This window comes from Pseudonocardia asaccharolytica DSM 44247 = NBRC 16224, assembly GCF_000423625.1.
GTDB classification, from domain to species: Bacteria; Actinomycetota; Actinomycetes; order Mycobacteriales; family Pseudonocardiaceae; genus Pseudonocardia; species Pseudonocardia asaccharolytica.
The window spans coordinates 112,225-226,369 of record NZ_AUII01000005.1 but is presented as its reverse complement, the minus strand read 5'-3'; the positions used below and the strand labels follow the sequence as shown (position 1 = coordinate 226,369).

The window sequence follows — 114,145 nt, the reverse complement described above, 5'->3', positions numbered from 1 at the left end:
ACGGTTGATCATGGGCACCGGGGGTGCGGGGAACCTGGAGATCCTCGAGCGCGCCCTGCTGGCGTCGGGGACCGCGCTGACCACCGTTGCGATGCGCCGCATCGATGCGGCGAGCGGGACCGGAGTGCTCGACCTGCTGCGCAGGCTCGGCATCGAGGTGCTGCCCAACACCGCAGGCTGCCGGACCGCCGCCGAGGCCGTGTTCACCGCCCGGCTCGCCCGCGAGGCGCTGGAGACGGATCTGGTCAAGCTCGAGGTCATCGCGGACGAGCGCACCCTGCTGCCGGACCCGATCGAGCTCCTCGACGCCGCCGAGCAGCTCGTCGACGACGGGTTCACCGTGCTGCCCTATACCAACGACGACCCGGTGCTGGCGCGCAAACTAGAAGGCGCCGGATGTGCGGCGGTGATGCCGCTGGGCTCGCCGATCGGAACCGGGCTGGGCATCCGCAATCCGCACAACATCGCCATGATCGTCGAACAGACCCGGGTGCCGGTGGTCCTCGATGCGGGTATCGGCACGGCCTCCGAGGCCGCCCAGGCGATGGAGCTGGGCTGCGACGCCGTGCTGCTCGCCACCGCGGTCACCAGGGCGGGGGACCCGGAACGGATGGCCCACGCCATGCGCCTGGCGGTCGAGGCGGGGCGCGCGGCGCACGGGGCAGGCCGGATCCCGCGGCGGTACTGGGCCACGGCGTCCTCCCCGGACCCGGATCCCGGCCCCTGACGGCCTACGCCCCGGGCTCCAACGGCTGGGCCCCGAACGACATTGTGGCTCCATAACGCGCAGGGTGCCGAGCCCCGGACCGCGTCATGGCTCCATAACGTGCTGGGAGGCGGGCTGAGAGGGCGGGCTCAGCGGCTGTCGGGGTCCGGCTGCTCGGCGCCCAGCCGCTCCAGCCCGTCGGCGAGATCGGCGATCTCGGCCGTCGACCAGTGCGCCAGCTTCTCCCGCCAGCTGCGTCGCCGGCACTCGCTGACCTCGGCGAACCGCTCCCGGCCCGCCGGGCTCAGCTCCAACAGGAACGCGCGGCCGTCCGCCGGATCGGGCCTGCGCTCGACGAGGCCGAGCCGCAGCAGGGCCCAGACCTGGCGGCTCATCGTCGACTTGTCGAGGCCGAGCTCCTCGGCGAGCTCGACCATCCGCAACGGTCCGGACTGCGCGATCACCAGCAGGACGGCGTAGACGCCGGCGTCGATCTCGGGGTGGATCCGGCCCGCGGCCTCGCGCATCATCCGGCGCGCTCGGCGCAGCAGGAGGCTCAGCTGCTGGGCAAGTCGTTCCACCTGCGCGTCGTGGTCGGACGTGCCGGGATCGGGCGGCGTCGTATCCGCGGTCTGCCGGACCGGATCCATGCCGCCGACCATAATCCAGTCGCCCGTCCAGGGCTCCAGGTGAGCGGCGCAAGCGTCATTGATCGACGCTTGCGCCGCTCACCTGGCGGGGGTCAGCTGGTCGGAACGTTGCCGCGCAGGGCAGCCAGCTCGGCCCGCAGCTCGCGCAGCTCGGCGAGGATCTCCCGGTTGGCGATCTGCTCCTCGGCGGCGTGCTCGGCCTCCTCGGCCCTGGCCTCGGCCATGATCTGACTCTCCATCGCGCTGACGACGACCGCGATGAACAGGTTCAACACCATGAACGAGGAGATCAGGATGTAGACCACGAAGAAGATCCAGGCGAGCGGGACGACCTCCATCACCTCGCGCGCGATATCCGGCCAGCTCTCGCCGGTCATCGTCTGGAACAGCGTGAACAGGGTGGAACCGAGGTCGCCGAAATGCGTCGGTGACACCGTCCCGAACAGCGAGGTCCCCATCACCCCCGCCACGTAGAGGACCAGCGCGAGCAGGGCGGTGATCGACAGCATCCCCGGCACTGCGGCGAACAACCCGCCGATCACCCGGCGCATGCTCGGTACGGCCGAGACCAATCGCAGGGCGCGCAACACCCGCAGGGAGCGCAGCACCGCGAACGGGCCCGACGCCGGGACCAGCGCGATGGCGACGACGACGAAGTCGAACACGTTCCACGGATCGCGGCAGAACCGGCGCCCGTAGGCCGCAAGTCGCAGGCCGATGTCGAGGATGAAGATCGCCAGCGTCGCGTGGTCCACGAACCGCAGCAACCCGCCGGCCGCAGCGGCGATGGTCCCGGAGGTCTCCAGCCCCAGGGTGATCGCGTTGAGCACGATCACGGCGATCACCGCGGGCTGGAACGCCGGGTGCTCGACGATCGACAGGGCCGCCCGACGTGTCCGTTCCATCACCGCGACGACACTACTGATGCCGATTGTCGCTTTCGGGTCGGCTGGGCGGGCGGCACCGGCTAGAGCAGCCCCGGTTTCGTCGCGGCGTAGACGGCCTCGGCGCGCCGGGAGCCCATCATCCTGCGCATCAGGTTCCCGACATGGAACTTCACCGTCGTCCGTTCTGGGACGCCGCCCGAAAACGACCGCACCATCGCCGAGGCGCTGCGGGCGTCGAGGCGGTGCGGCGTTGAGCCACTCCGGCATCGTGAGCAGCAGTCGCGGGTCGATGACCGACACATCCGGGACGAGGACCCGGCCCATGATCGTGATCTTGGTGAGCCGCACGGTGTCGGTGACGATGCAGAACTGCGAGACGTCAGCCCCGGTACCCGACGTCGAGGGCATCATGACCATCGGCGGGTCCGGGCCGGCCATCTTGTCGATGCCCTCGTAGTCATGGATCCGCCCGCCGTCGGCCGCGAGCAGCGCCGCGCCCTTGGCCGCGTCGATCACCGATCCGCCGCCGATGCCCAGCGCGACATCGCAGCCTTCGGCGGCGTAGCGCTGGTAGCCGTCCTCGATCTCGTGGTCCTTGGGATTGGGGTGACGTCGAGCCACAACTGCGGCATCAGCCCGGCCTGGCGGACGTGCCGCAGCAGTTCCGCGGGCCAGCCGGCCTCGAACAACCCGGGGTCGGTGACGATGAACGGCCGCCGCAGGTGGTAGAGCCTGGGCCGCGCTCGGGGAAGCGGACCGTGCGTGACGAAGAGATCACAAGAGGAGATGTGACGCGGATAGGTTCCCGCACGCGCCCACGGCACCCGACGCCCGTTCACCGGCTGGCCCGTCCCCGCACCGAACAGTGCTCGGGTGACGACATGCTGGCCTCCTCGACGGTGCGGGGCGAACCCCAGCCGCCGACCGGTTGCGGCGGACCCGCCCTCCGAAGGGACGGATCCGCCTGTCCTTTCGGAGGGTCAGCTCGCGTGGATCGGTCCGTCGCGTTCGGCCAGCCGGACTCCCTCGCCACCCCAGTGCAGGGCGATCATCTCGGCGGCGATCGAGACCGCGGTCTCCTCGGGGGTGCGGGCACCGAGGTCGAGCCCGATCGGGCTGGACATTCGGGCCAGCTCCGCCTCGGTCAGCCCGGCCTCGCGCAGCCGGGCGAGACGGTCCTCGTGGGTGCGCCGCGAGCCCATCGCCCCGATGTAGCCGACCTCGGGCAGCCGCAGCGCGATCTCCAGCACCGGCACGTCGAACTTCGGGTCGTGGGTCAGCACGGTGATCACCGTCCGCCGGTCGATCCGCCCCGCCTCGGCCTCGGCCTGCAGGTAGCGGTGCGGCCATTCGACGACGACCTCGTTCGCGCTGGGGAAGCGGCTGGCCGTGGCGAACACCGGACGGGCGTCGCACACCGTGACCCGATAACCGAGGAAGGTGCCCATCTTGGCCACCGCGGCGGCGAAGTCGATCGCACCGAACACGATCATGCGGGGCGGCGGGGCGAACGACTCGACGAACACGTCGAGGCCCTCGCCGCGGCGCTGGCCCTCGACGCCGTAGTGCAGCATCGCGTTGCGGCCCGCGTCGAGCAGCCCACGGGTGTCGTCGCGGATGGCGTCGTCGAGCCGGGCCGAACCGGTCCCTCCGGCAACCCGGTCCGGCCAGACGATCAACCGCGTGCCCAGCCGCTCCGCCGGACCGGCCACCACGGTGGCGACCGCCACCGGCGACTCCTGGCGGACGGCCTCGGTGACCTGGTCGAGCTGGGCGAAGGTGGTGGGGGAGACCTTCTCCACGAAGATGTCGAGAATGCCGCCGCAGGTCAGCCCGACGGCGAACGCGTCGTCGTCGGACACGCCGTAGCGCTGCAGCACCGGACGGCCGTCGGTGAGTACCTGCCCGCCGAGTTCGTAGACCGCGCCCTCGACGCAGCCGCCCGACACGCTCCCGACCGCTTCCCCGCCCGGCCCGACGAGCATCGAGGCGCCGGGCTGGCGCGGAGCGGAGCGGAACGTGTTGACCACCGTCGCCAGCGCCGCCGGCTCGCCGTTCTTCCACCAGCCCTCGAGCTGGTCCATCACGTCACGCATCGCGCACCACCTTGAGCAGCTTTTCCAGCGTGGCCAAACTGTGCCCGGCCAACAATTGGTCCAAGTACGGCAATACCGCAACTATTCCGCCCTGTACCGGGGCGTAGCCCTCCTTCCCGGCGTGCGGGTTGACCCAGATCAGCCGGTACGCCAACCGGCGCAGCCGCTGCATCTGCTGGCCGAGGAGATCGGGTTCGCCGCGCTCCCAGCCGTCGGAGAAGATGACCACGACGGCCCGGCGGGCCGCCCCGCGCTGCCCCCAGCGGTCCAGGAACGCGCGCAGCGCCTCACCCAGACGGGTGCCGCCCGACCAGTCAGGTATTGCCCGGCCCGCGGCGCGCAGCGCCCGCTCGGGATCGCGCAGACGCAGCTCGCGGGTCACCCGGGTCAGCCGGGTGCCGAGGGTGAACGCCTCGACCGCACCGGGCGACCGCCGGACGACGACGTGAGCGAACCGCAGCAACGCGTCCGCATACGGCTCCATCGACCCGGACACATCGATGAGCAGCACCAGTCTACGCGGCCGTCGCGAACGGTCCCGGCGGCGCAGCTCGCGCAGCTCGCCCTGGTTGCGCAGCGCGGCGCGCAGGGTACGGCCGGGATCGGCCTCGCCGTGCCGGCGCGGCCGTCTCCGTCGCGAGGTCCTCGTGGGCGGCTCGGGTCGCAGCAACGCCAGCAGCCTGCGCAGATGCTCCCGCTCGGCCGGGGACAGCTCGCCGAGATCGCGGTGGCGCAGCACCTCGGTGCCGCTGGCCGTGGCCCGGATCTCGGGACCGTGCTCGGTCTGCTCGTCGCCGCCCTCGCGGCCGTTGGTGGGCATCAGCGACGCGAGCTTGGGCGGCGGTGGCGGGCGCTCGTTCCGGACCGGCGTCCGGTTGCGGCCGGGCGGGGTGAACCAGGCGTCGAACGCCGCGTCGTAGCGCGGGATGTCGTCCGGGTCCGAACACAGCGTCAGCCGGCCCGCCCAGTACGTCTGCTGTCTGCTGGTGACATCGAGACAGTCCAGCGCGGACAGGAACGCCGAGACCCGGTCGGTCGTGATCGGCAGCCCGGCGTGCCGGAGCACAGCGGCGAACCCGACCAGGCCGGGGATCGGGTCCTGGCCGGGGGTATCGCCTGCGACGCCGGTGACCGGGACGGTGGGTGCCACGCCGGCCTGCTCAGGACGCCAGCAGCGCGTCGAGCTGGTTGCGCACCCGGTCGGCGTCCTCGCGGTACTTCAGCACCGCGCCCAGCGTGGCGGCGGCGGCGTCGACATCCAGCGTGCGCGCGCCGACCAGCTGCAGCGCCCGCGCCCAGTCCAGCGACTCGGCCACCCCGGGTGGTTTGAGCAGCTCGGCCTGGCGCAGGTTGCGCACGGTCCCCGCGACCTGCGCGGCCAGCCGATCGGGCAGCCCGGGCAACCGGCTGTGCAGGATCTCGATCTCGCGCGCCACGTCCGGATGGTCCAACCACAGGTACAGGCAGCGGCGCTTGAGCGCGTCGTGCACCTCGCGGGTCCGGTTCGAGGTGAGCACGACCACCGGCGGCGTCGCCGCGCGGACCTCCCCGAGCTCCGGGATCGTCACCGCGTGCTCGGTGAGCACCTCCAGCAGGAACGCCTCGAACTCGTCGTCGGCGCGGTCGACCTCATCGACCAGCAGCACGCTGGGCGAGTTCTGCAGCGCCCGCAGGATCGGCCGGGCCAGCAGGAACCGCTCGGAGTACAGCGAGGCCTCCACGGTGTCCGCGTTCAGCCGCTCGCCGCCGAGACTCGCGGTGGCCTCCAGCGCCCGCAGATGCAGCAGCTGGCGCGGGAAGTCCCAGTCGTAGAGCGCCTGGGCGGCATCGATGCCGTCGTGGCACTGCAGCCTGATGAGCTCGGCGCCGAGGATCTGCGCCAACGCCTGGGCCAGCGCGGTCTTACCCGTACCCGGCTCGCCCTCGCAGAACAGCGGACGGTTCATCGACATGGCCAGGAACGCCGAGGTGGCCAGGCCCTCGTCGGCGAGGTAGCCGGTGGTGCGCAGGGCCGCGGCCAGGGCCGCGGGCGAGGAGTGAGCCCCGGTGACGGCGCCGTTCATCGGTGCGGTCGCGGGGCCGGTCACGGCTGCGATCCGGCAGCTGGGCGGATGAGCCAGGTGCATTCGTTCACCACTCCAGCATGACTCACAGGTTGCTCGTCGGCCAGCCAGGCCGCCTGGTCGGCTGCGCGCTGTGTGAGGATCTGGTCACTTACCGTGTATCAATTCGATGTGACTCGGTCGACAACATTTCCGCTTCGGCTTTAAAATTTCCGGCGAGATCAAATCGTGATAATGAAGCTCTGACCTGGGGCGATATGGGTGTCGGCAAGTGTTCCGCGGATGTTACAGTGATGATCGTCACCCGCACATAGTTTGGCCTATTGCGGCCGGGTAAACGTAGCGTCCCTGCTCGGTCGTTCCAGACGGAGCGGTCGAAATACATCCGGAACCGTCGCGCCGGGGCCCCTGTCCTACGGTTACCGGTCCGTCGAGACAAAAGACGGGACAGGGGCGAGGAAGCAATTTTCGAGATGCAAGTAATTGTGTCCGAAGCTTCGGGTCGGCCTCGACCGATCACCGGGTGCTCCCCACCCGGTCCTCTCCCGGCGCGGTAGGAGATCACACGACATGGCGCTCCTCTCGAAGCGAAATCTCGTGCGTCTGGCCGTGGCCGGGGCTGTCGCGGTCGGCGCTCCCGTTGCCGTGGCCGGCACCGCCAACGCCGCCCCGGCGAACGCCTGGGACCAGCTCGCCCAGTGCGAGAGCGGTGGCAAGTGGAACACCAACACCGGCAACGGCTACGCCGGTGGCCTGCAGTTCTCGCCCAGCACCTGGCGGGCCTACGGCGGAACCGGCTCCCCGCAGAACGCCTCTCGCGACCAGCAGATCGCCGTTGCGGAGCGCGTTCTGGCCGGTCAGGGCTGGGGCGCATGGCCAGCCTGCTCCAAGAAGCTGGGCCTGAGCGGGACCCCGGCCAAGCAGAAGGCCGTGGCCCAGCCTGCCAAACAGTCTGCCGCCAAGCCGGTCGCGAAGAAGCAAGCCGCGACGAAGCAGGTCACCAAGAAGCCGGTCACCAAGAAGCAGGCCCAGACCCGGGCCGCCGGAGGCTCGACGCACACGGTCGCGGCGGGGGACACTCTGTCGAAGATCGCCGCCGCGAACGGCACCACCTGGCAGGCGCTCTACGCCAAGAACCACGGCGCGCTGAGCAACCCGAACATGATCCTGGTCGGCCAGGTCCTGCAGGTCGGCTGAGCCGGGCCCGATCGTGCTGGGCGGGGCAGTGCCGCTCCCGCGCACGACACCGCTCGCGGGCGATCAGGTCGAGTTGACCCACTCGTCCGAGCCATCGGTGAAGACCTGGTGCTTCCAGACCGGCAGCCGACGCTTCACCTCTTCCACCAGCTCCGCGCACACCTCGAACGCCTCCTTGCGATGATCAGCGGCGACGGCGCAGGCCAGCGCCACATCGCCGATCTCGAGGCGGCCGACGCGATGGCTCACCGCGAGGGCCCGCACGCCGTGTGCCCGGCCGGCAACGTCGCCGGCCACCTCGGCGACGACCTTCTGCGCCGTCGGGTGGGCGCTGTACTCCAGGTGACGCACGGAGCGTCCGCCATCGTGGTTGCGGACCACCCCGGCGAAGGAGACGACGGCGCCCGCCGCCGAGTCGCCGACCAGCCGGGCGTGCTCCTCGACGTCGAGGGGCTGCTCGCCGACGGCCGCGCGCAGCACCGCGATCCCGGCCCGGGTATCGCTCGGGCTCATGTGTGATCCCCTCCTCGGAGTTGGTCCACGGCGTGGTCGAGGACGTCCGCGAGTACGCCGAGGCCGTCGCGAACGCCGCCGGTCGAGCCCGGCAGGTTCACCACCAGTGTGCGGCCGACGACGCCGGCGACACCACGCGACAGTACGGCCGTCGGAACCTTCGGCGCCCCGACCATGCGGATCGCATCTGCCAGCCCCGGCACCTCGTAGTCCAGCAGAGCGCGGGTGACCTCCGGGGTGGAGTCGGTGGGCGAGATGCCGGTGCCACCGGTCGTGATCACGACGTCGACGCCGGTGGAGACCGCGGCCCGCAATGCATTGGCGACGGGTTCGCCGTCGGGTGTCACGGTAGCCTCGGGGCAGTCGTACCCGCGCTCGCGCAGCCACTCCACGATGATCGGCCCGCCGCGATCGGGGTACACACCGGCCGCGGCCCGGTTCGACGCGGTCACCACGTGGGCCCGGCGGACGGTCCCGGACGTCTCGGTCACGAACGCTCCTCGGGACGGGTCCAGCTGCCGGTCTTGCCGCCTTCCTTGCGTTCGACCCGCACCTGGTCCAGCACGGCCGCCGGGTCGACGGCCTTGACCATGTCGTGCAGGGCGAGACCGGCCACTGCGACGGCGGTGAGCGCCTCCATCTCCACCCCGGTCCGGTCGGTCGTGCGCACGGTCGCGCGGATATGCACCTCGGCGTCGCCGGGCTCGAGGTCGAGCACCACGCCGCTGAGCGCGATCGGATGGCACAGCGGGACGAGGTCGGGGGTTCGTTTGGCGCCCATGATCCCCGCGATACGGGCCGTGGCCAGCGCGTCGCCCTTGGGCAACCCGTCGCGCCGCAACAGGTCGACGACCTCGGCCGTCGTTCGCAGGACGCCGGTGGCCACCGCGGTGCGCGCGGTGGGCTCCTTGCCGGAGACGTCCACCATCCGGGCGGCTCCGGTGCTGTCGACGTGGGTCAGCTCCACGGCAAGACTCTACGTCGTGACGTCGGCCGCGGCGGAATGCGGTGCGACTCACGAAAGTGGGACATAGCCCTGTGATTCACATCACATCAACACAACCGGGGCGTTCCGAATCCATGCCGTTTTCTTCTTGTTATATGACAGGCTGACCTGGGAAAACGCCGAACATCCCGCATCCTTTCTTCGAGGACTACATCGTTGTCCTTCGCGAACGAGGGGTTTCCTCGGCACGGGCGCGCCCGTACCGTCCTCGGCGGCTCGATCCACCCCCGATGCGGACGGGCCCCGGCACCGCAGCGCGTCCCTGTCCGGCGGTGACGGTCCCCCGGAATTTGACGTGGGACAGGGACGGACCGAGCGGGCCGGTTGGCTCGCCTGCCTTCTCCCCGGGCAGCGGATCCGACGCGCAGCGGCGGAGAATTGCCATGCCTCGCTACCGCGGTCAGCACCGAAAGCCGACTACCGCCGGTCGCGCCATTGCCCGCACCGCTTTGGCTGGTGCTGTTGCGGGCGCTCCCCTCGTCGTCGCCGTCCCGGCCGCGCACGCCGCGACGGACACGACATGGGACCGCGTCGCACAGTGCGAGAGCGGCGGAAACTGGTCCATCAACACCGGGAATGGCTACTCCGGCGGGCTGCAGTTCGCAGGGCAGACCTGGCGGGGCTTCGGGGGCGGTGAGTTCGCTCCGGCGGCCCACCAGGCCACCAGGGCCGAGCAGATCGTCGTCGCCGAGCGGGTGCTGGCGAAGCAGGGCTGGGGCGCCTGGCCGGTCTGCTCGCGCAAGGCCGGCGCCGTCGGCCAGCCCGCCACCCTGCGCAACGCTCCGGCCGCCCCGGCCGCCCCGCAGATCCGGCTGAGCAAGCCAGCCGCCCCCGCCGGCGGCGGCAACTATGTGGTCAAGGCCGGCGACACGCTGAGCCGCATCGCCGCCGCGCACGATGTCGCGGGTGGCTGGCAGGCGCTGCTGGCCAAGAACCCTGTACTGGCCGGCAACCCGAACCTGATCTTCCCGGGTCAGCAGCTGGCGCTCTGAACCAACCGCTCCGAACCAACGTTATGGAGCCATAACGCGCAGGACGCCCCTCCTCGACCGCGTTATGGCTCCATAACGCGCTGAGGGTTCAGTGGCGGCGCAGCCGCGCCAGCTGCTCGGGCGTATCGACGTCGTCGGGATCGGCGAGATCGCCGCACTCGACGAGCCGCAGATCCGGATGACCGGCGAGATACCCGCGGGCCCCCGCGTCCCCGACGGCGGCCGCGCGCGCTGCCGCCCAGTGTCGCCGTCCGATCAGGACGGGATGCCCCGGGCGCCCCTCATAGGCGGCCCGCAGCAGGGCCTCCGGCCCGGTATCGGCCTCGGCCAGCCGGGCGGTGGCGCCGGGGGTGACGCGGGGCAGATCCACCAGATGCACGAGGGCCGCGACGGGGACGGGGTCCAGCGCCGCGAGGGCGTCCAGCCCGGCGCGCAGCGAGGCGCCCATGCCCTCGGCCCAGTCGCGGGCCTCCACGGCGAGTACGCCGGGCGGCAACAGGGCGCGCACCTCATCCGCGGCCGCACCCAGCACGACCACGAGCGGGGTGGCGCCGCCGTCGCCGAGCACCCGAAGGGCCCGGCGAACGAGCGGCTCTCCCTCGAACTCGATCAGTGCCTTGGGCCCGCCCATCCGGCGGCCGGCTCCGGCCGCCAGCAGCAGACCCGCGGGCACGACTACCTGTTGATCTCGGTGACGGGGTGCTCGTAGGGCACGTTCTCCAGCGGGAACTCCACGTCGCCGAACGGAGAGAGCGGTCCCTGCAATGGCGCGGCGAGCTCAGAGACGGGGTGCTCGCCGTCGGGCAGCTCCGGCCAGGACGGGTCGATCCGGCCCGGGCGGTCGGGCTTCGCCACAATGTCCTCCTACCAGACTCGAACCCGGGAGAGTTCCGGGTGATCGTTGTGTCCAGTATCCCTCATCTGGATTGCGCGGCGACGCGGGGACGGGGGCCGCTAACGTGGGTCCGATGCCCCTCCCGTTGGTCGACTGGCTACGCGCGCAGGACGACGAGACGCTCGCCGCGCTGCTGCGGTTGCGCCCGGACCTGGCCGTACCGGTGCCCGCCGACATCTCCGTGCTGGCGACCAGGGCCGGGATCAGGGCGTCGGTGCACCGCGTCTGCGCCGACCTCGACACCGCGACGCTCGTCGTCCTCGAGGCGCTCGCGGTGGCCGGCGCCGATACCGCGCCCGCACCCCGCGATGAGGTCGGCAGGCTGCTCGGCCCCGACGTACCCGCTGCGGTGCTCGACGGTGCGCTGGCGGCGCTGCGCGAACGGGCCCTGATCTGGGACACCGAGGGCGGCAACGCGCTCGTTCCGGCCGCTCGCGACGTGCTGCCCAGCTATCCCGGGGGTCTCGGCCGCTCCGCACCGGATCTGCTCGACCCCGCCACGCTGGTCGAGCTGCTCGGTGGGCTGGCCCCCGATGAGCGGCGGGTCCTCGACGCGCTGGCGGCAGGCCCGCCGATCGGGCGCAGCCGCGGCAGCTGCGACCCGGCAGGCCCGGTGGGCCGGCTCCTCGCCCGCGGGCTGCTGCTGCGCGTCGACGCCGATACGGTCGAGCTGCCCCGCGAGGTCGGCCTCGCGCTGCGGGGCGACCGCCCGATGGGCCGCATCGAGTACACCCCGCCGGTACCCGCCACTGTCGAGCGCGGCGCCGACGTCGTCGACGGCACCGCCGCCGGCGCCGCGCTGGACGTGCTGCGCCGGGTGGACCTGCTCCTCGCGGCCTGGAGCCGGCTCCCGCCGCCGGTGCTGCGTTCCGGCGGGCTCGGCGTGCGCGAACTGCGCCGCGCGGCCAAGGAGATGGATGTCGACGAGCCGACCGCGGCGTTGCTGGCCGAGCTGCTGGTGGCCGCGGATCTGGTCGGGGACGGCGACGGCGCCGCTCCGGAGTGGATGCCGACCACCGCGTCCGACATCTGGGCCGCGGGCGGGCCGGAGCAGCGCTGGTCGCTGTTGGCCCGGACCTGGCTGGAGCTGCCCCGGCTACCCGGTCTGGTCGGGCGCCGCGACGAGGCGGACCGGCCCATCCCGGCGCTGTCCGAGGCGGTGCGCCGCCCGCGCGCCGGGAAGGACCGTCGCCGGGTGCTGATGGGTCTGGCCGAGCTGCCCGCAGGCACCGCCGTCCGCAGCCCCGGCGAGCTGGGCGGCATGCTGGCCTGGCGGGCTCCCCGCCGCGGTGGGCGGCTGCGCGACGAGATCGTCGCCTGGACGCTCGCCGAAGCCACCGTGCTGGGCGTCGTCGCGCTCGACGCGTTGTCCGGACCCGGCAGGGCGCTGCTCGTCGAGGGGGTCGATCCGGCCGCCGCCCTCCGCTCCGTCCTGCCCGAACCGGTCGACCACGTGGTCCTCCAGGCCGATCTCACCGCGATCGCGCCCGGCCCGCTCCTGCCCGAGCTCGCCCACGAGCTGAAGCTGATGGCGGATGTCGAATCGGCAGGTGGGGCGACGGTCTACCGGTTCAGCGAGGCGAGCGTGCGGCGCGCACTCGACGCCGGACGCTCCGCGGACGATCTGCGCGACATGCTCGCCACCCGCTCGGCCACCCCGATGCCGCACGCGCTGAGCTACCTCATCGACGACGCCGCTCGCCGGCACGGGCGGCTGCGCGGCGGGGTCGCGTCGTCGTTCCTGCGTTCCGACGACGAGGTGTTGCTCTCGGAGGTACTGGCCCACTCCGGCACCAGGGACCTGGAGCTGCGCAGGCTGGCCCCGACCGTCGCGATCAGCCCGCTGCCGCTGACGGAGGTCCTCGACGGGCTGCGCGCGGCCGGATTCAGCCCGGCTGCGGAGGACGTCGGCGGCGGGGTGCTGGACCTGCGCGAGCGCGGACGCCGGATCGAGGCGCGCCGCCGTCCCGGGACCAGGGCCGCGGCCGCCCCGGCCGAACCGGACGGTTCTCGGCTGCAGTCCATCGTGGCCAGGATGCGGGCCGGCGACGCCATGGCCGGGATGCGCCGTAGCGTCGTGGCCTCGCCGGCCCCGAACAATGGCGCGGATGCCGCCCCGGCCCTGTTGCAGGACGCCGTGCGGTCCCGGTGCACGGTCTGGGTCGGCTTCGTCGACAGCCACGGCGTGGCCGGGGAGCGGGTGCTGAAGCCGACCGGTGTCGGCGGCGGGATGGTCGAGGGCCGCGACGTCGTGGACGGCGCGATGTACCGGTTGCCGCTGCACCGGATCACCTCGATCGCCGTCCTCGACTGATCGAGGCGCGCGGGCGGACTCAGCGAGCGCCCGCGGCCATCCGGTGCTGCATCGCGTGTTGGACGAGCGTGATCAAGGTCTGCTTGGTCGACTCCCGGTCCCGCGCGTCGCAGGGAACGATGGGCGTCGACGGGTCGATCGACATCGCTTCCCGGACGTCGGGGATGTGGTGCTGGAGCAGCCCGTCGAAGGCATTGAGGCCGACGATATAGGGCAGCCCGCGGTCCTCGAAGAAGTCGATGGCGGCGAAGCAGTCGGCCAGCCTGCGGCTGTCGACGAGGACGACCGCCCCGATCGCGCCGCGCACCAGGTCGTCCCACATGAACCAGAAACGGTGCTGGCCCGGCGTGCCGAACAAGTAGAGGACCAGGTCGGAGTCGAGGGAGACTCTGCCGAAGTCCATGGCCACCGTCGTGGTGGTCTTGTTCGGGGTGGCCGTGAGATCGTCGTGCGGCGCGCTGGCCTCGGTCATCACCGCCTCGGTGGTCAGCGGGACGATCTCCGACACGGAGCCGACGAACGTCGTCTTGCCCACGCCGAAACCACCGGCCACAACGATCTTGGCCGAGATCGTCGCCGTATTGGCGATCGCCTCCGGCCTAGAGCCGACGGAGTCCACTCAACACCCTTTCCATGAGGGCGAGGTCCGGCGCGCTGCCGGCGCTGCTCGCGGTCTGGTGCACGATGACGACGCCGAGGCCGGCCATATCGCCCAGCAGCACCCGCGCCACCCCAAGCGGGAGGGAGAGTAGCGCAGCGACCTCCGCGACGGATCGCGGCTCCGCACACAGCTCGGCGACGGACCGGTGTTCCATCTGGAGCAACCCGAACTGGCTACGACCCATCGGACTGGTGGACACCAGTGTCTCGATCGCCAGGTCGAAACCCGACTTCGTGCGGCCCCTGGTCCACGCGTAGGGCCGCACCGCCGACGCGATCGAGGTGGTCTCCTCCAGGCCGTGGGCCGGCGGGTAGATGTCGATGGGGCCCGTCACCGGTAGATCGCCGGGCGGGACGGGCGGCGCAGTGTGGTCCATGGCCATGGGCTCGACCTGGTCGGCTTCCTCGCGGCGGCGCCGTCCCCAGAGCCTGCGCCGATCCGTCGGACCCTGGTCGCGGATGCCCAGCGCCTCGGCGAGGGTGGGCTGCGGAGGCCGACGGCGTTCGTCGTCGGAACCGGTGGTCATCGAACCTCACCTACCCTTTGCCAGAGATGCACAGCTGATGGACGGACCGACGGCTCAGCTGCCGATGGACCCCTGCAGCTCGGCACGCAGCTCGGGGGTCAGCAGCTGCCCGACGCGATCGACCAGCAGTGTCATCTCGTAACCGATCAGGCCGATGTCGCAGGTCGGCGACGCCAGCACCGACAGGCAGGACCCGTCGCTGATCGACATGAGCAGGACGATCCCGCGCTCCATCTCGACGACGGTCTGCACGACGCCGCCGGCGTCGAAACAACGCGCGGCGCCCTGAGTGAGGCTGACCAGGCCGGACGAGACCGCCGCGAGCTGGTCAGCCCGGTCACGCGGAAGCCGGTCGGAGGCGGTCAACAACAGCCCGTCCGCCGACACCACGATCGCGTGCGCGACACCGGGCACGCGTTCGGCGAAGTTCGTGACCAGCCATCCGAACCGGCTCAGCTGCGTATGTGGTGCTGTCACTGGCTCTCCTTGCCGACGCTCGCCGAGCCGGTGCCCGACGGCGCTGTGCTGACCGATGACCGCATCAACTCGGCCATCAGTTCTCCTCGTCCTGTTCACTGCCCGCCGGGGCGGGTTGTGTCTCATTGGTGCCCGGCCGACCTGGCTCGCCGGACTCCCCCTGCCTGCGGAGCATGACCTCGCGCCCCTGCCGGACACCCTGCTGGTAGCTCGCCAACCTGCCACGCACCGCCTCGGCGGTGCGGGTCGGCGACGAGGAGGCCGCCAGCACCGCGGATCCTGCTGCACTGCCGGGGACCAACCGCGCGCGGGGCCGTCGCTTGGGTAGCCCGGCGGCGGTCAACTCGTTGCGGCCGACGGCCGGAGTCGCGGTGTCCTCGGCGGCGCGCCAGCCGTCGTCGGCGGCGGTCACGAAGCTCGCACCGGGACCGGGCGCCGGTGCCTGCGGACCTGCCGCGCCCGCCGGCGGTGCGGGGCGGGCCGCGGGCGATGCCGGGGGGCTGGTCGGCGCCGGCGGCGGGGGAGTGGGGGTGGCGCCGGGCTGGGCGGTCTCCCAGTTCACCGGGAGGGGGCGGTTCGACCGGAACCAGGCGGACGCGATCTCCTCGAAGATCGGGGTCGTATGCCCCATCTCGAACTGCTGCTGGGTCAGCGTCGCCGGGCGCTTCGGGGGCAGTCCACGGCCGGGCTCGGCAACGGCCGGGACGTTCGGCGCGAACAGGTCGTCATTCGGATCAGCCTGCGGCGCAGCGGCCTGCCCACGGGCCGGAGCCGCCTGCTGCGGCGGTCCCGCCGCGTCGTCGCGCGCGCCGGGAGGCGGGGTGGCCCCACCGGGCGGGTGTGGCGCCGCGGACGGCGGTTCGCCGGCATCGCCCGACGGCCGTTCCGCGGTGGCGCCGGTGGGAACCGAGCGCCGCGGTGTCGTGGGCGGAGCGGGCAGACCCTGCCGGCCGGCGGCTTCCTTCCCGGGGGCGGCATCGTCGCTGTTCGCGGCGGTGCCGCGATCGGCCGCCGCGTCATCGCCTGGTGCAGCGTCCTCGGCCGCGGTGCCCCCGGTGTCCGGGGCTGTTTCGTCGTCGCCGGGCACGCCCTTGGCAGTCGTGTTCTCGGTGTCCCCCGCCTCCGGCTGCTCGTCCGCAGTGGCGTGGGGTTGGGCGCCGTTGCGGCTCTGGTCGGCCGGGCGGCCGTTGGGGTGCAGGGACGTCCCGGGCTGCCGGACGGGCAGCGGCTGGCCGGGTTTGAGCGGGGGCAATGGGGTGAAGCCCGGCCTGTCGGGCGTGCCGCCCGGGCCCCTCGGCCCGTCGTTGCCCGCGACCAGCGAGGACAACGAGTCGGGGCGGGTGTGGCCATTGGTCGGCGGATGCCCGCCCGGCCCGACGGCGAGCCGGGGGCCGGCCTGCGGCCCGGCGGGCTGCGGACCGCGTTGCACGGGGGGCATCGTGCCGACTCCGGTGGGGCGCTCGACATTGGACGCAGTCGGCGGAATGAGGTAGGTGGGGACGGTGACCGTCGCGGTCAGCCCGCCGGGGTTGGTGCCGGCCGCGGTGCCGGCCGCGGCGCCCAGCCGAACGCCGATGCCGTGCCGGGAGGCCAGCCGACCGACCACGAACAGACCCATCCGGCGCGATGCGGAGACATCGACCTCGGACGGCCCGCTGAGCCGCAGGTTCGCGTCGCCGAGTTCGGGACCCGTCATCCCGACGCCGCGGTCGGCGATCTCGATCAGGACCGAGCCGTCGCCGGTCCGGGTGGTGCTCATGACCACCTGGGAGTCCGGCGGGGAGAAGTTGGCGGCATTGTCGAGCAGCTCGGCGAGCAGGTGCACGAGGTCGCTCGCGGCCCGGCCGACGATGGTGATCGTCGGCGGCGGCTGCACGACGATCCGCTGGTACTGCTCGATCTCCGACACCGCGGCGCGCAGGACGTCGATCACCGGAACCGGCGCGACGTTGCGCTTGGACAGGTCAGTACCGGCGAGGACCAGCAGGTTCTCGCTGTTGCGCCGCATCCGGGTGGCCAGGTGGTCGAGCCGGAACAGGTCGGAGAGCTGGTCCGGGTCCTGCTCGTTGCTCTCCAGCTGTTCGATGAGCTGCAACTGGCGCTCGACCAGCGCCTGACTGCGCCGGGAGAGGTTGACGAACATGGCGTTGACGTTGGCCTGCAGCGCCGCCTGATCGGCCGCCAGCCGGACGGCCTGGCCGTGCACCTCGTCGAAGGCGCGAGCCACCTGGCCGACCTCGTCGCGCGAGTCGAGCGGGACCGGATCGACATCGACCGTGGGCGCCTCGCCCGCCCGCATGCTCTCGACGGCCTGCGGCAGCCGCCGTTCGGCCACGTCGAGGGCGGTGTTGCGGAGGACCCGCAGCGAGCGGATCATGTTCCGGGCGATCAGGACCATGATCGCGAAGGCGAGCAGCAGACCCAGCATCAGGATGACCGAGTTGATCCCGGCCTCGTTGCTCGCCGATGTCTGCAGGGAATCGCTGGTCGTGCCGAGCTCCTGGCGCACGCCGCTCTCGGTCTTGTCCACGTCCTGCAGCACCGGGTCGAAGACGGCGCTGACCTCGGACTTCGACGGCACCGGCCGAGGTGCGTCGGCGGGTCCGCTGACGGCCGACCCGACCAGCCGCGCGCGGGCGACGTTCGGCGCGGCCGAACTCAGCGCCGCATAGCTGACCCGCTGCCCCGCATCCAACGCGGCCCGGAAGTTCGCCAGCGCGGCCTCGAGCCGGGCCTCGGCGGCCGCCACCTCGGCGGCGTCGGGCGGCGCGAGGGTTCCCTCGATCGCCGCGGCGGTCAGCACCGCGTGCTGTAGTGACATCTCCTCGCGGGCGGCGTCGAGCCTGCCCAGCGCGATCGCGAGCCCGTTGACCTCGGCGACGTTGATGCCCCGCAACAGCGCGTCGTTGACCTCGCCGAGCCGTCCGAGCAGTTCGGTATACCGCACGGTGACAGCCGACGCCGGAGCATTCGAGTTCGTGACCAGCGTGCGCAACGCGGGCAGTTGGTCCAGGGCCTGGACCAACTGCTGGCGCTGCACGCCGACGAGTGCATCGTCGGTGGGGTCGACCCCGCCGAGGGCGGAGCGGGCCTGCGTACCGGACTGGTCGACCTTGCCGAACTGGTCCTTCAGGGGGGTTGAGTCCACCGGCCTGTCCGCTGCGACGAACGCGCCGGCGTCGAGCCGCTCCTGCTGCAGGTCGGAGAGCAGGGTCGCGACCTGCTTCTGCAGGGTCACGAGCCGGGACATCTGCGCGAGGTCGGCCGCCTTGCCTGCCTGGTCGGCGATCCGCAGCGTCCCCAGGAGCAGCGCGAGCACGGTCGGGACGAGAAGCAGCACGACGAGCTTGACGGTCAGGCTCCAGTGCCGGGGCCGCCAGCGCTCGGCTCGCTCCGGGGTGGATGCGGCTTGCTCGGTCATGGTCACGTCGACATCTCCCAGATGCGGCCAGGCGATCGGAGGGCGCGGGCCCGGAACATCGCCCGTCTGACTGCCGATGGACGGCCCCGGCCGGGCAGCACACGTCCCACGGCCGTGCGGTATGCGACCGTTTCGGGCGTGAGCGGGGCAGGGGAACGGGTGGGGAGCGTCAAGCTGGTGTCCGTGGCGAGTCGGGGGTGGTGGTGCGGCGGGCACCGGACCCGCCCACCTGGTTCAGGTTCCGGCCCTCGACACGCCGGGCCCCGGATCCGGGGCCGCGGGTCTCGCGGGCCGATACCGTTACCGGTTTCGTCTCACAGTTGCAGGGCGGGAGTCTAGCCATTCCCGGAGGGTCCAGGGGACATCGGGCCTCCGTGGCGCGCCGAACGGCCGGATCGGCGGCGACGAGCGCGGTGACGCCCGGCTGTGCTGAACTGACTGTTTTGACACCCGGGCGTGTGACCGGAAATGCTCACTCCCGTCAGTTCCTGCTACTCCAACCAGGTGAGGCTCGATGGTAGAGATGCCGACTCTGCTCGGCCGGCGGAGATTCCTCTCGATGGCCGGAGCGGCCGGCGTCGTGGCGGCGACCGGTGCCTTCGCCGTGGGTTGCGGTACCTCGGCCGGCTCGGGCGGGGATCGGATCAGGATCGGTTACGTGAGCCCGGCGACCGGGCCGCTGGCCCCGTTCGCGGAGGCCGACGAGTTCGTCGTGAACGCGGTTCGCAGCCATTTCACCGAACATCCGATCCAGGTGAACGGCCAGAACTATCCCGTCGAGATCCTCTACCGGGACAGCCAGTCCGATCCCGCCCGCGCCGCGGACGTCGCCGCGGACCTGATCCGCAACGACGGTGTCCACCTGATGTTGGTCTCCTCGACGCCGGAGACGTCGAACCCGGTCAGCGACCAGTGCGAGGCGGGCCAGGTTCCCTGCATCGCGACCATCACGCCGTGGCAGCCGTGGTTCTTCGGCCGCGGGGGGCAGCTCGGCAAGAAGTTCGAGTGGACCTACCTGTTCTTCTTCGGGCTCGAGGACTTCGAGGCCGTCTACGCCGATATGTGGGACTCGATGCCCACGAACAAGATCGCGGGAGGGCTGTGGCCCGCCGACTCGGACGGGCTCAGCTGGGGGGACCCGGCCACCGGCTTCCCGCCGTTCATGGCCAAGCGCGGCTACCAGATGATCGATCCGGGCAGCTTCCCGACCGGTACCCAGGACTTCTCCCGGCATATCGCGGCCTTCAAACAGGCGAAGGCGGAGATCCTGGTGGGGGTGCCGACCCCGCTCGACTTCGCCACCTTCTGGCGGCAGGCGGCGCAGCAGGACTTCCGGCCGAAGATCGTCACCATCGCGAAGGCCAACCCGTTCCCGTCGAGCGTCGAGTCGCTGGGTGCCTCGCTCGCCGACGGCATCGCGACCGACGTGTGGTGGTCGCCCCAGTACCCGTTCACCTCGTCGCTGACCGGCCAGTCGGCCAGGCAGCTCGCCGACGCCTACACCGCAGCCACCGGCAGGCAGTGGACGATGCCGATCGGGTTCACCCACAGTCTGTTCGAGGTCGCGGCCAAGGCCTTCGCCTCGGTGCCGGCGATCGACGACCGAGGGGCGCTGTCCGAGGCCATCGCGACGATGCGTATCGACACGATCTGTGGGCCCCTCGACTGGACGCGCGGCCCGGCCCCCGGCGTGGCGAGGGCACCGATGGTCGGGGGACAGTGGCGGGCGCGGCGCGGCGGGCAGTTCCCGTTCGAGCTGGTGATCGTCAACAACGCCCAGCATCCGAACATCCCCACCTCCGAGTCGCTGACCCAGCTGTAGCCACCGTGCCGTGTCGGACCGGGGTGGTATCAACGATGGACGGCGCGGTCCGGGTGTGGGCCGGCCAGCGAGGAGATGCCCGTGACCGACGGACCACTGATCGTCCAGTCCGACAAGACGCTCCTGCTCGAGGTCGACCACGAGGCCGCGGCCGCGGCACGGGCCGCGATCGCCCCGTTCGCCGAGCTCGAGCGGGCCCCCGAGCACATGCATACCTACCGGGTGACCCCGCTGGCGCTGTGGAACGCCCGCGCGGCCGGTCACGACGCCGAGCAGGTCGTCGACGCGCTGGTCCGGTTCTCCCGGTACGCGGTGCCGCAGCCGCTGCTCGTCGACGTCGTCGACACGATGGGCCGGTACGGGCGGCTGCAGCTGACCAACTCGCCCGCGCACGGCCTGGTGCTCGTCGCACTGGACCGGGCGGTGCTGGAGGAGGTCCTCCGGCAGAAGAAGATCGCGCCGATGCTGGGGGCACGCGTCGACGACGACACCGTCGTGGTGCACCCGTCCGAGCGCGGCCCGCTCAAGCAGACGCTGCTCAAGATCGGGTGGCCCGCGGAGGACCTGGCGGGCTACGTCGACGGCGAGGCGCACCCGATCGCGTTGGCCGAGGACGGCTGGTCGCTGCGGGACTACCAGCGCGAGGCCGTCGACGGTTTCTGGGCGGGCGGTTCCGGAGTGGTCGTGCTGCCCTGCGGGGCCGGCAAGACGCTCGTCGGGGCGGCCGCGATGGTGCAGGCGCAGGCCACCACGCTGATCCTGGTCACCAACACCGTCGCGGGGCGGCAGTGGAAGCGCGAGCTGATCGCGCGCACCAGCCTGACCGACGACGAGATCGGCGAGTACTCCGGCGAGCGCAAGCAGATCCGCCCGGTCACGATCGCGACCTACCAGGTCATGACGCGCAGGTCGAAGGGCGAGTACCGGAACCTGGAGCTGTTCGACTCCCGCGACTGGGGCCTGATCATCTACGACGAGGTGCATCTGCTGCCCGCGCCGGTGTTCCGGATGACCGCCGACCTGCAGTCCCGCCGCAGGCTGGGGCTCACCGCGACGCTGGTGCGCGAGGACGGCCGGGAGGGCGACGTGTTCTCCCTGATCGGGCCCAAGCGCTACGACGCGCCTTGGCGCGACATCCAGGAGCAGGGCTGGATCGCGCCCGCCGAATGCGTCGAGGTCAGGGTCACCCTCACCGACGCCGAGCGCCTCGGCTACGCGACCGCGGATGCCGACGAGCGCTACCGGATGGCGTCCACGGCGCGCACCAAGCTGCCGGTCGTCGAGGCCATCCTCGACCGCCATCCCGGCGAACCCACCCTGGTCATCGGCGCCTACCTGGACCAGCTCGACGAGCTCGGGGAGGCTCTCGGCTGTCCGGTGATCCAGGGCTCGACGCGGACGAAGAAACGGGAAGACCTCTTCGACGCGTTCCGCGCCGGAGAGCTCAACCGGCTCGTGGTCAGCAAGGTGGCGAACTTCTCCATCGACCTTCCCGAGGCGACGATCGCGGTACAGGTGTCGGGGACGTTCGGATCCCGTCAGGAGGAGGCCCAGCGGCTGGGCCGGCTGCTGCGCCCGAAGGGCGACGGCAGGCAGGCCCACTTCTACTCGGTGGTCGCCCGGGACACCCTTGACACCGACTACGCCGCGCACCGGCAGCGATTCCTCGCCGAACAGGGCTACGCCTACCGCATCGTCGACGCCGACGACCTGCTCGGCCCGGCCCTTCCCGAACGGGGGTGAGCCGAGAACGTCAATCGGTAAGGACTGCACCGAGGGACAGATCCGAGGACACTGGACCGGTCGACCCATAACGGGGGTGATCGCATTTCCGTCCTCGGCTGGATCCTTGTCGGGGGCGCGGCCTGGGTGGTTGTGGCCGCGATGACGGCAGTGCTCATCGGCCGCATCATCCGGTTGCGCGACCGACAGGTGCCCGGCGACGGCCCCCCGCAGGACCGGGAGCGGGCCGCGGCGGACCCCGATCCCTCGGATGGCGGGGACGCCACCGCGTCGGCGGCCGACCAGCGGCGACGCCGGGGCTGATCCGCCGAACCGCCCGCACCGGCCGGTGCACCCGCACGTGGTGCGCTCCGGTCTCGATATGCCATGGTCACCATGTGTCGTCGCGCCACCGGGCCGCCACCGAACGGGCCCTCGATCAGCAGCGGTTGCTCGACGCGCTGCTCACCGAGCGCGACGGGTTGCTCGGGGTGTTCGACCGCGTCCTGGCACTGCGCGGCACCGCCCGCGTGCTGCGCGACGCCGTGGGCGTCGATGTCGGCTTCGTCGCCGACCTGTCCGGCCCGGACGAGGTCGTCATCCGGTGGTTGTCGGGTAACCGCACCGACTCCCTGCAGGACCTGGTGGTTCCGATCGGACAGGGCGTCGGGGGGCGGGTGCTGGCGCTGGGTCGCCCGGTTCGGGTCAGCGACTACGTGAGTTCGGCGAGCATCACCCATCCGCGGCATTTCGACACCGCGGTGCAGGCCGAGGCCCTGGGCGCGATGCTCGCCGTGCCCATCCGCGACGGGTCGCGCACGATCGCGGTCGCCTACGCCTCGCTGCGTGGCCCTGGGCAGTTCGGCGACCGGTCGGTGCAGACCATGGAGGGGATCGCCGCCGAGGCGGCCAGGGCTCTGCGGCTGGCGTCGCTGGCCGAGGCCGGCAGGCAGGACGCGGTGTCCGCCGAGCGCAGGCGGATGCAGGCCTCATTGCACGACTCGGTCGGCGCGATGCTGTTCTCCATCGGCGCGCAGGTCCGCGACCTGCGCAGCTCGCTCACCGACAACCCCGCACTCGGCACCCGGCTCGGCCAGCTGGAGGCCGATATTTCCGCGGTGTCGATTGCGCTGCGTGAGGCATTGCTCGCGCTCGCGGAGTCCACCCCGGAGCGAGCCCTGTCCGTCGAGCTCGCGGAGCACTGCCGCAGTTTCGAGGCCCGGACCGGGGTGCCCGCCCGGCTCGTCCAGCTCGGCGAGCTGCCGCCACTGGACGCCGAGCGCACCAGCCTGCTCACCGGGGTGGTGGGCGAGGGTCTGCTCAACGTCGAGAAGCACGCCCACCCGCGGACGGTCATCGTCAGCATCGGGGCGGTGGAGGGCGGGGTTCAGGTCGCGGTGGCCGATGACGGCGACGGGCTCCACGGCGGCGGCGCGACCGAATCGGCGGAGTCCTCCGAGCTCGGCCTGAAGATGCTGGCGGAGCGGGCGACACGGCTGGGTGGCAGGCTGAGCCTCGTGCACGAGGAGGACGGTGGGGCGACGTTGCGGATCATGTTGCCGCTCCCGTCGGAGGGTGGGGGCAGCCCGTGAACCCGGCCAGGGTGATGGTGGTCGACGACCATCCGGTGGTGCGCGACGGTGTCGCGCTGCTGCTGCGCGGCGAGGTCGCGCTGACGGTCGTCGGCGCGGCGGAGTCGGGTCGCGCGGCCCTCCTCCGGGCGCCGACGCTGCGTCCCGATGTGGTGCTGCTCGACCTGCGGCTGCCCGACATGCTTGCCCCGGAGGTCGTGGTGGGGTTGCGGGAAGTGAGTCCGGCCGCCCGTGTCGTTGTCTTCACCGCGCACGGCGACCACCACGGCATCCAGGCCGCGCTCGACGCCGGAGCGCACGGCTGCCTGGTCAAGGACGCCGCGGTCACCGACCTCGTCTCGGCGCTGCGCCGGGTGCTGCGCGGCGAGCGGGTGATCGATCCGCGGATGGTCCCCGGCGGGGAGGGTCATCGTGCGGCGGTGGCGCGCAGCGGGCTGACCCGCCGGGAGTACGAGGTGCTCCGGCTGGCGGCGCAGGGCCGCACGAACCCGGAGATCGCGGAGTCCACCGGCCTGGCGCGCAACACCGTCAAGACCTACCTGCAGTCGGCGCTGCACAAGCTCGGTGCGCGCAACCGGGTCGAGGCGATCGGCAAGGCGAGCGAGGCCGGGCTGCTCTAGCGCGTTATGGAGCCATAGCGTCGTCCGAGGGCGGCTCACCAGCGCGTTGTGGAGCCATAACGCGATTGGGGGGTTCCCTGACCTTGCTCTTGGCCTGCGCCGAGGGTCCGGTTTCGACCGTCACTCGTCCGGGAAAGCGTAACGGACTGTCAACGTTCGCGGCCCGCCCTCTCCACGTGGGGGTGTGCATGCGATGTGATGCGCCTCACGATACTGCTGCCGATTGCTCTCCTGATCAGCACGAGCCGGAGGAACGCGGATGGGCCGAGCAGAAGGTAGGACGGGGTGCTGAGCGTGTGCGGGCTCTCGGTGCGGTACGGGCGAGCGGTCCGGGCGCTGGAGAACGTCGATCTGGAGGTCGGCGACGACGCCGTGCTCGCCGTGCTGGGGGGTAACGGCGCGGGCAAGTCAACGCTGCTGCGCACGATATCCGGCACGCTGCGGCTGCACCGCGGGGCTGTGACCGCGGGCCAGGTGATCCTCGACGATCAGCGCATCGACCGGCTCGACCCGGCCGCGATCGTCCGGCGCGGGGCGGTGGCAGTGCCGGAGGGCCGGCAGATCTTCGCCCGGATGAGCGTCGAGGAGAACCTCCGGGCCGGAGGACTGGGGGCCGCGTCGGCCGCGGTTCGCAGGACGGCCCGCGACCGGGTCCACGAGCTGTTCCCGGTGCTGGCCGAGCGGGCGAAGCAGCGGGCCGGGCTGCTGTCCGGCGGCGAGCAGCAGATGCTGGCGATCGGCAGGGCGCTCATGTCGGGGCCGCGGCTGTTGCTGCTCGATGAGCCCTCGCTCGGGCTCGCCCCGCAGCTTGTCGGGCGGATCGCGTCGATCATCGCCGAGATCCATGTGCAGGGCACCGCGGTGGTGCTCGTCGAACAGAACGCGACGATGGCGCTGCAGGTGGCCGACCACGCCGTGGTCCTGGAGGTGGGCCGGGTCGCCCTCACCGGGCCTGCCGACCGGCTCGCGGCCAGCGACGACGTGCAGCGGCTCTACCTGGGCGGACACGCGGAGTCGGACGCGCAGGCCGACGCCGAGGTGCGGGCGGCGCAGACATCCGCGACGGGAGTCCGCGGACTGTCGAGGTGGGCCGGATGACCGCGACGACCGCGGGCCCCGGTACCGGGACCACCCGTACGGACGTCCCCGAGCTGCGGATCGACGCGGTGAGCCTGCGTTTCGGCGGCATCCAGGCGCTCGACGAGGTCTCGTTCACCGTGCGGCCCGGCACCGTGCACGCCCTGATCGGGCCCAACGGGGCGGGCAAGTCCAGCTGCTTCAACGTGATCAGCGGGCTGTACCGCCCGACCGAGGGCCGAGTGGTTCTCGGGGAGACGGTGCTGCCCGAGCTGCGCCCGCACCGGCTGGCGGCGCTCGGGATCGGCAGGTCGTTCCAGAACATCGCGCTGTCGATGCACTCCACGGTGCTGGACAACGTCATGCTCGGGCGGCACGCGCTGACCCACGGCGGGTTCCTCTCCGGCGGATTTCGGCTGCCATGGACCGTGCGGGAGGAGCGCAGGCACGCCGCGCGGGCGGCGGAGATCTGCGCGTTCCTCGGCCTCTCCCACGTGGTCGAGACCCCGGTCGGCGCATTGCCCTACGGGCTGGCCAAACGGGTGGACGTCGCCCGCGCGTTGGCCGTGGAGCCGCGGATTCTGCTGCTCGACGAGCCGGCAGCGGGCCTGAACGCGGTCGAGACCGCCGACATGGCGGCCACGATCGTCGACCTGCGCGCGGCGCTGGACATCTCGGTGCTGCTGGTCGAGCACGACATGGGACTGGTGATGGGCATCGCCGACCGGGTCAGCGTCCTCGACTTCGGCCGGCTCATCGCCGACGGCCCACCCGCCGCGGTCCGGAGGGACCCGGAGGTCGTGAAGGCGTATCTGGGAACGGGCGAGAACGGGGAGTGCCCGCGGTGACCACGTTCGTGCAGCTCGTCGTCAACGGCCTAGGAAAGGGCGCGGTGTTCGCGCTGCTCGCGCTCGGCTTTGTGGTCATCTTCAAGGCCACCGGCGTGATCAACTTTGCGCACGGGTCGCTGGTGCTGATCGGCGGCTACCTGGTAGCCATCAGCGTCGGCGCGCTGGGCTTTCCCGCCGCCACGGCGATCGGGATCGCCGGTGCCGGGCTGGCCGCGCTGCTCATCGAGCGGCTGCTGGTCTCGCGCAGCAGACTGGCCGACCCGAACAGCCTGGCGCTGCTCACGATCGGCGTGGACGTCGTCGTCGCCGAGGACATCTTCCGACGGCTCGGCACCACGGTCCCCTACCTGGGGGCGCCCTGGGACGCGCACCCGGTCCGGCTCGGGAACATCACGTTGTTTTCCACCCAGCTCGTGGCGCTCGTCGTCGGGCTGGTGTTGATCACCGCATTCTTCCTGGCGTTCCGGTTCTCCGACTGGGGTATCGCGATGCGGGCCCAGGCCGAGAACCCGGAGGCGGCCGCGCTGATGGGGATCCGCCGCTCGAGGGTGACGGCCACCGCGTGGCTGGTCGCGGGCATGCTTGCCGGGGTGGCGGTGGTGTTCATCGTGACCCAGGACTTCTCCGGCATCGGGTTGAGCCGCACCACGCATGCGATCGCGTTCGCGGCGTTCCCGGCGGCGATCCTGGGCGGGTTGGACTCGACCGCGGGCGCGGTGGTCGGCGGTCTGGTCGTCGGCCTGGTCGACGCGCTGTCCGCGCAGTATGTCTCCTTCGACTTCGCGAAGGTCGCGGTGTTCCTGGCCATGTTGGTGGTGCTGGTGGCGCGGCCCTCGGGTCTGTTCGGGACGCGGGAGGTGACCCGTGTCTGAGACAGCGCTGGCCACACCGGAGTTCTCCGCCGCCGGGCGCCCCGCCGGGCGGCTACGGCGGCGCAACTGGCCTGCGATCATCGCCTGGGCCGTCGTACTGCTGATCCTGGTTCTGCTCCCGCTGTACCTTCCGCCCGGTCTGCTGTCGGCGGGGCAGTACGTGATGGTCGGAGCGGTCGGGGCGATCGGTCTCACCCTGGTGTTCGGGCAGGCCGGTCAGCTGTCGCTGGCGCACGCCTTCTTCCTGCTCGTCGGCGGGACCGCCTACTCGGTGCTGGCCGGGGAAACCACGCAGGCGGGCGCCGAGCGGATCGTGGGGTTCGGCTGGCCCCCCCTGCTCGCGCTGATCGGCGCGGTGGTGATCACCGCGCTGTTCGGGCTGGCGTTCGCGCCGGTCGCGGGCAGGCTCAAGGGGATCTATCTCGGGATCGCCTCGCTCGCGCTGGTGTACATCGGCTTCTACCTCGGCCGGGCGCTGCCCGCGCTGACCGGCGGCGCGTCCAGCGGGCGCAACCCCGAGCCGTTCTCGCTGTTCGGCTTCCCGTTCACCAACGAGGGCGACATTGCGCTGTTCGGAGTGCCGCTGCGGCAGCCCGAACGACTCTGGTACCTGTTTCTGGTCGTGCTGGTTATCGGCTACCTGCTGGCGGCCGGCGCGATGCGCGGCCGGGTCGGGCGGGCGTGGCGGGCGGTGCGCGACCACGAAGCCGCGGCCGCCGCGATGGGCGTCAACGTGCTGCGGGCCAAGGCCGTCGCGTTCGCGGTGAGCGCGGCCTACGCCGGGCTGGCCGGGGTGCTGCTCGTGCTGTGGTACGGGCTGCTCAAGCCCGACGAGAGCGAGTTCGGCAACTACGGGCTCAACACGTCGATCGCATTTCTGGCCATGGTGCTCATCGGCGGGCTCGGATCGATCCCGGGGGCCGTGGCCGGAGCGCTGATCGTCTGGGGCAGCCAGCAGATCCTGACCCTCTTCGCCGCGGACCTCGGCCTCGGCACGGCCCTGTCCGGGTTCAGCCCGACAGTGATCAGCCTGTACGTCTACGGCCTCGCGGTGATCGCCGTCGTGCTGTTCGAGCCGGGTGGGCTGGCGGCCATCGGACGCAATACCGTCGCGGCGCTTCGGGGCCGGCGCCGGTCGGACATGGACTCCTCCGGCGCATCCGGGCGCCGGTCGGCACCACCCGGAAAGGACGGAAAATGATGCCACGGCGAGCAACCCGTCGCGTGGCCGCCTCGGCGGTCGCGCTCGTCGCCGCGCTGATCCTGGCCGGCTGCAGCAGCAAGGCCGCGGAGACCGGAGTGGGCGGCGGCCAGGTGAAGAGCGACGTCGGCGTCAGCGCCGACACGATCACGCTGGGCGTGCTGACCGATACCTCGGGCCCGTTCCGCAACCTCGGCACCGGCATCACCCAGGGCAACGAGCTCTGGGTCGACCAGGTCAACAGCGCGGGCGGTATCTGCGGCCGGCAGATCAAGCTGGACATCGCCGACAGCGGCTACAAGGCCGATGTCGCGACCACCCAGTACCGGCAGCAGCAGCCCACCATCCTCGGCTATCTCCAGCTGCTCGGCTCGCCGATCAACGCGGCGCTGCGCGGCAACCTGGAGACGGACAAGGTCACCTCGCTGGCCCTGTCCTGGTCGTCGTTCATCCTGGACAACCCGTACCAGATCATCCCGGGCACCACCTACGACCTGGAGATGATCAACGGCCTGGCCCACCTGCAGGAGCAGGGGATGATCGCCGATGGGGACACGGTCGGGCATATCTACATCGGTGGTGAGTACGGCGAGAACGGGCTACGCGGTTCGCAGTACTACGCCCAGCAGCACGGGCTCAATCTCCAGGGGGTCAAGGTCGCCTCCACCGACACCGATATGGCCGGCATCGTCACCGGGTTCCGCGGCGCGGGCGTCAAGGCGATCCTGCTGACCACCACCCCGGCGCAGACTGCCTCCGTGCTGAACGCGAACGCCGCGCTCGGGCTGAACGTGCCGGTCATGGGCAACAACCCCGTCTTCGACCCGGCGACCAACCTGGCCGGACCCGCGGCGGCCACAGTGGACAAGCTCTTCGTGGCGGCCAGCTCGGTGCCGTACTCCTCCGACGTGCCCCAGGCCCAAGAGGTGCGCAAGGCGTTCGAGGCCAAGTACCCGGACGCGCAGAAGAACGCCGGTGTGCCCTACGGCTACGCGGGCGGGGTGGTCTGGCAGCAGATCCTCGAGAAGGCCTGCCAGGCCGGGGACATGACTCGCCAGGGCGTGCACGACGCGTTCATCCAGAGCAGCTCGATCACCACTGACGATCTGGTGGCGAGCAAGCTCGACTTCTCCAACGCCGGTTCGCCGCCGAGCCGCTCGGTCTACATCGCCCAGGCCGACCCGAGCCAGCCCGGTGGGCTGCGTCAGGTCCGTCCGCCGTTCACCGCTCCGGAGGCGCAGAGCTACGTGGCACCGCACCAGAAGCAGCAGTGACCCGCGCGCGGGCGTAACGCCCACGCGGGGGTGACGCCCGCCCCGTTCCGCGGCATGGTGGGAGCCCGGGAGCCGTCGGGGACGGGGTCCGGGGCGGGATCGGGGACGTCCCGGAGGTTTCGGGCCCGGCGCCGCGGCAGTCTCGACGGCATGGAACCGACCACCGACCACAGCGTCCACCCGACGACCCTCGATGCGGCGACCTTCGAGGTCCCGTCCGTGGCGGCCGGCATCGGCGCGGCGTCCGCCGGTGGCCCGTGGACCGATGCGTCCGCGGGCGCGAACCCGTACGCCGCGCTCCCGCCCGGCCCCCCGACACCCGAGAAGCAGCGCTTCACGCTCCGCCGCAGCCGCACCGACCGGATGCTCGGCGGGGTGTGCGGCGGCCTTGCCGAGAGCCTCGGCGTGGACGCCACGATGCTCCGGATCCTGCTCGTCGTGCTCACCGTGCTCGGCTTCGGCGCCGGCGTGGTGCTCTACGCGGCGATCTGGATCCTGGCCCCGGAGGCGGACTGATCGATCGATGGCCCGGCGAGCCCGGCCGTTCACCTGCGCCGCCCGCGCGACGGCCACTCCGCCCGCGCCTGGGCAAGATCGGCGTTCTGGCAGCCGGAGCCGCGCAGATCGCGGCTCCGCGGTCCGATTCGCCGATCATCGAGTGGGATATCGCCGATGGCAGGCGCTCGGCTCGTGGGAGGTGCCGGCCCGGCGGGCGCGGCGTCCGCGAACGGCTGCGGCGGTGGCGTCCGCGAAAGGCCGCAGGGGCGGCACCCGCGAACGGATGCCGCCCCTGTCAGGACGTGCTGGGTGGAGTGGACTCAGAAGTCCATGCCGCCCATGTCGGGGGCGCCGCCGCCGGCCGGTGCCGCGTTCTTCTCCGGCTTGTCGGCGATGACGGCCTCGGTGGTGAGGAACAGCCCCGCGATCGAGGCGGCGTTCTGCAGCGCCGAGCGGGTGACCTTGGCCGGGTCGATGATGCCGGCCTTGATCAGGTCCTTGTACTCGCCGGTGGCCGCGTCCAGCCCCTCCCCGGCGGCCAGCCCGCGGACCTTCTCGGCCACGACCCCGCCCTCGAGCCCGGCGTTGATCGCGATCTGCTTGAGCGGGGCCTCCAGCGCGACCTTGACGATGTTCGCCCCGGTGGCCTCGTCCCCCTCGAGCCCGAGCCCCTCGAACAGCCCGGCCCCGGCCTGGATCAACGCCACCCCGCCGCCGGCGACGATGCCCTCCTCGACGGCCGCCTTGGCGTTGCGCACCGCGTCCTCGATGCGGTGCTTGCGCTCCTTGAGCTCGACCTCGGTGGCCGCCCCGGCCTTGATCACCGCGACCCCGCCGGCCAGCTTGGCCAGCCGCTCCTGCAGCTTCTCCCGGTCGTAGTCGGAGTCGGTGCGCTCGATCTCGGAGCGGATCTGGTTGACCCGCCCGGCGATCTGGTCGGCGTCGCCGGCGCCGTCGACGATGGTGGTCTCGTCCTTGGTGACCACCACCTTGCGGGCCCGGCCCAGCAGCGACAGGTCGGCGTTCTCCAGCTTCAGCCCGACCTTCTCGGAGATCACCTCGCCGCCGGTCAGGATGGCCATGTCGGCCAGCATCGCCTCGCGGCGGTCCCCGAAGCCCGGCGCCTTCACCGCGACCGACTTGAAGGTGCCGCGGATCTTGTTGACGACGAGCGTGGCCAGTGCCTCGCCCTCGACGTCCTCGGCGATGATCGCCAGCGGCTTGCCGGACTGCATGACCTTCTCCAGCAGCGGGAGCAGGTCCTTGACGGTCGAGATCTTGGAGCTGACCAGGAGGACGTAGGGGTCCTCGAGCTCGGCCTCCATCCGCTCGGCGTCGGTCACGAAGTAGGGCGAGATGTAGCCCTTGTCGAAGCGCATGCCCTCGGTGAGCTCCAGCTCCAGCCCGAAGGTCTGCGACTCCTCGACGGTGATGACGCCTTCCTTGCCGACCTTGTCCATCGCCTCGGCGATCAGCTCGCCGATCGAGGGGTCGGCCGCGGAGATCGAGGCGGTGGCCGCGATCTGCTCCTTGGTCTCGACCTCCTTGGCGGTCTTGAGCAGCTGCTGGGACACGGCCTCGACGGCCTTCTCGATCCCCCGCTTGAGCGACATCGGGTTGGCCCCGGCGGCCACGTTGCGCAGCCCCTCCCGGACCAGCGCCTGGGCCAGCACCGTGGCGGTGGTGGTCCCGTCCCCGGCGATGTCGTCGGTCTTCTTGGCCACCTCCTTGACCAGCTCGGCCCCGATCTTCTCCCACGGGTCCTCGAGCTCGATCTCCTTGGCGATCGACACACCATCGTTGGTGATGGTGGGTGCGCCCCACTTCTTCTCCAGGACGACGTTGCGGCCGCGCGGGCCGAGTGTCACTTTGACGGCGTCGGCGAGGGTGTTCATGCCGCGCTCGAGCCCGCGGCGCGCTTCCTCGTCGAACGCGATCTGCTTCGCCATGAGGGTGTGGTCCTCCGGTTGGGATGACTCGTGACGTCGAGCCCGGCGCCCGCGACGGACGACCGGCAACCCTGCGCCGGCCTCACCGACCCGACTCTGGCACTCCAACATGCCGAGTGCCAGGCCCGTTTTTAGCACTCGGGGTAGGCGAGTGCAAGGCGACCTCTGGCGGGCCCGAGAGGTGGCGCGGGGGCCGGTCCCGAATCGGGACCGGCCCCCGTTTACCTGCGACGTGGATCGGAGTGTCCGCGGCTCAGATGCGGCGGACCGCCTCGGCCTGGCTACGGCCGTCCCGGCCTGCCGTGGTCTCGAACTCCACTCGATCGCCCTCGTCGAGCGTGCGGAACCCGTCCGCCTGGATCGCCGAGTAGTGAACGAAGACATCCGGCCCGCCGTCAGTGGCGATGAAGCCGTAGCCCTTCTCCGAGTTGAACCATTTGACCGTGCCCTGAGCCACGGCACCTCCTGTTGTTGCGGACGAACGCGCTCGACGCTACCGCAGTTTCAGTGCCTCGGCCGGGCCGATCAGGCCCCCGCGTTCGCGGCCTCGGCCCGCTTGGGCAGGCGGTGCGCAAACCCGGCAAGATACGGTTGTGACCAGCTCCCGTCCGCCGCGCAGCGTTGCCGAGCACCAGGCCGTCGTCGCCGCACTTGTGTCTCCGGCCCCGGTCCAGGGGGTGCCGCTGGCCGAGGCGCGCGGTCTCGTGCTGTCGTCCGACCTGATCTCGCCGATCTCGTTGCCCCCCTTCGACAACTCCGCGATGGACGGCTATGCCGTGCGGGCGGCCGATGTGGCGGGTGCGTCTGCGGAGAACCCGGTCGACCTGCCGGTGGGCGCCGATATCCCGGCGGGCCGCACGGACGTGCCCGTGCTCGAGCCCGGAACCGCACACCGGATCATGACCGGCGCCCCGCTGCCGGCTGGCGCCGACGCGGTGGTCCAGGTGGAGCTGACCGACCGCGGCCTGCAGCGCGTGCGGGTGCTGCACGGCCCGCCCGCCGGTGCGTTCGTGCGCCGGGCGGGCGAGGACGTCGCGGCCGGTGCGGTCGTGCTGACCGCAGGAACGATCCTCGGCGCGTCTCAGATCGGGCTGGCGGCCGCGGTCGGCTCGCCCACCGTCGCGGTGCGGCGCCCGCCGCATGTGCTCGTGCTCTCGACCGGATCGGAGCTGGTTGCCCCGGGCACCCAGCTGCAACCGGGCCAGATCTATGAGTCCAACGGTCCGATGCTGGCCGCCGCGGTGCAGGACGCCGGCGCGCACGCCGAACTGCTGCGCTTCGTCCCCGACGACGTGGCACAGTTCACGAAGGTCCTCGATGAGCGCATCGCCGAGGGCGTCGACCTCGTGCTCACCTCCGGGGGGGTCAGCGCGGGCGCATACGAGGTGGTCAAGGACGCGCTGGCCGGGCGCGGCGTGGAGTTCGTCAGAGTCGCCATGCAGCCGGGCGGGCCCCAGGGCGCGGGCCGGCTCGACGACTCGGGTGTGGCCGTGGTGACGCTGCCCGGGAATCCCGTCAGCTCGCAGGTCTCGTTCGAGGTGTTCGTCCGCCCGGTCCTGCGCGCCGCGCTCGGGCATCCGCATCCGCGGCGGCCCGTCGTGACCGCCCGGTTGCAGGAGCCGATGGAATCGCCGGAGGGTAAGCGCCAGTTCCGGCGCGGGACCCTGGACGCCGCCGACGGGACGGTCCGGGAGGTGGGCACCGCGGCATCCCATCTGATCGGCGCGCTCGCCAAGGCCGACTGCCTGATCGTTCTCCCGGAGCAGGTGACCGCGATCGAAGCGGGTGCGGAGGTCGAGGTCTGGTTGCTGGACGGATAGCGATCACTCGAAAAGTGGTAGAGGTCACAGGGCGATGTGTGCAACATTGGTCCCGCACGCAACGTCCAACACATGAGTGCTCGGCCAAACGTGCGGATCGTGGGGTTCCCCACCCAGTGATCTGGACGATGTTCGGGGGCTGGGGAATACTTTCGAAGCGCGGGGGGTATCCACCTCCTGACGCAACGGACCTACCGCCCGTCGCTGGGGAGCGGACGAGCGGTTCCATGGCCGGGGTCGCTGTCTCGGGGGATGGCGGCCCCGGCCCTTTTGCATGGGAGGTGTCGCGTACGGTGGCCGCCGTCACCGCGGCGCGAGAATGACTGCCGATGCGTTCCTCTCCTCAGGAGTCGACCCGCCTCAATGTCCGAACAAAACGGAATCACCCAGCTCGCGAACTCGCAGGCTGGGACGTCAGTGGGGCATATCGCGGAACTGGTCAGGGCGGCGGCGCCGCCCATGCATCCCGGGGGACGGCCGGTCGTGGCCGCGGTCGCCGCCGGTGCGGCCCTGCTTCGCCTGCTCACCGGCCGCGGTGCGCTCCTCGGCGCCGCCGCCACCGCCGCCACCGCCGTGTTCTTCCGCGAGCCCCGCCGGGTACCACCGCCGCGCACCGGGGTGGTGCTCGCCCCCGCCGACGGCACCGTCGCGACGGTCTCCGCAGTCCTGCCCCCCCCGGAACTCGACCTGCCCCCGGTGCCCGCTCCGCGGGTGAGCGTCTTCCTTTCGCTGCTCGACGTGCACGTGCAGCGCATCCCCGTGGACGGGCGGGTGCGCGCCGTGGAGTACCGGCCCGGCACCTTCCTCTCCGCCGACCTGGACAAGGCCAGCGAGGACAACGAGCGCAACGCGCTGCTCATCCAGACCGCCGACGGCGTCCGGGTCGGAGTGCTGCAGATCGCCGGGCTGCTGGCCCGGCGCATCGTGTGCGACGTGCAGCCCGGCGCCGAGGTGGCCGCGGGCGAGACCTACGGCCTGATCCGCTTCGGCTCCCGGGTCGACACCTACCTACCCCCGGGCGCGCGGCCACTCGTCGCCGTCGGGCAGCGCACGATCGGCGGCGAGACGGTCCTCGCCGAACTTCCCGGCGGCCAGGCGGGCTGAGCGATGCCCAGCTACGCCGCCGGCATCCGCCTGCTGCCCAACGCGGTCACGGTCCTCGCGCTGTGCGCCGGGCTGTCGGCGGTGCAGTTCGCGCTGGCCGGGCGCTTCGAACTCTGTGTGGCCGCGGTCGGCGCCGCCGCGCTGTGTGACGCCCTCGACGGCGGGCTCGCCCGGCTGCTCGATGCCAGCTCCAAGATCGGCGCCGAGCTCGACTCGCTGTCCGACCTCGTCTCCTTCGGCGTCGCGCCCGCTCTGGTGTTCTACATCTGGCAGTTGCAGGGCAACCAGTTCGGCTGGATCGTCGCGCTGATCTTCGCCGTGTGCATGGCGCTGCGGCTGGCTCGCTTCAACTCGCTTCTCGAGGACACCTATCAGCCGCCGTATGCCAAGGAGTTCTTCGTCGGGGTCCCGGCCCCCGCCGCGGCCCTGATCGCGGGAATCCCGCTGTACCTGTGGCTGCACTTCGGCCCGGGCTGGTGGTCCGCTCCGCTCACGATCGCGCTGTGGGTGCTGATCGTCGGGGGGCTCATGGTGAGCCGGGTGCCGACCCTGTCGCTCAAGGCGGTCCGGGTCTCGCCGCGGCTCATCGCGCCCCTGCTCGTGCTGGTCGGCCTGGCCGCGGCCGTGCTGCTGACGGTTCCGTTCCTCGGGCTCGCCGTCGTCGCGGTCGGGTACCTGGTGCTGATGCCCTACATCGTGTACCGGCACCGGTGGCTGTCGCGGCATCCCGAGGCCTGGAATGTCCCGGTTCGCCAGCGCCGCGCCGTCGCCAGGGCCGCGCGGTCCACCCGCAGGCTCGGGCTGCGTCCGCCGCTGCGGCGCCGGGTCGCGGGCTCGGCGAGCGCGGTCGCGCGAGCCGTGCGGCGGCGCGGTTTCGAGGAACGGCTCGAGGCTCGCAACGGCCGGTCGGGCATGGCGATCAGCCCGGCTCCCGACACCGGCCCGACCCGACGAGGCTCCCGGCGACGGCTGGGGCTGCGCAGACGCTGAGTGCGTCGCCGCCGGGCCCGTCGCGGCCGATAGCGTGAGGGAGTGCCCACGCCTGAGATCACCCTGGTCGCCCGCCTGGCCGCCGCGGCCGCCGATTCCCGGCGCGGCGTGGTCCGGCTGCACCCCGAGATCCTCGACGCGCTGGGGTTGCGGTCCTGGGACGCTGTCACGCTGACCGGTGTACGGGTGACGACGGCGCTCGCTGCCGCGGCGGACCAGGACACTCCGCCGGGACAGGCCCGTCTCGACGATGTGACGCTGTCCAACGCCGGGCTCACCGACGGCGCCCCGATCGTCGTCGCGCCCGCGCCGGTGACCGCGGCCCATCGGGTGCTGCTCGCCGGGTCCGTGCTGGCCCGCGGCATCCCGCCGGAGACGCTGCGGCTCGCGCTCATGGGCAAGGTGCTGACCGTCGGCGACGCCGTTTCGCTGCTGCCCCAGGACATCGCGCCGCCGCCCGGCGCCGATGTGCCCGCCACCCGGCGTGGCCTGGCCAACGCCGTGGGCGGCGGCTGGACCAGCGAGCTGCTCACGGTTGTCGCCGCCGAGCCCCCCGGCGTCGTCGCGGTGCAGCCCTCAACGGTGGTGGGGTGGCAGGACGGGCCGACGACGGGACAGCCCGGACCGCCCGCGCCGGCCCGGGCCGCCGGCTCGGCGACCGCGGCGGGGCCTGGGAACGGCCGGGTCCTCGCGCCCGCGGCGGACGAACCGTCCGCCGAGCGGGTTCCGGACGTCGACGAGCTGGCCGGGAACGCCGACCGTGGACGTCGGCTCGTCGAGTGGCTGGAGCTGACCTTCACCCGCCCCGAGCTGCTGGCCCGGCTCGGGGGGACGCCGCGGCTCGGGGTGCTCGTGGTGGGTCCGGAGGGCGTCGGGAAGGCGACGCTGGTGCGCAGCGCGGCGGCTGTGGTCGGCGCGGGCTGTCAGGAACTGGCCGCCCCGGCCGTCGCCGCGCTGGAGGCGGGTGCCGCCTCCGCCCGGGTGCACGAGGTGATCGACGCAGCGCGCGCCTCCTCCCGCGCCGGCACCCCGGTGGTCCTGCTGATCACGGATATCGACGTGCTGCTGCCGGCCGCCGCGTCGCCGCCGCTGGCCACCCTGGTGCTCGACGCGCTGCGGGCCGCGGTCGGCACCCCCGGCCTCGCGCTGGTCGCGACCACGGCGGCGCCGGAGGCCGTCGACCCGCGGCTGCGCGCCCCCGAGCTCGTCGACCGCGAGCTGAGCCTGGCGCTACCCGATGTCCGGACCCGGACCGAGCTGCTGCGCCGGCTGCTGGCCGGGGTACCGCTGGCCGCCGATGTCGACCTGCAGGCGATCGCCGAGCGGGCGCCCGGATTCGTCGTCGCCGACCTCATCGCGGTGCGCCGGGAGGCCGCGGTCCAGGCGGCGCTGCGCCACCGGGACCAGCCGATCCCGGCCGATACCGATCCGCCTGCCGACGCCACGCCGGCCCAGCCGCGGATCCATCAGCAAGACCTGCTGGATGCCGTCGGTGCGGTGCGACCGATCTCGATGTCGTCGTCGGACACGCTCCAGACCGGGGGGATCACCCTCGACCAGGTCGGTGACATGGTCGAGGTCAAGCAGGCACTCACCGAAGCGGTGCTGTGGCCGCTGCGGTACCCCGACTCGTTCGCCCGTCTCGGCGTGGCGGCGCCGCGCGGGGTGCTGCTCTACGGCCCACCGGGGTGCGGCAAGACCTTCCTGCTCCGCGCGCTGGCCGGGACGGGACAGCTGAACGTGCTGTCGGTGAAGGGTGCCGAACTGCTCGACAAGTACGTGGGGGAGTCCGAGCGCGCGGTCCGCGAGCTGTTCCGCAAGGCCGCCGACGCCGCGCCCGCCCTGGTGTTCCTCGACGAGGTCGATGCTCTGGCGCCGCGTCGCGGTGCCTCCGCCGACTCGGGGGTGGCCGACCGGGTCGTCGCGGCGCTGCTCACCGAGCTCGACGGGGCCGAGCCCTTGCGCGACGTCATCGTCGTCGGAGCGACGAACCGTCCCGAGCTCATCGACCCGGCCCTGTTGCGCCCCGGACGGCTGGAGCGGCTCGTCTATGTTCCGCCGCCGGACGCCGCCGCGCGCGGGGAGATTCTCCGTGCCGCCGGCCGTAATACCCCGCTCGCCGCGGAGGTCGACCTCGATGCGCTCGCCGCCGAGCTGGATGGCTACTCCGCGGCCGACTGTGCCGCCGTGCTCCGGGAGGCGGCGCTCACCGCGATGCGGGAGTCACTCGACGCCGTTGAGGTGACGGGCGCGCATATCGCCGCGGCGCGGGATTCCGTCCCGCCGTCGCTGGATCCGCTCCAGCTCGCGGCGCTCGCGGCCTACGCGGATCGACGACGCTGACATCGGGGACGCTGACACTGGGGACGCGGCGGCCGATATCGTCGGCCGGCGCGTCCCCGATCCCCGGGGAGCGGACGTCAGCGGCGCTGGTAGTCGTTGGTGACGATGACGATGAGACCGGGGCTCGCATCGGTGAGTCCCTCGAAGCGCGGCTCGACACGCATCCCGAAGTCGCGTCCCAGGGCCTGCGCGGCGGCCTGCTCGCCGGTGCCCGGCCGGTAGTAGACGGTGGTGGTCGGGATGACCCCGCTCGGGTAGTTGGCGACGGTTTCCACCTGCCAACCCGCGCCGCGGAAGTCGTCGGCGGCGCGGGCGGCGAGCTCGGTGATCGTGCTGTTGTTGTAGACCCGGACGGGCGCCCGGACGACCCCGGCGCCCCCCGCCCCGGAGCCGGCCGCCGCGATCCCGCCCTGGGCCAGGACTCCGGATCCGCCGCCCGCGGCCGGGCCGGGAGCGGATGCCGTGGTCGGCGGCGCGGCGATGCCGTCGACAGGGGTGGGTCCGAACGACGGCACGGGGACTTCGCCGTCGTCGGGTCGAGCCGTCTGCGGGGCCGGAGCGGCGGCGGTGTCGGTGACCGAAGTGGACGGCGCCGCCGCGGGCGGGGCCTCGTCGCCTCCGGTCGTCAGCGACGCCAGCCCGATCACTCCGGCGACGAGGCCGATGCCGAGCAGCGCGAAGCCGCCGATGCGCAGCGGCGAGGAGCCCCCGGGTGAATCCGGTTCGGTCACTGCAACCTCCGTCTGCGCTGTGCCGGTCGGTATCCGGACGTGATCGACATGGTCGACGTGATCACTGTGCCGTTACCAGGGCTCGATTCCCAGGCGACGCGCCGCGCGGGTGCGCTGTCGGCTGACACGCAGCCGACGCAGCCGCTTGACGAGCAGGGGGTCGGTGGCGAGCGCCGCGGGCTTGTCGATGAGCGCGTTGAGCACCTGGTAGTACCGGGTCGCCGACATGTCGAACAGCTCGCGGATCGCCTGCTCCTTGGCGCCCGCGTACTTCCACCACTGGCCCTCGAAGGCGAGGATCTCCCGCTCCCTGCGCTCCAGTTCCTGGACGGGGCTGCCGGCGGTGTTCGCGCCCCGGTCGGGTTCCGTGGCGGACTCCATCACGCTCCTCGGACATCGCTGCGCTGCTGGCCTACCGCTGAATGACATGGATGTCATTCAGCGCCGGTCATTAGACCACGCGACCCGGACAACGACCGGCCAGGGACGCGCCGACCCACCGGTCCGGATCGGGACCGAGGTGGAGGCGGGGGTACCGCCCACCGAAGGTCCGCCGAGACCGGCGACATTAGTCTTCTGGTGTGACAGTTCGCCCCATCCGGATCATCGGCGACCCCGTCCTGCACAGCCCGGCCGAGCCGGTGCAGGTGTTCGACGAGGTCCTGCGCGATCTCGTCGAGGACATGTTCGACACGATGGCCGCCGCGCACGGGGTGGGGCTCGCGGCCAACCAGATCGGGGTCGGGCTGCGGGTGTTCGTCTACGACTGTCCCGACGAACAGACGCGCACGATGAAACGCGGCGTCGTCGTCAACCCGGGGCTGGAGACCTCGGAGATCCCCGAGACGATGCCCGACCCGGACGACAACGACGAGGGCTGCCTTTCGGTGCCCGGTGAGCAGTTCCCCACCGGCCGGGCGGACTGGGCCAGGGTGACCGGCTTCGATGTCGACGGCAAACCGGTCGAGGTGGAAGGGCGCGGGTTCTTCGCGCGCTGCCTGCAGCATGAGACCGATCACCTAGAGGGGATCGTCTACGTCGAGCGGCTCATGGGCCGCAACGACCGCGCCGCGCGCAAGGCGCTCAGGCGCCGCGGCTGGGGCGTGCCGGGGTTGTCGTGGGACCCGGCCGCGGCGCAGGCCGAGGAGGTCTGACCCGCCCGCGGCACGGTCCGCCCGTGATCGGCTTTTCGGCGTCGGCAACCGCGCCCACCGAGGCTCCCGCCGCCGAAACGTGGATCAGGCGGGAGCGCCACGGGGAACAGGCCGGCCAGGCCCGACGTTCTGCAGCTGCAACGATGTAAGTGCAGCGAGGGCGGTCGCGATGGACGAGCTCGATGCGTATTCCAGGACGGTCAGCGCAGTGGCCGCCGAACTCACCGGACGGGTGGCCGCGGTGCGAATGTATCGCGGTACCGGATCCGCGGTGGTGATCGGGCCCGACGAGCTGCTCACGAACGCGCATGTGGTGGGCGACGCCCGCAGCGGCCGGGTCGACTTCGTCGACGGCTCGGAGGTCTCGGTCCGGGTCGTGGGTTCCGACCCGCTGTCGGATCTGGCGCTGTTGCGCGCCCATGCCCCCGCCGTGCTGCCCGCAGCCGTCCGGCTCGGGGACGCCGACCGGCTCGTGGTAGGGCAGCTCGTCGTCGCGGTCGGCAACCCGCTGGGCTTGGCCGGGTCGGTGACCGCGGGCGTGGTCAGTGCGCTGGGCCGGTCGCTGCCGACCCGCAGCGGGAACGCCGGACGGGTGGTCGAGGACGTCATCCAGACCGACGCCGCGCTCAACCCCGGCAACTCCGGCGGCGCGCTCGCCGACTCGCACGCCCGCGTGGTCGGGATCAACACCGCGGTCGCGGGCGCGGGGCTCGGTCTCGCCGTCCCGGTCAACGCGACGACGCTGCGGATCGTCGACGCGCTGCGCACCCACGGCCGGGTCCGTCGGGCGTATCTCGGGGTGGTGGGCAAGCCGGCGCCGGTGCCCGCGGCCGTGGCCGAACGCTACGGCCGCCGCAAGGGGCTGAAGCTGGCCGAGGTGATCGCGGGCAGCCCCGCGGCACGGGCCGGCCTGCGGCCCGGCGACCTCGTTCTCGACGTCGGCCGCCGTCCGGTGCACGACGCCCAGGGCATCCAGCGCCAGCTCTTCGGCGACGCCATCAACGCACCGCTGCCGGTCACCGTGCTGCGCAACGGCGCGATGGTGGACGTCATCGCAGTCCCCACCGAACTGTGAGTGCGTAACAGTATTCTAACACTGTTACGCACTCACAGGGTCAGTTGACCAGGCCGTTCTCCCAGGCCCACGCGGCGACCTCCACCCGGTTCCGGGCGGCGAGCTTGGTGTGCATGTTGGCCAGATGCGTCTTGACCGTGGACAGCGAGACGAACAGCTCGGCCGCGATCTCGGCATTGGTACGGCCGCGGGCCACGGCGCGCACCACGTCGAGCTCGCGCGGCGAGAGCGGCTCGGTCTGGGCAGGCGCGGAACGGACGGGTTTCGCGAGGTGTTCGAGCAGCCGCACCGTCACCGACGGCGAGACCAGCGCATCCCCGGCCGCCGCCGCCCGCACCGCCTCCACGAGCAGCCGCGGCCCCGCGTCCTTCAGCAGGAATCCGCAGGCGCCGGTCCGCAGCGCGCGCCCGGTGACCGCGCCGCAGCCGGTGCTGGTCGCCAGCGGGTTGACCAAGCGCTTCGGAGCGGCGACGGTGCTGGCCGAGGCCGGGTTGACGGTGCACCGCGGCGAGACGGTCGCCGTGACCGGGTCGTCGGGATCGGGGAAGTCGACGCTGCTGCACTGCCTCGCGGGGATCCTCATGCCGGATGAGGGCCAGGTACTCCTCGATGGCGAGCGGATCGACGATCTGTCGGAAGAACGCCGGACCGCGTTGCGCCGTAACCGGTTCGGCTTCGTCTTCCAGTTCGGGCAGCTGCTGCCCGAACTGGCCGCCGTGGAGAACGTCGCGCTGCCGCTGCTGCTGGCCGGGGTGTCTCGCCGAGAGGCGGTCGCCCGTGCGGCGCAATGGTTCGACCCGCTCGGCCTCGCTGGACTGGAGCAGCGCAGGCCCGGCCAGCTCTCCGGCGGCCAGGAACAGCGGGTGGCGATCGCGCGGGCGCTCGTGGCGCGGCCCGCCGTGGTGTTTGCCGACGAGCCGACCGGCGCGCTCGACTCGGTGACCGGCGGACAGACCGTCGCGCTGCTCACCGGGCTGGCCCGCCGCACCGGCGCCGGGCTCGTCGTCACCCATGACGCCGAGGTCGCCGCGGCCTGCGACCGGACCATCGCCATCCGTGACGGTCGCACCGCGGCCGCCGGGTTGACCGGGGCGGCCCCGTGATCGCGTTGAGCCTGCGGCTGCTGCGCGCCGGCGGGCGAAACGCCTGGTCCGCGGCAGGCCTGGTGGCGACCGGGGTGGCGGTGGCGACGGCGCTGCTGGCCTTCGCTCTCGGTGCGCTGCACGGCCTCGACGCCAGGGAGCAGCGGGTGGGCTGGCGCACCCCGGCCGCGGCACCGCCCGGCACCGCCCCGGTCGCCCAGCTGCTCGTGCGCACCGACCACGTCACGGACCGCGCCATCCAGCAGATCGATGTCGTCGACCCGCGTCCGGACGCGGCCGGGCCGCCCGGGCTGCCCCGGATGCCGTTGCCCGGCGAGCTGTGGGTCTCGCCTGCGCTGGCCGAACTGCTGCGCACGGTGCCCGCCGACGCGCTGGCCGCGCGCTACCCGGTGGATGTCCCGACCGGGGTGATCGGCGATGCCGGGCTGCTCGGGCCGGACGAGCTGGTCGCCGTGGTCGGACGGCCCGCAGGCGATCCGGTGCTGACCGCGCCGGAGCGATCCGAGGTGGTCGCGTCGGCTCGATCCGAGGTGGTCGCGGTCGCCGGGTTCGACCGCCCGGGCGAGGGCCTCGGGCTCGCCGAGATCTACCGCCAGCTCACCTACGTGGCCCTCGCGCTGCTGGTCTTCCCCGTTGCGAGCCTGCTCGGGGCGTCGGCCCGGCTGAGCGCGGCCCGGCGCACCGAGCGGCTGGCCACGCTTCGGCTGTTCGGGGCGTCCCGGCGGCAGGTCACCGTGGCGGCGGTGACCGAGGTGACGGTGGTGGCCGCCGCGGCGGCTGTACTCGGAATCGCCACGGAGTGGCTGCTGGCGCCCGCGATCGCCCAGATCTCGCTGGCGGGCAGCACCTGGTTCGTCGCCGACGTCCGCCCCGCGCCGGTGACTGCGCTCGCCGCGTTCGCCTGCGTGGCGCTGCTGGCGGCCGGTTCGGCGGTCGGCGGGCTACGCCGGGTCGTGATCACCCCGCTCGGCGTCGTCCGACGGGACCGCCCGCAGGGGGCGCGACTGGTGCGGCTGCTCGGCCTCGCCGCCGGCGTCGCGGTGTTCGTGATCATGAGCCAGTCGATCCAGATCGCGCCGTCCGACATCGTCGGGCTGGTGTTCGGGATCGGGGTGCTGGCGCTGTTCGGTGCGATCTCGCTGATCGGGCCGCTGGTCGTGCGGCTGCTCGGCGGCGTGCTCACCCGGCGTGCCCGGTCGGCACCCGCGCTGCTGGCCGGCCGTCGGCTGCTCGACGACCCCAGGGGGCCTTCCGGCCGCTGGCCGGGGTGACGCTCGCCGTCTTCGTCGGCGCCTTCCTGGCCCCGCTGACAGCGATGCTCCCGGGCTGGACGGGAGAGGACCCGGACACGCTGTGGGTCCGGGTGCCCGCCGAGCGGAGCGCGGCGGGCACGGCGGCGGCCGCGCAGCGGCTCGACACGCTGGGCATCGCGGCGCAGGTGGGCCCGCCCGCCGCGGTCCGTGCCGGCGCCGCGACCGTCGCCGTGCCCGTCTGGCCCTCCGACGCGGCCGATCGCGACCGGGCCCGCACCGCGCTGGGCGCGCTCGTCTCCGGCGCGCTCGTGCGCACCGAGCACGAGGCCGAGACGGTCCTGCCGATGCTCGTCAACGCCGGGATCGCGCTGGCTCTCGGCCTGCTCTGCGCCTCCCCGCTCGGGACGGCGGTGAACGGGCTGGCGCCCTCGGGACTGGTGCTGTTCGGCGGTGTGCTTCTCGGCGGCGTCGTCCTCGTCCTCGCCGCGTCGGCGGCCAGCCGCCCGCTCTTGCGATCCGTGACAACCCATGTCGATCAGGAGGACTTGCGACAACCCTGGACCCGCCGCGGCACGCTGTGCCGGCCGCATCCGTCGTGGGCCTGGTGAAGATCTACGGGCGCGGCGGCGCTGCCGTGCGCGCCCTCGACGGGGTGAGCCTGGAGATCCCGGCGGCGCGCTTCACCGCGATCATGGGGCCGTCCGGTTCCGGCAAGTCGACGCTGATGCACTGCCTGACCGGGTTGGACACGCCGACCTCGGGCCAGGTCCTGCTCGGAGGCACCGACCTGGGCCGCTGCCGCGACGCCGAGCTGACCGCGGTGCGCCGTGACCGGATCGGTTTCGTGTTCCAGTCGTTCAACCTGCTCCCGCAGCTCACCGCCGACCAGAACATCGACCTGCCGGCCCGGCTCGCCGGCCGCCGCGTCGATTCGAGGTGGCGGGCGGAGCTCGTCGAGCTGCTCGGGATCGGCGATCGGCTGACCCACCGCCCGGCGCAGCTGTCCGGCGGGCAGCAGCAGCGGGCGGCGGTCGCGCGGGCCCTGCTCGGGCGGCCCGAGATCGTGTTCGCCGACGAGCCCACCGGCAACCTCGACACCGCCAGCGGGCACGAGTTGCTCGACCTGCTGCGGACCTCGGTGCGCGAGCTCGGTCAGACCGTCGTCATGGCCACCCACGATCCGGTCGCGGCGTCGTTCGCGGAGGCGGTGGTGTTGCTGCGCGACGGACGGCTCGCCGGGGCCGTCGCCGATCCGCGGCCCGAGACCGTGCTGGAGGCCCTGTCCGGGGTGACGGCGTGAACGCGGCATCCGCGGCGCTGCTCGCCGAGACCCGCAGGCGCCCGGGGCGGCTACTGCTGACCGGGCTGGCCGTCACGGTCGCGACGGTCTTCGCCGCGGGCGCGCTGCTGCTGGGCGAGACGATGCGCAGCTACCTCACGGCGACCAGCGTGCAAGACGCCGACCGCGGCCGCCGCCGTCGTGCTGCCCGAGCTGCTGCCCGACGACGCCCGTGCTGACCTGGTCGACCGAGTCGCCGCCATCGACGGCGTCACCGAGACGGTCGGGGTGTGGACGGGCTTCGGTTCGGTCCGCGGCCCCGGCGCGAGCGGGATGTGGCGGCTCGGGTCCGACCCGATGGGCGGGCCACTGACCCGGCTGCCGGGCGGGGCGCAGGAGGTCGGCTCTCTGCCGCCGACGACGAGGTCGCGGTGGGCACGGCCACCGCGGAGCGCACCGGGGTGCGCCCCGGTGCCCGGCTGGTCGTCGACTTCCTGTCGGCGCCCCGCCAGGTCGTGGTCACCGGCATCGTCGCGTTGCCCACCGAGCCGGTCAACAGCCTGGTCGCGCTTCCGCATGCGGTGGCGACGCTCGGCGGCACGCTGGACCAGGTGGACGTCACGTCGTCCGAAGTGGACACAGAGGCGAGGATCGGCGCCGCGCTCGGTGCCCCGGATGCCATGCGCACCTCGGCCGAGCAGCGGGCGGGGGAGGCGCGCGAGGCCTCGGGCACGGTGGACGCGGTGCTGACCGGGGTGTCGGTCTTCGCGGGCCTGGCGCTGGTCGCGGCCGTGGTCGTCGTCGCCTCGACCTTCCGCATCGTCCTCACCCAGCGCCGAACCCAGCTCGCCCTGCTGCGGTGTGTCGGCGCCGGTCGAGGCCAGCTCGTACGCGCCGTGCTGGCCGAGGCGACGGTGTCGGGCATGGTCGCCGGGGTGTTGGGGGCCGGTGTGTCGCCGGGGCCGCCCTGGTGGCCGTGGCGGCGACGGTCGTCGCCGCGCTGGTCCCCGCCGTCGCGGCGGGCCGGATCCCGCCCGTGGTGGCGCTGGGCGCCGTCGGTGCCGTGGAAACCGGCGTTCCGCGTCGCGGCCGCGGGTCGCGGTGGCCGCGGCGCTGGCCATGGTTGCGGCCGGGCTCGCCGTCCTTGCCGTGGCCGGTGGGGGCAGCGCGGGCGGCGAGCTCACGCTGGTGATGCTGGCGGTTTCGGGGCTGGTGGGGTTCGCCGCGCTCGTCGCGCTGGGGCCGCTGCTGGTCGGGGCGCTCGCGGCAACGGCCGGACGGACGGTCGGGGCGCTTGGCAGGGGCCCCGGCCGGCTCGCGGTGGCGAACGCGAGGCAGGTGCCGCGCCGTACGGCGGCCACCATTGCAGTGCTCACGCTCAGCGTGGGGCTGACCTCCGCGCTGCTCGTCGCGCTGGCACAGACCGAGGCCGGTGCGCAGCGCACGATCGCCCGGCAGTTCCCGACCGAGATCATCATCACCGCGCCGGACCCGGGCAACGTGGCGGCGCTGGCGCAGCGGCTCGGGACCGACCCGGTGCTGCGAGTGCGGGCCGAGGGGGACCAGGTGCTCGTCGACCCGGCGCTCGGCGTCGCCGTCTCCGCGGCCCGCAGCGCCGTCGATCGCGCGCTGGGGCCCGACGCCCTCGTGAGCTACGCGGGTGACCTCCGTGCGGAGCTGGAGTCCACCATCGCCACCGCGCGGCTGATCGGGCTGGGTCTGGTGGGGATGACGGTGCTCGTCGCGGTGGTCGGTGTCGGTGTGACGCTGATGCTGTCGGTCACCGAGCGGACCCGGGAGACGGGCCTGCTGCGGGCCGTCGGGCTCACCCGGGGCGGTGTCCGGTCGATGGTCGCCTGGGAGGCGGCGCTCAGCGGAGTCGCCGCGGCCGTGGTCGGAGCGCTGATCGGCGCGGGGTACGGGCTGCTGGGGGTGCGCGTCCTCGACGCCGGTCTGGAGTCGTGGGCCATCCCGTGGTCGCAGCTGGCCGTCGTGGTGGCCGGGCTCGTGGTGACGGCGGTGCTCGCCGCTGTGGCCCCGGCCGTCCGGGCTGCTCGGACGCCACCGATCCTCGCTGTGAGTGCGTAACAGTGTTCTAGCACTGTTACGCACTCACAGTGCTTCGCCACCTGCGGGTTCGAGGACGAGGACCGGGATGAGCCGGTCGGTCTTGGTCTGGTACTCGGCGTAGGGCGGGAAGGCGGCGACGGCCCGGTTCCACCATTCGGCCCGCTCCTGTCCGCTGACCTCGCGGGCGATGTACTCGCCCCTGGCGGTGCCGTCCTGCAGTTCCAGGCGCGGCTCGGCCTTGACGTTGTGGTACCAGGCCGGGTGCGTGGGGGCTCCGCCCCGCGAGGCGACGATCGCGTAGGAGCCGTTGTGCTCCACCCGCATCAGCGGCACGAGGCGCAGCTTGCCGCTCTTCGCGCCACGCATCGTCACCAGGACCACGGGGCGCATGTTGATCTCGACGCACTCCGTGGTCCCGGTCTTGAGGATCTTCTCGGTCTGCTCCCGCACCCATGCGGTGGGGCTCAACTCGTACTCGACGTTCACGCTCATGACTCCCGGAAACGCGACGTCCGCGGCCGCTATTCCGGGCGAGTCAGATCAGGTCGTCCAGTGCGATCTCCACCTCGACGGGCGCCGTCGAGACGAATGTCCCGGTCACCGCACCCCCGTCGGCATAGCCGAACTCGCCCGCGAGGTGGCAGGCGAGCAGCGAAGGCAGCGGCTCGGCGGTCACGGGCCTCCTTCGTTGCTCGACGACACCGCTGAGTGTGACACGCGTCCCCGACGGGGTGGGGGCGGTACCGCGCGGCGACGTGCCGGGTTACGGTCTGGCCACACCTGAACACGCGGGAGCTCGTAACTCAGCGGGCTGAGAGGGCGGCTGGTGCCGCCGACCGCAGAACCTGTCCGGGTAATGCCGGCGTAGGGAGGATGCATGACGTCGTTGTCGTCTCTGCAGGACACGACCGTTCGTCCGACGATCACCACGGGCCCGATCCACGGCTCGCACAAGGCCCATCTCGACGGTCCGGACGGCATCCGCGTCCCGGTCCGCAGGGTGGAGCTCTCGAATGGCGAGCACCACGACGTCTACGACACGTCGGGCCCGTACACCGAGACGGGCGCGCAGTTCGACGTCCGCGCCGGGCTGCCCCGGCTGCGGGCGCCGTGGATCTCCGCCCGGGAGCCGGTCGGCGGCGCGGTCACCCAGCTTGCCTACGCGCGGGCCGGGATCGTCACGCCGGAGATGCGGTTCATCGCAATCCGCGAGGGCGTCGACGTCGAGCTCGTCCGGTCGGAGGTGGCGCGCGGCCGGGCGGTGATTCCGACCAACCGCAACCATCCGGAGTCCGAGCCGATGATCATCGGTAAGCGGTTCCTGGTGAAGATCAACGCCAACATCGGCAACTCCGCGGTGACCTCCTCGATCGAGGAGGAGGTCGACAAGATGGTGTGGGCGACCCGGTGGGGCGCCGACACGGTGATGGACCTGTCCACCGGCAAGAACATCGCCGAGACGCGGGAGTGGATCCTGCGCAACTCTCCGGTGCCGGTCGGCACGGTGCCGATCTACCAGGCGCTGGAGAAGGTGAACGGGGACCCGGCGAAGCTCTCGTGGGAGATCTACCGCGACACCGTCGTCGAACAGTGCGAACAGGGCGTCGACTACATGACGGTGCACGCGGGTGTGCTGCTGCGCTACGTCCCGCTCACCGCGAAGCGGATCACCGGGATCGTCTCCCGCGGCGGGTCGATCATGGCCGCCTGGTGCCTTGCGCATCACCGCGAGTCGTTCCTCTACACCCACTTCGAGGAGCTCTGCGAGATCCTGCGGACCTACGACGTCACCTTCTCCCTCGGTGATGGGCTGCGCCCCGGTTCGATCGCGGACGCCAACGACGAGGCCCAGCTCGCCGAGCTGCGCACCCTCGGCGAGCTCACCGCGACCGCGCGCGCCAAGGACGTCCAGGTGATGATCGAGGGTCCGGGGCACGTCCCGATGGACAAGATCGCGGAGAACGTGCGGCTGGAGGAGGAATGGTGCGATGAGGCGCCGTTCTACACCCTCGGCCCGCTGGCCACCGATATCGCGCCCGGCTACGACCACATCACCAGCGCGATCGGTGCGGCCACGATCGCCCAGCACGGCACGGCGATGCTCTGCTACGTCACCCCCAAGGAGCACCTGGGCCTGCCCGACCGCGACGACGTCAAGACCGGTGTGATCACCTACAAGATCGCCGCACATGCCGCCGACCTGGCCAAGGGCCACCCGCACGCCCAGTCCCGCGACGATGCGCTCTCCCAGGCGCGCTTCGAGTTCCGTTGGGCCGACCAGTTCGCGCTCTCCCTCGACCCGGACACCGCGCGGTCCTTCCACGACGAGACGCTGCCCGCCGAGGCGGCGAAGACGGCGCACTTCTGCTCGATGTGCGGCCCGAAGTTCTGCTCCATGAAGATCACCCAGGACGTCCGGGACTACGCCGAGGCGCACGGGCTGACGAGCGTCGAGGCGATCGAGGCCGGGATGGCGGAGAAGGCGAGGGAGTTCACCGGACGCGTCTATCTACCCGTGACGGAGTGATGAGTGTGGAACAGCCGGTCGGGATCACCCCGCCGCGCGTGATGACGATCGCCGGCACCGACTCCGGCGGCGGCGCCGGGATCGCGGCCGATCTGCGGACGTTCGCCGCCTGTGGTGTGCACGGTTGTCTCGCGGTCTGTGCGGTGACGGTGCAGAACTCGGTCGGCGTGACCGGGGTGCATCCGATCCCGCCCGAGACGGTCGCGGCCCAGATCGCGAGCGTCGCGGGCGATATCGGCCTGGATGCGGCGAAGACCGGGATGCTGGCCGGGACCGAGATCATTGAGGCGGTGGCGGAGGCCTGCGACGCGAACGGCATCGGGGCAGGCCGCCGCACCCCGCTGGTGATCGACCCCGTCGCGGCGTCGATGCACGGCGACCAGCTGCTCGCCGACTCCGCCCTGGACTCGTTCCGCACGCTGCTGTTCCCGCGGGCCACGGTGGTCACCCCCAATCTCGACGAGGTGCGGCTGCTCATCGGTATCGACGTGCACGACCGCGCGGGCCAGTACGAGGCCGCGAAGGTGCTGCACGAGCTGGGCCCGCGGTACGTGCTGGTGAAGGGCGGACATCTGCGTGCGGATGCCGACCGCTGCGTCGACCTGCTCTACGACGGGCACGCGTTCACCGAGTTGCCCGGCCCGCGTTTCGACACCGGCAACACCCATGGGGGTGGCGACTCGATGGCCGCGGCGATCGCCTCGGGGCTGGCCCGCGGGATGTCGCCGCCGGATGCGGTCGCGTTCGGAAAGCGTTACATCGTCGAGGCGGTCCGGCACTCCTACCCACTTGGTGCCGGACACGGGCCGGTCTCGCCGCTCTGGGCGCTCCGCCCCTGGTGGACCCCCCTGTGAGTGCGTAACAGCGTTCTAACGCTGTTACGCACTCACAGGGGGGAGAGACAGGGGGATAGGCTCGGGCGCGATGAGCATCTTGGGCACGCGCGTGGTCCGCACCGAGGATCCGGTGTTCCTCACCCGGGGCGCGACCTACACCGACGACCTGACCGACGAGCGGCTGACCGGTGCTCTGCATCTGACACTCGTCCGCTCGCCGCTGGCGCATGCACGCATCACCGCGATCGACGTCGAGGCCGCGCGGCAGGCCCCCGGCGTCGTCGCGGTGTACACCGGCGCCGACCTCGGCCTCGACCCTGTGGTGCTGTTCCCGGGGGCGAACAAGGGGATGAAGCGGCCCTGGCTCGCCACCGAGAAGGTGCGCTTCGTCGGGGAGCCGGTGGCAGCCGTCCTCACCGAGGAGCTCTACCAGGGCCCCGACGCCGCCGAGCTGGTGGAGATCGACTACGACCCGCTCCCGGCGGTGATCGACCTGCGGGCCGCGGCCACCGACGAGGTGCTGCTGTTCGAGGACGTCGGCACGAACACCGCCGCGGGCCACGGCGTCGACGACGAACCCGCCGCGGACCTGTTCGACGGCTGCGAGGTCGTCGTGGGCCACGAGATCGTCAACCAGCGGCTGGCCGCGGCCCCGCTGGAGACCAGGGCGGCCGCGGCGGTCTGGGGCTCCGACGGCCGCGTCACGGTCTTCTGCTCCAACCAGAACGCCCAGGGCGCGCGCGACGAGATCGCCCGCTGGCTCGGGCTGGACCGCGACCGCGTCCACGTCATCCTGCCCGACGTCGGCGGCGGCTTCGGGGCCAAGATCGGCGCCGACCCCGAGTTCGCGCTCGTCGCGCACCTGGCGAAGCTTTCCGACCGGCCGGTCCGCTGGTCCGAGAGCCGATCGGAGAACATGACGGGGATGCTGCAGGGGCGCGCGCAGCGCCAGACCATCACGATCGGCGGCGGCCGCGACGGCAGGGTCAAGGCCTACCGGCTCGACATCCTCGCCGACGCGGGCGCCTACCCGCGGCTGGGCGCGTTCCTGCCGCAGTTCACCCGCATGATGGCGCCCGGGACCTACGACATCGAGCGGCTCGACACCCGTGCCCGGGTCGTCGTCACCAACACGACCTCGATCGGGGCCTATCGGGGTGCCGGACGCCCCGAGGCCACCGCGGCGATCGAGCGCGCGATGGACCTGTTCGCCGCCGAGATCGGGATGGACCCGGCCGAGGTCCGCAAGTGCAATGTGATCGCCCCGGACAAGTTCCCGTTCACCAGCAAGGGCGGGGTCGAATACGACAGCGGCGAGTACGCGAAGGCCATCGACAAGGCGCTGGAGGCGGCGGGCTACGCGCAGCTGCGCGCCGAGCAGGCGGCCCGCCGCGAGCGGGGCGACGCCAAGCTGCTCGGCCTCGGTGTCTCGTCCTATGTGGAGATCACCGGCGGCGGCGCGTACGCCGAGAACGCGTCGGTCGAGGTGCATCCCGACGGCACCGTCACGGTGCTCACCGGCACCTCCCCGCACGGCCAGGGCCACGCCACCGCGTGGGCCATGCTCGCCAGCGAGCATCTCGGCGTCCCGATCGAGAAGATCACGGTCAGGCACGGCGACACCGACCTGATCCCGCGGGGGTCCGGGACGATGGGCTCGCGCAGCCTGCAGACCGGCGGTGTCGCCGTGTACCAGGCCGCGGGGGAGCTCGTCGAGCTGGCCAAGCAGCGGGCCGCCGAGCTGCTCGAGGCCAATGTGGACGACCTCGAGGTCGACAAGGAGCGCGCGGCCATCGTGGTCCGGGGCGCCCCCGGGGCGAAGAGCGTGACGTTCGCCCAGCTCGCCGAGCAGGAGCGGCTGCAGGTCGACACGGTGTGGGACGGCCAGAAGCCGAGCTTCCCGTTCGGCGCGCACGTCGCTGTCGTCGAGGTCGACCGGGAGACCGGCAAGGTGACGGTCGAGCGTCTCGTCGCGGTCGACGACGCGGGTCCCGTGCTCAACCCGCTGCTCTTCGACGGGCAACGGCACGGCGGCATCGCCCAGGGCATCTCGCAGGCGCTGCTCGAAGAGGTCGTCTACGACTCCGAAGGTCAGCCCCTCACCGCCACCTTCGCCGACTACGGGTTCCCGTCGGCCGCCGAGCTGCCCAGCTTCGATCTCGTCGACATGCAGACGCCGACGCCGATCAACCCGTTGGGCTACAAGGGAGTCGGCGAGGCGGGGACCATCGGCTCGACCCCGGCCGTGCAGAGCGCGGTCGTCGACGCCCTGGCGCACCTCGGCGTGCGCCATATCGACATGCCGACCACCCCGCTGCGGGTCTGGGAGGCCATCCAGACCGCTGCGAAGGGGGCCGAATGAGCACCAGGGCAAAGGTGGAGATCACCGTCAACGGCCGGCCGACCAGCGCGGACGTCGAGCCGCGGTTGCTGCTCGTGCACTACCTGCGCGACACCGTCGGACTGAAGGCCACCAACATCGGCTGCGACACGACGTCGTGCGGCGCGTGCACCGTGCTCCTCGACGGCGAGTCGGTGAAGTCGTGCACGGTGCTTGCGGTGCAGGCCGACCAGCAGTCGGTCACCACGCTGGAGGGGCTCGCCGAGCTTTCGCCCGGCGGCGAGCCGCACCCGATGGTGCGGGCCTTCCGCGCCGAACACGGTCTGCAATGCGGCTTCTGCACCCCGGGGATGGTGCTGGCGGCGGTCAGTCTGCTCGCCGAGCATCCGGACCCCACCGAACGCGATGTGCGCGAGGGGTTGGAGGGCAACCTCTGCCGGTGCACCGGCTACCACAACATCGTCCGCGCCGTGCTGTCGGCCGCCGGGAAGGACCCGGACGCCGAGCAGCGCCGCGAGGCCGAGAGCGACGCCGCGCGCATCGCGCCGGCGTTCTCCACCGGGGAGGCGGGCGCGTGATCCCCGTCGGCTTCGACTATGCCCGGCCCGACTCGGTCGATGCCGCGCTGGCGCTGATTGCCGAGCACGGCGAGGACGCCACGATCCTGGCCGGCGGGCATTCCCTGCTCCCGGTGATGAAGCTGCGGCTCGCCGCACCCGAGCTGGTCATCGACATCGGTCGGCTGACCGAGCTCAACTACATCCGGGTCGACGGCGACGATGTCGCCATCGGGGCGGGCAGCCGGCATCGGGAGGTGGAGGTCTCCGAGGTGCTGGCCACCGAGGTGCCGCTGCTGCCCGCGGTGGCCCGCACCGTCGGGGACCCGCAGGTTCGCCATCGCGGCACGATCGGCGGCTCGCTGGCACACGCCGACCCCGCCTCGGACCTGCCGGCGGCGGTGCTCGCGCTGAACGGGATGGTCGTGCTGCGCAGCCCGCGCGGCGAGCGCTCCGTCCCGATCACGCAGTTCTACACCGGCGTGTTCTCGACGGTGAAGGAGCCCGACGAGCTGATCGTCGAGATCCGGGTGCCGCGCGCCGGGGCCCAATTGTCGCAGGGGTGGGCGTTCGAGAAGTTCACCCGGCGGGCCAACGACTGGGCCATCGTCGGCGTCGCCGTCGTCGACGGCCGGGTCGGGCTGGTGAACATGGGCTCCACCCCGTTGCGGGCCTCGGCCACCGAGGCCGCACTCGCCGACGGGGCGTCCATCGAGGACGCCGCGGCGCTGGCCGACCAGGCCACCGATCCGCCCGCGGACACCGCGGCCACCCCGCAGTACCGTCGTCACCTGGCCAAGGTCCTGACCCGGCGCGCCCTGCAGACCGCCTCGGGCGGGTAGGACTCCGGCTCAGGGGACGAGACCGGCGTCCCGCGCCGCGATCGCGGCCTGGGTGCGCGAGCGCAGGCCGAGCTCGGTGAGCACGCGCGAGACGTGGGTCTTCGTGGTCGCCTCGCTGATCACCAGCGAGGCGGAGATCTCCGCGTTGGACAGTCCGCGCCCGAGGCAAGCCAGCACATCGGTCTCCCGCGGCGTCAGCTCGTCCGGCCCCGGGACCACGGCGGGGGCGGTCCTGCCGCCCGCGGCGAACCGGCTGATCACCCGGCGGGTGATCTCCGGGGCGAGCACGCCGTCCCCGCGGGCGACCGTGCGCACTGCCTCGAGCAGCCGCGGGGCATCGACCGACTTGAGCAGGAACCCGGCGGCACCGGCCGCGAGCGCGGAGTCGATGTAGTCGATGTAGTCGTCGAGGTCGAACGTGGTGAGCACCAGGACCTGCCCGTGCTGGGCGGCGACGAGCTGCCGGGTCGCCTCGATGCCGTCGGCCCCGGGCATCCGGATGTCCATGAGCACCACGTCGGGCCGCAGCGTCGCGGCCATCCGCACCGCCTGCGCGCCGTCGCCGGCCTCGCCGACGACCTCGATGTCCGGCGCGGAGTCCAGGATCATCACCGGCCCGGTCCGGACCGCGGCCTGGTCGTCGGCCACCACCACCCGGATCGTCATCTGTTCTCTCCGGCCGCTGCGACCGGGCCGGTGCCTGGTGCATCGAGCGGCAGCTCGGTGCGCAGCCGCCAGGCCCGGTCCTCCCGGCCCGCGGTCAGCGACCCGCCGACCGCCTGCGCGCGTCCGCGCAGCCCGAGCAGACCGGCCCCGGTGCCGCCGGCCTCGGGGGGCGCCGCGGCCAGATCGTTGGTCATCTCGATCACCAGCCGCCCTTCGTCGTGGCGCAGGTGCAGCCGCACCGCACCGCCGGGGGCGTGCTCGGCCGCGTTGGTGAGCGCCTCCTGCACGATCCGGTACGCGGCGAGCTCCACGCCGGCGGCCGCCTGTCCCGCGGGCCGCTCGTCGACCAGCTCCATCCGCAGCCCGCTGGCCCGCGCGGAGTCGAGCAGGGGAGCCAGCTGGTCCAGCCGCCCGGGCGCGGTGCGGGGTTCAGCCGCCCACAGCACGGGCACGGCCAGGATCAGCGACAGGCTGAGCAGATCGAGCAGAGCGGCCCGCCCGCCCTCGTTGACCAGGCTGAACCCGGCCACCCCGACGACCGCGGCCGCCGCGCGCCCGACACCGCCCAGCCGGCCCGCAGGGACGTGTACAGGACCGCGCAGTAGAGCAGGTCGAAGAAGACGAGCAGAACGCCCAACCCGGTCGCGCCGGCCACCAGCGGCCCGCACGCCACGGCCGCGGTGCCGACGACCAGCGCGAGAAGCGGCCGGGTCCGCCGCTGGCCCTGGCCGAGGCAGGCCAGGGCCAGCACCCCCGCCGAGACCCAGAACCCGGGCTCGGGCTTGGCCGACCACCAGTTGACGCGGACCTCGGGCACGACTCACCGCAGCAGCAGCTCGAACCCGAGATAGACGACGGCGACCACGCCGTCCTGGACCGAGCGCCGCCCTGGAAACCGGCGGGCACCCAGCGCGATCACCTATCCATCTCAGCACGTCGGCGGGCCGCCGGCGTCCGACGAACGATGTACGCCGCGCCCGGTGAGGATCGGCGGGACGATCGACGACCGGGGCGGCGATCGGCGGCAGGCTCGGTCGGCGTGGGGAGCTTTCTGAACGACAATCCGCTGCTGCTACTGATCGCCGCCTGCGAGATCGGCTTCTGGGTACTGCTGGCTGCCGGGCTGTTCGCCCGGTACGTGCTGCGGCAGCGCCGGCTGAGCACCGGGCTGCTGCTCGGCGTGCCGGTGCTCGACGTCGTGCTGGTGGCGGCGTCGGTCGCGGACATCGCGGGTGGCTCGCGGCCGGGGCTGACGCACGGACTCGCCGTGGTCTACCTGGGGTTCACGGTGGCGTTCGGGCATTCGATCGTGCGCTGGGCCGACGCGCAGTTCGCTCACCGCTTCGCCGGCGGCCCGCCCCCGCCCCGGCCCCCGCAACACGGCTCGGCGAGGGTGGCCCACGAGTGGCGGGAGTGGGGCAAGGCGGTCCTCGCGTGGACGATCGCGGTCGGGGCCATGCTGGTGATGGCCACGGTCGCGGGGATCGGGGTCCCGGCGCCGACGGACTGGCTCGGCGATCCCTTCTGGAGTTGGGCGGGCCGGATCAGCGTCGTCGTCGGGATCTGGTTCGTCGGCTGGCCGCTGTGGACCACGCTGAACCCACCGCGGGAGCGGGTGGCCGACCGTGTCCGGTGAGGGGCGTGGCCGGATCGAGGCCCTCGATGTGCTGCGGGGGCTTGCGATTCTCGGAACCCTCGGGACGAACGTCTGGCCCTGCTCACGTTGCTGTTCGGGATCGGCCTGGAACTGCAGTATCACTCCGCCGTGCGACGGGGGCTGCGCCGGCCGGGACGGTACCTGCGGCGGGCCGAGCTGCTGATCATCGTGCCCTCGGCCACGGTGCTGTTCCTGCTGGGCTCCCGGCTGCTGCGGGCCGGAGCGCTCGCCGACACCGCGGCCGGGCCCGGCTGCGGTCCCGGCTGATGGTGCTGGCGACGCTGTGGAATGGCTTCAACAGCTCAACCGTCAAGAAGTTGGGGGCCCGAACCGTCGGTCGGGTAGGCGGCCGCCGACTCGGTTCGGACAGGGCTGGTGCGGATCGAGCCCGGCACCGAGCCGCCGGGCTCGAAACGAGGTCATCCGGCGCGGCCCGCGGTCCACGTCTCGGCGACCGCGCTGAACCCGCGACGCGGGTACCCGTGCCGGGGCCAGTCCGCGACGAGCGCGTCGAGGCCGAGCAGATCGCATCCGGCGTGCCCGGCGATCGCCGCCGCACCCCGCAGCAGGGCCTCGGCGTGTTCCTCCCGCCGGTGCGCGCCGTCGCTCGCCACGGCGTCGAGCACCGCGGTGGCGCCGTCGATCTGCAGCGCCGCCGCGGCCACCACGGTCCCGTGCTCGTCGCGGACGGCCACGTAGCGGACGTCGAGGGCGGTGTCGTCGAGTGGGAACCGATCCGGCGGCCGTCGCCCGTGGTCACGCGGCTCGGCCCGCCACGCGGACGTCCAGAGCGGACGAACATCGGCCAGCTCCGCCGGCTCCACGCGGTGATCCGGGCAGCGGTCTGCCGGGTCGCGCCCGAGCTCGCGGGCCAGCACCGCCTCGCGACGGACCCACCAGCCGTGCCGGCGGAGCTCGTCGGCCACCGGGCCCGGATCCGGACCGCGCAGCGTCACGCAGCGGTGTGGGCGGCCGGCCCGGCCGAGCACGCGGTCGGCCTCGGCGATCACCTCGGCCCCGGACGTCGGGTCGTCGAGCAGGAGCTGGTTCAGCGCGCGCGACCACGGCAGCTTCGCCTGCAACAGCGCCACCCCGCCGGATACCGGGATCTCCGTCGTCGCCAGCCTGCGCGGCAGGGACTCGGCGAAGGCCCGCAGCCGGCCGGCGTGGTCGGCGCGGTCGGGCGGTGCCGGCGGGTCGTCGAACCTGCCGTCGGGGCGCGGGCGGTAGGTCTGCACGGCAACGACCGCGGACGTCGGGACCGGGCCGTAGGCGTGCGGGAAGCGCATCGTGTCCGGGTCGCCGGGCAGGCCCGGCTCCCAGCGCATCTCGATTCCGGACGCGGCGAGCGACGCTTGGTCGACGGCCAGCAGCAGCAGATCGCGCCGGTCGGGGAACAGCCGGGTGGCCGGGAGCGCCACCTGCTCCGGGGTCGAGAGGTGGACGAAGCCGACCTCGGACAGCGACGGCGGTGCGACGACCCCGGTGGACAGCGCGGCCCGCCACTCGGCCCGGGTGCACAGGTGGAGCAGGGTTGCGGGGGTGTTCACGGGGGTCAGCATGCCGGGGGCCGGGTCGGGGTCGGGGGGGGCCTGTCCGATCGGAGGGGTACCTGGGCGAGAGGCTTGCTTTCGGCACCCGGTGCCAATACCGTCTCGACAGCTTCGCCACACCGACAGCGTCGTTTCAGGAGGTACCCGTGGCCCCGATCGAGCAGAGCGAGCCCGCGTCCGAGCAGAACACCGCGCCGGTCATCGAGGAGACCCTCGTGGAGGAGGTCTCCATCGACGGAATGTGCGGTGTCTACTAAGCCGCCCCCCGGCAGCGCGCCGGAGGTCGGCCCGGCTGACGGGTTCGATCCCGGGTCGGCCTACCGGCGCAGCCCCAGCGTGGCGCTGCGCCCGGAACCGTTCGGCGCGCTGGTCTACCATTTCGGAACCCGCAAGCTCTCGTTCCTGAAGACGCCGCAGCTCGTGGACGTCGTGCGGAACCTTGAGCGGTATCCCGACGTCCACTCCGCGATCGCCGCGGCGGGCGTCGAGGAGGCGCAGCGCGCGGCCTATCTGAAAGCCGTGGCCGGGCTGGCCGCGTCCGGAACCATCGAACCCCGCCCGTGAGTGCGTAACAGTGTTAGAACACTGTTACGCACTCACGGGCCGGCATGACCACTGGAGAGAGTCCGTGAAGCTGGTCGACCACTTCCAGTACGGCCTGAACTCGCCGATCTGTCTGACCTGGGAGCTCACCTACGCCTGCAACCTGGCGTGCGTGCACTGCCTGTCGTCCTCCGGGCGGCGCGACCCGCGCGAGCTGTCCACAGCGGAGTGCAAGGCCGTCGTGGACGAGCTGCAGCGGATGCAGGTCTTCTACGTCAACATCGGCGGTGGTGAACCGACCGTCCGCTCGGACTTCTGGGAGATCCTCGACTACGCGATCAGCCACGATGTCGGGGTCAAGTTCTCCACCAACGGGATCAAGCTCGACAAGAAGCGGGCCGCCCAGCTCGCGGCGACCGACTACGTCGACATCCAGATCTCGCTCGACGGGGCCACCGCCGAGGTCAACGACCACGTGCGCGGCCCCGGCTCGTACCGCACCGCCTTGCGGGCGCTGGAGAACCTGGCCGAGGCCGGGTTCCAGCAGCCGAAGATCAGCGTCGTGATGACCAGGGAGAACGTCGACCAGCTCGACGAATTCAAGGCCATCGCGGACAAGTTCGGCGCCCAGCTGCGGATCACCCGGCTGCGCCCGTCCGGCCGCGGCGCCGACGTCTGGGACGACCTGCATCCGGCTCCCGCCCAGCAGCGCCGGCTCTACGACTGGCTGGTCGCGCGCGGCGAGGACGTGCTCACCGGGGACTCGTTCTTCCACCTCTCCGCCTACGGCGAGGCCCTGCCCGGGCTGAACCTGTGCGGCGCGGGCCGGGTGGTGTGCCTGATCGACCCGGTCGGTGACGTCTACGCCTGCCCGTTCGCGATCCACGAGAACTTCCTGGCCGGAAACGTCCGCTCCCCGGGTGGCTTCCGGGAGGTTTGGCAGAGTTCGGAGCTGTTCGCCGAGCTGCGGCGCCCGCAGACCGGGGGGGCCTGTGGGGGGTGCCAGCACTTCGACGCTTGCCAGGGCGGGTGCATGGCGGCCAAGTTCTTCACCGGGCTGCCGCTCGACGGGCCCGACCCGGAGTGCGTGCGCGGCTTCGGCGAGCAGGCGTTGGTCGCCCGCGACGCGTCCACGGAGATTCCGCGCTCGGATGTGGACCACAGCCGCTCGGCGCCGCGCAACTCGCGTGGCCCGGTGCCGGTCACGATCGGGGTGGGCTCGCCCGACGGCCCCTCGGCGCGCCCCGACCGGGCCTGCGACACCAGCCCGCTGGCCGGGTTCACCGCGCCGGCTTGATCACCGTTTCGGAGTCCGGGGCCGCGGTGGGCGCGGCGGCCCGGCCCCGAACGGCGATCATCGCCGAGCCGTGAGCGGGATGTCGGTGGCTCTCACCGCGTCGGTGCAGCTGCGCGGCCGGATCGCGCAGAGTCGAGTCCTCTTCGGACCGCACGAGACCAATCTGGCCCGGCGCCGCGCGTTCTCCGCCCGGCACGTCGCCTACTACGCGCGGCGAGCGGCCGGCGGCGCCGGCGTGATCGTCACCGAGATCGCGTCGGTGCACGAGAGCGACTGGCCCTACGAGCGCGCTCCGCTGGCCACCGACGCCGGGTCCGGATGGGCCGAGATCGTGCGGGCCTGCCGGCCGCACGGAGCGCTCGTGCTGGCCGGACTCGGTCACGCCGGTGCACAGGGCTCATCCGCATACGGGCAGCAGGCGCTGTGGGGACCGTCGCGAATCGCCGACGTGGTCAGCCGCGAGGTCCCGATGGAACTGGAGCAGCCCGAGATCGACGCGCTGGTGGCCGGGTTCGCCGCCGCCGCGGCGGCGGTGGTACGGGCCGACCTGGACGGGGTCGAGGTCAACGCCGGGCAGCACTCGCTGCTGCGGCAGTTCCTCTCCGGGCTGACCAACCGGCGCACCGACGACTACGGAGCCGACCGCGCACGGCTGCTGCACGAGGTGCTGGCCGCCGTCCGCGCGGCGCTCGGCCCCGACCGAGTGCTCGGCCTGCGGCTGTGCGCCGACGAGCTCGCCCCGTGGGCGGGCATCACCCCCGTGTCCGCCGCCGAGGTCGCCGCCGCGGTTGCCGGATCGATCGACTACCTCGTGCCGGTCCGCGGCTCGGGCATGTCCGTCTCGGCGACCCGGCCCGACCTGCACACCGAGCCCGGGTTCAACCGGGCGTTGTGCGCGGGCGTCCGGACGGCCGTCGACGGGTCGGTGCCGGTGGTGCTGCAGGGCAGCGTCGCCGATCCGGCGATGGCCCAGGCCGCCCTGGACGAGGGCACCGCCGACCTGGTCGAGATGACCCGCGCGCAGATCGCCGATCCGGATCTCGTCGCGTTCGTACGGGCCGGTACGCCCGAGCGGGTGCGCCCGTGCACGCTGTCCAACCAGCACAGCATGGTGCGCGACCCGCGCAACCCGATCGTCTCCGACGAGGCCGAGCCGCGATCCGGTCACGAGACCGAGGACCCGCCGGTCGAGGGTCGGGACCCCCGCCCGCGCGAGGTGCTCGTCGTCGGCGGCGGGCCCGCCGGGCTGGAGGCGGCCCGGGTCGCGGCGTTGCGCGGGCACCGGGTGCGGCTCGTGGAACGCTCGGCCCGGCTGGGTGGGGCGTTGCGGCCGGCCGCGGCGGTGGGCGGACGGGCCCGGATGGGTCTGCTCATCCCGTGGTGGGAACGCGAGCTGGCCCGGCTCGGTGTCGAGGTCGACGTCGGCGTGGAGATCACCGAGGCCGGGCTCGACTCGGCCGCGCGGTCCGGCGTCGCTGTGGTGCTGGCGACGGGGTCGCGACCGGGCCCGCTCGGCTTCGCCGCGGCCGCCGGGACCGTCGTGCTGACCGCGGCGGAGTTCGAACGGTCCGTCCTGCACGCCGGTTCGACTGCGGCCGCGCTCGCCCGGTTACCCGAGGGCGCCGTCGTCGTGCACGACCCCGTCGGGGACTGGACCGGGGTCGGCGTCGCCGAACAGGTCGTCGCGGCGGGATGGCCGACCGCGCTCATCACCCCCGACCAGGTGGCCGGCACCCAGCTCACCCGCACCGGCGATCTCGCCGCCGCCAACACCCGGCTGCAGCGGGCCGGGGTGGCCCGCGAGCTGCGCTGCACGCTGCGTTCGGTGGGCGGCGGCCGGGCGCGGCTCGAGCACGTCTGGACCCGTGAGCGTCGCGAGATCGACTGCGCGGTGTTGATCGACTGCGGGTACCGGCTGCCCGAGGACGCCCTGTGGCTCGCGCGCCCGCATCTGCCGCGGGCGGGAGACTGCGTCGCCCCGCGGAGCGTCTACGAGGCGGTGCTCGAAGGACGCCGGGTGGCCTTCGGCCCCGTGAGCGCGAAGTCGTGTTGGAGCGCTACTTCGCGCTCACGGGGGCTTCGCCCATGAAACTCGGCCCCCTGACCCTGCGCAACCGCATCGTGTTCGCCGCGCATCTGACCGGCTACGCCACCGAAGGGCGGCCCAGCGCGCAGCACGTCGCCTACTATGCGGCGCGGGCCGCCGGCGGTGCCGGGCTGATCATCACCGAGGAACATTCCACGCACCCGACCGACCGACCGTACGAGAAGCTGATCCACGGGTTCGATCCCGCCGTGATCCCCGGCTACCGCCGGATCACCGAGGCCGTGCACGCGCACGGCGTCCCGATCCTCGCCCAGCTCAACCACAACGGCGGCCAGTCCTCGGGGATGTACTCCCGGCAGCCGGTATGGGCGCCCTCACCGGTGCCCGACCCAATGTTCCGCGAGGTCCCCAAGGCCGTCACCGCGGCGGAGATCCGCCAGATCGTCGCCGGGTACGGCCGGGTCGCCGGGCACTGCGTCGCGGGCGGTTTCGACGGCGTCGAGCTGCAATGCTCACATGCGTCGATCATCCGGGGGTTTCTTTCCCCGGCGACGAACCGGCGCACCGACTGCTACGGCGGCTCGCCGACCCGCCGGGCCCGGCTCCTGCTGGAGATCGTCGACGTCGTGCGCGACGCGATCGGACCCGAACGGGTTCTGGGGGTTCGGGTCTGCGGCGACGAGCTCATCGAAGGCGGAATCGAGCTCGACGAGGCGGTCGCGCTCGCGCGGTTGCTGGAGGCGCACGGCGGGATCGACTATCTCAACACCTCGATCGGCGTTGCCACCGCGAGCCTCTACATGATCGAAGCGTCGATGCACGTCCCGAAGGGCTATGCGCTGCATATCCCGTCGGCCATCCGACGCGCGGTGCGGCTTCCGGTGGTCGGGATCGGCCGGTTCACCACCCCGGCGCAGGCCGAGCGGGCGCTGGCGGAGGGGCACTGCGACCTGGTCGGGGTCGTGCGCGGGCAGATCGCCGACCCGGAGTTCACGGCCAAGGGCCGGACCGGGACCGATGTGCGCGTCTGTGTCGGGTGCAACCAGGAGTGCGTCGGCCGGGTGGGCCTCAACCGCCGGCTGGGGTGTGCGGTGAACCCGAGGGCGGGCCGCGAGGCGATCCCGGTGCCGGCGCCGACCGTGCGGGGGCGGCGGGTGCTCGTCGTGGGCGGAGGGCCCGCCGGGTTGCAGGCCGCGGTCAGCGCGGCCCGGCGGGGGCACCGCGTCGTGCTCTGCGAGCGCGCCGCCGAGCCGGGCGGCCAGGTGCGCGTCGCCGCCGCCGCACCGGGCCGCGGCGAGCTGCTCGGCGTCGTCACGAGCCTGCTGACCGAATGCAGCCGGCTGGGTGTGGGGATCCGCGCCGGGGCCGAGGTGGACGCCGGGTACGTGCGCGACCAGCAACCCGACGTCGTCGTGCTCGCGACCGGGGCCCGGCCCGCCGCGCCGGACTGGGCCGCCGGGCTCGACCGGGTCGTCGACGTCCACGCCGTGCTGGGCGGCTGGGCGGCACCGTCGGGCTCGGTCCTCGTCTACGACGAGCTCGGCTTCCACCAGGCCACCTCGGTGGCGGAACTGCTCGCCGCCCGCGGCGCCGCGGTGGAGATCGCGACGCCGGGCATGGTGGTGGGCCAGGACCTCGGCCTCACGCTCGACATGGAGCTGTTCCACGTCCGCGCGCACTCCGCCGGAATCACGCTGAGCCCCGATCGGGTCGTGCTCGGCGCCGCCCCCCGGTCCGGTGGCGGTGTGGTCCTGCGGGTGCTGCACCACCCCACCGGGACGATCCGCGAGGAGGTTCGCGACTGGGTGGTCTGCGCGGTGCCTCCGGAACCCGAGGACACGCTGTGGCATGCATTGCGGGACAGTGGGTTTGCGGTGTATCGGGTCGGCGACTGCCTGGCCCCGCGGCGGATGCACGCGGCCGTGGCCGAGGGGCATCGGGTGGCGGAGTCGCTCTAGGGTCGTGGGGTGCCGCTGCTGCAGGAGCTGACCTGGTCCGATCTCGACAGCGTCCGGCCGACGCTCGTCGTCCCGGTCGGATCGGTCGAGCAGCACGGAGCGCACCTGCCCCTGCACACGGACGTCCGGATCGCCGCGGCCGTCGCGGCCCTGGTGCTCGCCCGGGAACCCGCGCTCGTCGTCGCCCCCGCGGTCGCCTACGGGGCTGCGGGGGAGCACGAGGGCTTCGCCGGGACGGTTTCGATCGGGCATGCGGCGCTGCGGCTGCTGCTGGTCGAGCTCGGCCGCTCGGCGTGCCGGTGGGCCGGGCGGCTGGTGCTGCTCAACGGTCACGGCGGCAACGTGCCCACCCTTGTCGAGGTCGTGCGGCTGCTGCGCGACGAGGGCCGGGACGCCGCCTGGGTTCCGTGTGTCGCACCGGGATTCGACGGCGACGCCCACGCCGGGCGCACCGAGACGTCGCTGATGCTGGCGCTGGATCCGGACGCTGTCCGGGCCGAGCACGCGGTCGCCGGCAATACCGCGCCGCTGCGTGAGCTGCTCCCCGCGATGCGCGACGGCGGGGTGGCCGCGGTGAGTCCCAATGGCGTGCTCGGTGACCCGACCGGTGCCAGCGCCCAGGAGGGCCAGGCCCTACTGGGCGCCACCGCGGACGCCGTCGTCGCGGCCATCCGCGCCTGGTGCCCCACCGAGGACGGCCGCCTCCGCCCCTAACCCCACCCCCGCGAGTCGGGGTATTTCCGCGACCGAGTCGCGGTCTGTGGTCGCAGGACGATCATGGTATCGAACGTCGGCATCGATGTAACCTCCGCCGTCCCGTCGCACGAGGAACTCGCCCTCGCCCACCTCGCCCGGGCGATCCCGTCCGGCCACACCGCCGTGATCACGGAGATCGTGGAATCCGATGAGGACGCCGTCGAAGCCGCCAGAAGCGAGGTGCGGCGCGTGCTCACCGACAGCGGCCGGACGCACCGGTAGCGTCCGACGGCATCAGTACCGTGAACGCCGCGTCGGGTGGCCGGCGGGCCTGCACGAATCCGCGTCCGTAGTGACTCGGAGTCGCCCTGCGGGCGGTCATGGGTAGTGAATGGGAGCGACATGTGGCCATGGTGAACGTCCGCCTCGGGGATCGCGGCTCCGCGATCGGCCGCGCGGTGTCGCACACATCGCGATGGAGTCTGCGGCTCATCCTGATCGCCCTCGGCGCCGCGCTCATCTTCTGGCTCGGCGCCCAGCTGTGGGTGATCGTGCTGCCCGTGCTGCTGGGGTTGCTGATCACCACTGTGCTGTGGCCGCCGGCCGCCTTCCTGCGCCGGCACCGCTGGCCGCCCGCGCTCGCCGCCGCCGCGGTGCTGCTCACCGGCCTGATCGTGCTCGGCGGCGTGATCACGCTGGTCACGGTGTCCATCGCGGGCAGCTTCAACGAGATCGCGGCCGGCGCGTCCAGCGGCCTCGAGCGAATCCGCGAGTGGTTGGTCGGGCCACCGCTGAACCTCGGGCAGAGCCAGCTGGACGACGCCCTGTCGTCCGTGACCCGGCAGCTGCAACAGAGCGTCTCGTCGATCGCCTCCGGTGTGCTCACCGGCGTCGGCGCCGTCACCTCCGGCGTCGTGACCGGGGTGCTTGCGCTGGTGCTCGCGTTCCTGTTCATCAAGGACGGCCCCCACTTCCTCCCGTGGCTGCGCGGTATCGTCGGCCCGACGGCCGGGTCGCATCTCTCCGAGGTCGCAGTCCGCATCTGGCGCACCCTCGTGGGGTTCATCCACACCCAGGCGATCGTCGCGATGATCGACGCCGTGTTCATCGGGGTCGGCCTGGTGATCGTCGGGGTTCCGCTGGCGTTGCCGCTGGCCGTGATCACGTTTCTCGGCGGTTTCGTGCCGATCGTCGGCGCGTTCGTCGCGGGGGCGCTCGCCGTGCTCGTCGCCTTGGTGAGCAACGGGTTCACCGCCGCTCTCATCGTGCTGGCCATCGTCGTCGCGGTGCAGCAGCTCGAGGGCAACGTCCTGCAGCCGATCCTGCAGTCCCGCAGCGTGCAACTGCACGCCGCGGTCGTACTGCTCGCCGTGGCCGCGGGCGGCACGCTCTACGGCATCGCCGGTGCGTTCCTCTCGGTGCCCATCGTCGCCGCGGCGGCGGTCGTGCTGCGGTATCTGTCCGAGCAGCTGGACGGCCGCGCCGGACAACCCGCACCCGCGAGCGGATCGTCGGGTGGGCTGCTCGACGAGGACCGTCCTGCGCCCGGGGAGATGGGTGTGTCGGAGCAACCGGCCGACGTTCAGGAGGAGAGGACCGGTGGAGCCGGCTCGGGGGCCGGTACGTGAGAGGACGAGATACCCCGACTCGCGCGCGGAGGTGGCGTCAGGGAGCAGCGGCCAGTAGTAGCGGGACGAGCTGCTCCTCGGCGGTCAGGGAACCGTGCTGCCCGGGCATCGTCGAGATCAGCGGCTCGGCGTGGGTCCGGATCACCGCGGCGGTCCCGCGCAGGGCGACCACCACGTCGCCGATGCGCGGCGGCACATGGGCGGCCAACGGTCCGAACCATCCCTCGGCCACGGCCTGCTCGCCGGGCACCACCCAGGCGTCGCCGCCGAGGATCTCCTGCCAGGTGGCGAGCACCTCCGCGGCCGCACCGGCGTCGGCATACACGTGCCGGGCCCGGGCGTCGCCACCGAGCAACCGGACTCCTGTTCGCAGCCGCTCGTCGGTGTCCGCGTCATAGGTGACGGTCACCGGCACCATCCCGTGGTCGCCGGTGATGGCGAGCAGGCCATCGGAGGGCAGCTGCTCCGCGATCGTGGCGGCCAGCAGGTCGATCTGGCGCAGCTGCCAGCGCCACGGTGGGGTGCCTGGACCGTGCAAATGGCCGAGCGAGTCGAGATCGGCGTGGTAGGCGTAGCAGAGCCGCCTGCCGGGCCCGGTCAGCGCATCGACCGCCGCCGCGGCGAGGTCGCCGAGCGCGTGCACGCTGCGGAACTCTCCGCCGCGCAGCGCGGCTCGGGTCAGCCCCGAGCCGCGCTGGTAGCGCGGTGCGGCGATGGTCACAGCCACCCCGTCGGCCGCGGCCCGCTCCAGTGCGGTGGGCATCGGCTGGACCTGTTCCGGCGGGAGCAGCTCGCGCTGGTCGACCGCCTTGCCGTTCGCCTGCCGGGTCCAGCGCAGCGAGTCGAGAAGCGCGTCGTCACCGGGGTTGAACGTGATCCCGACGATCCCGTGCGCGCCCGGCGGCAGTCCGGTGCCCAGCGACGTCAGGCTGATCGAGGTGCTGGACGGGAAGCCCGCCGTGAGCGGTCCGGCGTCGGGCAGTCCGGCGAGGAACGGGGCGTCGGCGGCGTAGGTCTGCAACATCTGGGAGCCCAGGCCGTCGATGAGCAGCAGGCAGGCCGCCCGCACCGGTGGCAGGGCCGGACCGACCGCGGGCCCGTGCACCCCGAGCGCGGACAGCAGCGCGGGCAGGACCTCGGCGAGCGAGCGATCACCGTAGCGGGGCAGGACGGGGCCGTCGAAGAAACGGGGGGGCACAACGGCGAGCCTGCCAGGTCGCGAGTGAAAGTACTGCCATGGCGGTCCTCGCCGCGCACGGGCCGAATGGCACGATCCCCGGGTGAGGCAGGCACAGCGACCATCGGACACCCAGCTGCCGGCCGGGTTCCGGGTGACCCTCGAGCGGCGCACCCGGGTCCTCGACGGCGGTGCCGCGCTGCTCGGCGGGGCGCCGCCGCGGCTGGTGCACCTCGCCCCCAAGGCCCGCGACCTGCTGGCCTGCCGCGATGCGCTGACCGTCACGGACCCGACGTCGGCCGCACTGGCCCGCCGCCTGCTCGACATCGGAATGGCTCATCCCGCGAACCGTCCGGACGGCCCGCGACTGCCGGCACCCGGACCCGCCGATGTCACCGTCGTCGTCCCGGTCAAGGACCGGACCGACGGGCTCGCCCGGCTGCTGGCCGCCCTACCGTCGGGGCCGGGCGTCATCGTCGTCGACGACGGGTCGGCCGACCCGGCCGCGGTGGCCGCCGTCGCGCAGGCCGTGGGTGCCAGGCTGCTGCGACACACCCGCCCGCGGGGCCCGGCCGCGGCCCGCAACGCCGGGCTCGCCGCGGCCGCCACCGACATCGTCGCCTTCCTCGACTCCGACGTCGTACCGCAACCGGGCTGGCTGGAACCCCTGCTGGCCGCCTTCGCGGATCCGGCGGTGGGCCTGGTCGCGCCGCGGATCGTCGCGCTGGGTCCGGTGCGGACGTGGCTGGGCCGCTACGAGGCCGTCCGGTCCTCATTGGACATGGGTCTGAAACCGGCGGCGGTGGTCCCGCGCTCCCGGGTGGCCTATGTGCCCAGCGCGGCGATCCTGGTGCGGCGCATCGCGGCGGGTCTCGGCTTCGACGAGCGGATGCATGTCGCCGAGGACGTCGATCTGGTGCTGCGGATGCACGCCGCGGGGTGGCGGCTGCGCTACGAGCCGGCCGCCGGTGTCGCGCACGACCACCGCGCCACGTTCGGGGCCTGGTTGCGGCGCAAGGCGTTCTACGGCACCGGCGCCGCGCCACTGGCGCTCCGGCACCCGGGTGCGGTGCCGCCGATGGTGCTCTCGCCGTGGTCGGCGGCGGTATGCACACTGCTGGCCTGCCAGCGCGGCCGGGCCACCGCGCTCGCGGCGGTGATCATGGGGGTGGCGGCCGAGCGCTTGTCCCGCAAACTCTTCCGGCTGACACATCCGCGGCGCTGCGCCGCGTGGCTCACCGGGTTGGGCCTCGCGGGCGCGGTCGGGCAGGCGGGCTCGGCGCTCACCAGGCACTTCTGGCCGGCTGCCCTGTTCGCCTGCCTGTTCTCGGCGCGAGCCCGGCGTGCGGTGGCCGCGGCGGCGCTCGCCGAAGGGGTCGCCGACTGGTGGCGCCACCGCGACCACGCGCCGGCGCGCCCCGGCCTGCCCGGGTACCTGCTCGCCCATCGGCTGGACGATCTGGCCTACGGGGCGGGCCTGTGGTGGGGGGCGTGGCGCCACCGCACGACCGCCCCGTTGCGGCCCGCGGCGCCCAGCGGCGAGGGTTAGCCGCCGGCCGAGCGGGAAGCCATATCGGAGCACATCCGAGGAGGTAGTTCCGATGGCTGATGAGAAGCGGCAGGACGAGGTCGTCAACCCGGCCGGGATGCCGGAGATGCACCCGCCGAAGGGCGGGCCGAACGAGGATCCCGACGTGCCCGATCCCGAGCATCTGGTGCCGGGCCGACCGGGCTTTCCGGAGAAGGTCGAGCGCAGCGACGCCGATCGCGCCGAGGAGTGACGTGGGCGCGCCGCGAAACTCCGACCGGGACGGGCGCTTGCCCGTCCCGGTCCGGTCGTCCGGGGTCGAGGTGGCGTTTCGGCAGGTTCCACCGCCCGTAGGGACTAGTCCAAATAGGTGAACCTCTGGATCTTGCGTATCCGCAGGAGCGGGAGAAAAACGTGGGGCTACCCGCAACGGCGGACATCGTTCCGGGCCCATCCGGCGTGCGTCGGAATGTCCTCACCGGAGGCGCTGCGACGAGTTGCCCACACCCTTGCATGGTCGCAAGATCGGCGGTGTGATGTGCGCGCTGCCACAGCGTGGTGGCAGTCCCGGGGTGCAGTCGTGGCCGTGCCTCGGAGGATCCCCGAGAACCCTGCGCACACCGACGTTGTCGGTCGCGGTTGAGGAGTGAGGTTTTCTCATGGCACAGGTCCGGGTCACCGTCGACGGCGTCGAGTACGCCGACGATGTCGAGCCCCGAATGCTGTTGGTGTACTACCTGAGGGAGCGGCTGGGTAAGACCGGGACCGTCGTCGGTTGCGACACCAGCAACTGCGGCGCTTGTACCGTCCACCTCAACGGCCGGAGTGTGAAGTCCTGTTCTGTGCTGGCGGTGCAGGCCGACGGCGGCGAGGTGCTCACCATCGAGGGCCTGGCCCGTGACGGCGAACTGCACCCGGTCCAGAAGGCGTTCAACGAGTGCCACGCGCTGCAGTGCGGCTACTGCACGCCGGGCATGATCATGGCCGCGGTCGACCTGCTCGGGGACAACCCCGACCCCGACGAGCAGGAGGTCCGGGAGGGCATCGAGGGCAACCTCTGCCGCTGCACCGGCTACCAGAACATCGTTCGGGCGGTGCAGAGCGCGGCCAAGGCGATGCAGCCCGGTGCCGAACGTCCCGCCGAAGCGCCGGCTCCGGTCGCGGGAGGAAACTGACATGACGACGACCGCCGAACCCACCGCACGAGAGCTCGGCAGGGCGCGCATCCGCAAGGAGGACGCGCGCCTGATCACCGGACGCACCCGGTGGACCGACAACATCACGCTCAACGGGATGTTGCACATCGCGATGGTGCGCAGCCCGGTCGCGCACGCCCGGATCACGGGCATCAACGTCGACGCGGCGAAGCAGCTGACCGGCGTCGTCGCCGTCTATTCCGGCACCGACCTCGACGCCGAGCAGTCCGCCATCCCGTGCGCCTGGCCGATCAACGCCGAGGCCACGCCGCCGCGGCACGTCTCGATCGCCGTCGACACCGTCCGGTTCGCCGGTGAGATCGTGGCCGTCGTCGTCGCCCGCGACGCCGCCACCGCGAAGGACGCCACCGAGCTCGTCGAGGTCGACTACGACGACCTGCCGCCCGTGCTGGACATGGAGGAGGCGCTCGGCGACGCCACGGTGATCCACCCCGACTTCGGCAGCAACAAGTGGGTCACCTTCCCGTTCGACTCCGTGGCGGCGGGGGCGACCACCGGCCCGACCGCGGACGAGGCGATCGCCGCCGCCGAGGCCGACCCCGACTCGATCGTGGTCAAGCGTCGCTGGCGTCAGCAGCGGCTGATCCCGGCGTTCATGGAGCCGCGCTCTGTCGTCGTGGACCCCACCGGCGAGCAGCTGACGATGTGGTCGTCGACGCAGGTCCCGCACGTGCTGCGCACGATGCTGGGGGTCAGCCTCGGGCTGCCCGAGCACAAGCTGCGCGTCATCGCCCCCGACGTGGGCGGCGGGTTCGGCGGCAAGCTGCAGGTCACCCCGGAGGAGATCCTCAGCACGCTGGTGGCCCGTCGGATGGCCAAGCCGGTGAAGTGGACCGAGACCCGGTCCGAGTCGATGCTGTCCGGCCACCACGGGCGCGACCAGATCCAGGACGTCACGGTCGCGGCGAAGCGGGACGGCACCGTCACCGCGCTCAAGATCGAGCTGACCGCGGACATGGGCGCGTACTTCGGCCTGTTCACCCCGGCGGTCCCCGTCTTCGGGGCGTTCATCGGCCCGGCGATCTACAAGTTCCCGTCGTATGCGTTCGTGTGCACCGACGTGTTCACGAACAAGACACCCACCGACGCCTACCGCGGCGCCGGGCGTCCGGAGGCCACGTTCGCCGTCGAGCGGATCATGGAGGAGCTCGCCACCGAGCTCGGGCGCGACCCGCTGGAGCTGCGCGAGCAGAACTGGATCAAGAACACCGAGTTCCCGTTCACCAACGCCGGTGGCCTGACCTACGACTCGGGCAACTACGAGGCCGCCACCGAGAAGGCCACGGCGCTGTTCGACTACGCCGGGTTGCGGCGCGAGCAGGAGGAGCGGCGGCGCTCGAACGACCCAGTGCAGCTGGGTATCGGCGTCTCGGTGTTCACCGAGATGTGCGGGCTGGCGCCGTCGCGGCTGCTCGGTGCGCTCGGCGCGGGCGCGGGCGGCTGGGAACACGCGGCCATCCGCATGCTGCCCACCGGCAAGGTCGAGGTCGTCACCGGTTCGTCGGCGCACGGGCAGGGCCACGAGACGGCGTGGAGCCAGATCGTCGCCGACCGGCTCGGCGTGCCGTTCGAGGACGTCGAGGTGCTGCACGGCGACACCCAGGTCTCGCCCAAGGGGATGGACACCTACGGCTCGCGCTCGCTGCCCGTCGGCGGCACCGCCGTGGTCAAATGCGCCGACCGGGTGATCGAGAAGGCCACGAAGGTGGCCGCGCACCTGCTTGAGGCCGCCGAGGGCGACATCGAGTTCCAGGCGGGCCGGTTCTCGGTCAAGGGCACCGACAAGGGCGTCTCGATCCAGGAGGTCGTGTTCGCGACGTTCCTGTCGCACAACTTCCCGGAGGGCATCGAGCCGTCGCTGGACTCGGAGTACACCTTCGACCCGGAGAACTTCTCCTTCCCGCACGGCACCCACCTCGCGGCGATGGAGGTCGACACCGAGACCGGCCGGGTGAGCATCCGCAAGTACGTCTGCGTCGACGACGTCGGCAGCGTGGTGAACCCGCTGATCGTCGAGGGGCAGGTGCACGGCGGCCTCGCCCAGGGCATCGCCCAGGCGCTGTTCGAGGAGGCCAACTACGACGAGCAGGGCACGCTGGTCAACGGCACCTTCGTCGACTACACCCTGCCCTCGGCCGCCGATCTGCCGAGCTTCACCACCGACCGGACCGAGACCCCGGCGACGAGCAACCCGCTCGGGGTGAAGGGCGTCGGCGAGGCGGGCACGATCGCCTCCACCCCGGCGATCGTCAACGGCGTCCTCGACGCCATCCGGCACCTCGGCGTCAAGCAGGTGGAGATGCCGTGCACCGCGCAGCGCGTCTGGCGCGCGATCCAGGACGCTCAAGGAGGAGCCAAGTGATCCCCGCGAAGTTCGACTACGTCCGGCCCTCGACCGTCGAGGAGGCGGTCTCGGCGCTGCAGCAGGGCGGGGAGGACGCCAAGGTCCTGGCCGGCGGCCAGAGCCTGCTGCCGGTGCTGCGGCTGCGGCTCGCCGCGCCGTCGCTGGTGGTCGACCTCGGCGGCCTCGCCGAACTGCGCCAGATCGGCGAGGACGGGGACATGATCGCCATCGGGGCGATGGCGGCGCACCACGACGTGATGCGCAACGAGCTCGTCCAGCGGCACGTCGCCCTGCTCGGCCAGGCCACCGAGACCGTGGCCGACCGGCAGGTGCGCCACCGCGGCACCCTCGGTGGCGCGCTGGCGCACGCCGACCCGGCCGGCGACCTCGGCCCCGTCGCGCTGGCGCTGGATGCGGAGTTCGTCATCGCCGGTTCCGGCGGCAGCCGCACGGTGCCGGCGTCGGAGTTCTTCGTCGACTACTTCACGACCGCCATCGGGGAGAACGAGATCCTCACCCAGGTGCGGTTCCCGAAGTACACGGGCTGGGGCAGCCACTACGAGAAGTTCAACCGGACCGCCCAGGCCTGGTCGATGGTCGCCGTGGCGGCCGCTCTCAAGATCGACGGCGGGACGATCTCGGAGGCCAGGGTCGGGCTGGCGAACATGAGTTCGACGCCGGTTCGCGCCACCGGGGTGGAGCAGGCGCTCGTCGGGCAGGCGGCCACCGCGGACGCCGTGCGGGCCGCCGCCGAGCACGCGACCGAGGGTACGGACGCGCCGAGTGACGCCGACGCCGCCGCCGACTACCGTGAGCATCTGGCCAGGGTGCTGACCGGTCGGGCGGTGCTCGCCGCCGCAGGCTGAGAAGGATCACGAGAGCGTCGTTCGTGGACGCCTGCCCGGGCTGTCGGGCAGGCGTCCACGGCATTTGGCCCCCTCCCGCCCGGATGGTGGGGAGCGGCCCCAACGAGGAGGCAGTACGCATGCAACTAGAGAACAAGTTCACGATCGCCGCGCCCATCGAGGAGGCGTGGGCGGCGCTGAACAACCCGGAGACCGTGGCGCCGTGCTTCCCGGGCGCGACGCTGGACTCCTACGAGAGCGACGCGTTCACCGGGACCGTGAAGGTCAAGCTCGGGCCGATCTCCTTGACCTACAAGGGCAAGGGCACCTACGTCTCGCGCGACGACGCCAAACACGAGGTGGTCATCGACGCCAACGGGCGCGACGCTCGCGGCAACGGCACCGCGAACGCCAAGGTGACCGGGACGATGCAGGCCGACGGCCCGGACAAGACCGAGGTCACCATGGTCACCGACCTGACCATCACCGGACGGCCCGCCCAGTTCGGCCGCGGGGTGATCTCCGACGTCAGTGAGAAGATCATCGGCCAGTTCGCCTCGTGCCTGACCGAGAAGCTCGGGGACAAGGCCCCGGCGGTGGCCGCGGAGCCGGCGACCAACGGTGCTGCCGAGGCGAAGCCCGCCGAGGTCAAGCCCGCCGAGGTCAAGCCCACCGGCCCGGTGCGCAGCGAGGTCGAGGCGATCGATCTGCTGGACACCGCGGGTGCTCCGGTGCTCAAGCGGCTCGCCCCGGTGATCGGTGGCGCACTGCTGCTGCTGATCATCCTGCTGATCCGTCGCAGCAGGTCCCGCTGACCCGTGAGTGCGTAACAGTGTTCTAACACTGTTACGCACTCACCGCGCCTCGTGAAGTGGGGAAATGAAGCCCGGTCCGCGCAACGATCTGACCGATGTTCCCGGCCTTCGGGTCGGGCATGCCGCCCTCTCGCGGGACGGCGCGCTCAGCGGAACCACCGTCGTGCTCGCCCCCGAGAGCGGGGCCATCGCAGGGGTCGACGTGCGGGGCGCCGCGCCCGGCACCCGGGAGACAGACCTGCTCGACCCGCGCAATACCATCCAGCGGGCCCACGCCCTCGTCCTGACCGGGGGTAGCGCCTACGGACTCGCCGCCGTCGACGGGGTGATGCGACGGCTCGAGGAGGAGGGGGTCGGCTTCCCGGTCGGGCTCGCGGCCGGTGAGGTCGTGCCGATCGTGCCCGCCGCCGTGATCTTCGACCTCGGCCGCGGCGGGGACTTCACGGCCCGGCCGGGAGCCGACCTCGGTGCCGCCGCCTTCGATGCCGCGTCACCGGGCCCGGTCGCACAGGGCGTCGTGGGGGCCGGGACCGGTGCCGTCGCCGGTGGGCTCAAGGGCGGGGTCGGGACGGCCAGCGCCGTGCTCGGCGATGGCGCCACGGTCGCCGCGCTGGTGGTCGTCAACGCGGCCGGGTCGGTGGCCGACCCCGCGACCGGGGGGCTGCTCGGTGCCCGATCGGGGTTCTCCGGTGAGTTCCCCGCCGTGAACCCCGGGCCGTCCGGGCTGGCGGCGCTGCGCGAGGCGGCGGGCCACGGGCTCCGGCTCGGGACCGCCACGACACTCGGGGTCGTCGCCACCGACGTCACGCTGGACAAGGCCGGCTGCGCCCGGCTCGCGGCGATGGGCCACGACGGCCTCGCCCGCGCGCTCTGGCCGGTGCATACGGTCATGGACGGCGACACCGTGTTCGGACTCGCCACCGGCGAGCGGCCGGCGCCCGAGCCCGCCGGACTCTACGCGCTGCAGGCGGCGGCGGCGGACGTCGTGAGCCGCGCGATCGCCCACGCGATGCTGGCCGCGGTGACGGTGCGGACCACGGCCGGGGAATGGCCGAGCTACCGGGAACTCGCCGGTCTGCCGACCGACCCGCGGTGACTACGTCGACCGCGCCGCGCAGAGGGTCTCGCAGCGCGTCGGCGTGTAGCACGGTTGTACCGTCGGCCGCGGAACGTCGACGTCCTCCTCGGAGCTGACCGGCCGCTCGGTGTGGCGGGCCAGTATCACGATCCCGGCGACGACGACGGCCGCGGCGAGCACCTCGCCGGCCAGCACCGCGGGGGTGACGGTGATGGTCTCGCCGAACCAGACGATGCCGAGGCCGATCGCGACCAGCGGATCCACGATCGTGATCACCGCGACGGCCGGGGCGACGTGGCGGCCTGCCTGAAAGGTGTTCTGCGACAGCAGGAAGCCGGTCACGCCCGTCAGCAGGGCGACGTAGAGCGCCCAGTGGCCGAGGGGGTCGGCCGGACCCGCCAGGAACTGCCCCGACACGAGCTTCATCAACCCGGCGGTCACCCCGTACAGCACCCCGGTGGCCAGTGCCAGGGCCAGCACCCGCGTCATATGTGTCCCACGGCGCGCGAGCGCGAGGCAGCCGGCCACCAAACCGGCCAGCAGCACCGCCGCCGGGATCATGAGCAGGCCCTCGATGGGCTTCTCGCCGGCTGCGCTCGGCCTCGCAAGCAGCAGGAACGCACCGAGCCCCGCCACGCACAGCGACGCGCCGACCAGCACCGGCCGCTCCAGCCGATCGCCCCGCAGCCAGGCGGTGAACATCGCGGTGAACAGCAGCGCGACCACCAGCAGCAGCTGGACCAGCAGCAGCGGACCGAACCCGAGGGCGAGCAGTTGCAGGCCGAGCCCCGCGACCGTCGCCGCGATGCCGACGAGCCAGGTCCGGTTGCTCATCAGGTCCCAGAGCAGGTGCGGATCGAGGATCTCCCCGCGCGGAACCTGTTTCGTTGCGGTGGACTGGGTGGCGTTGGCCAGCCCGATCGCCGCCGCACCCGCGACTGCGGCCGGCACCGCCACCCCTAGCAACTGAACCGTCGTGCTCACGCAAGAGGAGACGGAATCCGGGCCGCGTACTCATCGCTCGCCCAGCAGCTCAACGCTCACAGGGGAGGTTAGCCGCCGGCGAAGGGCGGGAGGATGTCCAGCGTCGCCCCATCGGGCAGGACGACGCCGTGGTCGTGCACCGCGACCTCGTCGAGCAGGTAGCTGCAGCGGCTCAGCACGGTGGCGAACTCGGCGCCGTGCCGCTCGCGGAGCGCGGCGAGCAGATCGGCGAGCGTGCTGCCGGCGGCCAGCGCCACCGGCTCGTCGTCGATCCCGGCGGCCGCGCGCGCCGCCGCGTAGTAGCGGACCGTGACGGTGCCGGTCGTGGTCGGAGTCATCGATGAGTCTTTCGTCGGCCTAGCCGCCGATGGAACTCATCGGGCGGTCGGGCTGCAGGAAGCCGGGGTCGTCGATGCCGTGGCCGGGGAGCTTGCCCCACATCGCATCGCGCCAGAGATCGGCGATCTCGGCGTCGGAGACCCCGCCGCGGACGAGCGCGCGCAGGTCGGTCTCGGTGCGGGCGAACAGGCAGGAGCGGACCTGGCCGTCGGCGGTCAGCCGGGTGCGGTCGCAGGCGCCGCAGAAGGGACGGGTGACCGAGGCGATCACGCCGACGGCGGCAGGGCCACCGTCGACGAGCCAGCGCTCGGCCGGCGCGCCGCCGCGCTCGGCCCGGTCGGGTTCCAAGGAGAAGGCGGTGCGCAGCATCTCCATGATCTCTCCGGCGGTGATCATCTCAGCGCGCTGCCAGCTGTGCTGGGCGTCGAGCGGCATCTGCTCGATGAAGCGCAGCTCGTAGCCGTTGTCGATGGCGAACCGGAGCAGATCGACGGCCTCGTCGTCGTTCACCCCGCGCAGCAGCACGGAGTTGATCTTTACGGGTTCGAGGCCCGCGGCACGGGCGGCGGCCAGGCCGTCGAGGACGTCGGCGAGCCGGTCGCGGTGGGTGATGGTGGCGAACCGCTCGCGACGCAGGGTGTCCATGGAGACGTTGAGCCGGTTGACCCCGGCGTCCGCCAGTGCCTTGGCGCGCCGGGCGAGGCCGACGCCGTTGGTCGTCAGCGAGATATCCGGGCGCGGGTCGAGCGCCGCGGACGCGGCGATGATCTCCTCGAGGCCGCGGCGCAGCAGCGGTTCGCCGCCGGTGAAGCGCAGCTCGTTGACGCCGAGGTCGGTGACGGCGATCCGGATCAGCCGGATGAGCTCGTCATCGGTGAGCTGATCGGCCCGGTCCATCCAGTCCAGGCCCTCTTCGGGCATGCAGTAGGAGCACCGCAGGTTGCACCGGTCGGTCAGCGAGATGCGCAGGTCGGTTGCTACTCGGCCGTACCGATCGATGAGCCGGGGATCGTCCGGCCGAGCCGGGTCTCGTGTGGTGGCCTGCCGCATGGCGGGAAGGCCCAGCTCCGTTGGCGTCACAGCACAAGCCTATCCGGCGGGTGGGATCTTCAGCCACATCCTGCGCCAGGAGCATATTCCGATCCGCTCCTGCAAGACAGGTGGCCGGAACAGGTCGCAAATGCGGATCGATGTCGACGGCGGTCATCGAGCACAGCGGGCGAGGGCGCCGTGGCCTCTCAGCGGACCTGCCCCTCGACCCGCTCCGGCCAGGCGACCAGCGCGGTCAACAGCTGCGGCAGCAGCTGGGTGAGGTACCGGTTGTCGCGCGAGAGCTGCTCGCCCTCGAACGCGGCCTGCCGCAGCACCGCCTCGTATATCCCGCTCATGACGACGACGGCGTCGCGCGGCGGCACGGTCAGGACCAGCCCGAGCCGGTCGAGCGCGGCGACCAACGCCTGGCCGAAGGCGTCGCAGAGCCGATCCTGCATCGTCGCGACCTGCGCGCGCAGCGCGGGTTGACGCAGTGCATGGGCGTGGAACTCGCTGGTCAGCAGGTACCACTCCGGGTCGGCGATCGGCTCCATGAACAGGCTGGCGACCTCGGCGATGGCCTCGCGCAGCGCGGCTTCGTCGCGGATCTCGTTGTGGTGCATCACCTTCTCGACGAGGGCGGTGAGCCGTCGCAGGCGGCGCTCGGTCTGCTCCTCGTCGACGGCGAGGAACAGCGCCTCCTTGCTGTCGAAGTTGGAGTAGAAGGCGCCCCTGGTGAACCCGGCGCGTTCGCAGATGGCCTCGACGGGGGCGTCGGCGATTCCGCGTTCGGCGAACACCTCGTACGCCGCCTCGATCAGCCGCCGCCGGGTGTCGGCGCGTCGCCGGGTGGTGCGGCCCGGTGCCGCCCCGTCGGCCGGCTCGGCCGCCGTGGTGCCGGGCTCCGGTTGCAGGCGCATGTCGTGTCCTTCGCTGTGGTGCCCCGAGCGTAACGGATACATCCTGCATCCGATACATAGTGTATTCCGATACGGTCTGTATCAAGTCCAGCCGCTCCGGGAGCTCGCTCGTGTCCTCAGTCCTCTACCGCCTCGGGCGGACGGCCGCGCACAGGCGTGCGGCCGTGCTGGCCCTGTGGATCGCGCTGCTCTGCGCGGTCGGTGGCGCCGCCGCGGGTCTCGGCCGCGGAACCGACGACGCCTTCGCCATCCCCGGCTCCGAGTCCCAGGACGCCCTCGACTACCTCGGGCGCGTCTTCCCGGAGCTCAGCGGCGCCTCGGCACAGCTGGTCGTGGTCGTGCCGGAGGGCGCGCGGGTGGACACGCCCGCCGCCACCGCGACCGTCCACGCCGCGGCCGGGCGGATCGAGCGGGTCGACCAGGTCGCTGCGGTCGTCGACCCGTTCGGCGAGCACGCGCGCGACGCCGTCTCGCCCGACGGCCGGGCGGCCTGGATCCCGGTGCCGCTCGAGGTCAAACAGGCCGAGGTCACCCAGGCGACCCGCGACGCCCTCACCGGCATCGCGCGCGACCTGCAGGCGCAGCTCGGCGGCGGCGCGCGTGTCCACGCCGGTGGGGACGCCTTCGCCGAGCTCGTGCCGTCGCTCGGTGCGACCGAGATCCTCGGCCTGGTCGTCGCGCTCGTCGTGCTGGTGGTGCTCTTCCGGTCGTTCCTCGCCGCGGGCCTGCCGCTGCTCACCGCGGTCGTGGGGGTCGGCGTGGCCGCGGGCCTCATCTACGCGGCCACCGCGGTCGTCCCGATCTCGTCGACGGCCCCGATGCTCGCGGTGATGCTCGGGCTCGCCGTCGGCATCGACTACGCGTTGTTCATCCTGTCGCGGCACCGCGACCAGCTCGCGGAGGGGCTCGACGTCGAGGAGTCCATCGCCCGCGCGGTCGCGACCGCGGGTTCCGCCGTCGTCTTCGCCGGGTTGACGGTCCTCATCGCGCTGCTCGGCCTCGCCGTCGCCCGGATCCCCTTCCTCACCACGATGGGTATCGCCGCCGCCCTCGGCGTCAGCATCGGGGTGCTCGTCGCCGTCACGTTGGTTCCCGCCCTGCTGGCCTTCGTCGGCGCCCGCCTGCGTCCGCGCCCGGCCCGCCGGCGTCGGCTGCGCCTGTGGCCGCGTCGCCACGGCCGGGCCCGCCCGCCGCTCGGCCTGCGGTGGGTGCGCCTGGTGACCAGAGCTCCGCTGGTCACCGTCCTCGTCGTGGTCGCAGGCCTGGGGCTGTGCACGCTCCCGGCGGCCGACCTGCGGCTCGCCCTGCCCGACAACGGAACTCAGGCCGAGGGCAGCCCCGCCCGGGAGACCTACGACGTGGTGGCGCGGCATTTCGGGCCGGGCTACAACGGTCCTCTGCTGGTCACCGTCGACATCCTGGCCAGCACCGATCCGGTCGGGATCACCGAGGCCGTCGCCGACGAGATCAGGGCGGTCGACGGCGTCGCGTCGGTCCCGCTAGCCATCCCCGACCCGAAGGCCCATATCGGCATCGTCCAGGTCGTGCCCACGACCGCCCCGGACTCGGCCGAGACCGCGGAGCTCGTGCGGGAGCTGCGCTCGATGCAGGAGCGGCTCCGCGAGCGGTACGGCGTCGACACCGCCGTCACCGGCATCACCGCGGTCGGCATCGACGTGTCCGCGCAGCTCGGGCGCGCCCTGCTCCCGTTCGGGATCCTCGTCGTGGGCCTCTCGCTCGTGCTGCTGGCTATGGTGTTCCGCTCGATCACGGTCCCGATCAAGGCCACCGCGGGGTACCTGCTGAGCGTCGGCGCGGCGTTCGGCGCCACGTCCTTCGTCTTCGGGCAGGGGCATTTCGCCGACGCGCTGCACGTCACCCGGCCCGGCAGCGTCATCAGCTTCCTGCCCATCATCCTGATGGGCGTCCTGTTCGGTCTCGCCATGGACTACGAGGTCTTCCTCGTCTCCCGGATGCGCGAGCACTACGCCCACAACGGCGATCCCGAGGAGGCGATCGAGTCCGGGTTCGTGTCGGTGTCGCGGGTCGTCGTCGCCGCCGCGTTGATCATGTTCGTGGTGTTCGCGTCGTTCGTGCCCGAGGGCACCACGACCATCAAGCCGATCGCGTTCAGCCTTGCCGTCGGGGTCTTCGTCGACGCCTTCGTGGTGCGCATGACCCTGGTTCCCGCGGTGCTGGCACTGCTCGGCCGCCGCGCCTGGTGGCTGCCGGCGTGGCTGGACCGCAGGCTCCCGGTCTTCGACGCCGAGGGCGACGCGCTCGTGCACGAGCTGCGGCTGGCCGACTGGCCCGGCCCCGGCTCGCGCGAGGTCGTCAGCGCCCGCGACCTGCGGGTCGCCGACGACCGGGGCCGCGCCGTCTTCGACGGTGTCGAGATCCACCTCGGGCCCGGGGAGGTGCTCGGCATCCACGGCTCCGGACCGTGCGGCAAGACCGCGCTGCTCGCGGCGCTCGGGGGCCGGGTCACGACGGTCGAGGGAGACCTCAAGGTCTGCGGGAAGGTGCTTCCCCAGCACGGGCACGCGGTGCGCGCGCGGGTCGCGCTCGTCGCGTGCCGGGACACCGCGGACCCGGCGGGCGAGATCCGCCGCGCCCTCGTCGAGGGCGCACCGCTCGTGCTGCTCGACGACCTCGACACGGTGGTCCGCGTCGAGCAGCGCCGGGCACTGCGCGACCTGCTCGCCGAGGCCACCGGGACATCGACCGCCGTCGTCTTCACCTGCCAGAGTCCCGCGCTGCTGCGGGACGTGCTGCCGGTGCACCGGGCCGCCGATATCGCCCTGTCCGTTCCCGCCCTCGAGGTCGCCTGATGCGCAACCCCTTCGCCCCGTCCGCCCGGGCCACCGCCTCCGACCCGCTGACCTGGCGGACGTGGACCGGCCTCATCCTCGTCCCGCTGCTCGTCGCGGGGCTGCTGACCTGGGCGTTCTGGTCCCCGCTTCAGCGCCACGACGCCGCCACCGCGGCGGTGGTCAACAACGACGAGCCCGTCACCGTCAACGGCCAGATCGTCCCGCTCGGCCGCGAGCTCGCCGGGAACCTCACCGAGAGCGACGACGGCTACACCTGGGTGCTCACCAGCGCCGACGACGCCCACGCCGGCCTCGCCGACGGCACCTACGCCGCCGTCGTCACCATCCCCGAGGACTTCTCGGCGCGCACCACCTCGACCGCCGCGGACCAGCCGCTCGACGCGAAGCGGGCCCTCGTACGGATCGAGACCTCCCGCAACGCCGGGCTCGTCGACCCGGTCGCGAGCAACGCGGTCGCCCAGGCGACGCTGGCGGCGCTGAACCGGCAGGTCGTCCAGACCTACCTGGAGAACATCTACGTCGGCTTCTCCGAACTGCACTCCCAGCTCGGCGACGCCGCGGACGGGGCGGGCGGGCTCGCCGAGGGCACCGACCAGCTCGCGAGCGGGGCGGCGGCGCTCTCGGGGGGCAGCGACACCCTCGTCGTCGGCCTCGGCCGGCTCGGTGAGGGCTCGGGCCGCGTCGCGACCGGCGCGGACGAGCTCGCGGGCGGCGCCGCGCGGCTGAGCACGGCGGCGTCGCGGCTGTCCGACGGAGCCGCCGGGCTCGCGACCGGAACCGAGCGGCTCGTCACCGGCTCGACCCAGCTCGCCGACGGCCTCGACGAGGCCGCCGAGGACACCGCCTCCCTGCCTGAGCTCACCGCGCAGCTCGCCGACGGGGCGCGTCAGGTCGCCGCCGGCAACCGTCAGATCGCCGACACGGTCGCCCCGCTCGCGGACCGGGTCATCGCCGCGGTGGACGCGCTGCCCTCCGCGGCCGAGCGGATCGGGGAGCTCGCCGCGCGGTGCGAGGCCGGCGGCGGGCAGCCGTCGTTCTGCGCCGAGCTCACCCAGGCGGCCGACCGGGTCGCCGCCTCCGCGGGGACGATCGACGGCGAGCTCACGAAGATCCGCTCTGCGGCGGCCGAGGCGAAGACGGCGGTGGCGGCGTTGGCGAGCGGCGCCGAACAGGTCGCCGACGGCAACGCGCAGCTGGCCGCGGGCGTCAAGGACCTCGCGGGCGGTCTGGCCGGCGCCGCCTCGGGCGCGCGCGAGCTGAACACCGGGGTGGCGCAGGTCAACACGGGTGCCCAGCAGCTCGCGTCCGGGGCCGACCAGCTCGCCACGGGCACCGCGACGCTCGCCACCGGAGCCGCTCAGCTCGCCACCGGTGCGTCCGGCGTGGCCGACGGCGCCGGGCAGGCCACCGGTGGCGCGCGGGAGCTGGCCGCCGGCGCGGGCCGGCTCGCCGACGGCGCGACACAGGTCGACGGCGGCGCCACCGACCTTGCCTCCGGGCTCGCGCAGGGCCGCGACCAGGTGCCCAGCTACACCGACGCCGAGCGCGCCCATCTCGCCTCCGTCGCCGCCGAGCCTGCCTCGTCCGACACCACCGGGATCCCCGACTTCGGCCGGGCCGCCGCGGCGTTCGTCCTCGTGCTGGCGCTGTGGTCGTGCGCGCTGGCCACCTACCTGGTGATCGCCGCCGTCCCGCCGGACGTGCGCACCGCGCGCGGCGGCACGTGGCGGATCGTCGCGCGGGCCGCGCTGCCGGGCGCGACGGTCGCCGCCGTCGCCGCGGCGCTGCTCGGTCTGCTGATCGCCCCCGTCCTCGGTCTGGCGGTCGGCGGGTGGTTCGCGTTGCTGGGCGTCCTGCTGCTGAGCGCGCTGGCGTTCAACGCGGTGAACCAGGCGGTCGTGGCGGCCCTGCGGCGGCCGGGCCGCATCGTCTCGACCGCGGTGCTCGTGCTGACCCTCGCGGCGGGCGTCGTGTCCACCGTCCCCGGGTTCGTCGCCGCCGTGCTGTCCTTCCTGCCGACGCACGGCGCGCTGCTGGCGATCCGCGCCGTCACCACCGGCGCCGACGGTGCGCTGCGCGGCGTCCTCGAGCTGATGGCGTGGCTCGTGGCCGGGCGCGTCGCCACGCTCGTCGTCACCGACTGGCGCCGCACCCTGTCGGCGCGGGAGCTGCGCCTCCCGTCGCCATGGTCGACCATCACCGACGCGGCCCGGCCGCTCCGCGGGTGAGCACTCAGAGCCCGCCGGTGTAGAGCAGCCGGTTCGCCGTGCCCCCGGCACCGCCGCCGCTGACGATGCCGGGCGTGGCGTGGTCGAGGATCCGCTGCCGCACGGTCGCGCTCGGGGCCTCCCCGAAGCGCTGTTTGTAGAGCGCGGCGACGCCGGCGGCGAACGGCGCGGCCATCGACGTCCCGGAGTACGACGCCGTCCGCCCACCCGGCGTGGTCGAGACGATCCCGGTGCCGGGCGCGTAGAGGCCGACGCACGGACCGGTGCTGGAACTGCTGGCGCGCCGGTCGTCGATGGTGGAGTTGGCGACGACGAGGACGTCGCGCGCGGCCCGCGGGGCGACCGCGCAGTCGTCGGAGGCGGTGTTCCCCGCCGAGGCGGCGACGAAGACCCCGGACGCGACGAGCTGCGACACTGCCGAGGTCAGCATCTCGGACGGGCCGTAGCTCCACGACATCACGGCCACCGCGGGGCCCTGCCGGTTCTTCGCCACCCAGTCGATGCCCGCGAGCAGCGAGGACAGCGTCCCGGTGCCGTGGCAGTCGAGCACCTTCACCGAGCGCACCTGGGCCTGTTTGGCCACGCCGTAGGTCCGGGATGCCGCGATCCCGGCGACGACGGTGCCGTGGCCGTCGCAGTCGCCGGGGGTGTCGTCGATGGTGTTGGTGCCAATCCGGGCGCGGCCCTGGAAGTCCGGGTGGCCGACGTCGACGCCGGTGTCGAACACATAGACGGTGACGCCCGCGCCCGTCGCCTCGGTATGGTAGCGGCCGTCGAGCGGCAGGCTGCGCTGGTCGAGGCGGTCGAGACCCCAGTTCGGGGGATCCTGCTGCACCGCGTCGGTGGTCGCCAGCCGGGTCGCGCGCGGTTGGAGCGGGCTCATCCGACGGTCCGTCTCGACGCCCAGCACGCCGGGCCACCGCCGCAGCCGGTCGACCTGTTCGGCCGTCATGCCGGCCGCGAACCCGGTCACGGCGTGGGTGAACGTCGCCGTCGGCCGGACGCCCACGGCCTGCGCGGCCGCGATCGCGGCGATCTCGGTCCGGGTGTGCACGACATAGCGGGCGAGGTGGTCGGCCGGACCGGGACGCTCGGCAGCCTCGGCGGCCCCTCCCGCGGAGCCGAGCAGTGCGCCGACGAGCTGCAGGACGATCACTGCCGGGAGAACCCGCAGGAGCAGTCGCGTCACGTTCGGCGACCTTACGGCGACAGTTCGACGAGGAGAAGCCACACGATCGTGTCAGGTGATGCGGATGTGTCTTCCGCGGTCGAAGGGGAAACACGCTACGTGTTGATCTGTGCACGGTATGGGGTCGCCGGGACATGCCCCGTCGCCGCCCGGGCTCAGCCGCCCGCAGCGTGGATGGCCACCTCGGTCGCCTTGACCGCGAACCACAGCCCGGCGCCCGGCTCCACGTTCAGCTCGGCCACCGCAGCGGGTGTGACGTCGGCGGCCAGCCCGTCGACCCACTCCGGCCCCTCCGCGGACGCGCTCGCCCGCAACCGCACCACGTCGGCGCGCGGTTCGATCGCCGCCAGCACCACCGGGACGACGTTGCGCGGGCTGCCGTCCGGCCGCTCGATGTGGACGGCGACGGACGACGGGGGGAACACCGCTACCGCCCGGTCGCCCGCGACGACGTCGGCATCACCGCGGCCGAAGACCATCGGGCCGTCGTCGGTGCGCAGACCGCCTTCGCAGGCCCTTCCCGACACCAGGTTCAGGCCGGCGATCCGCGCTGCGAAGGGGCTGCGCGGACGCGCCAGGACGTCTCGGGTCGGGCCCTGCTCGACCACCCGCCCCGCCGTCAGCACCACGACCCGATCGGCCAGCACCAGCGCGTCCAGTGCGGAGTGGGTGACCAGAACGGTCGTCTGCTTGGCGTCGCGGATCATCCGGCGAAGCAACGCACGCATCGCCGGGGTGGCGTCGACATCCAGCGCCGCCAGCGGCTCGTCGAGCAGCATCACCCCCGGTTCCGGGGCCAGCGCGCGAGCCAGCGCGACCCGCTGCTGCTGGCCGCCGGACAGCTTCGCGGGCTTGCGCCCGGCGAACTCGGCCGCGTCCACCTCGGCCAGCAGCCTGCGGGCGCGTTCCTCGGCCGCGGCTTTCCGCATCCCCTGGGCGCGTGGGCCGAACGCGACGTTGGCCAGCGCGGTGAGATGGGGGAACAGCAGGCCCTGCTGGGCGAGTAGCCCCACCCCCCTGCGGTGCGGCGGCACCAGCAGCCCGGAGGTGGTGTCGGTGACCGGCCGCTCCCCCAGCCGCACGTACCCGGAGTCCGGCCGGAGCAGACCGGCCAGCACCCCGAGCAGGGTGGACTTGCCCGCACCGTTGGGGCCGAGCACGGCGAGCACCTCCCCGGGTTCGGCGGCGATCGCCACGTCCAGGGTGAACTCGGGGCGGTGCAGCTTGACCGCCAGCTCGAAGCCGGTCATCGGAGTCCCTCGGCGCCTCGCGGCCGCAGCACGACGATGACCAGCAGCGAGACCACGACGATCATCAGCGACAGTGCGATCGCCGAGTCGATGTCCACCTCGCGCTCGAGGTAGACCAGCAGCGGAAGGGTCCGGGTGGTGCCCTCCAGGCTGCCGGCGAAGGCGATCGTCGCCCCGAACTCGCCCATCGCCCGCGCGAATGCGAGCACCGCCCCGGACACCAGGCCGGGCAGGACCAGCGGGACGGTGACCCGACGGAACACCAGCCCGGCGGACGCCCCGAGCGTGGCCGCGACGGCCTCGTAGCGCTGGCCGGCGGTCCGCAGCGCCCCCTCCAGGCTCACCACCAGGAACGGCATCGCCACGAAGGTCTGGGCGAGGATCACCGCCGCGGTGGTGAACGGAATGGTGATCCCGAACCACAGATGCAGTGCCTGCCCGATCAGCCCGGTCCGGCCGACGGTGAACAGCAGGGCGAGACCGCCCACCACCGGGGGCAGGACGAGGGGGAGCAGCACCAGCGACCGCAGCACCCGCAGTCCCGGAAGCCGGCTGCGGGCGAGGATCGCGGCCAGCGGACCGCCGAACAGCACGCAGAGCAGCGTCGAGATCCCGGCGGTCTCCAGCGACAGCCGCAGCGCCGTGAGCGCGGACTCGCTGAGCAGCAGCTCGGGCATCCGTGCCCAGTCCGCCTCGAGGGCGAGCCCGACCACCGGCAGGGCGACCAGCGTGAACGCGGCGACCGCCGGCAGCCAGAGCCACCGGGGCAGACCGATGCCGATATCGTGCCTGTCGTGGGCCTTCCGCTCGGCATCGGCCTGCGCCGGGAGGGTCGCGGTCACGATCCGGCGGGTGTCCCGAATCCGGCCGTCTCCAGGACCTTCGCCCCGACCTCGCCCCGGACGAGCTCGACGAACTGCGTGGCCAGCTCCTGGTTCTTGCTCGAGGTCACGACGCCGATCGGGTAGTCGTTGATCGCCTTCTCGGCCTCCGGGAAGTTCACCCCGTCCACCTTGCCCTTCTCGGCGGCGACGTCGGTGACGTAGACCAGGCCGGCGTCGGCGTTACCGCTGATCACCTTGCCGAGAACCGACCGGACGTCCGGTTCCTCGCTGACCGGCTTGAGGTCCACGCCGGTGGCCTGCTCGACCTTCTGCGTCGCGGAGCCGCACGGCACCTGCGGTGCGCAGACCACGAGGGTGGTCTCGGGCTCGGCCAGGTCGGCGAAGCTCGCGACGCCCTTCGGGTTGCCCGGGGCGACGGCGATCTGCAACCGGTTGGTCACGAAGACCTGCGGCTCTCCGACGATCATGGCCTTGTCGGCGACCACACCCATCTGCTTGGTGTTGGCCGAGGCGAACACGTCGGCCGGTGCGCCGCTGACGATCTGCTGCGCCAGGTTCGACGATCCGGCGAAGTTGAACCGCACCGTCACCCCGGGGTGGTCGGTCTCGAAGCGCTTCCCGAGCTCGGTGAACGTCTCGGTGAGCGAGGCCGCGGCGAAGACCGTGAGGGTCTGGTCCGATGCGCCGGAACCTTCCGCCGCGTCCGAACCCGCCGAGCCGCCACCGCACGCGGCCAGCACCAGGCCGAGCCCGGCGATGACGGCTCCCAGCATCCTTCTCATGAACTTCCCCCAGGGGTTTCCACCACGACCGTCGTCGACTTCACGACCGCCACCGCCAGCACTCCGGGTTCGAGTCCGAGCTGCCGGACGGCCTCGCTGCTCATCAGCGACACCACCCGGTGTGGGCCGCACTGCATCTCGACCTGCGCCATCACCCGGTCAGTGATCACCGACGTGACGAGTCCGACGAACCGGTTGCGCGCGGACGTCCGCACGTCCGACGGGTCGGGTGCCGCGTGGGCATGCTCCCGGGCGAACGCGGCCAGCGCGGCACCGTCGATGACCTTGCGGTTCGACGCGTCCGGCTGCACCGGCAGCGTCCCGGCGTCAACCCAGCGTCGGACGGTGTCGTCACTGACACCGAGCAGCCGAGCTGCTTCAGCAATCCTGAACTGCGGCACGCTGCGCATCTTATATCCGCGAATGCGGATCTCACCAGCGGGTGGTCCTCGTGTGGTTTGCTGCCGGTCGTGGACTTCGAACCGAGCGCTGCGGCCGCCGACTACACGAATCGGATGCGGGAGTTCCTCGAAGAGAAGGTGTTGCCCGCCGAACCCGCCTACGAGGCATGGCGGGCCGAGCGGCGCGGGACCCCGCAGGAATGGGACCTGCCCCCGGTGGTCGAGGAGCTCAAGGCGCAGGCGCGGTCCCGCGGGTTGTGGAACCTGTTCCTGCCGAGCGTCTCCGGCCTGTCGAACCTCGACTATGCGCCCGTCGCCGAGGTGTCGGGCTGGTCGCCGGTGATCGCCCCGGAGGCGATCAACTGCCAGGCGCCCGACACCGGAAACATGGAGACGCTGCATCTGTTCGCGACCCCGCGGCAGAAGGCGCAATGGCTCGAGCCGCTGCTGGTCGGGGAGATCCGTTCGGCGTTCGCCATGACCGAGCCCGACGTGGCGTCGTCGGATGCCACGAATGTGCGCACGACCATTCGCCGCGAGGGAGACGAGTACGTCATCTCCGGCAAGAAATGGTGGATCTCGGGCGCCGCCGACGCCCGATGCAAGATCGTCATCGTCATGGGCAAGACCGACCCGGACGCCCCGACGCACCGCCAGCAGTCGATGGTGCTGGTGCCGCGCGACACGCCGGGACTGGAGATCAAGCGGCATCTTCCGACGTTCGGCTATCAGGACCAGCACGGGCATTCCGAACTGGAGTTCCACGACGTCCGGGTGCCGGTCGAGAACCTGCTCGGCGAGGAGGGCAGCGGGTTCGCCATCGCGCAGGCCCGGCTCGGCCCCGGCCGCATCCACCACTGCATGCGGCTGATCGGGATGGCGGAGCGGGCGATCGACCTGATGGTTCGCCGCGCGCGCGAGCGCGTCGCGTTCGGCCGCCCGCTGGCCGGCCAGGGGGTCGTCCGCGAGCAGATCGCGCAGTCGCGGATCGAGATCGAGCAGGCCCGGCTACTGGTGCTCAAGACCGCATGGCTGATCGACAATGCCGGCGCCAGGAGGGCCGCCACCGAGATCGCCGCGATCAAGGCGGTCTGCCCGCGGATGGCCTGTGACGTCATCGACCGCGCCATCCAGATCCACGGCGGCGCCGGGATGAGCGACGACGTCCCGCTGGCCTACTTCTATGTCTGGGCCAGGGCGCTGCGGCTGGCCGACGGTCCCGACGAGGTGCATCTGCGCACGGTCGCCCGCCAGGAACTCGGGCGGCACTAGCCGCGCCGGGCGCTCAGTCGGGTGTCAGGACGTCGAAGCCGGTGTAGGGGACCAGCGCCTCGGGAATGCGCACCGAGCCGTCGGCCTGCTGGCCCTGCTCCAGGACCGCGACCAGCGTGCGCCCGATCGGCATCCCCGAGCTGTTCAGGGTGGCGGCGAAGCCGCGGGTGCCGTCCTTGGCCTTGGTGCGGATCCCGGCGCGGCGGGCCTGGAACGTGCCGAAGTCCGACGCCGAGGCGATCTCACGGTAGCGCTGCTGACCGGGCAGCCACACCTCGATGTCGTAGGTGAACTCGGCGGAGAACCCGATATCGCCCGCCGCCAGCTTCACCACGCGGTAGGCGAGGCCGAGCCCCCGCATGACGGCCTCGGCGTGCCCGAGCAGCACCTCCAGCTCCTCGCGGGACCGCGCCGGATCGACGATGCGGACGAGCTCGACCTTGGAGAACTCGTGCATGCGGATCAGGCCGCGGGTGTCCTTGCCGTACGAGCCCGCCTCGGAGCGGAAGCACGGGGTGTGCGCGGTGTAGGCCAGCGGCAGATCCTCGACGGCGAGGGTCTCGCGGGCGTGCAGGTTGGTCAGCGGAACCTCGGCGGTGGGGATGAGGTAGAGCTCCCGGTCGCCGACGCCGGTCTTGAACAGATCCTGCTCGAACTTCGGCAGCTGCCCGGTGCCGGTCATCGTCTCGCGGTTGACCAGCGTCGGCACCGAGAACTCGAGATAGCCGTGCTCGGCGGCGAGGTCGAGGAAGTAGCGGGCGAGCGCGCGTTCGAGCGCCGGGCCCTTCCCGCGCAGCACGGCGAACCGCGGGCCGGCGAGCTTGGTCGCCCGCGCCAGGTCGAGGATCCCCAGCCGCTCGCCGAGGTCGGCGTGGTCGAGCGGGGTGAAGTCGAACGCCGTCGGCTCGCCCCAGCTGCGGACGACCTCGGCGTCGGCGTCGCTGGCGCCGTCGGGCAGTTCGTCGGCGGGCAGGTTCGGGATGCCCAGCAGGACGTCCTGCAGCTGCGCCTCGAGCTGCCTCGTCTCGGTCTCCGCGGCCGTGACGACGGCCTTGAGCTCGCGGGCCTGCTCGACCAGCGCGGGCCGTTCCTCCGTGGTGGCCGACCTGACCGCCGCCGCGGTCCGCTTCGCTTCCGCGCGCGCCTCGTCGCCCCGGTGAATCGCCGAGTTTCGGGACGCCAGGAGCTTCTCCAGGGACTCGACGTCCAGGTGGAAGCCGCGCCGGGCGAGCTTGCGGACGGCGTCGGTCGTGGGATCGAGCAGGACGCGGGGGTCGTGCATGGTCCGAGGGTATCGCCTGGGCGGCGCCGGGACTCCCGCGCGGTTTGCCCTCCCCACCTGGGGGTGGCGACCATCTCGTCTCGGGGACACGATGAGGTTGGGAACACCCTGAGAGGTTCGAGGCCTCGCACCGCATCGAGGAGTACAACGCCGTGACTTCCGCTGGCGCCCCTGCCGTTCCGTCCTACACCTCCGGAATCTCCGAGGTTCCGCTACTGGGGGACACGATCGGCGACAACTTCGACCGGATGGCGACCGCGCAACCGGACGCCGAAGCGCTCGTCGAGGTGCCCACCGGACGCCGCTGGACCTACGGCCGGCTGCGGGAGGAGCTGGACACACTGGCGATGGGGCTCCTCGCCGCCGGCCTTTCCAAGGGCGACCGGCTGGGGATCTGGGCGCCGAACATGGCGGAGTGGACGCTGATCCAGTACGCCACCGCCAAGATCGGCGTCATTCTCGTCAACATCAACCCGGCGTACCGGACCCACGAGCTGGAGTACGTGCTCAACCAGGCCGGGATCTCGGTGCTGGTGGCCGCGCGGTCGTTCAAGACCTCCGACTACGCCGCGATGATCGACGAGGTTCGGCCGCGCTGCCCGCAGCTGCGCCAGGTGGTGCTCATCGGCTCGCCCGAATGGGACGCGCTGGTCGAGTCGGGCCGGGACGGCGACCGCACCGAGCTGGCCCGGCTGCAGGCCCAGCTGAGCCCCGACGACCCGATCAACATCCAGTACACCTCGGGCACGACCGGGTTCCCGAAGGGCGCGACGCTGAGCCACCACAACATCCTCAACAACGGCTACTTCGTCGGCCGGCTGTGCGGCTACACCCCCGCGGACCGGGTGTGCATCCCGGTGCCCTTCTACCACTGCTTCGGCATGGTGATGGGCAACCTGGGCGCCACCACCAACGGCGCGACCATGGTCATCCCGGCCCAGGGCTTCGACCCCAAGGCCACCCTGGCCGCCGTCGCCCGGGAGCGGTGCAGCTCGCTCTACGGGGTGCCGACGATGTTCATCGCCGAGCTCAACGACCCCGAGTTCGACTCCTACGACCTGTCCAGCCTGCGCACCGGGATCATGGCCGGCTCGCCGTGCCCGGTGGAGGTGATGAAGCAGGTCGTGGACCGGATGGGGATGACCGAGGTGACGATCTGCTACGGCATGACCGAGACCTCGCCGGTGTCCACCCAGACCCGGGCGGACGACTCGCTGGACCGGCGGGTCTCCACCGTCGGCCGGGTGCATCCGCACGTCGAGATCAAGATCGTCGACCCGGAGACCGGGCTCACCGTGCCCCGCGGGGTGCCCGGTGAGTTCTGCACCCGCGGCTACTCGGTGATGCTCGGATACTGGAACGAGCCGGAGAAGACGGCCGAGGCCATCGACCAGGCACGCTGGATGCACACCGGTGACCTCGCGGTGATGGACTCCGACGGCTACGTCAACATCACCGGCCGGATCAAGGACATGGTCATCCGGGGCGGGGAGAACCTCTACCCCCGCGAGATCGAGGAGTTCCTCTACACCCACCCCGATGTCCTCGACGCGCAGGTGATCGGCGTGCCCGACGCGCGGTTCGGCGAGGAGCTGTGCGCCTGGGTGACCCTTCGCGAGGGTGCTCCCGCGCTCACCGCGGAGGCGCTGCGCGAGTTCGCCACCGGCAAGCTCGCCCACTACAAGATCCCCCGCTATGTCGTGATCGTCGAGGAGTTCCCGATGACGGTCACCGGCAAGATCCGCAAGGTCGAGATGCGCGAGCGGTCGGTGGAGATCCTCGGCCTCGCCGACGCCGCCACGATCCGCAACGCCTGACCCTCGGCCGCCCCGCTCCACCGGACGGATCGCACGCAAGTGCCGTTCGTCCGGTGGAGAGGGGGCATTTGGCCGGTGCGCGCGGTTGGGGGACAGGACTAGGCTGTGCCGTGCGCGTCCCGGTGTCGCTCAACGAGCCGACCTGAGCATGGCGGACCAGGCACCCGGGGCGCGTTTGTTGTGCGGACATGGGGTATTCCGGCGGGTGCCGCGCGACAGCGGGGATCGATCGAGGAACGGGTGAGCAAGGTGCCGACCGGCAGGGTCAAGTGGTACGACGCCGACAAGGGCTTCGGGTTCCTCGCCCAGGACGGGGGCGAGGACGTCTATGTCCGCAAGTCCGCGCTGCCGCCCGGGGTGCAGGCCCTCAAACCCGGTCAGCGGGTGGAGTTCGGGATGGCCGAGGGTCGACGTGGCCCGCAGGCGCTCTCGGTCCGGCTGGTCGAGGCGCCGCCGTCGGTCGTGGAGGCCACCCGGCGACCCGCGGAGGAGCTGCACGGCCTGATCGAAGACATGATCAAGTTGCTCGACTCGCGGGTGCAGCCCGACCTGCGCCGCGGCCGATACCCCGATCGCAAGACGTGCAAGCTGGCGGCCGAGGTGGTCCGCGCCGTGGCCCGGGATCTGGACGGCTGACCTCACAGGGGCTGTTGAGCTGCGACGAGGACCCAGCTGCCGCGGACGGGGAACTCGATCTCACCGGTCTGCTCGTTCGCCACCGGCGCGGGCCCGAACTGCTGCACCTGCGCGGTGAGCAGCGTGTCGGCGGCGTCCGGCAGGACCAGCGTGTAGTCGCGCTGGGTGTTCGGCGCGAACACCGGGCTGCGCCCGTCGACCTTCTGGTCGTCCGGGCCGTGGTAGCTGAACACGACGTGCCACGGGGCGGACGACAGCTCCTCCGGCACGGCAATGTGCACCGGCATGCCCGCGGGTACCGGCAGGTGCACCTCGGCGTTCGCGTCGGCGGAGCAGTCGGTGAGCTTGAGGTCGCAGTACTGGGTCGGGCCGGTGGTCCGCTCCTGCCCGCTCACGGTGAACGTCACCGTCGGCGGCGCCCCGGAACCACATCCGGCGAGCAGCACGGCGAGGACGGCCAGCAGGGCCGGGAACAGGCGGCGGGGCACGACCACAACCCTACGGAGCGGACTCAGTGCACCACCGGTTGCGGGTCCGGCCGAGTCTCCCGCACCCCCAGTCCCGGCACGAGGCTGCCCCCGCGGCTGATCATGACGGACTGGGTGCCCACCACCGCGACGATGGCGGCGACCGCGGCGAACCCGATCCAGAACGTACTGTGCGGCATCAGCATCCCGAGCGCACCACCGAACACCCAGGCCAGCTGCAGCACCGTCTCCGAGCGGCCGAACGCCGACGCCCGGGACTCCTCGGGCAGGTCACGCTGGATGACCGCGTCCAGACAGACCTTGGCCATCGCGCTCGAGGTCGCCGCAACGAGGCCCACGACGGCGGCCGTCACGATCCCGGGGAACACCGAAGCGACCACCGCCGAGGCACAGGCCGCCGCGACGGCCGCGACGACGACGGCGTCGACGCGCCGGAACGACGACCGCGAGCCCACGGCGTTGCCGATGAACGAGCCGATGCCCGCCGCCGCCCCGACGATGCCGATGAGCAACAACTGCCGAGCCGGTTCCTGCTCGGTCTGGGCCTTGACCACGAACGCCACGAACAGTGTGAGGAAACCGGTGAGCACCCGGACCGAGCCGTTGGCCCACAGCGCGACGAGCACGTGCCGGCCCATCGGTCTTCGCCGTCCGCGCCGGGTGCTGCGCAGGGCGGCGGGCACCTCGCCCGCCGTGACCTCGACCCAGCGCGGGATGCGCAGGCACAGCACGGCCCCGGCCACCGCCAGCGCGGCGGTGTAGAACAGCGCCCCCGGCGAGTCGAACAGCCCGGCCACGCCGGCACCGACGCCGCCGAACACCGCACCCGAGGCCAGCCCGAACACCGTCAGCCGGGAGTTGGTGGTGACCAGGGTGATTCGCTCGGGCAGCACCCGTGGGGTGACCGCCGCCTTGAGCACCATGAACGACTTGCTCAGCACCATCACGCCCAGCGCAGCAGGATAGAGCAGCCAGTTGTCGTAGTTCAACGCCATCACCACCGCCAGCCCGGCGCGGCCTGCGAAGGAGAGGGCCAACGCGGCCCGGCGGCCGCGCTGCAGCCGGTCCAGCAGCGGGCCGATCACTGGCGCGACCAGGGCGAACGGCGCCACGGTGATCGCCAGGTACAGGGCGACGTTGGTCTTGGACTCCGCGGTGGCCGCGGCGAAGAACAGGGTGTTGGCCAGCGCGACGGCGACCGCGGCGTCCACGGCGTAGGTCATCATGGTCGCGTAGGTCAGCGCGGTGAGCCCGGAGCGGTCGGCGCCATCCGCGGTCGCGGCCCGGTGGAAGGTGCGGACCGCGTTCTCGGTGAGCTGCCTGCTACGCATCGCCGCGACCCTGGTGACCGTCAGCTTGCTCGGGACCCGCGGGCCGCGCGGCTGCTCGTCGGCCTCGTCGCGATCCGGGGCGGCGTCGCCGTCCGGCTCGGCGTCCGGCTCCGGGCCGGGTGGCTGCCATTGCGGTGGGGGCGGTGGGTTGCGCCGGTACTCCGAAGGGTCGTAGTCCGGGTCGTCGTGCCAGGGATACCGGCGTCGGATCACCGGTGCGATCGGTGGCGGCAGCCGCGTCGACCCGGAGCCGGACGGCTCGGGCTCGCCACGCCGCTGCGCCGGGTCCGCGGGCGCCGGGTCCGCCGGCGGCGAACCGCGGGTGACCGGCCCGCCGTCGATCGTCACCCAGGTCCGCCGCGCGCCGGAACGCCGGCCGCGGCGGGGGCGGGGAAATCCGGACCTGGGCACCCCACCATTCTGGCGCATCGAACCGACCGCGACGCCCTCGTCGAGGCTCAGGGCCCCAAGCGCACCCGGAACGTCGCGGGCCATCGCTTACCGGTCAGCAGGAACGTCCCGTCACCGAGCGCGGCGATGCCGTTGAGCACGTCGGTCCCGCCGCGGCGGGACGGGTCGAGCAGCCCCGAGGCGTCGACGACCGCGGTCACCCGGCCATCCGCCGGATCGATGCGGACGAGCCGATCGGTGGGCCACACGTTGGCCCACACCTGCCCGTCGACGCATTCGAGCTCGTTGAGCCCGGGCACGGCCCGGCCGTCGAGCGTCACCCGCACGGAACCGGTCTCGACGAAGCCGACCGGGTCGTGGAAGCGCAGCCGATCGGTGCCGTCGGACCGCACCAGCCGCCCGGCACCGGGCTGGCTGCACAGGCCCCAGCCCTCGCCGTCGATGCGGACCTGACGCAGCAGCCGCAGCGTCGCCCGGTCCCATTCGAGCGCGACGCCGTCGCGCCAGGTCAGCTGCCAGATCCGGGAGCCGACGACGGTGATGCCCTCGCCGAACAGCTCCCCGGGCAGCCCGACGGCGTGGCGGACCGCCCCGGTGGCGGGGTCGAGCTCACGCAGCTGCGAACGGCCCGCCAGCCCGGTGCCTTCGTAGAGGGTGTCGCCGGCCAGCTCCAGACCCTGGGTGAACGCGGTGGGGTCGTGTGGCCGCTCGGCGAGCACCTGCGGATGCCACACCGGTACGGCCGGCGTCGGGGCGGCGCAACCCGCCAGCGTCGAGGCCGCGAGCACGAGAGCGGCCGGGAGCGCACGCCAGACCGTCACGATTGGCGAGGGTGGCACAATCGTGAGGGTGAGTGCCGCTTTGCCCCACGACCCGTCGCAACTGCTCACGGACACGGTTGCGTTGGCCCGCGCCGCCGCGGTCGACGAGGCAGCCCTCGACGTCGGTTCCGCGGCCGCCGGGGAGGCCGTCGGCGAGCACCTGGAGAGCGGCCCGGAGGGCGACTGCGCGAGCACCCACTTCTTCGCCGCCACCCACGCGGGTTACCGCGGCTGGCGGTGGGCGGTCACGCTGGCCTGCGCGGGCGCCGGGGAGCCGGTGACGGTCAGCGAGGTCGTGCTGCTGCCCGGGCCCGACGCGCTCGTCGCGCCGTCCTGGGTGCCGTGGCAGGAGCGGGTCCGCCCCGGTGACCTCGGCGTCGGTGATCTGCTGCCCACGACCCCGAACGACCATCGCCTCGTCCCCGGCTACGTCGAGTCCGACGATCCGGCGGTCGAGGAGGTCGCGGCCGAGGTGGGCCTCGGCCGCCGCCGAGTGCTCAGTCACGCCGGTCGCCTCGAGGCCGTGCAGCGCTGGCAGGAGGGCCGGCACGGTCCGTCGGCCGCGATGGCCAAGGCCGCGCCGGGACCGTGCGGCACCTGCGGGTTCTTCCTGCCGCTGGCCGGTTCGCTGCGCGGGAGCTTCGGGGTCTGCGGCAACGCGTACTCCCCGGCCGACGGTTCGGTCGTGGCCGTCGAGTTCGGTTGCGGGGCGCATTCGGACGTCGCCGCCGAGCCGGGATCGCCGGTGCAGGTCGCCGCGCTGGTCTACGACGACGGGGTCGACCTCGCCGCCGACCTGGAGCAGATCGGTTCCTGAGCGCGGTGACCGCCTCCGAGCACCGCGAGCCCGCCGGCGACCCCTTCGGCACCGCCGATCTTCGCGCCGCCGTTCTCGACGCCTGGGCCGCGTCGCCGACCCGCTTCCGGGAGGACGCGAACGCCGAGGAGGACCTGCTGCTCGGCGGGTACGCCGACGCGTGGTTGGTCGAGCTGGCCCAGAACGCCGCCGACGCCGCCCGCGCCGCTGGTGGCCGGGGGCGGCTGCGGGTCGCGCTCGCCGGCCCCGGATCCGGACCGGGGTACGACGGCGAGCTGCGGGTCGCCAACACCGGTGCTCCGCTGAACACGGCCGGGGTCGCCGCGCTGGCGTCGCTGCGTGCGTCGGCCAAACGCGACGACGAGGGCGCGGTCGGCCGCTTCGGGATCGGGTTCGCCGCGGTACTGCGGGTCTCGCGGGAGCCGCGGGTCGTCTCCGGCGCCGGTCGCGGTGTCCGCTTCTCCGCGATGGCGACGGCGGCCGCGGCGCGGGTGCTGCCGGGACCGGCCGCCGAGCTCGCCCGCCGCGGCGATCAGCTACCGGTGCTGCGGCTGGTCTGGCCGGTGGAGGCGGACGAACCCGCGCCCCCCAAGGGGTACGACACCGAGGTCCGGCTCCCGCTCGGCGATCGCGGAGCCGACGGTCCGGTCCTGCTCGCCGCGGCCGCCGAAGCCGCCCCGGACCTGCTGATCGCACTGCCGGACCTGGTCGAGATCACGGCGGGGGAGGCGGTGTTCCGCCGGACCGAGGACGGCCAGGGCCGGATCCGAATCGGAGCCCGGCGCTGGCTGCTGGCCGGGGCGGCCGGGCGGCTCGACGCCGCCGACGCGCAGACCCAGGCCGTCGAGCAGCGCGGCCGGCGGGACTGGTCGGTGACCTGGGCGTTGCCCGTGGACGAGGCCGGGCGCCCGCAGCCGCTCGACGCCGACGTGCTGCACGCGCCGACCGCGAGTACCGAGGCCCTCTCGCTGCCCGCGCGGCTGATCGCGACGGTGCCGCTGGAGCCGGACCGTCGCCGGGTCCGCCCCGGTCCGGTGACCGAGCGGGTTCTCGCCGCCGCCGGAACCGCCTATCTCGACCTGATCCGCGCCGTCGAACCCATCCACCGCGGGGCGCTGGTCCCGGTGCCGGGTTTCCCGCGCTCGCAGCTCGACGGCCGGGTGCGTGGGATGCTGCTCGACGCGTTGCGGGGGGCGGCCTGGCTGCTGTCGGCGGGCGGGGACGAGTTGGTCCCGCGGCGTGCCGAATGGCTGGACATCCCCGGTGCCGAGGGACTGGCCCGGGTGCTGGCCGCCGGGGTGGACGCGGAGGACTTCGCCGGGCTCGCCGACCCCGCCGCGGTGGCCGGGACCCCCGCGAACGTGCTGGGTGAGCTCGGGATGCGTCGGCTCGGCGCGGCCGAGCTGGTCGACCGGCTGGTCGGTCTGCGCCGTCCCGCGAGCTGGTGGCGCGCGGTGTACGCGGCCCTGGAACCGGCCGCCGAGACCGTCCCGGGGCTGCTCGAGGAGCTGCGCGGGCTGCCGGTGCCGCTGGCCGACGGGCGTACCGTCGCGGGGCCTGAGTCGGTGCTGCTGCCGACCGGGGAGCCGGACGGACCGGTTGCGGCGCTGGCCGGGCTCGGGCTGCCCGGCCTGCGCATCGCCGACGCGGAGGCCACCCATCCGCTGCTGGCCAGGCTCGGGTCCGTCGCAGCCGATGCGGAGGCGGTCCTGGAGCGGCCCGCGCTGCGCGAGGCCGTCGAGCGCTCGGTCGACGACGCCGAGGCGGGCCTCGGCACCGCCCCGCTGGCCGACGCCGTGCTCGCGTTGGTGGCCGAGCTGGGCCCGGCAACGGTGGCCCGGCACCGCTGGCTCGGCGCCCTCGCGCTGCCCGACGACGAGGGCAGCCCCGCCCGCGCCGACGAACTGGTCCTGCCCGACGCCGCGCTGCGCCCGCTGCTGGCCGACGACGCCCCGGTCGGCGTGCTCGACGCCGGATGGACCGAGAGGGTGCCGCGTGGGGTGCTGAACGCGGTCGGCGTGCTCGACGGCTTCACCGTCGTCGTCGATGACGAGCCCGCGGGTCCCGACCACGACCTGCACGACGAGGACCTCTGGTGGGACAGCCGCGACCACCCGCCGATGCGGGTGGTCGCCGTCCGGGACCTCGACCTCGTCGCCGACGACGCCTGGCCGGCCGCGCTGCGGCTGCTGGCCGGCGAGCCCGCCACCCGGGCCGCGGTCCTCGAGGGGGGCTACACGTCGTGGTGGCTGGCCGAGCATGCGCGGCTGGGTGGGTACCGCCCCGGGCACTGGCGGCTGCGCTCGGCGACGGAGCTGGCACAGCTGTACGACCCGGCGCCGGCCGAGGGGGTCGACGAGGCACTGCTCTACGCGATCGGGGTGCGCGCCGCGTTGGCGGTGGAGGGTCCGGAGGACGCCGTGGACCTGCTCGAACGGCTCGTCGATCCGGTCCGCCGCCCCGACGTCGCGTTGATCGCGGCCGCGCATACCGCGTTGTCGGAGGCGGTCGCCGACGGCTGCGTCGACCCCGGTGAGCTCGATCCGCTCGAGCGGGTCCGGGCGCTGGACGGCACGGTCGTCCCGATCGACGAGGCGATGGTGCTCGACCACCCGTGGTTGGCCGAGGTGCTGTCGTCGGCCGACCTGGTGGCGGGCGGCGCCCCGGGATCACTCGCGGACCTGCTGGATCTGCCGCTTGCCTCCGACGTGGTCGAGGCCGCGGTCGTCGGGAGCGGTGAGCCGCGATGCTGGTCCGACTCCGCCGAGGTGGTAGTGGCCTGCGCCACACTCGGGGTCGAGGTCCCGGCCGGCGAGATGATCGTCCATGATGCTCTGGTGATCGATATGCGCCGCCCGGCCATGGGTCGGCGCAGCGTTCCGGCCTGGCCGGATGGGGAAGGCCGGTGGCATGCCACCGATCCGATCCGGGCCCTACTGGGGCTGTTGGCCTGCGGTTCGCAGGCCGATCCGGCCGCCGAGTGACGCCGTGGGCCGCGTGCTAGGAAATACACCGTGAACGATCGTCTGGGCGGTCTGCTGCCGCCCGTGCTGCCGAACCGGGTGAGCGTGCTTTCGGTCCACACCTCGCCGCTGGAGCAGCCGGGGACCGGCGACGCCGGCGGGATGAACGTCTATATCGTGCAGACCGCGCTGCGCATGGCCGGCCGGGGTGTCGACGTCGAGATCTTCACGCGCGCCACGTCGTCGGAGCTGCCACCGACGGTCGAGATGGCACCCGGGGTGCTCGTCCGGCACGTCGCGGCCGGGCCGTTCGAGGGCCTCGGCAAGAACGACCTGCCCGGCCAGCTGTGCGCGTTCACGGCCGGGGTGCTGCGCGCCGAGGCGCGGCACGATCCCGGCTACTACGACGTCGTGCACTCCCACTACTGGCTGTCCGGCCAGGTCGGCTGGTTGGCCCGCGACCGTTGGGGGGTGCCGCTGGTGCACAGCGCGCATACCCTGGCCCGGGTCAAGAACACCGCCCTCGCGGAGGGCGACCCGCCGGAGCCGATGGTGCGCATGATCGGCGAGGACCAGGTCGTCGCCGAGGCCGACCGGCTTGTCGGCAACACCGAGACCGAGGCCCGCCAGCTGGTCGAGCTGTACGGGGCCGATCCCTGTCGCATCGTCACCATTCCGCCCGGCGTCGACCTGAACCGTTTCACCCCGGGTGATCGGACGGCCGCGCGCGCCGCGCTCGGCATCGCGCCGGACGACGTCGTGCTCGCCTTCGTCGGCCGGATCCAGCCGCTCAAGGCGCCGGACGTGCTGCTGCGCGCCGCGGCCGAGTTGCTGCGTCGCGACCCGGACCTGCGGTCCCGCCTGGTCGTGCTGGTCGCGGGCGGGCCGTCGGGCAGCGGGCTGACCGAGCCGACGGCGCTGCAGAGCCTCGGCGCCGCGCTGGGGCTGACCGGTTCCGACGGCGTGCTGCGGTTCCTCCCGCCGCAGTCCGGGTCCGCGCTGGCGGACGTCTACCGCGCGGCCGACGTCGTCGCCGTGCCGAGCTACAACGAATCGTTCGGCCTGGTGGCGCTGGAGGCGCAGGCGTGCGGCACCCCGGTCGTCGCGGCGGGTGTCGGGGGACTGCCGGTCGCGGTGGCCGACGGGCGGTCGGGGCTGCTCGTTCCCGGCCACGGCGCCGAGCAATGGGCTGACGCACTGGCGCGGGTCGCCCTCGTCCCTGGCCGGCGCGACGAACTGGGCGCCGGCGCCGTCGAGCACGCCCGTGACTTCTCCTGGGAGCGGACGACCGATGCGCTGCTCGCCACGTATGCCGAGGTGGGCGCGGAGTTCGCCGCCCGGCAGCCGGCCGGCGTGCTGGCGGAACTGATCGACTCCTGACGCCATGGACACCGGGGAGCTGGCCGGCCTGATCGGCGCGGTGCTGCGCGATCTGGGGGTCGACCACCACCAGCGCGAGCCGGGCCAGTTCCTGGTCACGCTGCCGGGAACCCATCGGCTGAGCACCCAGTGCTGGCTGGTCGCGCGCGAGCACACGCTGTTCGTGCAGGCGTTCGTCTGTCGTCAGCCCGACGAGAACCACGAGGGTGTCTACCGTTTCCTGTTGCAGCGCAACGCGCGGCTCTACGGCGTGCACTATGCGCTGGACCGGATCGGCGATATCCACCTCATCGGCCGGGTCTCGCTGCACGCGGTCGGCGCCGCGGAGCTCGACCGTATCCTCGGCCAGGTCCTCGAGGCCGCCGACGGCGATTTCAACACGCTGCTGGAGCTGGGCTTCGCCGAGTCCATCCGGCGTGAGTACGCCTGGCGGTCCGAGCGCGGGGAGTCGCTGGCCAATCTGCGGGCGTTCGAGCACCTCGTCGACTGACGCCCCGTCCCGCCCGTCCCCGACCGGGATCGTCGCCATCTTCGACGCCCCGATCATGAGCCGTGGGGGTGAGTTGCGGAGGGCATGAGCGTGGGGCGGCGTGGTAGCGGGCGCCCGGGGCGTCATGAGGCCGGGGCGTTGCGCGTTTGTGATCCATCCCGACCCAACCCGCGCGGTGTCGGCCCCCGTCCTCTGATCGAGTGGGCTGCCGGCCGAGGAGGCGGACGTGAGACGACGAGGGCGCTGGATTCTCGCGGGAACTGCGGTGCTGGGGGTGGCCGCCGCCGGGCTTCTCGTCGCTCCGGTCGGCGGATCCGGCGGCGCGTCGAGTGCCTTCGACGCCTCGCCGCCGCGCGCGGTCGCCCCGGAGTTCAACGGGGAGCCGGTCCCGGCGGCCCCGCCCGGATTTCGCAGCGTCGACCGCGCGGTGGTGCGGACGGCCGAGGTGCGCCTGGAGGTCGCCGACGTGGCCGCCGTGGCCCGAAACGTGCGCAGCGCGGCCACGGCGGCGGGTGGGTTCGTCGCCGACGACCACACCGACGACGACGGTGCCATGCTGACGCTGCGGGTTCCCGCGGACCAGCTGGATCCGCTGGTCGAGCGGGTGGGCACGATGGGCCGGTTGCTGATGAGCAGCAGCACCGCGCAGGACGTCACCGAGCAGTCGATCGATCTCGAGGCTCGGGTGACCAGCCAGCAGGCCAGCGTCGCCCGGGTGCGCTCGTTGCTCGCCAGGGCCGAGACGATCGGCGAGGTGGTGGCCGTCGAGTCGGAGCTGGCCCGGCGGGAGGCGGAGCTGGAGTCGCTGCAGCGCCGCCTGGCCGCCCTGCGCGACCAGGTGCAGCTGTCCACGCTCGACGTCGACCTGCGAGCCGCGCCCGGGCCGGGTGCTCGCCCTGGCTTCGGGGCCGGACTCGGAGCCGGCTGGGACGGGCTGCGGACCCTCGGCGCCGGGTTGGCGGCCGCGATCGGTTTCCTGCTGCCGTTCCTGCCGGTCCTCGCGGTACTCGCGGGGTTGGGCTGGTTCGGGTGGCGACGGGTCCGCAACCGATGATCACGCACGGTCGGTTGGGGAAGATCGGTCGCACGGGCATTCGTATCGCAGTGCGACATGATGGGGTGGTGACGGCCCGGGCGTCGACGGCGCGTGGTGTCATGTTCCCGTGACGGCGGAGGACGAGCGGCCGGAGACGGCGCCGTTGACCAAGCGCGACTTCGAGGCGTTGGCCGAGTTCCGTTTCGGGATCCGCCGCTACCTGAGGTTCAGTGAGGAGACGGTGCGCCGCCAAGGCCTCACCCCCCAGCAGTACCAGCTGCTGCTGGCGCTGAAGGGGTTCCCCGGCCGGGAGTGGGCGACGATGGGGGAGCTGGCCGACCGGCTCCAGCTGCGCCACCACAGCACCGTGGAGCTGGTCAACCGGGCGCAGGGCCAGGGGCTCGTGGACCGGGTCGCGCATCCGCAGGACGCGCGCGCGGTCCGGGTGGTGCTGACCGAGCAGGGCGAGGACGTCCTGGGGCGGCTCAGCGCGTTGCACCGCGACCAGCTCGGCCGGATGCGGACCGTTCTCACGCTGCCGAGGTGGCAGGCGCCGGACTGACGGCGACCCGGGGCCGTCACCCTGCGTAGGAGCCAAGCCGGGTGGGCCGTGACGGTCCGTATCCGCGATTAAATGCTCGCACGGCCCGGGTTCCTGCCCGGTGTCCCATCCGCCCGTCGCGAGGGAGTAGCGATGACCATCCGCAGCCCGTATCCGGATGTCGAGATCCCCGAGGTCTCGTTGTTCGAGTTCTTGTTTGCCGATGGTTTCGGGGACCGTACCGACGCCCCCGCCCTGATCGACGGCGGTTCGGGAGCCTCGATCAGTTTCGCCCAGCTCCACGGGATGGTCGTGAAGATCGCGGCGGCGCTGGCCGAGCGGGGGATCGGCGCCGGGGACGTGGTGGCGTTGTTCGCGCCGAACACTCCATATTGGGTAGCCGTGTTCCACGGTGTGCTGCGCGCCAACGCGATCGTGACCAGCGCGAACTCCCTCTACACCCCCGGTGAGCTGGCCCATCAGCTCGCCGACTCCGGCGCCAAGCTGCTGATCACGATCGCGCCGTTCCTCGACCGCGCGGTCGCCGCGGCCGAGCAGGCCGGGCTGACCGGCGACGCGATCATCACCATGGACAAGGCCGAGGGCCATCCGGCGCTGGCCGACCTGCTGGCGACCACGGCCGAGCCGCCCGCGCTCACCGTCACCGCGACCGACACCGCCGTGCTCCCATACTCCTCGGGCACCACCGGCAAGGCCAAGGGCGTCGTGCTGACCCACCGCAACCTGGTGGCGAACCTGCTGCAGATCCAGCCGCTGATTCAGGTCAGTCCGGAGACCAAGATCCTCGCCGTGCTGCCGTTCTTCCACATCTACGGCATGACGGTGATGATGAACCAGGGCGTGCACGGGCGCTCAACCGTGATCACCATGCCCAAGTTCGACCTCGTCGAGTTTCTCCGGGTCATCTCCACCCACCGGATCCAGCGCGTCTACATCGCCCCGCCGGTCGCGGTCGCGCTGGCCAAGCACCAGGTCGTCGACTCCTACGACCTGTCGTGCATCGAGGTGATCGTCTCCGGGGCCGCGCCGCTGGACGCCGAGCTCGGCCGCGCCGTCGCCCGGCGGCTGGGTTGCCGGGTGCTGCAGGGCTACGGGATGACCGAGATGAGCCCGGTCAGCCACTGCATTCCGGACGATCGCCCGGACATCGACCTCAACAGCGTCGGGTTCGCCCTGCCGAACATGGAGTGCAAGCTGGTCGACCCCGGCACCGGGAAGGAGGTCGGACCCGGTGAGCGCGGGGAGCTGTGCTGCCGGGGGCCGAACATCATGACCGGGTATCTGAACAACCCGGAGGCCACCGCGGCGACGCTGGACGCCGATGGCTTCCTGCACACCGGCGACGTGGCCACGGTCACCGACGACGGGGTGTTCACGATCGTCGACCGGGTCAAGGAACTGATCAAATACAAGGGCTACCAGGTGCCGCCCGCCGAGCTGGAGGCCCTGCTGCTGACCCACGAGAAGATCGCCGATGCCGCCGTCATCGGGGTGCACGACGCCGAGGGCGAGGAGGTGCCCAAGGCGTTCGTCGTGCTGCAGCCGGGCGCCGCGCTCACCGAGGACGAGGTGATGGCCTTCGTGGCGGAACGGATCGCCCCGCACAAGAAAGTCCGCGTCGTCGAGTTCATCGACGCGGTGCCGAAGTCCGCATCGGGCAAGATCCTGCGCAAGGACCTGCGCGCCCGCGAGCCGCAGGCCACCTGAGCCAGGCGCGTCGCCGCGCCCCTTCCGAGTGGCCAGGCCAGGCCGCGTACCTCGCGAGGTCGCGCTACCCGGGTTCGCCCGCCGCCTGTGCGCAAAGGGGTCGCGTAGGCCGATTGGCGACTCGGGCCGTCGAACCCACAAGCCGTCGTCTGAACAGGGATTGCCCTGCTCGGAGCCGCAATATGGCCGTAGGGCCCTGGCCGGAAGCGGGCCACCATCCCACGGCGTGGGTCAGGTGAGGCGATCGAATGGGGGCGCATAGCGGAATCGGCCGGGGACGACCGTTCCGGACAGCACCCGCGCCTGAAACGCCGCGGCCCAGGTGGGGTCCGGGGCCGCGATCCCGTGCCCGGCGGCCGCACTGAAGCCGAACCGGCGGTAGTAGGCGGGGGCGCCGAGCAGCGCGACCAGCGGCTCATCGCAGGCTTCGGCCGCAGCCAGGATCGCGTGCATCAGCGCGGTACCGACGCCGCGTCCCTGGTGAGCCGGATCGATGCCCAACGGCGCCAGGCCGAGCACGGCGGTGCCCGACGGTTCCAGGCTCGCGCGGGTGGCGAGGACGTGGCCTATCACCGCGCCTGTCGCCGAGACCGCGACCAGGGACAGCCGCGGCAGCCACCACGGGCCGCGACGCAGTTCGTCCATCAACCGACGCCGTGAGCTGGACCCGCCGGCACTATCGTCCCCGCGCCGTCGAGACCCGTGGGCAACGTTGCTGGATCAGCTGGTTCGCCGCGCACGGACGGTGCGACAGCCCGGGCTGACCCGGCGCCGCTCACGCCGAGGCGCCGACTCCGCGACGGGCGTGGCGGTGATCGGCGGCCACCCGCAGCACGACGACCGCCCAGACCGGGACGCTCATGGCGACAACCGCCCAGGGCAGCGCGAACCCGACGGCGGTTGCCGCCCCGATCCCACCCAGGAGGACGCAGGCCGCGAGGACGTAGCCGAGCTTCTCGTTGGGCGCCGCCTCCAGCGGTGCGTGCAACGCCCACACGAGCAGCAGGTAGACCATGACCGGTACGGCGACGGCGAACCCCGCGACGCCGGCCGGTGCGGCGATGGGGTGGATCAGCGTCTCCGCCACCACCTCCAAGCCCGCGCCGAGTGCGGCGAGCCCGGCGAAGATCCCGTAGTGGCCGTACCCCCACCAGAAGGACCGCTCCCGGTGTTCGGCCAGACCTTTCCCGGCCGGCGCGAGGAAGTACAGCCACCAGCAGGCGAACAGCAATATCAGGCTCCCGCCGCCGACCAGGACGGTGTCGCGGGTGACGCCCGCCGCAACCGCCGGGGCGAGCGCGCGGGACGCGGCCAGGACGCTCTCGCCCAGCACGATGATGGTGAACAGCCCGTAGCGCTCCGCGATGTGGTGGGGGTGCCAGGGCGTGCCGCTGCGCCGTTCGGCCCACATGGGCACCGCGAGCTCCGCGACGACGAGGACCAGGAAGCCGACGAATCCCGCGGTCCCCGGTAGCGCCAGCCGAACGAGCCAGCCGATCTGCACCGCGGCGGTGCCGAGCGCGTACCGGTGCGCGGCCGCTCGATGTGCCGGATCGTTGCGCGCGGCGCGCAACCACTGCATCAGCATGGCCACGCGCATGATCACGTAGCCGATGGTCACCGCGGTGAAGTTCTTGTCGTTCAAGGCGGCCGGGACGCCCGCCGCGAGCACGAGTACCCCGCCCATCTGCAGGAGGGTCAGCAGGCGGTAGGGTGTGTCGTCGCAGTCGTAGGCGGAGGCGAACCAGGTGAAGTTCATCCACGCCCACCAGATCGCGAAGAACACCATCAGGTAGCCGGGCAGGCCCTCCGCCACGTGGTTCTCGACGATGGCATGGGCGAGTTGCGCCGCCGCGGCGGCGACGGCCACGACGAACGTCAGGTCGAACAGCAGCTCCAAGGACGTCGAGACACGATGGGGCTCGTCCGTGTCGCGGGCGAGCATCGGGACCCGCCATCGTCGGCCGCCGGCCGCCGCTATCCCGGGATGGTCACTCATCGGGCGCCGTCCCTTCCCCGCCGACATGCGTCACGAACGCGGCTGTCGTCAGCCGATATTTGTCGACGGCGTGCCGATCAGCCAACACTCTCAGGCGGTCGGTTCACAGTCCACGGTCGCGAGCCCGCACCAGCCACCAGACGGTCATGAGCAATCCCAGCGCCGCGGCGCCCCGGACCACGGCGCTGGCCGCGACGTCCCAACCCGGGCCCGTGAGGCCGAGCGCCCAGCGAACGCGCCAGAAGCCCGCGGCCGGCGCCACGAAGACAGCGGTTCCCAGGGCGACCGCCAGCATGATCTCGACCGTCCGCGCCTGGCGCCGGGTCTCGCCGCCCGGGGGCTCCATCCGCATGAGTGTGGCCGCGTCGCGTGCCCGTGCCAACCGGACACCGAGCCGGTCCTTGTTTGTCTACCTTCTAGAAGGTAGCCTTCGAGCGTGGCCGATACCCGAACCAAATTGCTGGACGCGGCAACCGAGCTGGTGCGCAGTCGTGGCTATTCCGCATTCAGCTATGCGGATCTGGCCTCCGCCGTGAAGATCAGGAAGGCGAGCATTCACTACCATTTCCCCACCAAGGAGGACCTCGGCGCGGAGCTGGTCAGTTCCTGGCGGGCGCAGTCCTTGGCCAAGATGGATCGGATCGGCCGTGACGGTAGAGACACGTTCGACAAGCTGGAGCGTTACTCGACGCTCTATCGGGCCGATCTGCCGCACGGACTGATCTGCCCGTGCGGCGCGCTGGCCGCCGAGGCCGATGCGATACCGGAACGGGTCCGGGCGGAGGTCGATCGCTTCTTCGAAGCCAGCATCGCGTGGCTGACCCGAACGCTGGCGGAGGGCGGGGCCCGGGCGGAGGTGCGGGTCGACGTCGATCCCGCCTGGTCGGCACGTTCCATCCTGTCCACGTTCCAGGGGGCGTTGATCGTGGCCCGGTCGATGGCCGATACCGAGTTCTTCGATGAAGTGGTGTCGACCACGCTCGCCAGGCTCCGCCCCTGAACGTCACGAACGTGATCGCGCCCCGACCGAGCTGTGCCCAATTCTGTCCCATATATACCAACTAGTAGGTAGTTGTTGCCTCGCGACGGATACCTCCATCAGCCACTCCACTCCATGAAATGTCATGCCGAGCACGAGCACCCGAGAGGAACCATCATGACCACAAGGAATGCGGTCGACGGCACCCGTCCCTACGCCGACGCGAAGGGGCTGCGGGAGAACACCGAGGCGGTCCGCCGCAATCCCGACCTCGGACATGCCGTCTTCCGGGTCTCGGGCGTCTCCGCCGGCGGCCTGGCCGTTGACGGCCGGACCGGTCCGCTGACCCAGGCCGGGCAGACCGACCAGGCCCGGTCCGGCCGGTTCACGTTCCGGGTCGATGAGCCCGTCAGCTTGGGCGGCAACGATACGGCGACCTCTCCGGCCGAGTATGTGCTGCAGGCCCTCATCGGTTGTTATGCGGTCACGATCACCTCGCTCGCGGCTCTGCGGGATGTCGAACTCGACAGCTTCACGATCGAAACGGACTTCAACATCAATCTGGCCGGCTTCCTCGGGGTCGGTCCGCAGGTCCGCCCCGGTGCCGAGAGCATCAACATCGAGGTGTCGCTGGTCAGTCCCACGGCCACCCGCGCACAGCTGGAAGACCTGATCAAGGCCGTGGAGGAGCGTTCACCCATCCGTGACACGATCGCCAACCCGGTCCCCGTCACGACCACCCTCAAGTAGCCACTCCGCTCGCAGGGGTGGGGCCCGCACACCGCGAGGCCCGCCCCTTTCACACCGGGCTCTCGGTGGCGTTCCCCGCGGGAGTCGACCGCACGAAAGGCGACGGGATAGTCGATGACCCTCGGCAGTCGTCATGTCCAGCTGGGACTGATCGCGGCAGTGCAGGTGCTGGGCATGGTCATGTGGTTCTCCGCCTCCGCGGTCGTGCCCGCCCTGCGCGAGGCCTGGCATATCGGCGACCTCCAGGCGGTGTGGCTGACGGCCTCGGTGCAGGTCGGCTTCGTGATCGGAGCGGCCGTCTCGACCCTGCTCAACCTGCCGGACCGCTTCCCGCCCCAGTACGTCACCATGGGTAGCGCACTCGCCGCGGCGGCGAGCACCGCGGCCGTCCCGGTCCTCGCCGATGGATTCGCGACCGCGGTGGCACTCCGACTGGTCACAGGCGCGTGCCTCGCCGGTATCTATCCCGTGGGAATGAAGCTGATGGCGTCCTGGTTCGGGGTGTCGGGCAGGGGGCAGGCGCTGGGGGTCCTGGTCGGCGCGCTCACCCTGGGATCATCGTTACCCCACCTGATCAACGGGTTCGGCAGGCTGCCGTGGCAAGCCGTCCTGTTCGCCTCCGCCGTGCTGGGGGTGGTCGCCGCGGTGGTGGCCGGGCTTCTGGTGCGGCAGGGGCCGCACATCGGTGCGGCGGGTGCGCGGCTCAACCCTCGGTATGCGATCGAGATGTTCCGGGAGCGCGGCCCCCTGCTGGCCAACCTGGGGTACTTCGGCCACATGTGGGAGCTCTACGCCCTATGGACGTGGCTGCCGTCGTTCCTGCTGGCCGGTCTCGCGGCCGGTGGCACGGCGGACCCGTCGCGAACGGTGCTCGGCGTGATCGCCTTCGTGGTGATCGGTTGCGCGGGCGCGGTGGGCGCGGTCGTGGGAGGGGTGGGTGCGGACCGGTACGGCCGCGCTCCAGTGGCCACGGCGGCGCTGGTGGTCAGCGGTGCCTGCTGCCTGGTGTCCCCGCTGATCTATGGGGCGCCGCTGGCCGTCCTCATCGCCGTACTGCTGGTGTGGGGCGCGGCGGTGATCGCGGACTCCGGCGTGTTCTCCACCACGCTGAGTGAGGTGGCCGACCACCGCTACGTCGGTACCGCTCTGACTGCGCAGACCGCGATCGGCTTCCTGCTGACCGTCGTGAGCATGAACCTCGTCCCTTTGTTGGCGGCTCAGCTCGGCTGGCGGTACGCCTTCCTGCTGCTCGCACCCGGGCCGGTGCTGGGCGCTATCGCGATGCGATCACTCGGCCGTCGGCTCAGGTACGAGCCTTCAGGCGGGCGGAGCACCGATCCGGCAGCACGTGTGGGATGAGCACGGTCCGCCCGGTGGCACAGCACTACGGCAGGTAGTGGTCGATACGGCGCAGCAGCGCGCCGAGCCGGCCCCGTTCGTGCCGGCCCCGGTTGATCACGATGGTGCGCAGGGCATCGATCCCGCCGAACAGCCGGCCGGGGAGGGGATGCTCCTCCCGGTCGGCGGTCGGCGGTCGGCGGTCGGCGGTCGGCGGCCGGCGCGGGCGCAGGAGGCTCAGCACCCACTCGTCGGGCGGGGTGCCGCGCAGCCCGTCCGGGCCGGCGTAGAGCCGGCAGCTCAAGCCGGAGTCCCGCCGCTCGTCGGCGCCCGGGTCGACGTCGCGGCCGTCGACCCGGATGGTGGGCGAGCCGAGGAACCGCTCCTGCCGCGCCTGGTCCGGGTCGTTGACGACCCGCACCCGGACCGGTTCGGTGCGGCCGGAGTCGGCCACCAGCCGCCGCAGCCGGGGCAGGTAGTCCGCGGCGTGCGGGCAGCCCTCGGTGTGCACCATCTCCACCGCCATCGCACGCACCGCGTCGCAGCTGTCTGGCCCACCCTCGGCCAGATGCAACAGCGACTCCACGTCGTCGAGCGCGAAGCCCAGCTGCTGTGCCCTCTTGATGAACCGCACGATGCGCACCGCCTGCGGGCCGTACGCGCGGTACCCCGACGAGGATCGATCCGGCTCCGGTAACAACCCTCGCCGCTCGTAGTACTGCAACGTCTGCGGGTTCACCCGTGCCCGCGCGGCCACCTCGCTCGTCCGCACCCGCCCAGCATGAACCCTGTACCCGGGTACCGGGTCAAGGGCAACGAGGGTTCCGACATCAGCAGCCGGCACCCCGCTACACTTTTGCAAGTCTCTTGCAACTACTAGGAGGCGGCGTTGGTGGTCGTTCTGGCATATCGACCGTGCCGACGTCGTGCGGGTCGGCCCGTTCGCGCGGGCCGACCCGCACTGCAACCGGGTCAGGGCGAGACGGGAACGGAGACGCCGATCCCGCCGCGGGTCTCGGCGCCGTACCGGGCGATCTCGGCCTCGAGGTCGAGCGGTTGCGTCGTCATCTCGACGTGCTCGGGAAGTCGATCGGCCGGGACGAGCCAGCTGACCTCGAACTCGAGGCCGTCGGGATCCTGCGCGTAGATCGCCTTGGTGGTGCCGTGGTCCGAGGCGCCGACGAGCGCGCCGTGTTCGGCAAGCACGCCCGCGATGCGCTTGAGCTCGGCGAGGGTGTCGACCTCCCAGGCCAGGTGGTAGAGCCCGACGGTCGCGCGCCCGGCCTGCGAGGCGCCCGCGTTCGCCCCGATCGCGAACAGGCCCAGATCGTGGTCGTTCGTGGAGTCCTCGGCCTGCAGGAAGGCGGCCCGGCCGGGGATGGAGACCTTGGTGCGGAAGCCGAGGGCCTCGCTGTAGAAGGCGACGCTGCGGTCGACGTCGCGGACGTAGAGGACGGCGTGGTTCAGGCGCTGCACGGGCATCGGAGCCTCCGAGAAAATTGAGCGTTCAACGAAGTACGATAGGACCAAACAGATGAGAGTTCAAGTTATTCCGGTAGTCTCGACGCCGTGGACGACGACACCCGCTGGCTGAACCCCGACGAACGCGGCGCCTGGTTGTCGTTCGTAGCCATGGTGTCACTGCTCGAGGCCGCACTCGACCGTCAGCTGCAGCGCGACGCCGGCATGCCGCACGCCTACTACCGGATCCTCGCGATGCTCTCGGAGGTGCCCGGCCGCACGCTGCGGATGAGCGACCTCGCCTCGATCACCCACAGCTCGCAGAGCCGGCTCTCGCACGCGGTGGCCCGGCTCGAACGCAACGGGTGGGTGCGCCGCCGTCCCTGCCCCGACGACGGGCGCAGCACGCTCGCGGAGCTCACGAGCGCGGGGTACGCCGCGCTCGCCGCGGCGGCGCCGGGGCACGTGCACTGCGTCCGGGAGAACCTGTTCGACCGGCTGACCCCCGAGCAGGTCGGTCAGCTGCGCGACATCTGCCAGGCGGCGCTGTCGCGGCTGGCGGCGGAGCCCGGGGTGATCCCGATCCCGGGGGCCTGCAAGGCCGTGACCGACACCGCCATGGGCTGACCGGATCGGTCCTGCTCGCCCCGGCCCGGGGCTGGCAAGCTGGGCCCATGGGAATTCTGGTGCTGCTCCGGCACGGGCAGAGCGTGTGGAACGCCGAGAACCTGTTCACCGGATGGGTCGACGTACCGCTCTCCGAACTCGGCGAGAAGGAGGCTCGCCGCGGTGGTGAGATGATGCGCGAGGCCGGATTGCTCCCCGACGTGGTGCACACCTCCCTGCTTCGCCGAGCGATCTCCACGGCCAACCTCGCGCTGGACGTGGCCGACCGGCACTGGATCCCTGTGCATCGCGACTGGCGGCTCAACGAGCGGCACTACGGCGCGCTGCAGGGGAAGAACAAGAAGCAGACCCAGGAGGCCTACGGCGAGGAGCAGTTCAAGCTCTGGCGCCGCTCCTACGACGTCCCCCCGCCGCCGATCGAGCTCGGCTCCGAGTTCTCCCAGGACGCAGACCCGCGCTACGCGGACCTCGGCGAGGCCCTGCCCCGCACCGAATGCCTGGCCGACGTCGTCGCGCGCTTCCTGCCGTACTGGGAGTCGGCGATCGTGCCGGACCTGCGCGCCGGACGAACGGTCCTGATCGCGGCGCACGGCAACTCGCTGCGGGCGCTCGTCAAGCACCTCGACGGGATCTCCGACGCCGATATCGCCGAGCTGAACATTCCGACCGGCATCCCGCTGCGCTACGACCTCGACGACGAGCTGCGTCCGACCGTTGCGGGTGGGACCTATCTGGATCCCGATGCCGCGGCAGCCGCGATCAAGGCGGTCGCGAACCAGGGGCGCTGACGTCTTTCCGGCCACTCCGCCGCGGGTTGGTGAACGGGTAGTAAACAGTGACGGAAATGTGTCATTCAGAAAAGTTGGCACCGTCACTACTGCCACTTTGGGCTGCCGCCTCGGCCCCCCGCTGCCTACGATGCCGCCGTGACCGCCCTGGCCTGCTCGCTGCTGGCGGCCGCGGCCCTCGGGCTCGGCCTCATGGTCGGCGTCGTCTGGGGCGGGAAGCGAGCCCGCAACCGTTCCCGGCGCCGCGACGACGAACGGATGCCGACGCTGGCCGATCTGCTGCAGCGGGTGTTCCGCTCCTCCGGAGCCGGGCTCGCGGTGCTGTCGGACACCGGCGACGTCGTGTTGCACAACCCGCGCGCCGCCGATCTCGGCGTCGTGCATTCGGGCCTTCCGGACGCCCGCGCATGGGCGGTCTGCCAGCAGGTTCTGCGGAAGGGGACGCCACGGGACGTCGACCTCTCGCCGCTGGCGTATCGCGGCCGGGAGCCCGCCGCCGTGCTGGCCACGGTGCGCTCGCTCGGCGATGGGTTCACCGTGGTGGAGGCGGCCGACACGTCCGAAGCCGTCCGGTTGGAGGCCACCCGGCGGGACTTCGTGGCCAACGTCAGCCACGAGCTCAAGACTCCGGTCGGCGCGGTCGGGCTGCTCACCGAGGCCGTTCTCGACGCGGCCGATGACCCGGATGAGGTTCGCCGCTTCGGGTCCAAGATCCTCCACGAGGCTGCCCGGCTCGGCAACCTCGTCACCGAGCTGATCGCGCTGTCCCGGCTGACCGGGGCGGAGCGGCTTCCCGAACTCGCGGCCGTCGAGATCGACGAGGTGGTGCGGGAGGCGCTGACCCGATGCCGACTGTCGGCCGAGTCCGCCGGCATCGCCATCACCGTCGACTCGTCGTCCGGGCTCGTGGTCGACGGGGACCAGACGCTGCTCGTCACCGCGCTGTCCAACCTCGTCGAGAACGCGATCGCGTATTCACCGCAGGGCGCCTCGGTATCGGTGACGCGGCGGCGCAGCGGCGAGCTGATCGAGGTCGCCGTCACCGACCGCGGCATCGGAATCGCCCCGGAACACCAGAAGCGGGTGTTCGAGCGGTTCTTCCGCGTCGATCCCGCCCGCTCGCGAGCCACCGGCGGTACCGGGTTGGGGCTGGCCATCGTCAAGCACGTGCTCGCGAACCACGGGGGCGAGGTCCGGCTGTGGAGCCGGCCCGGAACCGGCTCCACCTTCACGATGCGGCTGCCGGCCGGCGACGCCGTGAACGACACGGACCAGGAGCCCGATGCCGGCGATGGCGCGCCGCTCACCACACCGCCTGACTCGGCACGGACCGCCGAGAGAGCTGGAGGACCGACATGGCCAGGGTGCTGATCGTGGAGGACGAGGAGTCCTTCGCCGATCCGCTGGCGTTCCTGCTGCGCAGGGAGGGC

110 protein-coding genes, 3 pseudogenes and 1 riboswitch (2 of these 114 running past the window's edge) are annotated in these 114,145 nt (G+C 72.4%); of the genes and pseudogenes, 69 read left to right on the top strand and 44 right to left on the bottom strand.

The window, feature by feature from the left end; all coding sequences use genetic code 11:
* Window positions 1–727, top strand: the 3' portion of a protein-coding gene (gene thiG, locus G567_RS0108495) for a thiazole synthase (RefSeq protein WP_281169653.1). It extends 47 nt beyond the left edge of the window; the window shows 727 of its 774 coding nt (coding positions 48–774); its start codon lies beyond the left edge, outside the window; the stop codon is at window positions 725–727.
* Between the two features lie 128 nt (window positions 728–855).
* Here the strand turns inward: thiG and G567_RS27555 are convergent, their stop codons facing one another.
* The 5 genes from G567_RS27555 to G567_RS0108470 all read right to left on the bottom strand — a co-directional run bounded on the left by G567_RS27555 (window position 856) and on the right by G567_RS0108470 (window position 6,402).
* Window positions 856–1,356, bottom strand: a complete 501-nt coding sequence (locus G567_RS27555; protein WP_161631680.1) for a MarR family winged helix-turn-helix transcriptional regulator — start codon at window positions 1,354–1,356, stop codon at window positions 856–858.
* 92 nt (window positions 1,357–1,448) lie between these two features.
* Entirely contained in the window at window positions 1,449–2,864 is a 1,416-nt protein-coding gene (locus G567_RS36835) for an iron-containing alcohol dehydrogenase (RefSeq protein WP_307724171.1), read from the bottom strand.
* A 359-nt stretch (window positions 2,865–3,223) separates the two neighbouring features.
* Window positions 3,224–4,339, bottom strand: a complete 1,116-nt coding sequence (locus G567_RS0108480) for an XdhC family protein (RefSeq protein WP_028929654.1) — start codon at window positions 4,337–4,339, stop codon at window positions 3,224–3,226.
* Window positions 4,332–5,489 carry a vWA domain-containing protein gene (locus tag G567_RS0108475; RefSeq protein WP_051232582.1) on the bottom strand — a complete coding sequence of 386 codons (1,158 nt, stop codon included), beginning with the start codon at window positions 5,487–5,489 and terminating at the stop codon, window positions 4,332–4,334. The genes G567_RS0108480 and G567_RS0108475 overlap by 8 nt, the downstream gene beginning before the upstream one ends.
* Before the next feature lie 10 nt (window positions 5,490–5,499).
* Window positions 5,500–6,402, bottom strand: a complete 903-nt coding sequence (locus G567_RS0108470) for an AAA family ATPase (protein ID WP_028929652.1) — start codon at window positions 6,400–6,402, stop codon at window positions 5,500–5,502.
* A 570-nt stretch (window positions 6,403–6,972) separates the two neighbouring features.
* Here G567_RS0108470 and G567_RS0108465 point away from each other — a divergent pair.
* Entirely contained in the window at window positions 6,973–7,599 is a 627-nt protein-coding gene (locus G567_RS0108465) for a LysM peptidoglycan-binding domain-containing protein (RefSeq protein WP_028929651.1), read from the top strand.
* Window positions 7,600–7,662: 63 nt separating this feature from the next.
* Here the strand turns inward: G567_RS0108465 and G567_RS0108460 are convergent, their stop codons facing one another.
* The 3 genes from G567_RS0108460 to moaC are packed head-to-tail and all read right to left on the bottom strand — an operon-like array spanning window position 7,663 to window position 9,079.
* Entirely contained in the window at window positions 7,663–8,112 is a 450-nt protein-coding gene (locus G567_RS0108460) for a molybdenum cofactor biosynthesis protein MoaE (RefSeq protein ID WP_028929650.1), read from the bottom strand.
* The gene (locus G567_RS0108455; RefSeq protein ID WP_028929649.1) at window positions 8,109–8,603 is read right to left on the bottom strand and encodes a MogA/MoaB family molybdenum cofactor biosynthesis protein; all 495 of its coding nucleotides are present in this window, start codon (window positions 8,601–8,603) and stop codon (window positions 8,109–8,111) included. Before G567_RS0108455 ends, G567_RS0108460 begins: the two co-directional genes overlap by 4 nt.
* Window positions 8,600–9,079: a cyclic pyranopterin monophosphate synthase MoaC gene (gene moaC, locus G567_RS0108450; RefSeq protein ID WP_028929648.1), complete on the bottom strand. Its 480-nt coding sequence runs from the start codon at window positions 9,077–9,079 to the stop codon at window positions 8,600–8,602. The genes G567_RS0108455 and moaC overlap by 4 nt, the downstream gene beginning before the upstream one ends.
* Window positions 9,080–9,567: 488 nt before the next feature.
* Between moaC and G567_RS0108445 the strand changes: the two genes are divergently transcribed.
* Entirely contained in the window at window positions 9,568–10,110 is a 543-nt protein-coding gene (locus G567_RS0108445; RefSeq protein WP_307724170.1) for a LysM peptidoglycan-binding domain-containing protein, read from the top strand.
* A gap of 88 nt (window positions 10,111–10,198) precedes the next feature.
* Here the strand turns inward: G567_RS0108445 and G567_RS0108440 are convergent, their stop codons facing one another.
* Window positions 10,199–10,783, bottom strand: a complete 585-nt coding sequence (locus G567_RS0108440) for a nucleotidyltransferase family protein (protein WP_028929646.1) — start codon at window positions 10,781–10,783, stop codon at window positions 10,199–10,201.
* Window positions 10,784–10,785: 2 nt separating this feature from the next.
* The gene (locus tag G567_RS0108435; RefSeq protein WP_028929645.1) at window positions 10,786–10,965 is read right to left on the bottom strand and encodes a hypothetical protein; all 180 of its coding nucleotides are present in this window, start codon (window positions 10,963–10,965) and stop codon (window positions 10,786–10,788) included.
* Between the two features lie 113 nt (window positions 10,966–11,078).
* On the opposite strand from G567_RS0108435, the gene G567_RS0108430 reads away from it, so the two are divergent.
* On the top strand, window positions 11,079–13,319 hold the full coding sequence (locus G567_RS0108430; RefSeq protein ID WP_028929644.1) for a helicase-associated domain-containing protein: 2,241 nt from the start codon (window positions 11,079–11,081) through the stop codon (window positions 13,317–13,319).
* Between the two features lie 19 nt (window positions 13,320–13,338).
* Here the strand turns inward: G567_RS0108430 and G567_RS0108425 are convergent, their stop codons facing one another.
* From G567_RS0108425 to G567_RS0108405, 4 genes are all read right to left on the bottom strand, one after another.
* Window positions 13,339–13,938: a GTP-binding protein gene (locus G567_RS0108425; protein WP_028929643.1), complete on the bottom strand. Its 600-nt coding sequence runs from the start codon at window positions 13,936–13,938 to the stop codon at window positions 13,339–13,341.
* Entirely contained in the window at window positions 13,919–14,506 is a 588-nt protein-coding gene (locus tag G567_RS0108420; protein WP_028929642.1) for a DUF742 domain-containing protein, read from the bottom strand. Before G567_RS0108420 ends, G567_RS0108425 begins: the two co-directional genes overlap by 20 nt.
* Before the next feature lie 54 nt (window positions 14,507–14,560).
* Window positions 14,561–14,983 (bottom strand): roadblock/LC7 domain-containing protein, encoded by a 423-nt coding sequence (locus G567_RS0108415; protein ID WP_028929641.1) that lies wholly within the window; start codon window positions 14,981–14,983, stop codon window positions 14,561–14,563.
* A gap of 76 nt (window positions 14,984–15,059) precedes the next feature.
* Window positions 15,060–18,404, bottom strand: a complete 3,345-nt coding sequence (locus tag G567_RS0108405) for a sensor histidine kinase (RefSeq protein ID WP_028929640.1) — start codon at window positions 18,402–18,404, stop codon at window positions 15,060–15,062.
* Between the two features lie 514 nt (window positions 18,405–18,918).
* Between G567_RS0108405 and G567_RS27540 the strand changes: the two genes are divergently transcribed.
* The 11 genes from G567_RS27540 (at window position 18,919) to G567_RS36830 (ending at window position 29,951) form a co-directional block, all read left to right on the top strand.
* Window positions 18,919–20,226 carry an ABC transporter substrate-binding protein gene (locus G567_RS27540; protein WP_037056329.1) on the top strand — a complete coding sequence of 436 codons (1,308 nt, stop codon included), beginning with the start codon at window positions 18,919–18,921 and terminating at the stop codon, window positions 20,224–20,226.
* Between the two features lie 81 nt (window positions 20,227–20,307).
* Window positions 20,308–21,969 carry a DNA repair helicase XPB gene (locus tag G567_RS0108395; protein WP_028929639.1) on the top strand — a complete coding sequence of 554 codons (1,662 nt, stop codon included), beginning with the start codon at window positions 20,308–20,310 and terminating at the stop codon, window positions 21,967–21,969.
* A gap of 141 nt (window positions 21,970–22,110) precedes the next feature.
* The gene (locus G567_RS35120; protein WP_154667130.1) at window positions 22,111–22,272 is read left to right on the top strand and encodes a hypothetical protein; all 162 of its coding nucleotides are present in this window, start codon (window positions 22,111–22,113) and stop codon (window positions 22,270–22,272) included.
* A 74-nt stretch (window positions 22,273–22,346) separates the two neighbouring features.
* Window positions 22,347–23,540 (top strand): GAF domain-containing sensor histidine kinase, encoded by a 1,194-nt coding sequence (locus G567_RS0108385; protein WP_028929638.1) that lies wholly within the window; start codon window positions 22,347–22,349, stop codon window positions 23,538–23,540.
* A gap of 14 nt (window positions 23,541–23,554) precedes the next feature.
* A complete protein-coding gene (locus G567_RS0108380; RefSeq protein WP_037056431.1) occupies window positions 23,555–24,160 on the top strand; it encodes a response regulator in 606 nt (201 codons plus the stop codon).
* A 285-nt stretch (window positions 24,161–24,445) separates the two neighbouring features.
* Window positions 24,446–25,258, top strand: a complete 813-nt coding sequence (locus G567_RS0108375) for an ABC transporter ATP-binding protein (RefSeq protein WP_028929636.1) — start codon at window positions 24,446–24,448, stop codon at window positions 25,256–25,258.
* Window positions 25,255–26,085, top strand: coding sequence for an ABC transporter ATP-binding protein (locus G567_RS0108370; protein ID WP_147201314.1), 831 nt, complete (start codon window positions 25,255–25,257; stop codon window positions 26,083–26,085). The genes G567_RS0108375 and G567_RS0108370 overlap by 4 nt, the downstream gene beginning before the upstream one ends.
* The gene (locus tag G567_RS0108365; RefSeq protein WP_028929634.1) at window positions 26,082–26,960 is read left to right on the top strand and encodes a branched-chain amino acid ABC transporter permease; all 879 of its coding nucleotides are present in this window, start codon (window positions 26,082–26,084) and stop codon (window positions 26,958–26,960) included. Before G567_RS0108370 ends, G567_RS0108365 begins: the two co-directional genes overlap by 4 nt.
* Window positions 26,953–28,161 (top strand): branched-chain amino acid ABC transporter permease, encoded by a 1,209-nt coding sequence (locus G567_RS27535; protein ID WP_245585584.1) that lies wholly within the window; start codon window positions 26,953–26,955, stop codon window positions 28,159–28,161. The genes G567_RS0108365 and G567_RS27535 overlap by 8 nt, the downstream gene beginning before the upstream one ends.
* A 23-nt stretch (window positions 28,162–28,184) precedes the next feature.
* A complete protein-coding gene (locus G567_RS0108355) occupies window positions 28,185–29,435 on the top strand; it encodes an ABC transporter substrate-binding protein (RefSeq protein WP_028929633.1) in 1,251 nt (416 codons plus the stop codon).
* A gap of 150 nt (window positions 29,436–29,585) precedes the next feature.
* On the top strand, window positions 29,586–29,951 hold the full coding sequence (locus G567_RS36830) for a PspC domain-containing protein (RefSeq protein ID WP_051232580.1): 366 nt from the start codon (window positions 29,586–29,588) through the stop codon (window positions 29,949–29,951).
* Window positions 29,952–30,253: 302 nt separating this feature from the next.
* On the opposite strand, the gene groL is transcribed toward G567_RS36830, so the two are convergent.
* Both groL and G567_RS0108340 read right to left on the bottom strand, forming a co-directional pair.
* Complete coding sequence (gene groL / locus G567_RS0108345; RefSeq protein WP_028929632.1) at window positions 30,254–31,882, bottom strand: chaperonin GroEL; 1,629 nt, start codon at window positions 31,880–31,882, stop codon at window positions 30,254–30,256.
* Between the two features lie 253 nt (window positions 31,883–32,135).
* Window positions 32,136–32,339 carry a cold-shock protein gene (locus tag G567_RS0108340; protein ID WP_013677741.1) on the bottom strand — a complete coding sequence of 68 codons (204 nt, stop codon included), beginning with the start codon at window positions 32,337–32,339 and terminating at the stop codon, window positions 32,136–32,138.
* Between the two features lie 136 nt (window positions 32,340–32,475).
* Between G567_RS0108340 and moeA the strand changes: the two genes are divergently transcribed.
* The 4 genes from moeA (at window position 32,476) to G567_RS0108320 (ending at window position 38,139) form a co-directional block, all read left to right on the top strand.
* Entirely contained in the window at window positions 32,476–33,702 is a 1,227-nt protein-coding gene (moeA, locus tag G567_RS0108335) for a molybdopterin molybdotransferase MoeA (protein ID WP_028929631.1), read from the top strand.
* A gap of 363 nt (window positions 33,703–34,065) precedes the next feature.
* Window positions 34,066–34,806: a phosphatidylserine decarboxylase gene (locus G567_RS0108330; RefSeq protein WP_051232579.1), complete on the top strand. Its 741-nt coding sequence runs from the start codon at window positions 34,066–34,068 to the stop codon at window positions 34,804–34,806.
* Window positions 34,807–34,809: 3 nt separating this feature from the next.
* A complete protein-coding gene (locus tag G567_RS0108325) occupies window positions 34,810–35,796 on the top strand; it encodes a CDP-alcohol phosphatidyltransferase family protein (protein WP_028929629.1) in 987 nt (328 codons plus the stop codon).
* A 42-nt stretch (window positions 35,797–35,838) separates the two neighbouring features.
* Complete coding sequence (locus G567_RS0108320) at window positions 35,839–38,139, top strand: AAA family ATPase (protein ID WP_028929628.1); 2,301 nt, start codon at window positions 35,839–35,841, stop codon at window positions 38,137–38,139.
* Between the two features lie 77 nt (window positions 38,140–38,216).
* Here the strand turns inward: G567_RS0108320 and G567_RS0108315 are convergent, their stop codons facing one another.
* Together G567_RS0108315 and G567_RS0108310 are read right to left on the bottom strand one after the other, a co-directional pair.
* Window positions 38,217–38,870: a LytR C-terminal domain-containing protein gene (locus tag G567_RS0108315; RefSeq protein ID WP_028929627.1), complete on the bottom strand. Its 654-nt coding sequence runs from the start codon at window positions 38,868–38,870 to the stop codon at window positions 38,217–38,219.
* A 72-nt stretch (window positions 38,871–38,942) separates the two neighbouring features.
* The gene (locus tag G567_RS0108310; RefSeq protein WP_028929626.1) at window positions 38,943–39,251 is read right to left on the bottom strand and encodes a DUF3263 domain-containing protein; all 309 of its coding nucleotides are present in this window, start codon (window positions 39,249–39,251) and stop codon (window positions 38,943–38,945) included.
* Window positions 39,252–39,451: 200 nt separating this feature from the next.
* On the opposite strand from G567_RS0108310, the gene G567_RS0108305 reads away from it, so the two are divergent.
* Together G567_RS0108305 and G567_RS0108300 are read left to right on the top strand one after the other, a co-directional pair.
* Window positions 39,452–40,024, top strand: coding sequence for a peptide deformylase (locus tag G567_RS0108305; RefSeq protein WP_028929625.1), 573 nt, complete (start codon window positions 39,452–39,454; stop codon window positions 40,022–40,024).
* A 169-nt stretch (window positions 40,025–40,193) separates the two neighbouring features.
* Window positions 40,194–41,099 (top strand): S1C family serine protease, encoded by a 906-nt coding sequence (locus tag G567_RS0108300; RefSeq protein ID WP_028929624.1) that lies wholly within the window; start codon window positions 40,194–40,196, stop codon window positions 41,097–41,099.
* A 40-nt stretch (window positions 41,100–41,139) separates the two neighbouring features.
* Here the strand turns inward: G567_RS0108300 and G567_RS27525 are convergent.
* Window positions 41,140–41,571, bottom strand: a pseudogene (locus G567_RS27525) (response regulator transcription factor); the annotation flags it as partial.
* Between G567_RS27525 and G567_RS0108290 the strand changes: the two are divergent.
* From G567_RS0108290 to G567_RS0108265, 7 genes and pseudogenes are all read left to right on the top strand, one after another.
* Entirely contained in the window at window positions 41,510–42,202 is a 693-nt protein-coding gene (locus G567_RS0108290) for an ABC transporter ATP-binding protein (RefSeq protein ID WP_028929623.1), read from the top strand. The pseudogene G567_RS27525 and the gene G567_RS0108290 sit on opposite strands and share 62 nt — an antisense overlap.
* A complete protein-coding gene (locus G567_RS0108285; RefSeq protein ID WP_028929622.1) occupies window positions 42,199–43,473 on the top strand; it encodes an FtsX-like permease family protein in 1,275 nt (424 codons plus the stop codon). The genes G567_RS0108290 and G567_RS0108285 overlap by 4 nt, the downstream gene beginning before the upstream one ends.
* Window positions 43,470–44,063, top strand: coding sequence for a hypothetical protein (locus G567_RS35115; RefSeq protein ID WP_028929621.1), 594 nt, complete (start codon window positions 43,470–43,472; stop codon window positions 44,061–44,063). Before G567_RS0108285 ends, G567_RS35115 begins: the two co-directional genes overlap by 4 nt.
* Window positions 44,060–44,755: an ABC transporter ATP-binding protein gene (locus G567_RS0108275; protein ID WP_373865881.1), complete on the top strand. Its 696-nt coding sequence runs from the start codon at window positions 44,060–44,062 to the stop codon at window positions 44,753–44,755. The genes G567_RS35115 and G567_RS0108275 overlap by 4 nt, the downstream gene beginning before the upstream one ends.
* Window positions 44,752–44,973: a hypothetical protein gene (locus G567_RS0108270; RefSeq protein WP_028929619.1), complete on the top strand. Its 222-nt coding sequence runs from the start codon at window positions 44,752–44,754 to the stop codon at window positions 44,971–44,973. The genes G567_RS0108275 and G567_RS0108270 overlap by 4 nt, the downstream gene beginning before the upstream one ends.
* Window positions 44,974–45,414: 441 nt before the next feature.
* Window positions 45,415–45,675 (top strand): annotated as a pseudogene (locus G567_RS37115) (FtsX-like permease family protein); the annotation flags it as partial.
* A gap of 160 nt (window positions 45,676–45,835) precedes the next feature.
* Window positions 45,836–46,822 (top strand): FtsX-like permease family protein, encoded by a 987-nt coding sequence (locus tag G567_RS0108265; protein ID WP_028929618.1) that lies wholly within the window; start codon window positions 45,836–45,838, stop codon window positions 46,820–46,822.
* A 24-nt stretch (window positions 46,823–46,846) separates the two neighbouring features.
* Here the strand turns inward: G567_RS0108265 and G567_RS0108260 are convergent, their stop codons facing one another.
* Window positions 46,847–47,296, bottom strand: a complete 450-nt coding sequence (locus G567_RS0108260; RefSeq protein WP_028929617.1) for a nitroreductase family deazaflavin-dependent oxidoreductase — start codon at window positions 47,294–47,296, stop codon at window positions 46,847–46,849.
* A gap of 43 nt (window positions 47,297–47,339) precedes the next feature.
* Complete coding sequence (locus G567_RS34035; RefSeq protein WP_154667129.1) at window positions 47,340–47,480, bottom strand: hypothetical protein; 141 nt, start codon at window positions 47,478–47,480, stop codon at window positions 47,340–47,342.
* Window positions 47,481–47,582: 102 nt separating this feature from the next.
* A riboswitch (TPP riboswitch) is annotated at window positions 47,583–47,692 on the top strand.
* On the opposite strand from G567_RS34035, the gene thiC reads away from it, so the two are divergent.
* From thiC to G567_RS0108230, 5 genes are all read left to right on the top strand, one after another.
* Window positions 47,682–49,331, top strand: a complete 1,650-nt coding sequence (gene thiC, locus G567_RS0108250; RefSeq protein WP_051232577.1) for a phosphomethylpyrimidine synthase ThiC — start codon at window positions 47,682–47,684, stop codon at window positions 49,329–49,331. Its footprint overlaps the riboswitch before it by 11 nt.
* Window positions 49,331–50,185 (top strand): bifunctional hydroxymethylpyrimidine kinase/phosphomethylpyrimidine kinase, encoded by an 855-nt coding sequence (thiD, locus tag G567_RS0108245; RefSeq protein WP_028929615.1) that lies wholly within the window; start codon window positions 49,331–49,333, stop codon window positions 50,183–50,185. The genes thiC and thiD overlap by 1 nt, the downstream gene beginning before the upstream one ends.
* Before the next feature lie 70 nt (window positions 50,186–50,255).
* Entirely contained in the window at window positions 50,256–52,529 is a 2,274-nt protein-coding gene (locus tag G567_RS0108240; RefSeq protein WP_028929614.1) for a xanthine dehydrogenase family protein molybdopterin-binding subunit, read from the top strand.
* Window positions 52,526–53,086: a (2Fe-2S)-binding protein gene (locus G567_RS0108235; RefSeq protein ID WP_028929613.1), complete on the top strand. Its 561-nt coding sequence runs from the start codon at window positions 52,526–52,528 to the stop codon at window positions 53,084–53,086. Before G567_RS0108240 ends, G567_RS0108235 begins: the two co-directional genes overlap by 4 nt.
* On the top strand, window positions 53,083–53,907 hold the full coding sequence (locus G567_RS0108230; protein ID WP_028929612.1) for an FAD binding domain-containing protein: 825 nt from the start codon (window positions 53,083–53,085) through the stop codon (window positions 53,905–53,907). Before G567_RS0108235 ends, G567_RS0108230 begins: the two co-directional genes overlap by 4 nt.
* Before the next feature lie 9 nt (window positions 53,908–53,916).
* Here the strand turns inward: G567_RS0108230 and G567_RS0108225 are convergent, their stop codons facing one another.
* From G567_RS0108225 to G567_RS0108215, 3 genes are read right to left on the bottom strand one after another with little or no spacing between them, the layout of a single operon-like run.
* Complete coding sequence (locus G567_RS0108225) at window positions 53,917–54,573, bottom strand: response regulator transcription factor (protein WP_028929611.1); 657 nt, start codon at window positions 54,571–54,573, stop codon at window positions 53,917–53,919.
* A complete protein-coding gene (locus G567_RS0108220) occupies window positions 54,570–55,103 on the bottom strand; it encodes an ATP-binding protein (RefSeq protein ID WP_028929610.1) in 534 nt (177 codons plus the stop codon). Before G567_RS0108220 ends, G567_RS0108225 begins: the two co-directional genes overlap by 4 nt.
* Window positions 55,034–55,390, bottom strand: a complete 357-nt coding sequence (locus G567_RS0108215; protein ID WP_028929609.1) for a hypothetical protein — start codon at window positions 55,388–55,390, stop codon at window positions 55,034–55,036. The genes G567_RS0108220 and G567_RS0108215 overlap by 70 nt, the downstream gene beginning before the upstream one ends.
* 222 nt (window positions 55,391–55,612) lie before the next feature.
* Here G567_RS0108215 and G567_RS0108205 point away from each other — a divergent pair, with 222 nt between their 5' ends.
* Together G567_RS0108205 and G567_RS32945 are read left to right on the top strand one after the other, a co-directional pair.
* Complete coding sequence (locus tag G567_RS0108205; RefSeq protein WP_147200938.1) at window positions 55,613–56,209, top strand: hypothetical protein; 597 nt, start codon at window positions 55,613–55,615, stop codon at window positions 56,207–56,209.
* Window positions 56,199–56,395: pseudogene (locus tag G567_RS32945) on the top strand (DUF418 domain-containing protein); the annotation flags it as partial. The gene G567_RS0108205 and the pseudogene G567_RS32945, both read left to right, overlap by 11 nt.
* Before the next feature lie 254 nt (window positions 56,396–56,649).
* On the opposite strand, the gene G567_RS35425 reads toward G567_RS32945, so the two are convergent.
* Window positions 56,650–57,780 (bottom strand): DUF952 domain-containing protein, encoded by a 1,131-nt coding sequence (locus G567_RS35425; RefSeq protein ID WP_245585583.1) that lies wholly within the window; start codon window positions 57,778–57,780, stop codon window positions 56,650–56,652.
* 149 nt (window positions 57,781–57,929) lie between these two features.
* Here G567_RS35425 and mftA point away from each other — a divergent pair, with 149 nt between their 5' ends.
* The 8 genes from mftA (at window position 57,930) to G567_RS27510 (ending at window position 65,952) form a co-directional block, all read left to right on the top strand.
* A complete protein-coding gene (gene mftA, locus G567_RS34780) occupies window positions 57,930–58,040 on the top strand; it encodes a mycofactocin precursor MftA (protein ID WP_161631679.1) in 111 nt (36 codons plus the stop codon).
* Window positions 58,030–58,347 (top strand): mycofactocin biosynthesis chaperone MftB, encoded by a 318-nt coding sequence (gene mftB / locus G567_RS0108185; protein ID WP_028929606.1) that lies wholly within the window; start codon window positions 58,030–58,032, stop codon window positions 58,345–58,347. Before mftA ends, mftB begins: the two co-directional genes overlap by 11 nt.
* Before the next feature lie 64 nt (window positions 58,348–58,411).
* A complete protein-coding gene (mftC, locus tag G567_RS0108180; protein ID WP_028929605.1) occupies window positions 58,412–59,623 on the top strand; it encodes a mycofactocin radical SAM maturase in 1,212 nt (403 codons plus the stop codon).
* Between the two features lie 79 nt (window positions 59,624–59,702).
* A complete protein-coding gene (locus G567_RS27515) occupies window positions 59,703–61,712 on the top strand; it encodes a mycofactocin system FadH/OYE family oxidoreductase 1 (protein ID WP_051232573.1) in 2,010 nt (669 codons plus the stop codon).
* Window positions 61,709–63,628 carry a mycofactocin system FadH/OYE family oxidoreductase 2 gene (locus G567_RS0108170; protein ID WP_051232615.1) on the top strand — a complete coding sequence of 640 codons (1,920 nt, stop codon included), beginning with the start codon at window positions 61,709–61,711 and terminating at the stop codon, window positions 63,626–63,628. Before G567_RS27515 ends, G567_RS0108170 begins: the two co-directional genes overlap by 4 nt.
* A gap of 9 nt (window positions 63,629–63,637) precedes the next feature.
* On the top strand, window positions 63,638–64,342 hold the full coding sequence (gene mftE / locus G567_RS0108165; RefSeq protein WP_051232572.1) for a mycofactocin biosynthesis peptidyl-dipeptidase MftE: 705 nt from the start codon (window positions 63,638–63,640) through the stop codon (window positions 64,340–64,342).
* A gap of 63 nt (window positions 64,343–64,405) precedes the next feature.
* Window positions 64,406–64,606, top strand: coding sequence for a hypothetical protein (locus tag G567_RS0108160; protein WP_028929602.1), 201 nt, complete (start codon window positions 64,406–64,408; stop codon window positions 64,604–64,606).
* Between the two features lie 128 nt (window positions 64,607–64,734).
* The gene (locus tag G567_RS27510) at window positions 64,735–65,952 is read left to right on the top strand and encodes an AI-2E family transporter (RefSeq protein WP_147200937.1); all 1,218 of its coding nucleotides are present in this window, start codon (window positions 64,735–64,737) and stop codon (window positions 65,950–65,952) included.
* Between the two features lie 37 nt (window positions 65,953–65,989).
* Here G567_RS27510 and G567_RS0108150 read toward each other — a convergent pair whose 3' ends face one another.
* Window positions 65,990–67,150 carry an alkaline phosphatase family protein gene (locus G567_RS0108150; protein ID WP_037056319.1) on the bottom strand — a complete coding sequence of 387 codons (1,161 nt, stop codon included), beginning with the start codon at window positions 67,148–67,150 and terminating at the stop codon, window positions 65,990–65,992.
* Between the two features lie 82 nt (window positions 67,151–67,232).
* Here G567_RS0108150 and mftF point away from each other — a divergent pair, with 82 nt between their 5' ends.
* The 7 genes from mftF (at window position 67,233) to G567_RS0108115 (ending at window position 74,974) form a co-directional block, all read left to right on the top strand.
* The gene (gene mftF, locus G567_RS0108145) at window positions 67,233–68,678 is read left to right on the top strand and encodes a mycofactocin biosynthesis glycosyltransferase MftF (RefSeq protein ID WP_028929600.1); all 1,446 of its coding nucleotides are present in this window, start codon (window positions 67,233–67,235) and stop codon (window positions 68,676–68,678) included.
* A gap of 52 nt (window positions 68,679–68,730) precedes the next feature.
* The gene (locus G567_RS27505) at window positions 68,731–68,910 is read left to right on the top strand and encodes a hypothetical protein (protein ID WP_037056316.1); all 180 of its coding nucleotides are present in this window, start codon (window positions 68,731–68,733) and stop codon (window positions 68,908–68,910) included.
* Window positions 68,911–69,316: 406 nt separating this feature from the next.
* Window positions 69,317–69,832, top strand: coding sequence for a (2Fe-2S)-binding protein (locus G567_RS0108135; RefSeq protein ID WP_028929599.1), 516 nt, complete (start codon window positions 69,317–69,319; stop codon window positions 69,830–69,832).
* 1 nt (window position 69,833) lies between these two features.
* Window positions 69,834–72,236 carry a xanthine dehydrogenase family protein molybdopterin-binding subunit gene (locus G567_RS0108130; RefSeq protein ID WP_028929598.1) on the top strand — a complete coding sequence of 801 codons (2,403 nt, stop codon included), beginning with the start codon at window positions 69,834–69,836 and terminating at the stop codon, window positions 72,234–72,236.
* Window positions 72,233–73,084: an FAD binding domain-containing protein gene (locus G567_RS0108125; protein WP_028929597.1), complete on the top strand. Its 852-nt coding sequence runs from the start codon at window positions 72,233–72,235 to the stop codon at window positions 73,082–73,084. Before G567_RS0108130 ends, G567_RS0108125 begins: the two co-directional genes overlap by 4 nt.
* Window positions 73,085–73,203: 119 nt before the next feature.
* The gene (locus G567_RS0108120) at window positions 73,204–73,878 is read left to right on the top strand and encodes an SRPBCC family protein (RefSeq protein WP_028929596.1); all 675 of its coding nucleotides are present in this window, start codon (window positions 73,204–73,206) and stop codon (window positions 73,876–73,878) included.
* A 64-nt stretch (window positions 73,879–73,942) separates the two neighbouring features.
* A complete protein-coding gene (locus G567_RS0108115; RefSeq protein ID WP_028929595.1) occupies window positions 73,943–74,974 on the top strand; it encodes a P1 family peptidase in 1,032 nt (343 codons plus the stop codon).
* Here the strand turns inward: G567_RS0108115 and G567_RS27500 are convergent, their stop codons facing one another.
* From G567_RS27500 to G567_RS27495, 4 genes are all read right to left on the bottom strand, one after another.
* Window positions 74,975–75,940, bottom strand: coding sequence for a DMT family transporter (locus tag G567_RS27500; RefSeq protein ID WP_245585582.1), 966 nt, complete (start codon window positions 75,938–75,940; stop codon window positions 74,975–74,977).
* Window positions 75,941–76,008: 68 nt separating this feature from the next.
* Entirely contained in the window at window positions 76,009–76,278 is a 270-nt protein-coding gene (locus tag G567_RS0108105; RefSeq protein ID WP_028929594.1) for a MoaD/ThiS family protein, read from the bottom strand.
* 19 nt (window positions 76,279–76,297) lie between these two features.
* Window positions 76,298–77,359: a GTP 3',8-cyclase MoaA gene (moaA, locus tag G567_RS0108100; protein WP_245585581.1), complete on the bottom strand. Its 1,062-nt coding sequence runs from the start codon at window positions 77,357–77,359 to the stop codon at window positions 76,298–76,300.
* Window positions 77,360–77,517: 158 nt separating this feature from the next.
* Complete coding sequence (locus G567_RS27495) at window positions 77,518–78,231, bottom strand: TetR/AcrR family transcriptional regulator (RefSeq protein WP_084795966.1); 714 nt, start codon at window positions 78,229–78,231, stop codon at window positions 77,518–77,520.
* Window positions 78,232–78,341: 110 nt separating this feature from the next.
* Between G567_RS27495 and G567_RS0108090 the strand changes: the two genes are divergently transcribed.
* Both G567_RS0108090 and G567_RS27490 read left to right on the top strand, forming a co-directional pair.
* A complete protein-coding gene (locus G567_RS0108090; protein WP_028929592.1) occupies window positions 78,342–81,062 on the top strand; it encodes an MMPL family transporter in 2,721 nt (906 codons plus the stop codon).
* Window positions 81,062–83,293 carry a YhgE/Pip domain-containing protein gene (locus tag G567_RS27490; protein ID WP_051232567.1) on the top strand — a complete coding sequence of 744 codons (2,232 nt, stop codon included), beginning with the start codon at window positions 81,062–81,064 and terminating at the stop codon, window positions 83,291–83,293. Before G567_RS0108090 ends, G567_RS27490 begins: the two co-directional genes overlap by 1 nt.
* A gap of 4 nt (window positions 83,294–83,297) precedes the next feature.
* Here G567_RS27490 and G567_RS0108080 read toward each other — a convergent pair whose 3' ends face one another.
* From G567_RS0108080 to G567_RS0108060, 5 genes are all read right to left on the bottom strand, one after another.
* Complete coding sequence (locus tag G567_RS0108080) at window positions 83,298–84,482, bottom strand: S8 family peptidase (protein WP_028929591.1); 1,185 nt, start codon at window positions 84,480–84,482, stop codon at window positions 83,298–83,300.
* Between the two features lie 155 nt (window positions 84,483–84,637).
* A complete protein-coding gene (locus tag G567_RS0108075; protein ID WP_028929590.1) occupies window positions 84,638–85,732 on the bottom strand; it encodes a sulfate/molybdate ABC transporter ATP-binding protein in 1,095 nt (364 codons plus the stop codon).
* The gene (locus G567_RS0108070) at window positions 85,729–86,502 is read right to left on the bottom strand and encodes an ABC transporter permease (protein WP_051232614.1); all 774 of its coding nucleotides are present in this window, start codon (window positions 86,500–86,502) and stop codon (window positions 85,729–85,731) included. Before G567_RS0108070 ends, G567_RS0108075 begins: the two co-directional genes overlap by 4 nt.
* Window positions 86,503–86,570: 68 nt before the next feature.
* Window positions 86,571–87,359 (bottom strand): molybdate ABC transporter substrate-binding protein, encoded by a 789-nt coding sequence (gene modA, locus G567_RS0108065; protein ID WP_028929588.1) that lies wholly within the window; start codon window positions 87,357–87,359, stop codon window positions 86,571–86,573.
* Window positions 87,356–87,760 (bottom strand): TOBE domain-containing protein, encoded by a 405-nt coding sequence (locus G567_RS0108060; protein ID WP_028929587.1) that lies wholly within the window; start codon window positions 87,758–87,760, stop codon window positions 87,356–87,358. The genes modA and G567_RS0108060 overlap by 4 nt, the downstream gene beginning before the upstream one ends.
* A 69-nt stretch (window positions 87,761–87,829) precedes the next feature.
* Between G567_RS0108060 and G567_RS0108055 the strand changes: the two genes are divergently transcribed.
* Complete coding sequence (locus G567_RS0108055; protein WP_028929586.1) at window positions 87,830–89,032, top strand: acyl-CoA dehydrogenase family protein; 1,203 nt, start codon at window positions 87,830–87,832, stop codon at window positions 89,030–89,032.
* 13 nt (window positions 89,033–89,045) lie between these two features.
* On the opposite strand, the gene serS is transcribed toward G567_RS0108055, so the two are convergent.
* The gene (gene serS, locus G567_RS0108050) at window positions 89,046–90,314 is read right to left on the bottom strand and encodes a serine--tRNA ligase (protein WP_028929585.1); all 1,269 of its coding nucleotides are present in this window, start codon (window positions 90,312–90,314) and stop codon (window positions 89,046–89,048) included.
* Between the two features lie 152 nt (window positions 90,315–90,466).
* Between serS and G567_RS0108045 the strand changes: the two genes are divergently transcribed.
* Complete coding sequence (locus G567_RS0108045; protein ID WP_028929584.1) at window positions 90,467–92,131, top strand: AMP-binding protein; 1,665 nt, start codon at window positions 90,467–90,469, stop codon at window positions 92,129–92,131.
* A gap of 249 nt (window positions 92,132–92,380) precedes the next feature.
* Entirely contained in the window at window positions 92,381–92,767 is a 387-nt protein-coding gene (locus tag G567_RS0108040; RefSeq protein ID WP_028929583.1) for a cold-shock protein, read from the top strand.
* Window positions 92,768–92,769: 2 nt separating this feature from the next.
* Here G567_RS0108040 and G567_RS27485 read toward each other — a convergent pair whose 3' ends face one another.
* Genes G567_RS27485 through G567_RS0108025 form a run of 3 tightly spaced genes read right to left on the bottom strand, consistent with a single transcriptional unit; the run spans window position 92,770 to window position 95,818 of the window.
* The gene (locus G567_RS27485; protein ID WP_037056416.1) at window positions 92,770–93,255 is read right to left on the bottom strand and encodes a DUF2771 family protein; all 486 of its coding nucleotides are present in this window, start codon (window positions 93,253–93,255) and stop codon (window positions 92,770–92,772) included.
* Between the two features lie 23 nt (window positions 93,256–93,278).
* On the bottom strand, window positions 93,279–95,015 hold the full coding sequence (locus tag G567_RS0108030) for an MFS transporter (RefSeq protein WP_028929582.1): 1,737 nt from the start codon (window positions 95,013–95,015) through the stop codon (window positions 93,279–93,281).
* Between the two features lie 29 nt (window positions 95,016–95,044).
* Complete coding sequence (locus G567_RS0108025) at window positions 95,045–95,818, bottom strand: glutaminyl-peptide cyclotransferase (RefSeq protein ID WP_028929581.1); 774 nt, start codon at window positions 95,816–95,818, stop codon at window positions 95,045–95,047.
* 28 nt (window positions 95,819–95,846) lie between these two features.
* Between G567_RS0108025 and G567_RS0108020 the strand changes: the two genes are divergently transcribed.
* From G567_RS0108020 to G567_RS0107990, 7 genes are all read left to right on the top strand, one after another.
* Window positions 95,847–96,635 (top strand): DUF3027 domain-containing protein, encoded by a 789-nt coding sequence (locus G567_RS0108020; protein WP_147200936.1) that lies wholly within the window; start codon window positions 95,847–95,849, stop codon window positions 96,633–96,635.
* 5 nt (window positions 96,636–96,640) lie between these two features.
* Window positions 96,641–99,619: a sacsin N-terminal ATP-binding-like domain-containing protein gene (locus G567_RS27480; protein WP_051232564.1), complete on the top strand. Its 2,979-nt coding sequence runs from the start codon at window positions 96,641–96,643 to the stop codon at window positions 99,617–99,619.
* A gap of 42 nt (window positions 99,620–99,661) precedes the next feature.
* Complete coding sequence (mshA, locus tag G567_RS27475; protein WP_245585588.1) at window positions 99,662–100,978, top strand: D-inositol-3-phosphate glycosyltransferase; 1,317 nt, start codon at window positions 99,662–99,664, stop codon at window positions 100,976–100,978.
* Window positions 100,979–100,982: 4 nt separating this feature from the next.
* The gene (locus tag G567_RS0108005) at window positions 100,983–101,468 is read left to right on the top strand and encodes a type III secretion system chaperone family protein (protein ID WP_028929579.1); all 486 of its coding nucleotides are present in this window, start codon (window positions 100,983–100,985) and stop codon (window positions 101,466–101,468) included.
* A gap of 226 nt (window positions 101,469–101,694) precedes the next feature.
* Window positions 101,695–102,522 carry a DUF4349 domain-containing protein gene (locus G567_RS0108000; RefSeq protein WP_028929578.1) on the top strand — a complete coding sequence of 276 codons (828 nt, stop codon included), beginning with the start codon at window positions 101,695–101,697 and terminating at the stop codon, window positions 102,520–102,522.
* A gap of 109 nt (window positions 102,523–102,631) precedes the next feature.
* Complete coding sequence (locus G567_RS0107995; protein ID WP_028929577.1) at window positions 102,632–103,066, top strand: MarR family winged helix-turn-helix transcriptional regulator; 435 nt, start codon at window positions 102,632–102,634, stop codon at window positions 103,064–103,066.
* 132 nt (window positions 103,067–103,198) lie between these two features.
* Window positions 103,199–104,773, top strand: a complete 1,575-nt coding sequence (locus G567_RS0107990) for an AMP-binding protein (protein WP_028929576.1) — start codon at window positions 103,199–103,201, stop codon at window positions 104,771–104,773.
* Between the two features lie 231 nt (window positions 104,774–105,004).
* Here the strand turns inward: G567_RS0107990 and G567_RS27470 are convergent, their stop codons facing one another.
* The 3 genes from G567_RS27470 to G567_RS0107975 all read right to left on the bottom strand — a co-directional run bounded on the left by G567_RS27470 (window position 105,005) and on the right by G567_RS0107975 (window position 107,118).
* Entirely contained in the window at window positions 105,005–105,418 is a 414-nt protein-coding gene (locus G567_RS27470; RefSeq protein WP_051232562.1) for a GNAT family N-acetyltransferase, read from the bottom strand.
* A gap of 130 nt (window positions 105,419–105,548) precedes the next feature.
* Complete coding sequence (locus tag G567_RS27465) at window positions 105,549–106,772, bottom strand: low temperature requirement protein A (protein ID WP_028929575.1); 1,224 nt, start codon at window positions 106,770–106,772, stop codon at window positions 105,549–105,551.
* A 103-nt stretch (window positions 106,773–106,875) separates the two neighbouring features.
* A complete protein-coding gene (locus G567_RS0107975; RefSeq protein ID WP_147200935.1) occupies window positions 106,876–107,118 on the bottom strand; it encodes a hypothetical protein in 243 nt (80 codons plus the stop codon).
* A gap of 90 nt (window positions 107,119–107,208) precedes the next feature.
* Between G567_RS0107975 and G567_RS0107970 the strand changes: the two genes are divergently transcribed.
* From G567_RS0107970 to G567_RS27460, 3 genes are all read left to right on the top strand, one after another.
* On the top strand, window positions 107,209–107,772 hold the full coding sequence (locus G567_RS0107970) for a TetR/AcrR family transcriptional regulator (RefSeq protein ID WP_028929573.1): 564 nt from the start codon (window positions 107,209–107,211) through the stop codon (window positions 107,770–107,772).
* Between the two features lie 156 nt (window positions 107,773–107,928).
* Window positions 107,929–108,501, top strand: coding sequence for an OsmC family protein (locus tag G567_RS0107965; RefSeq protein WP_028929572.1), 573 nt, complete (start codon window positions 107,929–107,931; stop codon window positions 108,499–108,501).
* A gap of 114 nt (window positions 108,502–108,615) precedes the next feature.
* Window positions 108,616–109,860: an MFS transporter gene (locus G567_RS27460; RefSeq protein ID WP_051232557.1), complete on the top strand. Its 1,245-nt coding sequence runs from the start codon at window positions 108,616–108,618 to the stop codon at window positions 109,858–109,860.
* A 25-nt stretch (window positions 109,861–109,885) separates the two neighbouring features.
* Here the strand turns inward: G567_RS27460 and G567_RS37340 are convergent, their stop codons facing one another.
* Both G567_RS37340 and G567_RS0107950 read right to left on the bottom strand, forming a co-directional pair.
* Complete coding sequence (locus G567_RS37340; RefSeq protein ID WP_147200934.1) at window positions 109,886–110,611, bottom strand: DF family (seleno)protein; 726 nt, start codon at window positions 110,609–110,611, stop codon at window positions 109,886–109,888.
* Between the two features lie 200 nt (window positions 110,612–110,811).
* On the bottom strand, window positions 110,812–111,321 hold the full coding sequence (locus G567_RS0107950; RefSeq protein ID WP_028929571.1) for a VOC family protein: 510 nt from the start codon (window positions 111,319–111,321) through the stop codon (window positions 110,812–110,814).
* An 87-nt stretch (window positions 111,322–111,408) separates the two neighbouring features.
* Between G567_RS0107950 and G567_RS0107945 the strand changes: the two genes are divergently transcribed.
* The 4 genes from G567_RS0107945 to G567_RS0107930 form a co-directional block, all read left to right on the top strand.
* Window positions 111,409–111,927 (top strand): MarR family winged helix-turn-helix transcriptional regulator, encoded by a 519-nt coding sequence (locus tag G567_RS0107945; protein ID WP_028929570.1) that lies wholly within the window; start codon window positions 111,409–111,411, stop codon window positions 111,925–111,927.
* Between the two features lie 47 nt (window positions 111,928–111,974).
* Window positions 111,975–112,715: a phosphoglyceromutase gene (locus G567_RS0107940; protein WP_037056306.1), complete on the top strand. Its 741-nt coding sequence runs from the start codon at window positions 111,975–111,977 to the stop codon at window positions 112,713–112,715.
* A 138-nt stretch (window positions 112,716–112,853) separates the two neighbouring features.
* Window positions 112,854–114,086, top strand: coding sequence for a sensor histidine kinase (locus tag G567_RS0107935; protein WP_028929568.1), 1,233 nt, complete (start codon window positions 112,854–112,856; stop codon window positions 114,084–114,086).
* Window positions 114,071–114,145, top strand: partial view of a response regulator transcription factor gene (locus G567_RS0107930; RefSeq protein ID WP_028929567.1) — the 5' end (the start) only. The gene runs 615 nt beyond the window's last position; only the first 75 of its 690 coding nucleotides appear in the window; it begins with the start codon at window positions 114,071–114,073; the stop codon falls past the right edge of the window. Before G567_RS0107935 ends, G567_RS0107930 begins: the two co-directional genes overlap by 16 nt.

What these genes read in the sequence shown, in the direction of transcription:
- G567_RS35120 (WP_154667130.1), top strand. Translation starts at nt 22,111, where the DNA reads ATGACGGCAGTGCTCATCGGCCGCATCATCCGGTTGCGCGACCGACAG.
- G567_RS0108105 (WP_028929594.1), bottom strand. Translation starts at nt 76,278, where the DNA reads ATGACTCCGACCACGACCGGCACCGTCACGGTCCGCTACTACGCGGCG.
- G567_RS27540 (WP_037056329.1), top strand. Translation starts at nt 18,919, where the DNA reads ATGGTAGAGATGCCGACTCTGCTCGGCCGGCGGAGATTCCTCTCGATG.
- G567_RS0108160 (WP_028929602.1), top strand. Translation starts at nt 64,406, where the DNA reads ATGGTATCGAACGTCGGCATCGATGTAACCTCCGCCGTCCCGTCGCAC.
- G567_RS0108130 (WP_028929598.1), top strand. Translation starts at nt 69,834, where the DNA reads ATGACGACGACCGCCGAACCCACCGCACGAGAGCTCGGCAGGGCGCGC.
- G567_RS0107975 (WP_147200935.1), bottom strand. Translation starts at nt 107,118, where the DNA reads ATGGAGCCCCCGGGCGGCGAGACCCGGCGCCAGGCGCGGACGGTCGAG.
- G567_RS0108260 (WP_028929617.1), bottom strand. Translation starts at nt 47,296, where the DNA reads ATGAGCGTGAACGTCGAGTACGAGTTGAGCCCCACCGCATGGGTGCGG.
- G567_RS27490 (WP_051232567.1), top strand. Translation starts at nt 81,062, where the DNA reads ATGCGCAACCCCTTCGCCCCGTCCGCCCGGGCCACCGCCTCCGACCCG.
- G567_RS0107965 (WP_028929572.1), top strand. Translation starts at nt 107,929, where the DNA reads ATGACCACAAGGAATGCGGTCGACGGCACCCGTCCCTACGCCGACGCG.
- G567_RS0108430 (WP_028929644.1), top strand. Translation starts at nt 11,079, where the DNA reads ATGCCCCTCCCGTTGGTCGACTGGCTACGCGCGCAGGACGACGAGACG.
- G567_RS0108135 (WP_028929599.1), top strand. Translation starts at nt 69,317, where the DNA reads ATGGCACAGGTCCGGGTCACCGTCGACGGCGTCGAGTACGCCGACGAT.
- G567_RS27460 (WP_051232557.1), top strand. Translation starts at nt 108,616, where the DNA reads ATGACCCTCGGCAGTCGTCATGTCCAGCTGGGACTGATCGCGGCAGTG.
- G567_RS0108460 (WP_028929650.1), bottom strand. Translation starts at nt 8,112, where the DNA reads ATGAGCCCGAGCGATACCCGGGCCGGGATCGCGGTGCTGCGCGCGGCC.
- G567_RS0107950 (WP_028929571.1), bottom strand. Translation starts at nt 111,321, where the DNA reads ATGCCCGTGCAGCGCCTGAACCACGCCGTCCTCTACGTCCGCGACGTC.
- G567_RS0108075 (WP_028929590.1), bottom strand. Translation starts at nt 85,732, where the DNA reads ATGACCGGCTTCGAGCTGGCGGTCAAGCTGCACCGCCCCGAGTTCACC.
- G567_RS0107990 (WP_028929576.1), top strand. Translation starts at nt 103,199, where the DNA reads ATGACCATCCGCAGCCCGTATCCGGATGTCGAGATCCCCGAGGTCTCG.
- G567_RS0108030 (WP_028929582.1), bottom strand. Translation starts at nt 95,015, where the DNA reads ATGCGCCAGAATGGTGGGGTGCCCAGGTCCGGATTTCCCCGCCCCCGC.
- serS (WP_028929585.1), bottom strand. Translation starts at nt 90,314, where the DNA reads ATGCACGACCCCCGCGTCCTGCTCGATCCCACGACCGACGCCGTCCGC.
- G567_RS0108225 (WP_028929611.1), bottom strand. Translation starts at nt 54,573, where the DNA reads ATGACGATCCGGGTGGTGGTGGCCGACGACCAGGCCGCGGTCCGGACC.
- G567_RS0108005 (WP_028929579.1), top strand. Translation starts at nt 100,983, where the DNA reads ATGGACACCGGGGAGCTGGCCGGCCTGATCGGCGCGGTGCTGCGCGAT.
- G567_RS36830 (WP_051232580.1), top strand. Translation starts at nt 29,586, where the DNA reads ATGGAACCGACCACCGACCACAGCGTCCACCCGACGACCCTCGATGCG.
- G567_RS0108465 (WP_028929651.1), top strand. Translation starts at nt 6,973, where the DNA reads ATGGCGCTCCTCTCGAAGCGAAATCTCGTGCGTCTGGCCGTGGCCGGG.
- G567_RS27510 (WP_147200937.1), top strand. Translation starts at nt 64,735, where the DNA reads ATGGTGAACGTCCGCCTCGGGGATCGCGGCTCCGCGATCGGCCGCGCG.
- G567_RS0108420 (WP_028929642.1), bottom strand. Translation starts at nt 14,506, where the DNA reads ATGACCACCGGTTCCGACGACGAACGCCGTCGGCCTCCGCAGCCCACC.
- G567_RS27555 (WP_161631680.1), bottom strand. Translation starts at nt 1,356, where the DNA reads ATGGATCCGGTCCGGCAGACCGCGGATACGACGCCGCCCGATCCCGGC.
- G567_RS0108300 (WP_028929624.1), top strand. Translation starts at nt 40,194, where the DNA reads ATGGACGAGCTCGATGCGTATTCCAGGACGGTCAGCGCAGTGGCCGCC.
- G567_RS0108115 (WP_028929595.1), top strand. Translation starts at nt 73,943, where the DNA reads ATGAAGCCCGGTCCGCGCAACGATCTGACCGATGTTCCCGGCCTTCGG.
- G567_RS0108330 (WP_051232579.1), top strand. Translation starts at nt 34,066, where the DNA reads ATGTCCGAACAAAACGGAATCACCCAGCTCGCGAACTCGCAGGCTGGG.
- groL (WP_028929632.1), bottom strand. Translation starts at nt 31,882, where the DNA reads ATGGCGAAGCAGATCGCGTTCGACGAGGAAGCGCGCCGCGGGCTCGAG.
- G567_RS0108405 (WP_028929640.1), bottom strand. Translation starts at nt 18,404, where the DNA reads ATGACCGAGCAAGCCGCATCCACCCCGGAGCGAGCCGAGCGCTGGCGG.
- G567_RS27505 (WP_037056316.1), top strand. Translation starts at nt 68,731, where the DNA reads ATGGCTGATGAGAAGCGGCAGGACGAGGTCGTCAACCCGGCCGGGATG.
- G567_RS27515 (WP_051232573.1), top strand. Translation starts at nt 59,703, where the DNA reads ATGTCGGTGGCTCTCACCGCGTCGGTGCAGCTGCGCGGCCGGATCGCG.
- G567_RS0107940 (WP_037056306.1), top strand. Translation starts at nt 111,975, where the DNA reads ATGGGAATTCTGGTGCTGCTCCGGCACGGGCAGAGCGTGTGGAACGCC.
- G567_RS0108370 (WP_147201314.1), top strand. Translation starts at nt 25,255, where the DNA reads ATGACCGCGACGACCGCGGGCCCCGGTACCGGGACCACCCGTACGGAC.
- modA (WP_028929588.1), bottom strand. Translation starts at nt 87,359, where the DNA reads ATGAGAAGGATGCTGGGAGCCGTCATCGCCGGGCTCGGCCTGGTGCTG.
- G567_RS27465 (WP_028929575.1), bottom strand. Translation starts at nt 106,772, where the DNA reads ATGAGTGACCATCCCGGGATAGCGGCGGCCGGCGGCCGACGATGGCGG.
- thiC (WP_051232577.1), top strand. Translation starts at nt 47,682, where the DNA reads ATGACGTCGTTGTCGTCTCTGCAGGACACGACCGTTCGTCCGACGATC.
- G567_RS0108325 (WP_028929629.1), top strand. Translation starts at nt 34,810, where the DNA reads ATGCCCAGCTACGCCGCCGGCATCCGCCTGCTGCCCAACGCGGTCACG.
- G567_RS0108470 (WP_028929652.1), bottom strand. Translation starts at nt 6,402, where the DNA reads ATGAACGGCGCCGTCACCGGGGCTCACTCCTCGCCCGCGGCCCTGGCC.
- G567_RS0108480 (WP_028929654.1), bottom strand. Translation starts at nt 4,339, where the DNA reads ATGCGTGACGTGATGGACCAGCTCGAGGGCTGGTGGAAGAACGGCGAG.
- G567_RS0108380 (WP_037056431.1), top strand. Translation starts at nt 23,555, where the DNA reads ATGGTGGTCGACGACCATCCGGTGGTGCGCGACGGTGTCGCGCTGCTG.
- G567_RS0108235 (WP_028929613.1), top strand. Translation starts at nt 52,526, where the DNA reads ATGAGCACCAGGGCAAAGGTGGAGATCACCGTCAACGGCCGGCCGACC.
- thiD (WP_028929615.1), top strand. Translation starts at nt 49,331, where the DNA reads ATGAGTGTGGAACAGCCGGTCGGGATCACCCCGCCGCGCGTGATGACG.
- G567_RS0108240 (WP_028929614.1), top strand. Translation starts at nt 50,256, where the DNA reads ATGAGCATCTTGGGCACGCGCGTGGTCCGCACCGAGGATCCGGTGTTC.
- G567_RS0108120 (WP_028929596.1), top strand. Translation starts at nt 73,204, where the DNA reads ATGCAACTAGAGAACAAGTTCACGATCGCCGCGCCCATCGAGGAGGCG.
- G567_RS27470 (WP_051232562.1), bottom strand. Translation starts at nt 105,418, where the DNA reads ATGGACGAACTGCGTCGCGGCCCGTGGTGGCTGCCGCGGCTGTCCCTG.
- G567_RS0108170 (WP_051232615.1), top strand. Translation starts at nt 61,709, where the DNA reads ATGAAACTCGGCCCCCTGACCCTGCGCAACCGCATCGTGTTCGCCGCG.
- G567_RS0108310 (WP_028929626.1), bottom strand. Translation starts at nt 39,251, where the DNA reads ATGGAGTCCGCCACGGAACCCGACCGGGGCGCGAACACCGCCGGCAGC.
- G567_RS27495 (WP_084795966.1), bottom strand. Translation starts at nt 78,231, where the DNA reads ATGCGCCTGCAACCGGAGCCCGGCACCACGGCGGCCGAGCCGGCCGAC.